Here is a 111,469-nt window from a genome sequence, read left to right on the forward strand (position 1 = left end):
GTGGCTGTTGGTTTCGCCGGGGAGCGCCTTAACTGCGGTCTCGGCGATGCTGGCCGCCTGTTCGAAACGCTTCAGCCGTTCACCGTCGTCCTCGACCAGATACGTCGCATGGATGCCCAGTGCCTTCACCGCCACGGATGCGCCGACCGGCCCGAGCGCCTGCCCCGCATCGAACGCCGCCTTGAAATCGCCACGATGGAAGGCCCGCCACGCGTCCTGCAACGCGGCGGCCAGGGTGTCGGCATCCATTCCCTTGGGCGCGGCCTTGCCGGCCGCGGCAATCAGGGCTGCGGCACGTTTGGCATCGGGGAAGGGCTCGGTGTCGCCGGCATGCAGCTTCGGCCACGCTTTGAGCAGCGCGTTGCCGGCGTAGGCGAACTCTTTCGCGCCGAGCGGGAATGCGGCCCAGCTGGATTTGGCAGCCATCTGCGGTCCTTCGGAGAGGGGGCGGGGGCCCAGCATCCCGCTGGCGGGGCGACGCTGGCAAGGGGGCGGGTAGTGTGTTTGCTCCATGCCGCCCCGGGACAGTGGGCTCGACGGCCCGACCGGGCCTGCCTTCTGGAGAACCCCACATGCCGGCAGCGAAGTCGAAGACCCGAGCCCACGAAACCACCCTGCGCCACGTCTGGCTGGCCAGCCTCGGCCTGCTGGCCATCGGTCAGCGCGAAGCCTTCGCGGCCCGCGGTCGCCTGGTTGCCCGCGCGGTCGATCTGGAGGGTCGTGCCCGCGCGTTCGCCGGTTCTGCCGGTGCGCAGCTGCGCGGTCAGGTCGAGCCGACCGTGGTGCGCTTCAGCGCGGACATCGAGGCGCGCCTGGCCCCGGTGCTGGACAAGCTGGGCCTCGCGTCGCAGCGCAAGCGTCCGGTCCGCAAGGCCAGCAAGGCCGCCAAGCGCGCACGTCCTGCGCAGGGTCGTGCGACTTCCGCACGACGCGCGCGCAAGGGCTGAACGGCGTGACGATCCGCTCGGACCGCATTGCCGTCCGTTCGGATCAGTCGAGGTAGGCGCGCGTCAGCGTATTGAGGTGCACCCGTTCCGCATCGCGCAGGAACGGCGCCAGCAGCATCATCACCTGGACGATGCCGTCGCGGATCGCGGCGTGCTCGTCCTTGTCGCCACGCGCGGCAGCGTAGTTGAGCCAGAACGTCGCGATCACCAGCACGTTGGTCGCGGTCGCGGCGAGTTCGTCCTTCGAAGCGCGCAGGATCCCGGCCTGCAGCAGGCCGCGCATCACCGTGTGCGCCTGTTCGTCGGCACGGCGCAGGATGCGCGCGAAGCGCAGGCGCAGGCGGCGGTTGCGGCTCAGGATCTCGACCAGATCGCGATGCAGGAACCGGTAGTCCCAGATGCACTCGAACACCAGGTGCAGCTGCAGCCAGATGTCTTCCAGTCCCGGCAACCGTCCCTGCGGCGCGGCGAGCGCGGCGTCCATGCGCTCCTCGAAGCGCGCGAACAGCTGCTCGATGATGTCGTCCTTGTTGCGGAAGTGGTAGTACAGATTGCCCGGGCTGATCTCCAGCTCGTCGGCGATATGGTTGGTGGTGACGTTCGGCTCGCCCAGCGCATTGAACATCGTCAATGCGGTGTCGAGGATACGCTGGCGTGTCTGCTTCGCCATCGAGCGGTTCGCGGGGGCGGGCGGGGGATCGGCTGAAGCGGCGCGTCAACCGCGCAGCTTCTTCACCAGATCGACGTACTTGCGCTGGGCGTCGTCGCGGCCGGTTCCCTTGAGCTTGGCCCAGGCCTCGTACTTGGCGGTTCCGACGAAGTCGAAGAAGCCGGGCTTGGCCCCGCTCACGTCGCCCTCCGAACCTTGCTTGTAGAGCGCGTACAGGCGCAGCAGGGTGTCGTTGTCCGGACGCTCGGACAGCGACTGCACGTCCTTGGCGGCTTGCTCGAAAGACGATTGCAGGTCGGACATGGTGGCGCCCCTCCGGCGGCCGAGACGGTGCCGGCATTACCGCACGCACCGTCGGGGTGGTCAATACGCTCGGGAATTGTGGCGGGGCATCGGCTCTGGCAACGTAAGGGCATCGCCGCGCGGCGGCAGCTCAGGGTCAGGGAGTAGGTCATGAGTTACTTCGTCACCGGCGCCACCGGATTCATCGGCCGTTTCCTCGTCGGCAAGCTGCTCAAGCGCAAGGGCACGGTCTACGTGCTGGTGCGCAAGGATTCGCGCAAGAAGTTCGATGCCATCGCCAAGAAGATGGGATGGGACGCCAAGCGCGTCGTGCCGATCGAAGGCGACATGACGCAGGACAAGTGCGGCGTCAGCGCCGCGCAGATCCGCACGCTGGGCGGCAAGGTGAAGCACTTCTTCCACCTCGCCGCGATCTACGACCTCACCGCCAAGCCCGAGGCCCAGCGCGAAGCCAACATCGACGGCACGCAACACGCGCTCGACCTCGCCGCCGCGATCAAGGCCGAGGTCTTCCACCACACCAGTTCGATCGCCGCTGCCGGCCTGTATCCGGGCGTGTTCCGCGAGGACATGTTCGACGAAGCCGAAGGCCTGGACGATCCCTACCTGCGCACCAAGCACGATTCCGAAGGGCTGGTGCGCAGGGAAACGCGCGTGAAGTGGCGCATCTACCGGCCGGGCATGGTCGTGGGTCACTCGCAGACCGGCGAGATGGACAAGATCGATGGTCCCTATTACTTCTTCACCTTCCTCAAGAAGCTGCGGCAGATGCTGCCGCCGTGGATGCCGATGCTCGGCCTGGAAGGCGGGCGCATCAACATCGTGCCGGTGGATTACGTGGTCGACGCGATGGACCACATCGCGCACAAGCCGCGTCTCGATGGCCACTGCTTCCACCTGTCCGATCCGGAGCCCATGCGCGTGGGCGAGGTGCTCAACACCTTCGCGCGTGCCGGCCATTCGCCGGAGATGACCATGCGCATCGATGCGCGCATGTTCGCCTTCATCCCCGGCAGCGTGCGCGGCGCGGTGGCGAACCTGCCGCCGGTCCGGCGTTTCATCGGCATGCTGCTGCGCGACTTCAAGATCCCCAAGCAGGTGATGAAGTTCATCACCTATCCCACGCGCTTCGACAACCGCGAAGCCGAGCGCGCACTCAAGGGCAGCGGCATCCAGGTTCCGCCGCTGGAAACGTATGCGTGGCGGCTGTGGGACTACTGGGAGCGTTACCTCGATCCCGACCTGTTCGTCGACCGCACGCTCAAAGGCAAGGTGCGCAACAAGGTGGTGGTGATCACAGGCGGCTCCTCGGGCATCGGCCTGGCGACCGCGCAGCGCGTGGCCGAGGCGGGCGCGATCACGGTCATCGTCGCGCGCGGCGAAGAGGAGCTGTTCAAGGCCCGCGACGCGATGAACGCCGCCGGCGGCAAGGTCTTCGCCTACACCGCGGACCTGGCCGACATGGACGATTGCGATCGTCTGGTGAAGAAGGTGCTGGAGGAACACGGTCGCTGCGACGTGCTGGTCAACAACGCCGGTCGTTCGATCCGCCGTTCGATCGAGCTGAGCTACGACCGCTTCCACGATTTCGAGCGCACGATGCAGCTGAACTACTTCGGCAGCCTGCGGTTGATCATGGGCTTCCTGCCTGTGATGACCCATCGGCGCAAGGGTCACATCATCAACATCAGTTCGATCGGCGTGCTCGCGAATTCGCCGCGTTTCTCCGCTTACGTCGCGTCGAAGGCCGCGCTGGACGCATGGAGCCGCTGCGCGCAGGGCGAGCTGTCCGGCAAGGGCATCTGCTTCACCACCATCAACATGCCGTTGGTGAAGACGCCGATGATCGCACCGACCAAGATGTACGACAGCGTGCCCACGCTCACGCCGGACGAGGCCGCGGACCTGGTGGTGAAGGGCATCATCGAGCGCCCGAGTCGCATCGCCACGCGCCTGGGCATCTTCGCTTCGGTGATCAACGCGATCGCGCCGAAGGCATACGAAGTGATCATGAGCACCGCGTTCGAACTGTTCCCCGACTCCGCCGCCGCGCGTGGCGACAAGCAGGCGCTCCGGGGCGAAGTGAAACCCAGCAGCGAGCAGATCGCGTTCGCGGCGCTGATGCGCGGCGTGCACTGGTAGGTACGCCACGAGGAACTGTCGTCTCCCGCCAGGGAGACGACAGCGTCAATCGATCAGTACGCCTGGCATTGCAGGAAGCGCACCTTGCGGTCGCTGCCCGCCGGCGGCTGCAGCTGCAGCCGCGAGGCGCGCAGGGTGTCGTAGCGGCGCAGGACGCCGCAGATTTCCTGGATCTGCGCGTGGTCGACGTCCTCGCGCTGCTGGACGACGAGGGTCGAGCTGGTCGACCACAGCACGCGTTCGACCCAGGGCAGGGCGGCGACGGCATTGATCACTTCGCCGCGCTCGAACTGGTCGCGGTTCGGATCCGCCGGTGCGGCGACACCGAGCGCAGGCTCCGCTGCGGCCGGCGCGACCGACGCGGGGCGCGGTGCGGGCACTGGGGCGGCGGGTGCGGCAGAAACGGCCTCGCTGCCGGTGTCGCCTTCCGGCAACAACGCAGGCACGAGCCCGAGCAGCAATCCAAGGACGATCGCGCCACCCCATACGATCGCGGTTTCCTTCGCGCCGCGCTTGCGTGCGTTGGCGGTCAGGTCGTCGTGCAATGCCTGCGGCAGCATCGGGCCGACCAGCGACCACAGCGATTCGCCGTCGTACAGCTCAAGCGCACCGGCGGACTTTCGCGCGTCCGCGTCGATCCGCGCCGGCGTGGCGAGCACACCGCCCGCGGCGTTCTGGAAGCGCACGGCGTCCGCGAGTTCGCGGATGTTGGCGGACGCGAGGCGGGAGCGTGCGCCCGCGAGCTTGCTGACCAGCAGCCAGGTGCGGCCTTCGCGACGCAGGCGGATTTCCGCTTGCGGTCCCTGATCGAGCGACTGGTCCAGCGATTCGGCTTCGAATCCGCGCACCTGCAGCGCTTCGACCACCAGTCGCGCGAACTCGCGCCAGCGCATTTCCGCGAGTGCGGTGATGCCGGCGGCGGTCTCGGCCTGCCGTTGTCGCACCAGCCAGAGATAGGTCGTTGCCAGAGCACCCGCAAACACCGTGACCAGCAGGGCAATCGTCAGGGAGAAACCGTCGGGCATGCGCAACTCGCGTCGTCGTGGCTGGCGCGGACTATACGCGAGGCCGATGGCGATCCGTGTGGCGCGCATCACGAGGGCGCGGGCAGCGGCCGCCCGCGGACATGAGAAAGCCCGCCAGTCCGAAACCGTAAGGGGAGGGGAGCATACGGAGACGCGGACTGGCGGGCTTGTTGGAACGCCCGGCGCGGGACCGGACGGTGAAGCGGAAAACGATCAGCTCGAGGATGCAGGCCGGGTTGCCTTGCGCGGCGACTTGCGCGCGGCTGGACGCTTGGCGGCCTTGCTGGCCGGCGCCTTGCGCGCGCTGGTCTTGCGTGCGGGCGCACCGCCCTGGCGACGCAGTTCGGCGGTGAGCGCGTCGACGCGATTGGCGAGTTCGTTGAGGTCTTCGCGGCCGGGCACGCCCAGCTTCACCAGCGAGCGCTGCACGCGATCCTCGAACACCTTCTCCAACCGGTCCCAGGTATCGGCTGCACGCTCGCGCGCCTGGCCGACTTTGCCGCCGACCACGTCGCGGACCGCATCGGCCTGGCCGCCGGCGAAACGGCGCGCGGTCTGTTCCAGGGTCATGCCTTCCTTGATCAGCGCGTCGAACAGCTTGGTGCCTTCGGCCTGCGCGCGCGAGAACGCGCCCACGCCGGCCAGCCAGATCTGCTGCGCCGATTCGCTCAGCGAGCGCGAAAGCTGCTCGGCCTGCTGCTGGGCATCGGCCTTGCTGGCCTTGCCGCGTCCGCCCGAAGCGGTCTTCTTGGTCGCCTTCTTGAACTTCGCCATGCGCGTTCCCTCGAAAGGTGATGGGCCTCAGATGCGCTCACCTTCGCCCGGGGGTCTAGAGCTTTCACACCAAGGGACGAACGCGATGCGTCCCCCGCACCTCAGACCCACTCGCGTGAAGGCAGGGTGTAGCGTCGTTGCGGTCGGCCGATGAGGTCGAGGAACCGGTTGAAAACCTCGTCCGCCTGCGCCTGCATGCCGGCGATGTGGCGACGGGTGTGCTCGCGGATCGCGGCCTCGTCGGCGCGGGCGGGATCCAGTCCGCCGAGCTCCGCCAGCTCTTGGCGATAGGCCGGATTGGCCAGCCAGCGCTCGATCAGCGGCTGGTCCATCTCCAGGTGGAACTGGAAGCCGTAGGCGTTCTCGCCGTAACGGAACGCCTGCTGCTCGCAGCCGTCGGTGCGGGCCAGGTGCACGGCGTCGCGGGGCACGTCGAAACTGTAGCGGTGCCACTGGAACACCGGCGCGATCTCGCCCAGCGGCGACAGCACCGGATCGGTGCGGCCGGCATCGGTGGTGCGCAGCGGATACCAGCCGATCTCCGGTTCGTGATGGCGACGCACAGGCGCACCGAGCACGTGGGCGAGAAGCTGCGCCCCCAGGCAGATGCCGAGCACCGGCTTGCCCTGTTCGAGCATGCGTTCGATCGCGCGCAATTCCGTGCGCAGGTGGGGGCGCTGGGCCTGGTCCTCCACGTTCATCGGCCCGCCCAGCACGACCAGCCCGCGATAGCGGTCGACGTTGGGTTCAAAGTCCGGCTGGCGCTCGAAATTGGCGAAGCGGATGCGATGCCCGCGCCGGCGGATCAACCGGTCCAGCGTGCCCAGCGGTTCGGCGGCGACGTGTTGGAAGACGAGCAGGCGCGGCATGGCGGACAGCGGCGGCCCGTGGCCGCGAAGGGATGGCGCGACTATGCCAAATCCGAGGCGCTCAGGCGCGTGGGGCGGTGGCGATCACCACGATCGCGACGATCGCCAGCGCGATCGCGAGGCGGTTCCAGCGGTGGGTCTTCTCGCCGAACGCCAGCACGCCGACCGCAGTGCCCAGCACCACGACGGCGATGTTCATCGTCGCGAACACGACCGAAGGATGGTCCGACAGCGCCTGGTGCGCGCGCACGTAGAAGACGATGTTGCCGAAGTTGAGCGCGCCCAGCAGCAGGCCCGCGCCGAGGTTGCGCCAGCTCCAGCGCGTGCGCCTGCGTATCGCGCGCCACGCCTGTGCGGCGAGCATCAGCACGAAGGCGAGGACGAACGCCACCTGCAGCGCCGCGACCGACGGCGTGCCGGCCAGCGCGATGGTCTTGAGCATCACGTCGACCAGCGCGAAACCGACCCATACCGTCAGCAGCAGCGCCCAGCCTTGCCACGCGGGCGTCGCGCTGTCGTTCTGCGATGCGTCGGGTCGCACCACGATGCCGGCGACGGCGAGCAGGCCCAGCCCCAGTCCGAGCAACCGCTGTCCATCGACCCGTTCGCCGAACAGCGCGAACGCGGCCAGCAGCGACAGCAGCAGCGACAGCCGCTGGGCGACATCGGTGCGCACGATGCCCGTGCTGCGCACCGACGCGGCCAGCACCAGGAACAGCGACGGCAGCACGACCGCCAGCCCCAGCAATGCGGCCCACGGCGCGTGCGGTTGCGACAGCGTGTCCAGCGACGGACGCAGCAGCCAGGCGCACAGGACGCTGGCCGCCAGATAGTTCCAGGTGACCAGCTGGGCGACATCGAGCCGCGCACGCGGCGCGAGCTTGAGCACCACCGACACCAGCACGCTGCACAGCGCGCTGAACACGATCAGGTGCATCCGGCCCTCATGCGTCGGTGGCGGCGTTCGTCAGCGCGGCTTGGGCTTGTGGAAACCGCCGGGACGGTGCGGGCCGCCGGGCGGACGCGGGCCGCGCGGCGGACGGCGTTCGTCGTCGAACTCGCGCGCGTGGCGTCCGTGCGGCCGCTGGCCGTAACCGCCTGCGCCGCCACCGCCGCTCTCGCCCGGACGGCTGATGCGCAGCGGCTGTCCCGCCACGCGCACGCGCTTGAGGTGATCCATGACCTCGCGCGGCATGCCTTCGGGCAGGTCGATCAGGCTGTGGTCGTCGCGGATGTCGATGCGGCCGATGTAGCGGCTTTCCAGCTCGGCCTCGTTGGCGATGGCGCCGACGATATTGCCGGGCTTGACCCCGTGCATGTGGCCGACCTCGATGCGGAAGGTCTCCATGCCGACGTCCGGTGCGCGCGTGTCACGCGATTCGCGGGGTTCGCGCGGCGGACGCGGTTCGTGCCGCATCGGCGCGTCGTCGAACATCGCCTCGGCGGCGTTGATCGGGCGCTCGTCGCGTTCGCCTTGGCGCTCGACATGACGTTCGATCACCGGGCGCTCATAGGCAGGCGGGGCGGTGTGCGTCGACTCGCGCTGCGGACGCTCGCTGCGTTCCGGACGCTCGTAACGGTCGCTGCGCGCGGGGCGATCGTCGCGCGGCGCACGCGGCGCGGCGTCGCGGCCGTAGCGCGAATCGCGGCGGTCGCGCGGGCCGGCATCGCGCGGGTCGCGCGATTCGAAGCCCGCCTGCGTGTGCGGACGCAGCCGTTCGGCGGTGACGTCCAGCAACAGCGGCATGTCGCCCTGCACCAGGCGCGCCAGCGCCGCGGCGATTTCCACCGCCGGCACGTTCTTCTCGCGCTCGTAGCGTTCGACCAGTTCGCGGAATTGGCCCAGCCCGTCGCTTTCCAGCGCGGTGGTGATGCGGCCGAGGAAGCGGTTCACGCGCTGCTCGTTGACGGTCTCCACGGACGGCAGCGACATCGGTTCGATCGGCTGGCGCGTGGCGCGCTCGATTGCGCGCAGCATGCCGCGCTCGCGCGGGGTGACGAACAGGATCGCCTCGCCCTTGCGCCCGGCGCGGCCGGTGCGACCGATGCGGTGGACGTAGCTCTCGGTGTCGTACGGGATGTCGTAGTTCAGCACGTGGCTGATGCGCTCCACGTCGAGGCCGCGCGCGGCCACGTCGGTGGCGACGAGTACGTCGATCTTGCCGTCCTTGAGGTTCTGGATGGTCTTCTCGCGCTGCGCCTGCTGCACGTCGCCATTGATCGCGGCCGCGGCGATGCCGCGTGCGGCCAGCTTCTCGGCCAGTTCCTCGGTGGACTGCTTGGTGCGCGCGAACACGATCATCGCGTCGAACGGCTCGGCTTCGAGGATGCGCGTGATCGCATCGAGCTTGTGCATGCCGCTGACCGACCAGTAGCGCTGGCGGATGTTCGCGGCGGTGGTGGTCTTGGCCTTGATCGAGACCTCGACCGGATCCTTCAGGTAGGTCTGGGCGATGCGCTTGATCGGCGGCGGCATGGTCGCGGAGAACAGCGCCACCTGGCGCGACTCCGGCGTCTTCTTCAGCACCGCCTCGACGTCGTCGATGAAGCCCATGCGCAGCATCTCGTCGGCTTCGTCGAGCACGAGGCAGCGTAGCTCCGACAGGTCCAGCGAACCGCGTTCGAGGTGGTCGATGACGCGGCCGGGGGTGCCGACCACGACCTGCACGCCGCGCTTGAGCGCCTGCAGCTGCGGGTAGTAGCTCTGGCCGCCGTAGATCGGCAGCACGTGGAAGCCGGGCAGGTGGTGGGCGTACTTCTGGAACGCTTCGGCGACCTGGATCGCCAGTTCGCGCGTCGGCGCCAGAACCAGGGCCTGCGGCTTGTGCTTGCCCGGCTCGATGCGGGCGAGGACGGGCAGCGCGAATGCCGCGGTCTTGCCGGTACCGGTCTGGGCTTGGCCGAGCACGTCGCGGCCTTCGATCAGCGGCGGGATGGTCGCGGCCTGGATGGGCGAAGGCGACTCGTAGCCGACATCGGCCAGCGCGCGCAGCAGCGGCTCGGGCAGGGCGAGATCGGTGAATTTTAGGGACGGGGCATCGTTCGAGCTGGGCGACTCGGCGCTCATGGGGGAGGACTCGGCAGCGCCGGCGTACGCCGGTCGGAAGACCGAATAGTGTAACCGAGGGGCGTGTGCCGGCCGTGTAGTGCGGTTTTCTCAGCGCACGTTCGCGCGTAGCCCGGGTAAGGCTAAGTCGCACCCGGGCGTTCCGCGCACCGCTTCCCCGATGCGCGTGCGCTTACCCGGGCTACGTGGCCGGGATGACGGCTACGTGGTTCAGCGGGATGCGAGGCGGGACTTCAGCGGATTCCCAGCGCTGCGCCAGCGCGCACGTCCTTCTCCACGCGTCCATCCTTCATCACCCACTCGACCCGCTTCAGCGTCGTCACGTCGTGCAGCGGATCGCCGGACACTGCGATCAGGTCGGCACGCTTGCCCGGTTCCAGCGAGCCCACCTCGTCGGCGAGGCCGAGCAGGTCGGCGGCGTTGACCGTGGCGGCCTGGATCGCGGTCATCGGCGTCATGCCGTGCGCGACCATCAGCTCGAACTCGTCCGCGTTGCGTCCGTGCAGGCTGACGCCGGCATCGGTGCCGAAGGCGATCTTCACGCCCGCCGGCACCGCGCGCTCCAGTGCCTGGCCGGTGATGCCGATGCGCCATTCGATCTTCTGCCGCACTTCGCCGGTGTAGGCGTCGGGATTCCTCGCCAGCCGCTCCTTGTAGCCGTTGACCGTGGACAGCGTGGGCACGTAGTACGCGCCGGTCTGGCGCAGCAGCTTCAGGTCGGTGTCGTCCATCAGCGTGCCGTGCTCGATGGAATCGGCGCCGGCGCGCAGGGCCAGGGCGATGCCGTCGGCGCCGTGCGCGTGCACCGCGACCTTCTTCTTGTACAGGTGCGCGGTCTCGACGATCGCGCGCGCCTCGTCGTCGAACATCTGCTGCCCGAGCCCTGCGCCGATGCGGCTGTTGACGCCGCCGGTGGTGGCGATCTTGATGACGTCCACGCCGCGCGCGATCTGCCGGCGCACCGCCTTGCGGCAGGCCTCGACGCCGTCGCAGGTGTTGCCGTGCACGTCCAGCGCGGCATGCAGGTCGTCGCGGAAACCCAGGGTCGGGTCCATGTGCCCGGCGGTGGTCGAGATCGGCGTGCCTGCATCGACGATGCGCGGTCCCGGCAGCTTGCCCGCGGCCACCGCGTCGCGCAGGGCCAGCGTCACGCCGTCCTCGTCGCCGAGATTGCGCACGGTGGTGAAACCGGCGTCCAGCGTCTTGCGCGCGTTCACCGCGGCCTCGTAGGCGTGGTCGGCGACGCCCTTGCTGATGCCTTCGAGCTGGCCTTCCACGCCGGCCTTGTCCGAGGTCAGGTGCACGTGGCTGTCGATGAGGCCCGGGAGCACGAAGCGATCGCGCAGGTCGATCACGACGGCCTGCGCGCCTGCCTCGGGAAATGCCGCGGCATCGACGAAGCCGTCGCGCACGGCGCGCACGCGGCCCGCGCAGACCAGCACCGTGATCGAGCCGCGTGCGGCATGTCCCGGGCGGTCGAGCAGGCGGCCGGCCTGGACCACGCTGCACGACGACGTCGCCGGCGAGGCATCCTGCGCCAGCACCGGCAGCGCGCAGGGCAGGAGCAAGGCCCAGCCCAGAGTGCGCATCCAGTGGTGCGAAGCGGCGTGCGTGCGACGTTGCGAGGTCATGCGGTCGGTTCCCTTGTTGGCGACATGAACCGCAGCATACGGGCTTCGCGGCCGCGCCGACTGCGACCGGCTCCGCCGTCGCAGACTGGATCGGCCTCATCGACCGGCTTGTCCCGCGCCGCGCGCGCCTCCATCTCGGGCGTCATGCTGAATCCGCATTTCGACAATCGCTTCGTACGCGACCTGCCCGGTGATCCCGACCTTGCACCGGGCATACGCCAGGTGCACGGGGCGGCGTATTCGCGCGTGCAGCCCACGCCGGTGGCGGCACCACGGCTGCTGGCGCATTCGGTCGACATGGCGCGGCGGCTGGGCTTCACCGAGACGGACGTGGCCTCGCCGGAGTTCGCGCGAGTGTTCGGCGGCAACGCGTTGCTGCCGGGCATGGAGCCGTTCTCGGCCAACTACGGTGGGCACCAGTTCGGGACCTGGGCGGGGCAGCTCGGCGACGGCCGCGCGATCACGCTGGGCGAGATGATCAACGCCGCCGGCGAACGTTGGGAACTGCAACTCAAGGGCGCCGGCCTGACGCCGTACTCGCGCAATGCCGACGGTCGCGCCGTGCTGCGTTCGTCGGTCCGCGAATTCCTGTGCAGCGAGGCGATGCACCACCTCGGTGTCCCGACCACGCGCGCGCTGAGCCTGGTCGGCACCGGCGAGTCGGTCGAGCGCGACATGTTCTACGACGGCCATCCCGAGATGGAACCCGGCGCCGTGGTGTGCCGCGTCGCGCCCTCGTTCATCCGCTTCGGCAATTTCGAGCTGCCGGCGTCGCGCAACGACGCCGAGCTGTTGCGCCAGCTCGCCGACTTCTGCATCCGCCGCGATTTCCCGCACCTGCGCGGTCGCGGCCAGCCGCTCTACGCGGACTGGTTCGCCGAGGTGTGCGAGCGCACGGCGGTGATGGTCGCGCACTGGATCCGGGTCGGCTTCGTGCATGGGGTGATGAACACCGACAACATGTCCATCCTCGGCCTGACCATCGATTACGGCCCGTACGGCTGGATCGACAACTTCGACCCGGGCTGGACGCCCAACACCACCGACCGCCACCAGCGCCGCTACCGCTACGGCCAGCAGCCGCAGGTGGCGTACTGGAATCTGGGCCGCCTGGCCGGCTCGCTGTCGCTGCTGTTCGACGACGTGACCCCGTTGCAGGACGGGTTGCGCCGGTTCGTTTCGCGCTACATGGAGGCCGACCGCGCCAACACCGCCGGCAAGCTCGGCCTGGACGAATGCCGCGACGACGACACCGCGCTGATGCAGTCGCTGCAGGCGCTGATGACCGACGGCGAGATCGACATGACGCTGTTCTTCCGGGGCCTGGCCGCTGTCGATGCGAGTGCGCCGGACTTCGAGCGCCTTGACGAAGCGTTCTACGATCCGGAGCGGCGCGAAGCGGTCGAGCCCGCGTTGCGCGAGTGGTTCGCGCGCTACCACGCGCGGTTGTCGCGGCAGGATCTGCCCGAGGACGTCCGGCGCGCACGCATGGACGCGGCCAACCCGCGCTACGTGCTGCGCAACTACCTCGCGCAGGAAGCCATCGACCGCGCCACGCAGGGCGACATGGACGGCGTGACGGAGCTGCTCGAAGTCATGCGACGGCCCTACGAGGACCAGCCCGGTCGCGAGGCCTACGCACGCCGCCGCCCGGACTGGGCGCGCGAACGTGCGGGATGCTCGATGCTGTCGTGCAGTTCCTGAGGCCGGTCAGGCGCTGACCGCGGGCTCGCGCGGCCAGCGTTCCAGCAGGTCGGGCGACAGGCCCACGCGCCGGCAGGCACGTGGCGCGACGCCATCGCTGAGCGCGATGCGGAACAGCGGCGCGATCGCCCGCAGCGCCCGCGCCGAGAGCATCGCCTGGCTGTTCTGCCACGACGTGCGTTTCAGGCTGATCGCGGCCCATTCGGGCAGCAGCGCCGCGCCCGCGCCGAGGAACAGGTCGCGCGTGGTCGCGGGCGCCGGCACCGGCAAGTCGATCCGCGACAGCACCTCCAGCACTTCGCGCGAACGTCCGTCGTAGCGCAACTGCGGCTGGACGCGTTCGAAGTACGCGCGCACCTGCGCCTCCGACGCCGGCACGTCGCGCGCGCCAAGCGCCTGCGCGACGCGGCGCACTTCGTCGTAATAGCGGTCGGCCGCGCCTTCGGGCAGTGGCAGAGGCGAATAGCGGCGAAAGCCTTCGAGGAAGCCGTAGCTTTCGGTGACGTGCACCCAGGTCAGCAGATCCGGATCGTCGGCGCGGTAGTCGCGACCGTCCGGCGTGGCGCCGTGAACCTGGGCGTGGATCGCGGCGACGCGCTCGATCAGCTTGCGCGCTTCCGGCTTCGACGCGTAGGTGGTGCCAGCGACGAAGTTGGTGGTGCGGCGCAGGCGTCCGATCAGGTCGGTGCGGAAGTTCGAGTGGTCCCACACGCCGGCCAGTGCCAGTGGATGCAGGGTCTGCAGCATCAGCGCGCACAGGCCGCCGGAGAGCATGCCGGGGAAATCCGAATGCACGCGCCAGGTGACGCTGTCCGGACCGAACAGGCCGGGATCGCTGGCTGGGTGGTCGTAATCGATGCCGCTCTGTCCACGCGGGAATGCCGAGAGCACCCAATGGCGGATGCGGGCGGCGGCCGGTGCGGTGAGGGCACGCGTGAGGGGCATGCGCCGATCATCCCACGGGCGAAGCCCGCATGGCTGTGACGCATGACGGACAGAGCGTTGCGGCCCGTGCGGGTAGAATGGCGGCATGCCCCTGATCACCCTGAACAACGTCGACTACGGCGTCGGCGGCCCTTTGCTGCTGGACGACGTCGTCCTGTCCATCGAACCCGGCGAACGCATCGCCCTGATCGGCCGCAACGGCGCCGGCAAGTCCACGCTGATGCGCCTGATCGCGGGTGAAATCCATCCCGACGACGGCGAGATCCGTCGCGAGGGCGGCGTGCGCGTGGCGCGGCTGGAGCAGGAAGTCCCGGCCGGCGCCGAGGGCGACGTGTGGGACGTGGTGGCCGGCGGTTTGGGCGAACTGGGCGCATGGCTGGCGCAGTACCACCACCTCAGCCACGCCGAACATGTCGACACCGATGCATTGGCGAAGGTGCAGCAGAAGATCGAGGACGCACAGGGCTGGTCGCTGGACCAGCGCGTGACCGAGACGCTGCAGCGGCTCGACCTCGACGGCGATGCGGTGTTCGCGCGCCTGTCCGGCGGCATGAAGCGCCGCGTGCTGCTGGCGCGCGCGCTGGTGTCCGCGCCGGACGTGCTGCTGCTTGACGAGCCGACCAACCATCTCGACATCGAGGCCATCGACTGGCTCGAAACGTTCCTGAAGGGCTGGCAGGGCGCGCTGCTGTTCGTCACCCACGACCGCCGTTTCCTACGCTCGCTCGCCACGCGCATCGTCGAGATCGACCGCGGACAGGTGACCAGCTGGCCCGGCGACTGGGACAACTACCTGCGCCGTCGCGAGGAACGCCTCAACGCCGAGGCGCAGGAGAACGCGCGCTTCGACAAGCTGCTGGCGCAGGAAGAGGTGTGGATCCGCCAGGGCATCAAGGCGCGCCGCACGCGCGACGAAGGCCGCGTGCGCCGGCTCAAGCAGATGCGCGTGGAGCGCTCGGAGCGGCGCGAGCTGTCCGGCAACGTCAAGATGGATTTCGCCCAGAGCGAGGCCTCGGGCAAGAAGGTGATCGAAGCCAAGGGCGTCGACTTCGCCTTCGGCGAGCGCGTGCTGATGCGCGATCTGTCCACCACGATCTTCCGCGGCGACCGCATCGGCCTGATCGGCCCCAACGGCAGCGGCAAGACCACCCTGATCAAGCTGCTGCTGGGCGAGCTGAAGCCCGACGCAGGCGAGGTGAAGCTCGGCAGCAACCTGCAGGTCGCGTACTTCGACCAGTACCGCGCCACGCTGCGCGAGGACTGGAACGCGCTGGAGAACGTCGCCGAGGGTCGCGAGTTCGTTGAGGTCGGCGGCAAGTCCAAGCACGTCATCGGCTACCTGCAGGATTTCCTGTTCACGCCCGAACGCGCGCGCGCGCCGATCACCCGCCTGTCCGGCGGCGAGCGCAACCGCCTGCTGCTGGCCAAGCTGTTCGCGCAGCCGTCCAACCTGCTGGTGATGGACGAACCGACCAACGACCTAGACGTGGAAACGCTGGAGCTGCTGGAAGAACTGCTCGGCGACTATCCCGGCACGCTGCTGCTGGTCAGCCACGATCGCGACTTCCTCGACAACGTCGTGACCTCGACGCTGGTGATGGAAGGCGACGGCCGCGTCGGCGAATACGTCGGCGGCTATTCCGACTGGCTGCGCCAGCGTCCGGTGCAGTCCGTACCCGCGTCGCAGGCGAAGCCCGTCGTCGCGCCGGCGAGTGCACCCGCGCCCGTCGCGGTGCCGAAGAAGAAGCTCAGCTACAAGGACGCGCGCGAGCTGGAACAGCTGCCGGTGCGCATCGAAACCCTGGAAACGCGCGTGGCCGAACTCACCGCGCAGATGAACGATCCCGCGTTCTACCAGCGCGACGGCGCCGCGATCACCGCGCACACCGACCTGCTGGCGAAGACGCAGGCCGAGCTCGACACCGCGTACGAGCGCTGGAACGAGCTGGAAGGCTAGGCGTCGACGACCGTCACGACGACAGCAGTTCCACGATCCGCGCGACCGCCTCGCGCTTGCGCGGCGTGATGCGACGCAACGCGACCAGGACCCGGCCTTCCAGATCGTCGCGCGCGTAGTCCTGCACGACCACGGCATCGACGAATGCATCGTCGTCGGTGCAAAGCGGCCCTCGTCCCGTGGCAAGCCACTCGAAATGGACGCTGGTCTCGCAGGCGATCTGTGAAAGATGCTCGACGCTGGGCCGCGTTCCCGCATCGCGTTCCCACTGGGTCACCGCGCTTCGCTGGACGCCCAGGCGACGGGCCAGTTCAGCCTGTGTCAGCAGCGCTTGCGTCCGGGCGCGCCGGATCCTGATTGACATGCTCATGGATGCGTTCCTTGTGGCCATGAACCCGCGGAAGTGCCGCTGAACAGACAGCGATACTGCCGGCATTTTGGACAGAGACCCTGCCGTCCATCGCGTGGGGCGGATCGGGCGGCAGTTCCGCCTTGCTCCGGAAGCGGTACTTAGCGGCAAACGCCGTACGCCGTCCGGATAGGACGTTCGATTGCCGGTAGGTTTCGCGTTCTGACCTGCGTATGGGCTGCGTCGAGGCGGACGGGAAGCCGTAATGCGAACTCACCGGTTCCTGCTGGTCGCGCCGAGCCTGCTCTCGAGCGGGGAGGCGATCACTCTGCTGCACATGGCGGAAGCCATCGAGCGTAACGGCGATGAATGCGTGCTGCTGGCGGGAGGCGCGCTTCGTCGCGTTGCGCAGTCGCGGATACGCGGTGCGGTGCTGGCGCTGACGGATTCGCTCGAAGCCAATCGCGCGCTGTGGAAGCACGCACTGGCGATCTCGGCGCCGCACGCCATCGTCTTCGCCGACTATCCGTTGATGTTCCACTCCAGCGGCGTCGCACCGCTCGCGGACGAAGCCTGGGCGCTGGCGCTGGAGCGGCTGGATGCCGCGCTCGTCACGTTCGACCACCTCGGACTCGCCAGTGCGGAAGGACGCATCATTCCCTTCGGTCCGCCGCACATGACGTTCGCGCTGGAGGTGACGGCCCGGCTGCCGCCCGGCATGCGCGTGCTGTTGCCGTGCCCGATCCACGATCCAGCAAGCGCGCAGCGTCCGGAAGGCATCGCGTTCCGAAGCTGGTCCGGCACCGCTGGAACGATCGACGAAGCAAGGACGACACGGCAGGAACTCGGCGTCGCCGAACACGAACTGCTGGTGCTGTACTCGACGCCCGCATGGGCGAGCAGGATCGCGGACGACCTGCGCCTCCCGCACCATCGATACGTGCTGCCGATCCTTCGCGACGCGCTGCACGCGCTGGATCGACCGGTGGCCGTGGCGATGATGAACGCCGTTACCGACGACGAAGCGGGCGAGGGCGTGAGGGGTATCGCGCTTCCCCCGTTGCCGGTCGATCGCTTCGAGCGCCTCGTCGGCGCGGCCGATCTCGTGCTCACCGACAACGTCGTTTCGTCCGCGATGGGCAAGGCGATCCAGTTGCGACGACCGTGCGCGGCGCTGGTCAACAGCCACTGTCTGTCCGAGCTGCACGATATCGGCGACGACACGGGCGTGCGCTGGGCGAATGCGATGGAACGCGAGCGCATCGGTTCCGTCTTTCCGTGGGAGGTGTTTCCGGTCTGGAGCAAGGACGACCTGCACCGGCTCGGGATGGACCGCAATCCCGGATTCCGGCGCGCGTACGCACGCGTGGAGATGTTCGGAGGAGACAATTCCGGAGAAGTACTCGCCGACCTGCTCGACGGCGATGGCAATGACGTGCTCGCCAGTGCGCGACACGCCTACAACGGCGCGCTCGACGCGCTGCCCGGCCCGTACGAAAGCCTTCGGATGGCGCTCGCATGAACGTACTGATCGTCGCGCCCGTCGAAGGAGGCTCAGGCGAGACCGTCACGGCCCGGTACCTGGGACGGTCGCTGGTCCAGCGCGGCCACCGCGTCCACTTCGCCGCATCGCCTTTTGCCGCGGCGTTCCTTTCCGGCGATTTCGCCGATGCGCTGACCGTGCTCGGGCTGGATGGGCCGGAGAACGTCGAGACCTGGACTCGCCTGCGGCGCGACTTCCGCGCCGACGCGATCGTCTTCGCCGACTATCCGCTGATGTTCCTCAGGACCGGCGTGGTTCCGCTGGCTGCCGAGCCGGGATGGGAAGAGGCGCTGTGCGATTCCGACGCGTGCCTGGTGACGCTCGACCACTTCGGGTTCGCGCAACGGGAAATGGGCATCTTCATGGGCCCGCCGCACTTGTGCCACGCCTACCATCGCTTCAGACCGATCCCGCCGCGCATGAAGATCATGCTGCCCTGTCCGATGCACGAGCCGGACAGCGTCGAGGGACGCAAGGGAAGTCCCTTCCGATACTGGGACGTGCCGCTGTCGATTCCGGACGCGGAGCGCAACGCCGCCCGCCTGGAACTGGGATGCGACGCCGACGAGTTCGTCGTGCTGCACATCGTGTCGAAATGGGCCTGGGAGTCCGTGGAAAGCTACGGGCTGTCTTTCTACCGCCACCTGGGCGAACTGCTGCACGCGTACCTGTCGTCCGTGGGGCGGCGGGTGCGGATCGTCGCGCTGAACAACGGCAGCCTCCTGCAGCCGAGATCCGGCAATGGCGTCGAGCTCGTCAACATCCAGCAGCTCGCCCCGGCGCAGTTCGACAAGCTGCTGCTCAGCGCGGATCTTCTGCTGACCGAAAACCGTGTGTCGATATCGATGGGCAAAGCGGTGTGCGGGTTGCGTCCGGCCGCCGTGCTCAAGAACAGCTACGGCATCCTGGACCTGCTCGACCGGTGCGAAGCGGGCGTGCGCAAGGTCGTGCTTGCGATGGAACAGGATCGCCCCGGCACCGTCTTCCCCTACGACTGCTATCCCACCGACACGGGCGGTCTCCTCGAAGAGATCGTCCTGTACAAGGACAACAGTCTGACCCGCGCGTTCGCGGAACTCGAAGTCTTCGGTGGAGCCGACACGGCGGAGCGGATCGCCGGCCTGTTGAACGGCGAGGCCGAGCGCGGCGCACTGCGCGAACACCAGCAACGTTACGTCGATCGCCTCGGCCGCGTGGCCGATGGCGCGAGTGTGCTCGAAGCGCTCGTGGCGGCATGAGGAAACGATCATGAGCTATCCGGCTGTGATCCTGGCTGCGGGCAGAGGCAGCCGCATGGGAAACCTCGGCACGCAGGTGCAGAAGGCGCTGCTGCCGGTCGGCGACGAACCGATCATCGGCCACCACCTGCACATGCTCCGCTCGATCGGAGTGGAGCAGGTGCATGTGGTGGTCGGCCATCGCAGTTCGGATGTCGAAGCTTTCGTGGGCGACGGAACGGCCTACGGGTTACGCGTGACCTACGTCGTCCAGTCCACCCAGCTCGGCATCGCACACGCGGTCGCGCAGTTGCGGTCGAAGCTGTGCGGTCCGTTTCTGCTGCTGCTGGGCGACTACTTCTTCATCGCCGACGAACCGCGACGCATGATCCAGCGCCTCGACGAAGGTGTATCGGCGATCCTGGCGAAACAGGAACCGGACGCGGGCCTGATCGTCCAGAGCTGCGAGCTGCGACTGGGTGCAGGAAACCTCGTGTCCTGTCTGGTCGAAAAGCCCGTGAGGCCTGCCGGGAACCTCAAGGGTTGCGGGCTGTACGCATTGCAGCCGGAAATCTTCGACTACATCTCCCGGACGCCGCGCACGTGCCTGCGGGACGAATACGAACTCACGGTGTCATTGGACATGTTCGCGCGCGACGGGCATCCGCTCCGCGCCGAAGTGATGCCGGTGTGGGACCACAACCTCACGTATCCGATGGACGTGCTGGTCTGCAATATGGAGTGGCTGGAGCGGCATCGCGAAACGCGCTTCTTCGCCGCCTCGGCATCAGTGGATCCGAGCGCCGAACTGGTCAATGTCGTGGTGGGACCGCAAGCGCGGATCGGATCCGGCGCGCGGCTGAACAACGTGGTGGTTTTCCCGCGGGCGCGGGTCGCAGCGCGTGCGTGCATCGAGAACGCGCTGGCCACGACGATGGGAGTTGTCGCAGTAGGCAGGTGAGTGTGTGCGGGTGCGAATTGCGTTGAATGGACGAACCTCAGGAGGTTGGTGATGACCACGCCGGTTGATATCTACAGGGGGATCGACCTTGTCACGGTGCTTTCCGTGATCAAGGACAAGGAGTCGCTGCAGTTGACCCAAAGGATCATCGCGGGCAACCGCATGGTGCTCGAAGCGCAGATCGCCCAGATGAGGCAGCTGGAAGAGGCGCTTGCCGATCGCATCAAGGGCCTGGGCCGGTAGCAGGATGCGGCCGACCCGCCGGTGCAGGCGTCACGGACGACGCCTGCACCGGATCGGAGGAACTCCGCCCGTCGCCCGCGCGGAGCGGATTACCGCACGCGTACGGCGAGATCGCGCCCGGTGCTGGCGACGTTGCCGCTGTAATCGCGCGCGGTGATGCGCAGCACGTAGTCGCCGGCCGGAAGTTCGGCGGGATTCCACGCGCCGCGCGCGAGCTGGCCGTCGCGCACGGTGTTGGTCACCAGGTACTGGAAGCGGGTGATCGCGCTGCCGTGCACGGTGATTCCGCTGTCAGGGCCGTACGCGATCTTCACCGCCTCCGGATCGGCCGGCATTCGGTTGAACTCGATGTTCATGCGCGGCTGTTCGTAGCCGGGCAGGGGCGCGCCCGCGACATCGAGCCACTGGTAGCCCAGCGCGTGCAGACCGAGCCGGCGGCGTGGCAGGTTGCGATCCACCTGGTCCCAGGCATCGACCACGATCTGCACGCCCGGAAGATCGCGCGGAAGCACGATGCGTCCATCCTGCTTCGTGGTCAGTGCCTGTTCCTGCGGGTCGAGCAGTTCGATCCGGTCGATGCGCGGCGGTGAAGCGTCGGCCCACTGGGCGAAACCCAGCGCGATGGCATTGCGCTCGTAACCGTAGGCGCCGACGCTCAGGTGCACGTGTGCCATCGGGTTGATCGTGCCGAGCACATCGCCGACGGCGAAGCGCGTGCCGCGCCGCACGCGGATGCGTTCGGGCTTGCCGTCGGCGCCGGTGAGCAACTGGAAGCGTTGCGGATCGAGCACGTCGCCGCGTGGCGTGCGGCCTACGCGCATGTGGATGTAGCTGAGCGTGTCGAGCGCGATGCCTTCGCCGAGGTCGCCGAAGCCCCATGCACCGGTCGGGCTGCTGACCTTCGCATCGGCGATGGCCACGACTTCCTGGCCCACATCGCCCCGGATGTCGAGACCGCCGTGCAGGTGGTCGCGATTTTCCTTGCGGTAGTTGCCGCGCACTTCGCCGAGCGTGCCGACGACTTCGTGCCAACCGTCCTGCGGACGCAGTGGCCAGCGGCCGCCGGTCGCGGGAAGCGGCGTGTCGGCCGCAGGGCCGACGACCAGCAGCGACGGATCGGTCGCATGACCCTCCGGCACGACGCGATGGATGCGATAGCTGCTTTCGTCAGCGATGAACACCGTACCGTCTTCGGCGACTGCCAGGCCGGTCGGTCGCGACAGCGCCTGCGCGTCCGGCGTCACGCGACGCACGGTTCCGTCGCGCGCGAGCTGGTTGAGGCCGCCGCGGTACAACTCGCCGATGTACAGCACGCCATCGTGCGCGAGCGCGACGCTGAGCGGGCGATGCACCGGAGGATGCCCGTCGTCGGGCAGTCCGCGTGCGACCGTGCTCACTTCGCCGCGCGGCGTGATGCGACGGATCGCGTTATTGCGCAGGTCGGCAACGTAGACGCGATTCATCGCATCCACCGCGACGCCGGTCGGCGTGTCGAAACGCGCGATCGCACCGGGACCGTCGAGATCGCCGGGCGCGTCACCGCCGGCGAGCGTGCCCACCGTGCCGTCGCGCGCGATCACGCGGATGCGGTCGTTGTAGGTGTCGGCGACATACAGCCGTCCATCGCGGCCGATGTCTATTCCGATCGGGCCGTCGAACTGCGCCTGCGCGCCGGCGCCATCACGGAACCCGGGAATGCCGTTGCCCGCGATCGTCGTCACCACGCCCTGCGGGGTGACCTTGCGGATCGCGTGGTTGCCGGTGTCGGCAACGAACAGGTTCCCGGCCGCATCGATGGCCAGGCCCGACGGCGTGTCGAACGACGCGGCAGCGCCCACGCCATCGGCGAAGCCCTCGACCGCCCCGGCCAGCGTGGCAACCGTGCCATTCGCGCGCACCACCCTGATGCGATTGCTGTCGCCTGCATCGGCGACGTACAGCGTGCCGTCGCGCGATACCGCCACGCCGTACGGATCGGCGAATCGCGCCTGCAGCGCCGCGCCGTCGCGCAATCCCTGCACGCCGTCGCCCGCGAGCAGCTGCAGGGGCGAAGTCCAGCCGACCGGCGTCGGCGCGGGGCCGAGCACGACGGGCAGCGCTCTTTCCGGCGTGCGCTCGAACAGGAAGGTCGCGGCAACCGCCGCGCCGGTGATGCCGACGATCAGGAGGATCCAGGCGTTACGGGTCATGCAGGGCCTTCGCGAAAGCGGCGCGATCGCTCGCGCCGCGTGTGACGGACCCCGATTCTAGGCGGCGCGGGCGACGCCGTGCAGCGCTCAGCTACGGAAGAACGCGAGCAGGTCGGCGTTGATCGTGTCGGCGTGGGTGGTGCACATGCCGTGCGGGAAGCCCTTGTAGACCTTCAGCGTGCCGTTGCGCAGCAGTTTCGCCGACAGCAGCGCGGAGTCCGCGATCGGCACGATCTGGTCGTCGTCGCCGTGCATCACCAGGGTGGGCACCTCGATGCGCTTGAGGTCGTCGGTGAAGTCGGTTTCCGAGAACGCCTCGATGCATTCGTACTGCGCCTTCGCGCCGCCCATCATGCCCTGTCGCCACCAGTTCATCCGCACCGGTTCGAGCACCGGCGTGCCGGGGCGATTGAAGCCGTAGAACGGCACCGGCACGTCCCAGTACAGCGCCGAACGGTTGGCGGCCAGCTGCTGCCGGAATCCGTCGAACACCTCGCGCGGCAGTCCGCCCGGATTGGCGTCGGTCTTGAGCATCAGCGGCGGCACCGCGCCGATCAGCACCAGCTTCGCCACGCGTCCCGTGCCGTGGCGCGCGACGTAGCGCGTCGCTTCGCCGCCGCCGGTGGAATGGCCGACGTGGATCGCATCGCGCAGGTCCAGGTGTTCGACGACCGCAGCGACGTCGGCCGCGTAGGTGTCCATGTCGTTGCCGCCGGAAGGCTGGCTGGACCGGCCGTGGCCGCGGCGGTCGTGGGCGATCACGCGATAGCCCTGAGCGAGGAAGAACAGCATCTGCGCGTCCCAGTCGTCGCTGGACAGCGGCCAGCCGTGGTGGAAGACGATCGGTTGCCCGGTGCCCCAGTCCTTGTAGGCGATGCGGGTGCCGTCCTGCGTGGTGATCGATTGCATGTCACGATTCCTCGTGCGGGTGGGGGAGGGATCACGATAGGAAGGCGTCACGATCGCGGGTAGCTCCGCCCGCGGGCGCACGCTGTTGAGTTCGGGGCATCAATGAATGGGCGGGCGGGGAACGCACACGGATTGATGCCGCGAAGGCAACACGGTGCGCATGGACAAGGGCCTACCGCGACTTCAGCTGCGCGGCATACGGTGTGGCATCGCCATCGCGAGGAGAAGCGCCATGCCATCGTTGAATCGGGTCGATGAAACCGGGTCTGGCCATCCGCGGGCCACGCGCGAACTGGCCGGCGTCGCCGTTCCCGACACGCCGCTGATCGCGGCAGCGATCGAATTCGCACGCACGCATTGCGAGGCGTACCTGTTCAACCACGTCATGCGGTCGTGGCTGTTCGCCGAGTCCATCGCACAGCGCAATGGCGATCCGTACGACGCGGAGGTGCTCGCGGTATCGGCGCTGCTGCACGACCTTGGACTGTCGGAATCGTTCGACGGCCCACTGCGATTCGAGGTCGAGGGCGCGAACGCCGCGCGCGCGTTCCTGCGCGGATTCGACGTCGATGCCCGTCGCGTGCAATTGGTGTGGGACAGCATCGCGCTCAACTCCACGCCGTCGATCTGCCTGCACAAGGAAGCCGAAGCCGCGCTGTGCACGCTGGGCGTCGCGCTCGACTGGGGCGGCTGGGGTATCGAGGCGCTGCCGGCCGAGCAGGTCGCGCGCATCGTCGCGGCGTTCCCGCGGCTCGAGATGAAGCAGCGCTTCGCCAAGGCGGTGTGTGGCCTGTGCGAGCATCGCGCGGACACGACGTACGACAACTTCGCGCGCGATTTCGGCGAACGCTTCGTGCCCGGCTACCGCGCCGCGTCGATGGTCGATGTGCTGATGAACGCGCCGTTCGACGAGTGAGTCAGTTCAGCGCCAGACGCTGGTGTTCGGCGATCCGGCGCAGCTTGTTCGGATTGCGCTGCACGTAGACACCCTGGATGTGCTCGCCGTCGGTGTCGTAGAACTGCGCCGATTCCAGTTCGTCGCCGAACCAGCGCAACACGCCCAGGTGGCCGTTGATCGTGGTCAGTTCCAGGCGCAGGTCGTCCTTGTGGCGCAGGGTGCAGGCGAACAGCAGCTGGGCGATACGGTCGCCGCCGACCAGCGGCTTCGGGAACGTTGTGACGATGCCGCCGCCGTCGCCGACGAGCGTCGCGGACTCGGCCATCATCGTCTTCATCGCCTTGAAGTCGGCGTTGGACCAGGCCTCGGTGAAACGTCGCATCAATTGCTGGTGCGCCTGCGCGGAGACGACGTAGCGCGGGCGTTCCTCGCGCAGCTGGCTCTTGGCGCGATGCACGATCTGCCGGCACGCGGCTTCGCTCTTGTCGAGCGCGGCGGCGATGTCGTCGTAATCGGCATCGAACACCTCGCGCAGCAGGAACGCCGCTCGTGCTTCCGGTGCGAGCCGTTCGAGCACGGTCAGGAAGGCGATCGACAGGTCGCTGGAGGCTTCCTGCAGCTCTTCCGGCGTCGGCGGGCTTTCCTCGGTGAGCACCGGTTCGGGCAGCCAGATGCCCACGTACTGTTCGCGATCCGCGCTGGCGCGGCGCAGGCGATCGATCGAACGCCGTGTCGCTGCGACGACCAGCCACGCTTCGGGATCGGAGATGGTGGCCGGGTCGGCCTCGTTCCAGCCGAGCCAGACGTCCTGCACGACGTCCTCTGCCTCGGCCAGGGAGCCCAGCATGCGGTAGGCCACGCCCAGCAGCCGGGGCCGCAGGCGAGTGAAGATGTCGGTGGCGCCTTCCATACAGACAAGGTCGGACCAGGAGGCCCGATTGTGACGCAACCGGTGTCCGGCGGACGAGTGCCCGCCGGACCGTGGCGACGGCCGGTCAGGGAACCGGCGTGAACACGGGCGCGCCCGCGTCCTTGAGCAGGAACACCAGGAACTTCGCCGGCTTCTCGCGGCTGGCGTTGCGCCCGACCGTATGCACGTCCTGGGGCCCTTCGTGGAAGGACTGGCCCGGCGTCAGCGTGACTTCCTTGCCGCCCTTCACGCCCATCACGATGGAGCCTTCGAGCACGTAGATGAATCCGTGCGCGTCGTGGCGATGGACCGGATCGGCTCCGCCCGGCGGGTATTCGACGGTGATCATCAGCACCTCCTTGCCGGGGTAGTCGGGCAGCGCCTCGGTCATGACCGGCGTGACGACGGGGGGAGGGGCGTCGCTGCGTTGCTGGCCGTGGGCCGCGGCGCTGCCCGACCACGTCAGGGCGAGCAGGCACAGGGAAAGGTGAATGCGCATAGGGCGTGCTCCCGTTCTGCGATCGCGCGTCGTGGATGCCGGGCACGCGCAGTGCCCGGCACGCGGCGTCACGACAGGTTGGCCTTGTCCAGACCGTAGGCCTTGTCGGCGGTGCCCGGCACGGTGCGGAAGGCGACGTTGATGCGGTTCCAGGCGTTGATCGCCATCACGTCGTAGGTGAGGTCGGTGATTTCCTTCTCCGAGAACTGCGTGCGCACGCGGTCGTAGATCTCGTCCGGCACGCCGAGCGGCGAAAGCTGGGTCAACGCTTCGGTCCACGCCAGCGCGGCGCGTTCACGCGGAATGAACAACTGCGACTCGCGCCACGACGCGATGTGGTGCAGGCGCAGAGGACGTTCGCCGTGGATCGTGGCTTCCTTCACGTGCATGTCCAGGCAGAATCCGCAGCCATTGAGCTGCGAGGCGCGGATGTTCACCAGGTCGCGCAGCGACTGTTCGATCGAGGACTTGTGGGCCAGCAGGCTGAACTCGACGAACTTCTTGAAAAGTTCGGGCGACTGCTGCTGGTAATCGAGGCGTTGGGTCATGGCGGACTCTCCATTCGAGGTAGTGGCAACCGGCTCGGCGGATCCGTCCGGCAGGCGCTCAATCTAGGAGTCGTGCGCGCGTGCCGGTAGACCGGCGCGCGGACGCGCGATGTTGAGTGCGGCGCACCAATGGCGTGTCACAGATCGCCTCGCTGGTCCGTCCTTGGTTCATGACCCACCTCCGTGACGAACCAGGGACCGGATCGCTGCCATCGAAAGCCGATTGCGTCTGGTCGGAATTCATGGCGGTGATCGACGCGCTTGCGCCGGACGTGCGCGCTGCTTTCCTCCTCCACGAAGTCTTCGAAACCAGCTACGACGACATCGCACGGATGATCGGCGAGCCAGTGGAGGTGTGCCGTACCCATGTCGAGTACGCCCGCGAACATGCCCTGTCACGCCTGGCAGGGCTGTGCGGCCAACAGAAGAGTCCCCCACGATGAGTGCCGTTACCCCCCTTGTCCCGGATCGCCAGGATCCGTTGTCCTCCAGTTTTTCCGCCAGCTATGCCGGCGTCGTCGCGTTCATCACGGTCGCGACCGAAGGCAGCTTCGCGCGCGCCGCCGATCGACTCGGCGTCGGCCGTTCGGCGGTGAGCCGCAGCGTGCAGAAGCTGGAAGGCCAGCTCGGCGCGCGCCTGTTCTCGCGCACGACGCGCTCCACTTCGCTCACCAGCGAAGGTGAGGTGTTCTTCGAGAACTGCCGTCCCGGCGTCGAACGCATCCTGCAGGCGCTTGAAGAAATGCGCGACCTGCGCGACGGCCCGCCGCGCGGGCAGTTGCGGATCAGCTCGCCGCACGGTTTCGGCCGCAAGGTGCTGGCGCCATTGATGGGCGAGTTCCGCCTGCGCTATCCCGACATCGCGATCGAGCTGCTGCTCGACGAGCGTCCGATGGATCTGGCCGTGGATCGCATCGATGTCGCGTTCCGCGAAGGACGCCTGGACGACAGCCAGGTGATCGCCAAGCAGCTGATCCCGATGCAGATGATGGTCTGCGCGTCGCCGGAGTACGCGCGCCGCCATCCCTTGCCCACCTCGCTCGACGAACTGTCGGCGCACGCGTGCATCAATCGCAGGTTGTCGAACGGCCGGCTCGACAGCTGGAACTTCAAGGTCGATGGCCACGCAAGCAGTGTGATGCCGTCGGGCGACATCGTGCTCAACGACGACGACCTGATCCTGCAGGCGCTGTTGGACGGGCAGGGGTTGGCGCAGATGCCCGGATACCAGGTCTGCGACGCGCTGCGCGACGGCAAGCTGGTGACATGCCTGAACCACTTCGCGCCAGACGATCGCGGCCACTACCTGTGCTACCTCAGCCGGAAGCAGTTGCCCAAGCGCATCCGCGTGTTCATCGATTTCGTCACCCAGCAGGTTCGCGCCATGAACCTGGATTGCGCGGCGGAAATGACTCATGTCGTCCACGCGAACGCCGCGATTGGCGTGCAACCGCAGCACGAGCGCGTGGCCGTTGCCGCGCAGTGAGCGCGATTGGTGCATCGCGGGAAACACCATGCATCCGGTGCGATGGCTTCCGCTGGCGGGAGGCGGTTCCTAGCATCGATGCTGCATGAGAGCGCCGTCCGCTGACGAAGGGACGCCTCGTCCCCCATCCAGAACACGCAGAGGTGCGACATGAAAGTCCTTGTCATCGGCGGTACCGGACTGATCGGCAGCAAGGTGGTCGCGCGCCTTCGCGACGCGGGCCACGAAGCGGTCGTGGCCGCGCCGTCCACCGGCGTCGACATCCTCAGCGGCGAAGGGCTGGATGCTGCGATGGCGGGTACCGACATCGTGATCGACCTGTCCAATTCGCCGTCGTTCGAGGCGCAGGCGGTCATGGACTTCTTCCAGACCGCAGGTCGCAACATCCACGGCGCCGAAGCGAAGGCGGGCGTGGGACATCACGTCGCATTGTCCGTGGTCGGCACCGAACGCCTGCCGGAAAGCGCGTATTTCCGCGCCAAGATCGCGCAGGAGAAGCTGATCCGCGGGTCCGGCATTCCGTACACCATCATCCACTCGACGCAGTTCTTCGAGTTCCTGCCGAGCATGATCAAGTCCGGCACGCAGGGCGAGACGGTGCACCTGCCGCCGGCGCTGGTGCAGGCGATCGCGGCGGACGACGTCGCCGATGCGGTCACGCGCTTCGCGCTGGAAGCACCGAGGAACGGCATGGTCGAGATCGCCGGGCCGGAGCGCCAACCGTTGTCCGCGCTCGCGCAGCGCTTCATGAGCGCCACCCAGGATGCGCGCGAAGTGGTCGCCGACGTGCATGCGCCGTACTTCGGCGCGGAACTGCAGAACGACACGCTGGTTCCCCACGCGCCCCCGGCGTTCCAGGGCGCGCAGGATTTCGAGCGTTGGTTCGCGCAGTCGGATTTCGGCGGCCAGGCCCCGCGCGCGGCGGCCGGCTGAGGCGTCCGGGTCGAAGGTCCAGCGACTCCACGGAAGACGGCGCGACGCGGGCGATCCCGTGGCGCGCCCCACGATCACCATCAGGATCCCGCATCATGCCGCTGCAACCGCCGCCGACGAGTCTGCTCGACAAGTACTACGGCGATGACGCCGCAGCGCTCTACATCGGTCGCGTGCGCGTGACCGGCGGCGAAGCCCGTCATGGGCGCGCCTCCGGCGTGGTGATGTCCGATGACGGCGCGCTCGACGTAAACCTGCGCCTGCCCACCGAACTCGGTGGCCCCGGCGGCGGCAGCAATCCCGAACAGCTGCTCGCCGCCGGTTATGCCGCCTGCTTCCACGGTGCGCTGACGCTGTTGGCGCAACGTGCCGGCATCGAGATCGGCAACCTCGTGATCGATGCCGCAGTGACCTTCGCGCGCGATCCGATGGACGGACTGTTCCTGCTGTCGGCCGACATCACGGTCGTCCTTCCCGGCGTGGACCGCGCGCTTGCGGCCGAGCTGGTCCGCAACACCGAGCGCATCTGTCCCTACGCCAAGATGTTCCGCCACGGCATCGACCATGTCGTGGCGGTCGCCTCCGAACACACGGGTTAACCACGACGGCGCGGAACCCTGCTGACCGCCGCGCCAAGGCAACCACACCATGTCCCTCAAGATCGAGCGCATCCAACCGAAGAACCGGCTGCTGGCCTGGGTCGAGGACCGGCTCCCGGCGGTCTCGTTCATTGCCGCGCACACCAGCCGCTACTACGCGCCGAAGAACTTCAACGTCTGGTACTACTTCGGTGTGCTCGCGCTGGTGGTGCTGGTCAACCAGCTGGTCACGGGCATCTTCCTGGCGATGCATTTCAAACCGTCGGCGGCGGAGGCGTTCGCGTCGGTCGAATACATCATGCGCGACGTGGAGTGGGGCTGGCTGATCCGCTACATGCACTCCACCGGCGCGTCGCTGTTCTTCGTGGTCATCTACTTCCACATGATGCGTGGCCTGCTGTACGGCTCGTACAAGAAACCGCGCGAACTGGTGTGGATCCTCGGCATGCTGATCTACCTGCTGCTGATGGCCGAAGCCTTCATGGGTTACGTGTTGCCGTGGGGCCAGATGTCGTTCTGGGGCGCGAAGGTGATCATCTCGCTGTTCGGCGCGATCCCGTGGGTCGGCGAGAGCCTGCAGCACTGGGTGATGGGCGATTACGTACCGGGTGACGCCACGCTCAACCGGTTCTTCTCGCTGCACGTGGTGGCGTTGCCGATCGTGCTGCTGTTCCTGGTGACGATACACGTGCTGGCGCTGCACGAGGTCGGTTCCAACAATCCCGACGGCGTGGAGATCCACGAGAACACCGGGCCCGACGGCAAGCCGGTGGACGGAATTCCGTTCCATCCGTACTACTCGGTGGAAGACCTCTTCAGCACGACGATCTTCCTGCTGCTGGCTGCGTTCCTGATCTTCTTCGCGCCGACCGTCGGCGGGCTGTTCCTGGAGCACGACAACTTCACCGAAGCCAATCCGCTGGTCACTCCCGAGCACATCAAGCCGGTGTGGTACTTCACGCCGTACTACGCGATGTTGCGCGTGGTGCCGGACAAGATCCTCGGCGTGGTCGTGATGGGCGCGGCGATCCTGGCGCTGTTCGGATTGCCGTGGATCGATCGCGGCAGGGTGAAGTCGGTGCGCTACCGCGGGCTCGGCTACAAGGTGGCGCTGGGCGTGTTCGTGGTGTCGTTCGTGCTGCTCGGCGCGGTCGGCATCGGCGCGATCGCCTCGCTGCTGCCGCGCATGCTGGGCGAGGGCACCGACGTGAACCTGATAGAGAACTGGATCGGCCGCGTCCTGCTGGCCGGCTACTTCGGATTCTTCGCCTTCACCTGGGTGTACACCCGCTTCGGCTTCGAACGCACGCGGCCGGTGCCCGAACGAGTGACCTGACGACAACGCAAGGCCGCTCGCGGCCGCCAGCTGGAGAACCGCCATGCATACGGGTAAAGGCTACAGACTGCCGGAGTTCCTGCTATGGACGCGCCGCACGATCTACGTGCTGCTGGTCCTCAGCGTGATTCCGGTCGTCCTCTACCAGGTCGTGGGCCTCAAGTGGATCGTGATCCCGTGGGGCGTGGTGTTCCTGCTGGGCGCCACCGTCGCGTTGTCGGCCGGCTTCAAGAACATTCAGACCTACAACCGCATGCAGGACGCGCAGCAGGCGTGGTCGTCGATCGTCGCCCGCAGCCGCGCGTGGGGCACGATGAGTCGCGATTACGTGGCCGATCCGGATCGCGCGCGGCAGCTCGTGTACCGCCATCTCGCCTGGCTGACTGCGCTGCGTCATCAGTTGCGCCATGCCAAGGCGTGGGAGCACCAGGACGAAGTGAGCAACGTCGAGTATCGCCGTCTGTACTCCGTGCCGGAGCGTGAGCGCACGCTGGAGTCGGAATTGCTGCGTTATCTGCCGAAGAACGAGGTATCGCAGGTGCTGGCGTCGGACAGTCGCGCGGTGCAGGTGATCGCATTGCAGAGCGCGGCGCTGAAGGAACTGCTGGCTCGTGGGGAGATCGGTCCGTCGCAGTTCGCCGAGCTGCAGAAGGCGCTTCGCGACCTGATCGACGAACAGAGCCGGAGCGAACGGATCAAGAACTTCCCGTACCCGCGCCAGCACGCCTTCGTCAATTCGCTGTTCGTGAAGATCATGGTGCTGTTGCTGCCGTTCGGCATGATCGGCGAGTTCGAAGCGCTCAACGAATCGGTCGAAGGCTGGGCCAAGGGCAACATGGTGTGGATGACGATTCCACTGAGCCTGCTGATCTCGTGGATGTACACCTCGCTCGACAAGGTCGGCGAGAGCACCGAGAACCCGTTCGAGGGCGGCTCCAACGACGTGCCGATCTCGCGCATCTGCGAGGAGATCGAGAGCGAGCTGCGTGAGATGCTCGGCGAAATCGACGTGCCGTCGCCGTCGCGGCAAGCCAGCGATATCGCGGTGTAAGGCGACCCGGTCGCGTGCGACGACTACGTGTCGTCGCCGTCGCGGCGGAATTCGAGCAGGTCGCCGGGCTGGCAGCGGAGCGCTTCGCAGATCGCCTCGAGCGTGGCGAAGCGCATGCCGCGCGCCTTGCCGGTCTTGAGGATCGACAGGTTGGCCAGGGTGATGCCGACCTTCCCGGACAGTTCGGTGAGCGTCATGCGCCGGTCGTGCAGCACTTCGTCGAGTTTCACGAAGATGGCCATGTCAGACCATCGCTTCCAGGTCTTCGCGCATCTGCGTGCCTTCCTCGAACACGCGCGCGAGTACGAACAGCAGCACCACGGCGAGCCAGCCGGTCAGTGAGAACTTCCATTCGACGTTCGATCCGGCCGCATTGATCGCGGTAGCCATCACGCCGAACACCAGCTCCAGCACCTGCAGGGCAAGCGCGCACCATGCGATCGTCTTCAGCCGCACGGCGTTCTCCGGCACGAACGGATCGCCGGAACCGACGGTTTCGACGACGTCGAGCAGGCGCGACAGCAGCACATGCACGGCCGCGACCATCGGCAGCGCGAACACGATCCAGGTGCGCAGGATCGGCATGAGCCATGACGGATCGATGCTGGGCGGCTTCTTGCTGAAGAAGGCGACGAACTGCGGTTCGAACAGGAAGCTAGCGGGAATGGCGAGGACCAGGCCGATGCCGGTCGCGAGGTTGAACACGCGCAGCAGCTTCAGCAGGAAGCGTGAGGCGCCGAGCGCCGCGGTCGGGGGCTGGAGCATGGCCGGATCCTCCCTCTATTCGTTGTTTTACGATATATCATGTATCGCAAAACAATAATCAAATTATCGTGAAACGATGTGTCAACTGATGGCATACGGGCATGACGCCACTGCGGGAAGGCGTGCTTCCAGCTAGTTGCGCTTCCTCGTCAATGCGGGGCGGCATCGAACGCCAGGCCCCTCAATCTGATCCTTCGACGGGAGAGGGCGCTCTCGAATCGTTTCGCCGTTCCCTAGACTGTGGCGATGGAACAGATGGGATTGGGATTCGGACCGGCGCCGGGCGGCGAGATGCATCGCCTGTTCTTCGCGCTGTGGCCGCACGACGAATTGCGCGCGCGCATCGACGAGACCGCAGCGGCGCTCGAGCGCGAGCATGCGCCCGGCGGACGGCGTCTCAAGCCGGATCGCTACCACGTGACGCTGCAGTTCCTCGGCGACTTCAGGCCGTTGCCGGGACGGCTGGTCGAGGACGCCGTCGCCGCCGCCGCCACCGTGCAGGCGCCGGCGTTCGGTTTGCCGCTGGACTGCGTCGGGAGTTTCCGCGGCAGCAACGTGTGGTGGCTCGGCCACGGCGACACACCCGATGGCCTGCGCACGCTGTGGGACAACCTCGGTCGTGCGCTGGCATTGCGCCGCGTCCCGATCAAAGCGTCCGGCAGTTTCGTCCCGCACCTCACCATCCAGCGTGACGTGCGCCGCCAGATCCCCTCGACGCCGATCGCGCCGCTGCCGTGGCGCGTGCGCGAATTCGTCCTGGTCGACAGCCGGCCCGGACGCCCCTACGACATCCTCGGGCGCTGGCTGCTGGTGTGAACCTCAGTGGCGCAGGGCGATGTCGGGCAGGCGGTCGATGCTGCCGTCCTCGCGCACCACGACATAGTCGCGCGCGGTCGCGAACAGCACGGGTACCGGATGCGCCAACGGCTCGCGGATGAAGGCGAGTCTCCATCCGTATTGTTCGCAGGCCACCAGCATGGTGCGCTGCGCGACGGTCAGGCCCATGAGGCGCTGGACGCGGATGGCGCTCGAAGGCGTACGACGATCGCGAATGGGCATGGTGCGTTCCCCCTTGCCGTCCCTCATTCCTTCCAACGCGAAAGCGTGCGCAGAATAGGACGAGTTCCGAACCGGATATCCGCATGGCCACCGATCCGCGCATCGACGCCTACATCGACCGTTCCGCGCCGTTCGCGCAGCCATTGCTGGGTTACCTGCGGCAGTCGGTGCACGCGGCCTGTCCCGAGGCCGAGGAAACCGTGAAGTGGGGCATGCCGCACTTCACCTATCGCGGCAAGATCCTGTGCGGAATGGCGGCGTTCAAGCAGCACGTGAGCTTCGGTTTCTGGCACGGCGCGCGCTTCGTCGAGGACGCCGCCGAGAAGAGCGAAGAGGCGATGGGCCAGTTCGGCCGCATCACCCGGCGCGACGAACTGCCGGGCAAGCGCGCGCTCGCCGGTTACGTGAAGCAGGCGATGAAGCTGATCGACGAAGGTGCGACACGCCCGACGACGAAGGCCTCCGCGCCGAAGCCGGAGATGGCCGTACCGGACGACCTGGCGGCCGCGCTGCGTCGCAATGCGAAGGCGCGCGCGACCTTCGAAGCCTTCGCGCCGAGCTATCGTCGCGACTACATCGAATGGATCGTCGAAGCCAAGCGCGCCGATACGCGTGAACGTCGCCTCGAACAGACGCTGGAATGGCTGGCGGAAGGCAAGTCGCGGAACTGGAAGTACATGAAGTAGGGCGCGCGCTATCCCTCTCCCTGGCCGCCTTCGGCGGCCTGTCCCTCTCCCGCAAGGGGAGAGGGTTCTTCCTCCAGATGGTTGGGGAGGGCTTTTGCTTTTCCCTTCTCCCCTTGCGGCGACCGAAGGGAGTGCAGAGCTGAGAAGGTGCCCGAAGGGCGGAAGAGGGGGCACTTCACTCTTTCGGCGGCAACGGCTCCACATCCGCCGCCCATGCCAGCGCCGCATCGTGCTCGCCCGGTTCGAACGAACGGATCTCCGTGTGCGGGAAGAAATGTCCCGCGAAGTCGGACACGCGCGCCAGCCACTGGTTGTCGGTGACGATGGCGCCGCGTGCGAAGCGGCGGTATTCGCCGAACTTGCTCAGTGCATACCGCAGGTCCTTGCCCATCGCCTCGGCGGTCAGGCCGGTGAAACCGGTCATGTCGCAGTAGATGCCGACGCGCTCGTGCAGGCGCAGACGGCTTTCCAGGTCGGCAATGCAGCGATCGTAGTCATTGCCATCCAGCGTGGCGGTGAAGCGGTACGCACCTACGTACGACGGCGACGGCAGGATATCGATCATGGCCAGTGTCCGGTGGCGTTGGATGGGCGCATGGTGGCGCGCATCGGGTCCACGACGCGTCAACGCGCGTCGAGGAACGCGCCGCATCCGCGGTAGGTCTTGCCGCCGGCCTGCAGCTGCGCGCTGGCATCGAACGATGCGCCGCTCATGGGGTCTTCGCAGCGTTTGCGTTCGACGGCCAGTTCGATCTTCGTGCCGTTGGCGGTCTGGCCGCTGTAGCGCAGGCCATCCTTGTCGCGCTGCACGGTGGCGATGTCGATCTTGCGCGAGCCGTAATCCAGCTCCGCATGCAACGACGGTGAATCGCCGCTGCCGACTTCCACCAGCCAGCCCGGTTCATTGCCGACCGCGCGGAAGGCAACGCCTCGTTCGCGTGCCGCATCCCAAGGCGAGGGGCCATCGGCCTGCGTGCACTCGCGCTTGTCTTCCCCCGCGAGCGTGAGCGTGCCGCTCGCGCCCTTGGTCCAGAACTCGTTGCCGGCGTCGTCCGCGTAACGCGCGCCCGAGGCCGAACGCGCCAGCGGCAACGACAGTGCCCGGCCATTGATGCTCAGTGCGACCGTCTGCTTTCCGGCATCCGCAGAGCCTTCGAAACTCGCGCCGATACGCGTTTCGCCGCATTGCCAGTAAGTGGGCTTCGTCGCGCCCGTGCCGGCTTCCTGCGCACTCTTCACGCGCACCAGCCGCAGCTCGACCGGTTCGTTGCGCGCAGGATCCACCGGCACGCGCGTGTCGGTCACGAACCACGGTCGTCCGTCCGGACCGGACAGCGTGGCGTGCAGTCCGTACTGTCCGTTCGGCCGCAACTTCACCGGATCGTAGGGCAGGCTGAAGGCGTAAGGCGGGCCGGACAGATCGCGCAGCGTGGCGTCGGCGATCACCGCCTGCAGCGTGTCGGCCAACTGCGAGTCGATCAGCTGCACGCGCAGGGTCGATCCCGGCGGCATGAGGATGCGTTCGAGGTAGGTCGCGTTGCCGGTCACGGCGTGCGCGCCGCGCGTGAGCGGCGGCGCCTGGGTCGATGGCTCGGGCCCGGCGGGCCGGCACGCGACCAGCGTGCAGATGACGGCGGCGACGGACGCGGCGCGGAACAGTCGGTGCGGGACGTTCATGAGGATCTCCTCCACGATGCCCGGCAGCCTAGCGGCGCGTCCGTCGCGATGCCGTCAGCGCGGCGCGACGTCGGTGCGCACCACCGGATAGCGCCGGTACTGCGTGTCCCAGGACGAATGCCGGCGCGCGAAGTATTCCAGGCGCGCCTGCGGATTGCCGGCGAAGGCTGGATCGTCCTTCAGGTGACGCTCGAAGTCGGCCTTCACCACCGGGTCCTTGAGCATCTCGCGCGCCACGTCCTCGGCGACGTAGTCCTCCATGTATTCCTTGCGCTCGAAGTAGTTGTTGAACTCACCCCACGCGACCAGCGCGTCCGGCGCCTGCGGTTCCAGCAGCGCCATCACCAGCCGCGCCTTGGGCTGCGCGATCGGCACGAACAACGCGCCCGCGCCGACGTCCTGCGTTTCCGTCGACCACGCACCTTCCAGCGTGACGCGCTGGTGGCCTTCGACCGACTGCGCGCCGAACGTGGCCTTGCCGGCGCGGAACGCATCGACCTTCGCGCCCTTGATCGCGCCGTCGAGTCGGCGATAGCGCACGCCATGCTGGTCGAGCTTGGCCGCCATCCACTGCGCATGCGCGGCCGGCACGAAGTAGCCGCCCTTCGGCGCGGCGACGACGTGGTCGGGCACGATTTCGTCGCGCATCGGCAAGTGCCAGACCTGCGGCGTGGTTTCGTCGTAATGCGTCATCAGCGCGCCGGACACATCCGACGGCGTGCGCGTGTAGGCATAGCCGCGGAAGTCGATGCTGCGCACGCGATCGGTGGTCTTGTAGTCCAGCGTCACCGGTTGTCCGCCGAGCTTCGCTGCACGCGCGTCGGCCGCCTGCGCCTGCTGCTGCCACTGCGCGCCGTTCGCGGCGACGAGATCGAGCAGCGCGACGATGGTGTTGCGTGTGACCTTCACCCGATGCGGATAGTCGCGCCAGGAATGCGTCTCCACCAGCATGCCGATGCGGTTGCGCAGCGGGAAGTAGCCGTGCGAGAAGCGCGGCGTGGCGACGCCGTCCTCGAAGCCGGAGTCGGGCTCGTCGTTCTTCACGAACGAGGGGTAGAACGGCAGCGGCAGCGAGCCCTGCGCGGCAAGACGATCGATCACGCCGTCGCGCAGCGCGGTGCCGGCCTTGCGCAGGTCGTCGTCGCCGCTGTGCACGGGTTCGACCTGGATCGACACGTCGTGCTCGAACTTGGCGCCGTCGGTGACGTGCAGGTCGACATAGGCCAGCGGATCCCACGCCTCGACCAGGCGCAGCATCGCCTGCATCTCGGGCGTGTCGGCCTTCACGTAGTCGCGGTTGAGGTTGTAGTTCTGCGCGGTGGTGCGCCAGCCCATTTCTTCCGGGCCGCGCTGGTTGGGACGGTTCCAGCGAGCGAAGCGCTCGTGGCCATCGACGTTGAACACCGGCACGAACAGCAGCACCTGGCGATCGAGCGCGCCCGGCGCAGTTTCGCCGTCGAGCGCCTGTCGCAGCGCGAGGAAACCCGCATCCTTGCCGTCGATCTCGCCGGCGTGGATGCCGCCCTGGATCAGCATGACCGGCAGGCCCTTGGCCTTCGCGGCCTGCGGCGTGAACGCACCGCCCTTCGATACGACCAGCACCTTCATCGGCCGGCCTTCCGGCGTGGTGCCGAAATCCTGGCAGCGCACTGCCTGCGGGTACTTCTTCGCGAACGCCTCGCACAGTGCGAGCACTTCGTCGTAGCGACCGGTGCGGACGAAGCCGCTGCGCTCGGACACAGTGACGAGCGACGGATCGGGCGCGGCGATGGCGGGAAGCGCGGCGAGCAGGGCGGCAACGAGCGGTACGGCAAGCGGCAGCGAACGGGTCATCGTGCGGTCGTCTTCGGCGGAAAGTCCCGCATGGTAGCCGAGGCGCGCCGATGCACCGCCCGTCAGGAGTCACATTGCTGCCAGCCCGGTGTCAGCAGTGCCGGGATGCGCGGGCGGCGTGCGTCCTGCTAGGCTCGTCCGCGGCCCCGTCCGCCAACCTGCTGGGGAGCAGGTGGACACGCATCGCGCGATGGGCCGCCATCACTCACAGGGGGACTCATGGAGAATCCGTATCACAGCCCGCGCGCGGACGTTTCCACGCGCGAAGGGCCGAGCGAATCGCTCGACGATGTCGTGTCCGGCCAGAAGCTGGTGATCTACGCCATCCTGCTTTACTTCGCCGCGGCGTTGCTGCGGGTTGCGCTGGGTCCGGTCGCGATCGTGCTCGCACTCGCCTGCATGGTGATGAGCTGGGTCGGCATGTACCGCATGACGCGCGGCCTGGATTACCCGATGTGGTGGCGCATCGTGCTGATGGTGCTGATGCTGGTGCCGCTGCTGGGCCTGCTGGTGCTGGTGGTGCTCAGCTCGAAGGGCACGACGCGGCTGCGCGAGGCAGGCTATTCGGTCGGCCTGTTGGGTGCGCGCGACTACTGACGCGGCACCTGTTGCGAAAACGAGAAACGCCGCGCGGGTCTCGCGCGGCGTTTTTTGTTCCGGGCGACGATCGTCAGGACTTGGCGAACGCCAGCAGGTCCGCGTTGAGGCGGTCCTTGTGCGTGTCGGTAATGCCGTGCGGCGCGCCTTCGTACACGATCAGCTTGCTGTCCTTGACCAGCTTGGCCGAAGCACGACCGGCCGCGTCGATCGGCACGATCTGGTCGTCGTCGCCGTGCACGATCAGCGTGGGCACGTCGAACTTCTTCAGGTCTTCGGTGAAGTCGGTCTCGGAGAACGCCTTGATGCTGTCGTAGGTGTTCTTGTGGCCGCCCAGCATGCCCTGCGCCCACCACGCCTGGATCACGCCCTGCGAGGGCTTCGCGCCGGGGCGGTTGTAGCCGAAGAACGGGCCCGACGGGATGTCGAGGAACAGCTGCGCACGATTGGCGAGCAGGCCCGCGCGGATTCCGTCGAAGACCGAGATCGGCAGCCCGCCCGGATTGGCGTCGGTCTTCACCATCAGCGGCGGCACCGCCGAGACCAGCGCGACCTTCTTCACCCGCTTGGTGCCGTGGCGTCCGACGTAGCGCGTGACTTCGCCGCCGCCGGTGGAGAAGCCGATCAGCGTCGCGTCCTTCACGTCTAGGTGGTCGAGCAGCTGCGCCAGGTCGTCGGCGTAATGGTCCATGTCGTTGCCGTCCCACGGCTGGCTCGACCGCCCGTGGCCGCGACGGTCGTGCGCGATGCAGCGGAAGCCGTTCGCGGCCAGGTGGTACATCTGCGATTCCCAGCTGTCGGCATCGAGTGGCCAGCCGTGGCTGAACACCACCGCCGGGCCTTTGCCCCAGTCCTTGTAGTAGATCTCGACGCCGTCTTTCGTGGTGAAGGTGCTCATGGTCCTGGAGACTCCGGTGGTGGGGGCGGATTCGGGAGGAGGCGAAGCAGGGGCGGCCGCGGTCGGCGATTCCGACGAGCTGCAGCCGGGCAGGGCGATGCCGGCGCCGGCCGCGAGCGCGCCGGCGATCAGCAGCCTGCGTCGCGCTTCGTCGATCCCGGGTGCGATCGGAGGATTCGACATGGAAGGGCTCCTGTGCGTTATGACGCCACCGCACTGTCGCAAACGCCTCCGTACCCCGAATTGCAGGATCGTGCGCACTCCATCGATGCGCGGCGCCGCTCCGTGCGAGGGGACTCAGGTCGAATCCGTGTCGCGCGCGAGCCCTTGCGCGTAACGCCCCGGCGAGATGCCGGTGACCTTGCGGAACACGCGGCTGAAATGGCTCTGGTCGAAGAAGCCCAGCGCGGCGGCGATGCTGGAGATGTTGCCTTCGCCACGACGCAGCAGCTGCTTGGCGGTGCGGATGCGTTCGTTCTGCACGTACTTCATCGGACTGAAGCCGGTGCGCGCGCGGAACATCCGCGCGAAGTGGAACCGGCTCACGCAGGCGATGCGCGCCAGGTCGCCGAGCGAGAGGCTGTCGAACAGGTGATCGCGGATGTAGGCGACGGTGCGCGCCAGCGCCTTGTCGCTGAGTCCGCTGGAGGTCCGCGTTCGCGAGTCCGGCATCGGATCGACGGCGGTGTCGCTGCAGTCGATGGCGTACGGTTGCGGCGGACGTCCGCTGTCGAAGGGCATGGCACGATCGTTGACGAGGTTTTCCATGACGCGCTCCGAAGTCGCTCGGGATGCATCGCGCATCCAGCGCGTGGGACCGGGGTGGCAGGGGAGATGCAACATCGGGGCCAACGTCTGCATGCTGCAGCCCGCATGCGACAGCCGTCCGACAATCACAAAAAAAACACAGCCGGCGTGCCCACGGCGTGAGTGCGGGTTCAACGAAGCGGTGGCCGATCCCGGTTGGCCCGGCAGGTCACGCGTAGTTGCGCGCCAGCCGGTGGTGCACGGCTGGCGCGGCGATGGCCGCTCAGGCGCGGCGGCGGCGCGGTCGGCGTTCGGCGACGAGGTGGTCGACGTCGTCCAGCGCGCGGCGCAGGCGCGCGGTGGTCTCGGTATCGCGCGGCGGCGTGGCGAGGCCGTCGATGACCGAGCGCGTGTCGTCGTTCACCACGTCCATCCTCAAACGCAGGCCGCTGGCCGCCAGCACCGGGCCGAGCACGTCCGCGCGACGGCGCAGGTCGGCCAAGGTGTTGCGATAGGCCATTTCACAGATGCGGCGTCGCGCCGAGAAGCTGAAGGCGTTGGTGAAGAACAGTTCGGCATCCTCGGCGTTGGGCTCGAAGATCAGCTGGTCGATGTCCGGATACTGTTGTGCGTAGCGGGCCAGACCGACCTGCATGCGCGACTGCAACAGCGTGCGGAAGGTCTGCGACAGCACGGCCGGCAGGCCGCCCGCGGCAAGGCTGCGTTCGTGGCTGACCGGCAGGCCGCTGCCGTCCTGGGTGAACGGCACCAGTGGATTGATGCCGATCAGCAGGTCCACGCCGCGGTCGAGCAGCACCGAGGCGTGCATGGTCCGGCGCAGCGCGCCATCGACGAAATGGCGGCCGCCGATTTCCACTGGCGGATACAGGCCGGGCAGGGCGGCACTGGCCTGCACGGCGGTCGAGATCGGCACGTTGTCCCAGCCGGCGTCGCCGAATTTCACCGCCTCGCCGTTGTCCAGGTCGACCGCGACGACGAACAGGTTGGTGCCCAGCTCGCGGAAATCGTTGCTGCGGCCACGGCGCGAGAACACCTCCTGCAGGAAGCGTTCGACCTGCGCGTTGTCGAACAGGCCGGTCGGGACCAGCGCGCCGAAGCGCATCAGCAGGTCGGACCAGCGCGCCTCGTTGCGCGAGAACAGCAGCTCCTGCCACCACTGTGCGGTCAGGCGCGGCAGGCTGGCGGCGCGGCGCAGGTATTCGAAGATCGCCGGGCGCAGGAAGGTCTCCGGCCGGAACTGCACTTCGTTGCTGTCGCCGGTGATGAAGATCCGGCACATCTCGGCGGTGTCGATGCGGTTGGCCAGGCCGGCCGCGAGGAACGCGCCGCTGCTCACGCCGACGTAGCTGTCCAGGCGCGTGAGGTCCAGGCCTTCGATCGCCTCGTCCAGCGCGCGCAGGGCGCCGAGTTCGTACATGCCGCCGATGGGGCCGCCGCCAGCGACGGCCAGGCCGATCCGGGCGGGACGTCCGGACGCGGTGCGTTTCCGGGCGGAGTGAAGTGACAGCATGAAGGCACGATCGGCGAAGTTGGCCCGAGTGTAGCCGGGTTGGTCCCGGCGTACCGTGCCGGGGTTGCGGCTCCCGGCCGGGGCACCGATGATCCGGCGCAATGGCTTCCCGCATGCCCCCCGGCCGCCCCCGCAGACGCCCCCTGGGCGCGCGGCTGGAATGGCTGCTGCGCGAACACCAGTCCATCCACGACCCCCACCACGAACCACGCAACGGCCTGGCCTGGCTGCCGGAACTGCGGCGCTGGCAGGCCCGGCGGCTGGAGCACAGCTTCGACCGGTTCCTGCGCGACCCCGAGCGCCGGCCGGCGGCGCAGTTCTTCCTCAGCGACGTCTACAACGAGCACGACTTCAGCCGGCGCGACGCGGACATCGCCCGCGTGCTGCCGATGATGCAGCGCCTGTTGCCCGCGGCCCTGCTGGAAACCGTAGCCGATGCGATCGAACTGGGCCTGCTCACCCACGCCTTCGACCTGCGCATGGCGCAGGTGCTCGAACGCATCGGCGGATCGCGTCGTCGCCTCGACGCCGTGCTGTATGCACAGGCCTATCGCGAATGCGGACTGCCGCGCCTGCGCCGGCACCAGATCGACTTGATCGCCCGGGTCGGGCTAGGGCTCGGGCAGGCGCTGCGCCTGCCGGGCATATCGACCCTGCTGCGCCTGTCGCGCACGCCCGCGCGCGCGGCGGGGCTGTCGGAGCTGCAGGGTTTCCTCGAACGCGGGTTCACGGCATTCGCCGAGCTCGGCGACGCGCGTCGTTTCATCGGCGAGATCGAACAGGACGAGCGCGACGTGTCGCGCCGTCTGTTCGCGGGCGAAGCGGACCCGTTCCGTGGTCCGGTCGAATGATCAGGTGAAGCGTTCGTCGAGGACGCGGCGGATCTCCGCTTCGATCGGTCCCTTCATCGTGCTCAGCAGGAAGCCGAGCTTGGCGGTCACGTGCAGTTCGCCCGGCTCGACGGCGATGTGCCCGTCCACGCCGCTGCGGTTGAAGTTGAGCGTGTCGCCGGCCCAGGTGTAGCTCATGCCGAAGCGCTCGGAGAGCTTGTCGGCAACGTCCTGTACGGCCTGCTTCGCCTCGTCGGGCGGCAGGTTGCATGCGTGGCGGATATCGATGTTCGACATGTCGGTCCTCCCGGAGTGGGCGGTATTGTGCGCGCGCGACCCACTGCATCCAAGTGTGTACTGCATGCTAGATTGCGCGCAGTGAATGCCCTCCGCCTGCGATTCCAGAACCGTGAACATGCCGACCTGGCGCTGAGCCCGGGCGTGCACGCCATCGGCTACGACCGCCACGGCGTGCTCGGCGAAGTCGCGACCGATGCGGCCGTCGCGCAGTTCTGCGTGGACCGTCGTGGCGTCTGGCTGCAGGTGCGCGAAGGCGCGCCCGGTCTGCACGTCAACGGCCGGCCGGTAAAGCGCATGGCCATGCTGCGCGTCGGCGATGCGGTGTTCGTCGACGGCACCGAACTGGTCCTGCTGGCGGGCGATCCCTTGCCCGCGCCGGCGGATTACGGTTTCTCCGGCGGCACCGACACGCGCATGCTGCTGCGCGGCGTGGGCGGTCCGCACCACGGACGCAGCTTCACCCTCGACAAGCCGCGCACGGTCGGTCGTGCCGGTGAGAGCGACATCCGCATCAACGAGCCGTCCTTCGCCGAACGCCATGCACGCCTTGAAGCACATGCCGATGGCGTGGTGCTGCGCGATCTCGGTTCGGTCGAAGGCAGCCTGGTCAACGGCCGTCCGGTCCGCCACGCGCTGCTGCAGCCGGGCGACCAGGTGGTGTTCGGCAGCCAGCATCGTTTCATCGTGGAGGCACCGGTGCCGCGCGCCGGCGCCAGCGAAACCGCGGCGCCCGCACCCAAGCGCGTGCCGGTGGTCGAGGAAACGCGCACGCCCTCGACGTTGCCGCAATCGGTGCGGCGCATGCCGTGGCTGCTGCTGGCCGCGCTGCTGATCGCGGCCGCGCTCAGCCTGCTGCTGCTGTACGGCGCGCGCTGACCGCGCGCTTCCATACCCGCCAGCCCAGCAACAAGGCGAGGATGCCGGCATACAGGGCCGGCTCGCGGATGTCCGACTTCACCAGCCACCAGAAGTGCAGCACCGCCAGCACGGCGATGGCATAGACCAGCTTGTGCAGCCGTGCCCAGTTGCGGCCCAGCCGGCGGATCGCCGCCTGCGTCGAGGTCAGCGCCAGGGGCAGCAGCAACAGCCACGCGGTGAAGCCCACGGTGATGTAGGGACGCTTGACGATCTCCTCGAAGATCTGCGTCCAGTAGCCGCGCAGGTCCAGCACGAGGTAGGCGCTGAAGTGCACCGTGGCGTACGCGAACGCATACAACCCCAGCATGCGCCGGAAGCGCAGCAGCACCGGCTGGCCGGTCAGTTGCCGGAGCGGCGTGATCGCCAGGGTGATCATCAGGAACCGCAGCGCCCACAGGCCCAGACGGTGTTCGATCTCGGCGACGGGATCGGCGCCAAGGCCGCCGCTGCCGGTAAGGAATTCCTCGCGGATCTGCCAGCCCAGGATCGCGGCCGGCGTCAGCGCCAGCACGTGCACCAGGGTCTTGGCGGCGATCAGCGCAGTGGAGGCTTTGCGCATGCGATGGCCTGCGGCGTCCGCGCAATGCGAACGCCGTTCGAAGAAAAGGACCGCGGAAGCGGGGCGGGCGTCAGAACCACTTCTTCAGGTCGAGGCCGCGATACAGGCCGCCGACCTGATCGGCGTAGCCGTTGAACATCCGCGTCGGGATGCGCTCGGCGAACAGCTTGCTGGCGGTGCCGGCGATGCGGCGCTCGCTCTTCTGGCTCCAGCGCGGATGGTCGACGTTCGGATTGACGTTGGAGAAGAACCCGTACTCGCTGGGCTGCGCGTCGTGCCATGCGGTCTCGGGCATCTTCTCGACGAAATCGATGGCGACGATCGACTTGATGGATTTGAAGCCGTACTTCCACGGCACGACCAGTCGCAGCGGCGCGCCGTTCTGCTGCAGCAGCGGCTTGCCATAGAGGCCGGTCGCCAGCAGCGTCAGCGGATGCATGGCCTCGTCGATACGCAGGCCCTCGCGATACGGCCAGTCGAGCGATGGCCACACCACGCCGGGCGTCTGTTTCGGGTCGGCGATGGTGGTGAAGGCGACGTACTTCGCCTGCGACGTCGGTTCGAAACGTTTGAGCACGTCGCCCAGCGGGACACCCAGCCACGGGATCACCATCGACCAGCCTTCGACGCAGCGCAGGCGATAGACGCGCTCATCGGGCGTGAATCCCCTGAGCAGGTCGTCCAGCGCGACATTGCCGGGTTTGGCGCAATGGCCGCCGACCGCCACCGTCCACGGCCGGGTGCGCAGGGTGCGCGCGGCGCGCGAGGGGTCGGCCTTGCCGGTGCCGAACTCGTAGAAGTTGTTGTAGGTGGTGATGTCCTCGAAACGGGTCAGCGTCTCGTCCGTGCGAAAGCCGGACTTAGCCTGCGCGGGCGTCAGGGTGACCTTCGGCGGCGGCGGGGGCTCGGCGTCGACGCAGCCCGACAGCCCCAGCGCGGGCGCGGTGGCGAAGGCGGCGAGCAGGCGCCGCCGGTCGCGGTAGACCGATTCGTCCGTGATTTCGGAGGCGGGGATCTTGAGTGCGTCGCGCAGCGACATGGCTACTCCGGCAATGCGTCGTTCGAACGTTGGTGCGGTGTCGGACACCGTCTCCGCACTATAGGGGGCAGACCCCACACGGCGGCTAAAGTTGCGTGGGAAACCATGAATCCGCAGGCTGCTGCAGTGCGGCATACTTGGCCGCTCACCCTTCCTTCGCCTTGCTGACCGGAGCGTTTCATGTCCCGCGCGTTCAACTTCAGTCCCGGCCCCGCGACCCTGCCCGAGCCGGTGCTGCGCCAGGCGCAGGCGGAGATGCTCGAATGGAACGGCGTCGGCGCCTCGATCGTCGAGGTGAGCCATCGCGGACCCGAGTTCATCGAAGTCGCGCGCCAGGCCGAAGCCGACCTGCGCACGCTGATGTCGATTCCCGACGACTACGCCGTGCTGTTCCTGCAGGGCGGGGCGACCGCGCAGCAGGCGCTGATGGCGCTGAACTTCGCCGCGCCCGGCCAGACCGTCGATTACGTCGTCACCGGCCACTGGGGCAAGACCGCGATCAAGCAGGCGCGGCCCTACGTGGACGTCAACATCGCCGCCGACAGCGAGGCGGGCGGTTTCCGCGACATCCCCGCACGCGACGACTGGCGCCTGTCGAAGGACGCCGCGTACGTGCATTACACCGCCAACGAAACCATCCACGGCGTCGAGTTCCGCGACATCCCGCAGGTCGACAACGCACCGCTGTTCGCCGACTTCAGTTCCTCGATCGCCGCCGAACCGCTGGACGTGTCGCGTTTCGGCATGATCTACGCCGGCGCGCAGAAGAACCTGGGCCCGGTCGGCGTGACGGTGGTGATCGTGCGTCGCGACCTGTTCGAGCGCGCTGGCCAGCCGCGCGCCGACATCTTCAACTACCAGTCGCACGCCAACGGCGACTCGATGCTCAACACGCCGCCGACGTGGAACTGGTACCTGGCCGGCCTCATGTTCAAGTGGATGCTGGCCGAAGGCGGCGTGACCGAATTCGCGCGCCGCAACGCGCGCAAGGCGGCGCTGCTGTACGACACCATCGACGGCTCGGGCGGCTTCTATCGCAATGAGGTCGCGCACGCGGCGCGCTCGCGCATGAACGTGCCGTTCTTCCTGCGCGACGCCGCGCTGGACGCAGCGTTCCTGAAGGAAGCGGGCACGGCAGGACTGATCTCGCTCAAAGGCCACCGCGTGCTCGGCGGCATGCGCGCTTCCATCTACAACGCGATGCCGGAGGAGGGCGTGCAGGCGCTCGCTTCGTTCATGCGCGATTTCCAGTCGCGATACGGATGACCGATGTGTAGCCCGGGTAAGCGAAGCGCACCCGGGAACCCGGCGCCCCCGCGCCATCCCCGGATGTGGCCTTCGGCCTTGTCCGGGCTGCGAAGAGACCAGGCGTAAATGAGCAGGAAGAGCGACAAGACCCCGAAGAAGGCCGCGCCCGCCGCCACTCGCAAGCCCGCGTCGAAGAAGGTCGCCCCCACGGCGCCGGAAGTCGACGTCGCGCCGCTCGATCTCGCCACGTTGCGCACGCGCATCGACGGCATCGATCGGCATATCCAGGAGCTGATCGCCGAGCGCGCGCAGTTCGCGAACCAGGTCGGCAAGGCCAAGGGCAAGCTCGCCGCCGCGGTGGACTACTACCGTCCCGAGCGCGAGGCACAGGTGCTGCGCCGCGTGGTCGACCGCAACGACGGTCCGCTCAACGACGAAGTGCTGGTGCGGCTGTTCCGCGAGATCATGTCGGCCTGCCTTGCCCAGCAGGAGCCGCTGAAGATCGGCTACCTCGGTCCGGAAGGCACGCATTCGCAGCAGGCCGTGTACAAGCATTTCGGTCATTCGATCCACGGCCTGCCGCTGTCGAGCATCGAGGAAGTGTTCCAGGAAGTGGAAGCCGGCCACGCCGACTTCGGCGTGGTGCCGGTGGAGAACTCCACGCAGGGCACGATCCAGTCCACGCTCGACATGTTCCTGACCTCGAAGCTGAAGATCTGCGGCGAAGTCGAGCTGCGCGTGCACCAGCACCTGCTGTCGCGCGGCGGCCGCATCGAGGACATCGAACGCGTCTACTCGCATCCGCAGTCGTTCGCGCAGTGCAAGGCATGGCTGCGCCAGTACCTGCCGAAGGCGGAGAAGATCCCCGTCGGCAGCAATGCAGAGGCCGCGCGTCGCGCGCGCAGTTCCGACGACGCGGCAGCCATCGCCGGCATCAGTGCGGCCAACGTGTACGGATTGAAGTCGATCGCCGGTCCGATCGAGGATCGCCCGGACAACACCACGCGCTTCCTCGTCATCGGCCGCGAGCTGTTCCCGCCGTCGGGCAACGACCGGACCTCGCTGATGGTGTTCATCAAGGATCAGCCGGGCGCGCTGTACCACGTGCTGGCGCCGTTCGCGACGCACGGGCTGAGCATGAACCGCATCGAGTCGCGCCCCGGCCATACCGGGCTGTGGCAGTACGCGTTCTTCATCGACATCGGCGGCCACGTGCACGAGGAGGCGATGCGTCGCGCGCTGGACGAACTGGACGACTATGCGCAGGAAGTGAAGGTGCTGGGTTCCTACCCGGTCGCCATCGCATGAGTGCCGTGCGCGATGCGGAGTCCGGCATGAGCGTCCTCCACGATGAAGCCTGGTTCGCCGCGCGCGCTTCGCGCGGCGTGCAGGGGCTGAAGGCGTACGACCCGGGACACGACCTGGTCGCGTTCCGCAGGAAGTACGGCACCGAGAACCTCGTCGAACTGGGTTCCAACGAAAATCCCTACGGTCCGTCGCCCGCCGCGCGCGCGGCCATCGTCGCCCAGCTCGATTCACTGCATCGCTACCCGGACCCGCTCGGTGCGGATCTCAAGCGCGCACTCGCGGCGAAGCACGGCGTGGAGACGAACCGGATCCTGCTCGGCAACGGTTCGCACGAACTGCTGATGCTGCTGGCGCAGGTGTTCGCCGGCCCCGGCGACGATGTGGTGTTCTCGCGCTACGGGTTCGCTGTGTTCGCGCTGGCGACGCAGGCGGCCGGTGCGAGCCGCATCGTCGTCGATGCGTTGCCCGACGATCATCCGGTCATGCCGCTGGGTCACGACCTGGACGCCATCGCCACGGCGATCACGCCGGCGACGAAGCTGGTGTACCTGGCCAATCCGAACAATCCGACCGGCACCTGGTTTGGCCGCGAGGCGTTCGCCGCCTTCATGGCGAAGGTGCCATCCGATGTCATCGTCGTGATGGACGAGGCCTACGCCGAGATGGCCGACGCGGACGCCGATGCAGCGACCGCGCTGCCGTTCCTGTCGTCGCATCCCAACCTGCTGCTCACGCGCACCTTCAGCAAGGCTTACGGCCTGGCGGGCCTGCGCGTTGGCTACCTGATCGGTGCGCCGGGACTGGTCGCGGTGATGGAGCGTCTGCGCGAGAGTTTCAACGTCAACGGCCCCGCGCTGGCGGCGTGCGAAGCAGCGCTCGGCGATGTCGCGCATCTGGATTCGGGCTGCGAGCGCAACAGCGCGCAGCGGATCGAGCTCGCGCGCGCGCTGGAACGACGCGACCTGCGCACGTATCCGTCGCAGACGAACTTCCTGCTGGTGCGCTTCGGGCCGCAGACGGCACAGGTTGAAGCGGCGCTGACCGCGCGCGGCGTGGTGCTGCGTCCGATGGGCGGTTACGGCCTGCCCGAATGCCTGCGCATCACCGTCGGAAATCCCGACGAGAACCGCCGCCTGCTCGCGGCGCTCGACGACGTGCTGGAGACGCTGCGATGAGCGCTTCGTGGATCGCGCGCGCCGGCCAGCCGTTGCGCGGACGCGTGCGCGTGCCGGGCGACAAGTCGGTGTCGCACCGGGCGGTGATGCTCGGTGCGATTGCAGAAGGCACCACGCACGTGCGCGGTTTCCTCGAAGGCGAGGACACGCGTGCGACCGCGCGTGTGTTCGAGCAGCTCGGGGTGCGCATCGAAACGCCGAGTGCGAGCGAGCGCATCGTCCACGGCGTCGGATTGCACGGTCTTCGCGCCAGCGATGCGCCGCTCGACTGCGGCAACGCCGGCACCGGCATGCGCCTGCTCGCCGGTGCGTTGGCGGGCCAGTCCTTCGACAGCGCACTGGTCGGCGACGCCTCGTTGTCGAAGCGGCCGATGCGACGCGTGATCGAGCCGCTGTCGCGCATGGGCGCGGTGATCGAATCCGAGCAAGGCGGCGTGCCGCCGCTGCGCATCCGTGGTGGACGCACGCTGCTGGGCATCGAGTACACGCTGCCGGTCGCCAGCGCGCAGGTGAAGTCGGCGTTGCTGCTCGCTGGCCTGTACGCGAGCGGCGAGACCGTCGTGCACGAACCGCACCCCACGCGCGACTACACCGAGCGCATGCTGTCGGCGTTCGGCTGGCCGATCGAATTCTCTCCGGGCCATGCGCGCCTGAGTGGTGGACATCGCCTCGTCGCAACCGACGTCAACGTGCCCGCGGACTTTTCCTCCGCGGCGTTCTTCCTGGTCGCGGCGAGCATCGTGCCCGGCTCGGAACTCCGCCTCGAAGCAGTCGGCATGAACCCGCGCCGCACCGGCCTGCTCACCGCGCTGCGGCGCATGGGCGCCGACATCCGCGAGGAGAACTCGAGCGAGCAGGGCGGCGAACCGGTCGCGGACCTGGTGGTGCGCCATGCACCGCTGCACGGCATCGAAGTCGACGGCGAACTCGCACCGGACATGATCGATGAGTTTCCCGCGCTGTTCGTCGCCGCGGCCTGCGCGGACGGTGTCACCACCGTGCGTGATGCGGCCGAACTGCGCGTCAAGGAATCCGACCGCATCGCGACGATGGCCCAGGGCCTGCGCGCGCTCGGCGTGGACATCGATGAGCATCCGGACGGCGCGACCATCGTTCCGGGCCCGATCGGTTCCGGTCGCGTCGACAGCCACGGCGATCACCGCATCGCGATGAGCTTCGCGGTGGCCGCGCAGCGTGCGGCGGGCGAGGTGCGGATCAACGACGTCGCCAACGTGGCGACGTCGTTCCCGGGATTCGAAATGCTGGCGCGCGGCTGCGGCGTGGCGCTGGACGCGGGCTGAGCCCGTCGGATCAGCGGCGCGGTTCGAAGCTGATCGGCACCACGATCGTGCCGCTTACCGGCTGCCCGTTGCTCATCGCCGGACGGAAACGCCAGCGCTTGACCGCGTCGGTCGCCGCGCGATCGAGGTTGCGCGAGCCGCTGCTGGTCGCGACCTCCACCGAGGTCGGCTCGCCATCGGCGCCGATCTGCGCGCGCACGGTCACGGTGCCGCTTTCGCCACGACGCAGGGACAGGGTTGGATAGCGCGGTGCCGGCGTCTGGCCGGCGATCGGTTCCGGACGGGTGGTGGCCACGCTCGGTGCCGGCTGCACCGGTTTCGGCAGCGACGGCGGTGGTGCAGGCGGTGCGGTCTCGACCAGACGCGGCTTTTCCTCATCCTGCGATGGCGTCGGCTGGCGCTGGCCCATGCCGCTGGCGTTGTCGTCGCCTTCGGCCGGCAGGGGCGCCGGCAGCGGCGCGTACGAGGGCGATGCGGAAGGCGCGTTGGGGTCGGCGCGGAAGAAGGCGTCCCGGTCCGGAGTGCGCGACAGGATCAGTGCGAACAGCGCCAGTCCCGCCACGAACGCCAGCAGCACCCATAGCAGCGAACGCTTGGCCGGCAGCCAGTTGGAGAAGTCGAAGCCGGGGCGGTTCGGCGCAGGGGCGGGTGTGGACATGGACGATCCATCGGGGGTTCTGCCCCGATTCTGCCCAGAACGGCGTTAACGGTTCGGCAATCGGTCGCCCCGGGACGGGGTTACACGCGATAATCGCGACTTCGATCACTCCGATGCCCCCACGTTCCCATGCTCGACCCGAACCTGCTGCGCCAAAACCCCGCCGAGCTGGCCGAGCGCCTGCGCCAGACCCGCGGCTATACGCTCGACGCCGGCCATCTGGAATCGCTGGAGAGCGAGCGCAAGCAGATCCAGATCCGCACGCAGGAGCTGCAGAACCTGCGCAACACGCGTTCCAAGGCGATTGGCCAGGCCAAGGCCAAGGGCGAGGACGTGGGCGCGCTGATGGCGGAAGTCGCCGGCTTCGGCGATGAGCTCAAGGCCAGTGAGGCGCGGCTGGAAGTCATCCGCGGCGAGATCGAAGCGATCGCGCTGACCATCCCGAACCTGCCGCACGAGTCGGTGCCGCAGGGCAACGACGAGAACGACAACGTCGAGCAGCACCGCTGGGGCACGCCGCGCACGTTCGATTTTCCGGTCAAGGACCACGTCGAACTGGGCGCGCGCAACGGCTGGCTCGACGGCGACACGGCCGCCAAGCTCAGCGGCGCGCGCTTCACGGTGCTGCGCGGCGGACTGGCGCGCCTGCATCGCGCGCTCGCGCAGTTCATGCTCGACCTGCACACCGGCGAGCACGCCTACCAGGAAACCAACGTCCCGCTGCTGGTCAACGCCGACAGCATGCGCGGCACCGGCCAGCTGCCGAAGTTCGAGGACGATCTGTTCGCCACCGCGGTCGGCGACGGCGAGACCGCGCACAAGCGCTACCTGATCCCGACCTCGGAAGTGCCTCTGACCAACATCGTGCGCGATGCGATCGTCGAGGCCGACGCGATGCCGATGCGCATGACCGCGCATTCGATGTGCTTCCGCGCCGAGGCCGGCAGCCACGGCAAGGACACGCGCGGCATGATCCGCCAGCACCAGTTCGAGAAGGTCGAGCTGGTGACGATCTCCACGCCGGAAGACAGCTACGTCGAGCACGAGCGCATGACGCGCTGCGCGGAAGTCGTGCTGGAAAAGCTGGGTCTGCCCTACCGTCGCGTGCTGCTGTGCACCGGCGACATGGGATTCGCCGCGACCCGGACCTTCGACCTGGAAGTCTGGCTGCCGTCGCAGGACACGTACCGCGAGATTTCCTCGTGCTCCAACTGCGAGTCGTTCCAGGCGCGTCGCATGCAGGCGCGCTGGCGCAATCCCGCCACGGGCAAGCCGGAGCTGGTGCACACGCTCAACGGTTCCGGCGTCGCGGTCGGCCGCGCTCTGATCGCGGTGATGGAGAACTATCAGAACGCCGATGGTTCGATCACCGTGCCCGAGGTGCTGCGTCCGTATATGGGTGGGGCTGAGCGGATCGCCTGACGTCTTAGGGGCGACACGCAGCGACGCGCCCCCTCTCCCTGGCCGCCTTCGGCGGCCTATCCCTCTCCCGCAAGGGGAGAGGGACACCATTCCCTTCTCCCCTCGCGGCAGCGTGCCCAGCGCGTGCTATTCCTTCTCCCCTTGCGGGAGAAGGTGCCCGAAGGGCGGAAGAGGGGGAACGGAGCGAGGCGTCGAACCAGCGCTGCGTTACAGCACCCACTGTCGTCGCATAGAAACGGGCCCGCATTGCGGGCCCGTGGCGTTTCCGGCTCAAGCGGGGAGGGGTGGGCCGGGACGCGCTGGCTCAGGCTCAGGCGGCCTTTGCCAGAGGGGAACGGATGGACGCGTGCGCAGCGGCCACGGCGTCGGTACGGTGCTGCGGCGAATATGCCACGCCTTCGGCGCGCACGATCTCCAATTCGGTCACGCCGAGGAAACCGAACACCTGGCGCAGGTACGCTTCCTGGAAGTCCGCCGGGCTGGTATCGCCGTACTGGCCGCCGCGGCCACTGACGATGACCACGCGCTTGCCGCCCGCCAGGCCTTCCGGACCGGCCTCGGTGTAGCGGAACGTGCGGCCGGCGACCGCGATGCGGTCGATCCACGCCTTCAGGGTTGAAGGAATGCCGAAGTTGTAAAACGGCGTACCGATCACCACTACATCGGCATCGAGGAACTGCTGCATCGTCGCCTCGGACGCCTCGGCCTCGGCCGGGTCGGCCTTGGCCAGCGAGCGGGCGGTCAGGTGCGGCAGCGGCTCGGTGTCCAGATCGCGGTACTGGACGGCGAGTTCGGGCAGGGCCTCCTGCCAGCGGGCCACGACGGCGGCGGACAGTTCACGGGTGACCGAATTGGTGCCAAGGGCACTGGAATCGAGATGCAGGAGCTTCATGATGGGCCTCAATGGAACGATCGGCGGGATGCCGTGTCGGAAGCCAATCTAGGTCGTTGCTGTAGTGGAATAAATCTGGTCAAATATCACTAACTGTTCTGGAATTGGAATTATCGCCATGCAGGACCTGAACGACCTGTACTACTTCGCGATGGTGGTGGAACACGGCGGTTTCGCCGCGGCCGAGCGCGCGCTCGGCATTCCGAAGTCCCGCCTGAGCCGACGCATCAGCCAGCTCGAGACCGATCTGGGCGTGCGCCTGCTGCAGCGTTCCACCCGTCGTTTCGCCGTCACCGACGTTGGCAACAGCGTCTATCGCCATGCACAGTCGATGCTGGCCGAGGCGCAGGCCGCGCACGAAGTGGTCGATCGCCTAAGCGCGGAACCGCGCGGCGTGATCCGGGTGAGCGTGCCGGTCGGCATGGCGCAGCAGCAGATGCCCAAGCTGCTGCCGGAATTCCTCGCGCGTTTCCCGCAGGTGCGCGTGCAGTTGCTGGTGAGCAATCGCCGCGTCGACATCATCAATGAAGGCATCGACGTCGCCCTGCGCGTGCGGTCCAAGCTCGACGACGACGGCAGTCTGGTGATGCGCAGCTTCGGCCAGATCCAGGAACTGCTGGTCGCCAGCCCCGATTACCTGCGCCGCATGGGGCGGCCGAAGAATCCGGACGAACTCGGCGATCACGTCACCCTGAGCATGAGCGAGGACGACGCACGCCAGCGCTGGGAACTGCACGGCCCGGACGGCGACGTGCGCCGCGTCGAACTCAAGCCGCGCGTGATGGGCTTCGACTTCCCGATGCTGATGCAGCTCGCGCAGCAGGGCGTGGGCATCACGCTGCTGCCGGAAACCATCTGCGCCGAAGCCGTGCGCCGTGGCGAACTGGAAGTGGTGTTGCCCGACTGGCGCCTGCCGCAGGGCATCTTCCACGCCGTGTTCGCCTCGCGTCGCGGCCTGTTGCCGGCAGTGCGCGTCTTCATCGACTTCATCGCGGAGAAGGCGCCGGGTCTGGTCGAATCCGCGCGCCTGCAGTGCAGCGAGATCAAGGGCAAGCAGTGCCCCGAAGACATGGCCAAGCCGGGCGTGGCGCAGGCCCCCGTGCCCGAGCCCCGCATCGTCACGCAGGCATGAGAGAATGCGGCCCGCATCGCGCGGGCCGCAGCGTTTCCGGCCTTCGCCCTGCAGCGCGCCGCCACGCGGTGCCGCGTCCCGCACCGGAGAGATGGCCGAGTGGTTTAAGGCAGCGGTCTTGAAAACCGCCGAAGGGTCAAACCTTCCGTGGGTTCGAATCCCACTCTCTCCGCCAATAAGTCCTTATGGTCAGGAAGGACTGCTAGCCCCAGAAATGAAAACGCCCCGCACGACGCGGGGCGCAGTTGTTCGTGCCGAAAGGCGTGTGGCATCGCTGATTTACAACGAGTGCCACAAAGCGCTGCCACAAGTCCTGCATAGATGCTTCTTGGGGCCACGTCCGGCCTGCGGTCCATACAGCCACCACAAGTAGATGTTGGTTCCGCCGCATTGGTTGCAGGCGACGCGATCACCCTTCCTGCAGCTAGGGTTTTGCTCAAGGTACTCGGCGATAGTGGGCAGGCTCGTAACCTTCTTCTTTGCCTGAATCCAATACCACGCGATATAGGAGGGAATACCAATGAGCATCAACAAACCTGGTAGAGCAACCAGAAGCTGAGACATCTGCATGCCGGAGCACCATGTGTAGGAGACAGCTCTCTATCGGCATGGGTGGAGGGGGCTTTAGCACCGGCAATGTGCCAGGGCGGACAGGTGCCGGAACCGGAGTCGAGCGAACCACTCCGAGTCGCCTGCAGGCCACGGCGTATCGGATCCAGAAGCCAGCGGAAAGTCCCGCATGCCGGCAGGCGGCGCCGTCGCAGCTTCGCTAGCCGTTGCGTGGTCCCTCGCCGAAGGCGATGTCCCAGCAGAACACCAGAGCGGCGAGCATCAGCAGCGCATGGAACCCGAACACTGCGAGCATGTTGAGGGTTATCCGGCCCAGCGGCATGTCGCCCACGCGCGCGTCGCGGAAGATGAAGTGCCAGGACAGCAGCGCGAGGCTGCTGCCCAGGACGATGCGCAGGGTGCGGGTGATGAAGCGCGAGACCTGGTGGTTCGCCGCTTCGATGCGGGTTTCCGGGCGCACGTCGAGGACTTCGTATTCCGATGCGCCGAACCGCGCACAGGCGATGCGCTCGGCGAGGCTGCGGTCGCTGAAGCGCCCGAACGCGCGGGTCGTGGTTTCGCCGCTGTCGCGGTGCCGGTAGGTGACGAAGTAGCGTGGCGCGTCCACTGACGCCTCGTTGCATGGGGGCCGGACGCGGCCCGAGCGCGCGGGCCGACACTCCGAATGACGCGGAATGCGGGGGGCGCCGGCCAGCCGGCTAGCGGAAATCCCGCGACGGTGTGTGCAATTCGCCCAGCATCGGGCTGAGGTCCTGCAGGTGGGCGGCGATCAGGTGTTCGACGCCGTCCACGCGTTCCCAGCGTCCACGCACCGACAGCAGGGTGGCATCGAGCAGCGGCTTGCGCTGGCGCGCGGCGAGGTCGGGCCAGACGATCACGTTGATCATCCCGTGCTCGTCTTCCAGGGTGACGAAGATCGTGCCCTTGGCGGTGGCCGGGCGCTGGCGCTGGGTCACCAGGCCGGCGACGTGCACGCCGCGTCCGTGCCGCGCCTGGCGCAGCTCTCGCGATCCGTGGATGCGGCGCGCCTGCATCTGCGGACGCAGTAGCGCCATCGGATGCGAGGCGAGGCTGAGTCCGACCGCGCGGTAGTCCGACAGGATTTCCTCGCCGATGCGTGGCGCGGGCAGGGCGATGTCGTCCTCGCGCGGGCTGCCCGGCAGCAGCGGGCGACGGCGTTCGAGACCAGCCACGGCCCAGCGCGCTTCATGGCGGTTGCCGATCAGGCTCCGCAGTGCGTTCGCTTCGGCCAGCGCGCTGCAGGCCTTTTCGTCGAGGCGCGCACGCAGGCGCATGTCCTGCAGGTCGTCGAAGCGGCGTCGTTCGCGCGCAGCGACTATCGCGTGCCCGGCATCTTCCGACAGTCCGCGCACTTCGCGCAGGCCGAGGCGGATCGCGGACTTTTCGCCCACGAGTGTGTTGTCCCAGTCGCTGTGCAGCACGTCCACCGGCAGGACGTCCACCGCTTCTCGCATCGCCAGCCGTCGAGCCTGTTCGCTGTCGAATTCGTCCGCAGCACGTTGCGGCGCACCGCGGCGTGCGTCCTGCACGATCTGGCTGTTGGAATAGAACCCCATCGGCTGCGAGTTGAGCAGGGCGCAGGCGAAGGCCGCCGGTTCGTGGCGCTTGAGCCAGCAGCTCACGTAGACCAGCTTGGCGAACGAGGCGGCGTGGCTCTGCGGGAAACCGTACGAACCGAAGCCCTTGATCTGCTCGAAGATCTGCGCAATGAACGTTTCCGAATAGCCCTTGCCGCGCATGCAGTCGCGGATGCGCTCGCGATGCGGTTCCATGTCGCCGCCGACGCGCCATGCCGCCATCGAACGCCGCAGCTGGTCGGCCTCGCTGTCGCTGTAGCCGGCGTGCATCACCAGCTCCATCACCTGTTCCTGGAACAGCGGCACGCCGAGTGTTGGCTTGAGGATCTCCTCGACCTCGGGCGACGGGTACTCCACTTCTTCCTTGCCCATGCGGCGGCGCAGGTAGGGATGCACCATGCCGCCCTGGATCGGGCCCGGTCGCACGATCGCCACTTCGATCACCAGGTCGTAGAAATTCTTAGGTTTCAGTCGCGGCAGCATGGTCATCTGCGCGCGCGATTCGATCTGGAACACGCCCACCGTGTCGGCGCGCTGGATCATCGCGTAGGTGGCGTCGTCGCCGGGCGGAACGGTGGCGAGTTCGAGCCGGTAGCCGCGATGCCGTTCGACCAGATCGAACGCTTTGCGAATGCAGGTGAGCATGCCCAGCGCGAGGCAGTCGACCTTGAGCAGCCCCATCGTTTCCAGGTCGTCCTTGTCCCACTGGATGATGGTGCGATCGGCCATCGCCGCGTTTTCCACCGGCACCACGGTCGACAGCGCCGCATCGGAAATCACGAAACCGCCGACGTGCTGCGACAGATGGCGCGGGTGATCGGTGAGCGCATCGGTCACCGCCAGCACGCGTTCGATCAGCGGGTTGCATGGATCGAAGCCGGCGTCGTCGAGGCGCTGCGCCATCTCGGTGCCGGCGTTGCCCCAGCCATAGCAGTTGGCGAGCAGGGCGATCTGGTCCGGCGGCAGGCCGAAGGCCTTTGCGACGTCGCGCACCGCGCTCTTGCCGCGGTAGCGGATCACCGTGGCGGCCAGCGCCGCGCGCGCGCGCCCGTACTTGGCGTAGACGTACTGCAGCACTTCCTCGCGGCGTTCGTGCTCGAAATCCACGTCGATGTCGGGCGGCTCCTTGCGTTCCTCCGACAGGAAGCGCGCCATCAGAAGGCGGCTTTCCTCGGGATTCACCGAGGTGATGCCGAGCGCGTAGCACACCGCCGAATTGGCCGACGAACCGCGGCCCTGGCACAGGATGTCGCGGCTGCGCGCGAAACGGACGATGTCCTCCACCGTCAGGAAGAACGCTTCGTACTGCAGCTTGGCGATGAGCTGAAGCTCCGTCTCGATCTGGTCGACGACCTTGCTTGGCGCACCGTTCGGCCAGCGCGTGCGCATGCCGGCCAGGGTCAGCGCGCGCAGGTGCGTGGTCGGGGTTTCGCCTGCGGGCACGAGTTCGGCGGGATAGCGGTACTGCAGGTCGTTCTTCAGGTCGAAGATGCAACGCCGCGCGAGCGCGACGGCAGCGGCGAGCAGTTCGTGCGGGTAGACGTTGCCCAGCGTAGACCGTGCGCGCAGGTGGCGTTCGCCGTTGCGGAACAGGTGCGCGCCGCATTCCGACAATGGCTGGCCGTGGCGGATCGCGGTCATGGTGTCCTGCAGGACACGCTGGCGTCGCGTCGCCATGTGCACGTCGCCGCTGGCGACGGCGGTCATTTCCAGCGAGTGCGCGAGCGAGCACAGCGATTGCAGGCGCAGGTCGTCGTCCTGCTCGCGGTGCAGTTCCACCGCAAGGAACACGCGTTCGCCGAACAGCGCGCGCAGCCAGCGGCCGGGTTCCGGATCGGGCGCGACGTCGGGCTCGCGGTCGGGCAGCCACAGTGCGAACAGCCCCGAGGGATCGCCGCCGAGCAGCGCTTCGAGATCGCAACGATCCAGCCGGTACGCTCCCTTGTCGGCGGCGCGGCGTCCGCGCGTGATCAGCTCGCACAGCCGCGCGTAGCCGTGGGCGTTCTCGACCAGCAGGGCGAAGCGCGTGCCGTCGGTGAGGCGGAATTCACTGCCGACGATCAGGCGGACGCCGGTGGCGAGCGAGGCTTCGAGCGCGCGCACGATTCCGGCCAGCGAGCATTCGTCGGTGATGGCGAGTGCGTCGTAACCGCAGTGCCGCGCACGCGCGAACAGCTCCTCCGCGCTGGCCGCACCGCGCAGGAAGCTGAAGTCGGACAGGCAATGCAGTTCGGCGTAATCCGGCGCCGCATCGTGCAGCGCATCGTCGTTGGCCGCATGGCGCAGGCGTGTGGTGACCTGCAATGCGCGCGGCATGCGATCGCCGGGCGTCTCGCGGTCGACGCCGTCGATGGCGTCGTCCCAACTCATGCGAACCAGCCGTGCAGCATCCAGCCGTCGCGATGGCCCGGGTCGGCGTAGGCCCAGGCGCGCTGTCCCTGCGCGGTTTCGAGGACGTAGTAATCGCGGCGCACGTCGTCGCCGTCCCACCATCCGCTTTCCAGCCGCTCAGGACCAGAGACGATGCGCACGCCATGCGCGTGCAATGGCACCGGTTGCGGCAGCAGCCAGGTGGGACGGGCAGGGCGCACCGGCGCGTCGCGCACGCACAGTGCGTCCTCATCGACGCCGGCACGCTGCCAGGCGCGTTCGGGTCGTGGATCGCCCGACGGTGCGATGCGGTACACCGCGTCGTCGCCGAGTCGCGCGCGCAGGCGTTCGCGCAGCTGCGGCCACGGCACCGCCTGCGAAGGGCGTGTATCGAACAGGTCGCGCGCGACGGGTACGAACGGCGGCAGTTCCTTCGCCAGCAGGCGCAGTCCGACCACGGGCCGCTCGATCGTCGCCTGCTCCAGCCGGTTGCGCGCGATGTCCATCAGCAGGGCGGCGTCGCGTTCGGCGGCGAGCAGTCCGACCGGTACGTCGGTGTGGCCCTGTTCGTGCTCCAGGCGCATCGTGAAGCGCTGCACGCCGCCATCGCGCGCGGACAGATACACGGCGAGATCGCGCACCAGCCGCCGCAACGGGAACAGCAGCGCCTGGTGGTTCTCGACTTCGTAGCCCAGCTCGACGCGCATGTCGAAATGGTCCGGCGGCTGGTACCACTCGAGCGGGTCGTCGGCTTCGCCGTAGAGCCTGTCGAGATGTCCGGACAGATCCACGCCGAAGCGCCGGCGCAGGCCGTCGCGCGGCAACGCGCGCGCATCCTGCAGCGTGCGCACGCCCATGCGATGCAGTCGCTCGCCGGCGTCGTCGGGCAATGCCGCTCGTCGCACCGGCACGCGGTCGAGCGTGCCGGCCAGCGCGTCGGGATCGATCAGCGTGTAACCGTCGCGCAGTCCGGCGAACACCAGCGCTGCGCGCGGCGTCGGCGCGAGCGCGATGCGATGACGGAAACCGAGCACGCCCAGTTCGTCGCGCAATCGTCGTTCGAAGCGTGGCCACGGGCCGAACAGACGGAAGCTCGCGCTGGCTTCCAGCACGATCGCGCCGGACCATTGCGCGCTGACCAGAGAGCTGTGGCGATACGCCCACGCCGCGAGGAAGCGCTGGCAGCGCGATTCGGTCGTGTCGTCGTGTTCGATCAATGCGACGTCCGAGCACAGTGCATGCGCCGCGGTGAGGCGCATGCCGGGACGCAGCCCGGCGTCGGCGGCGCTGTCGTTCACGGCATGCAGGCTGCGCAGCTGGGCCGGACCGCTCACCAGGGCGAGCGGTCGCGCCGGATCCTCGACACGACGCAGGACCGCGTCGAGCGCCAGGTGCGGCAAGCGGATGCAGGCCCACAACATGGCCGGCTCAGCGCGACGACGCGTGCGGCGAAGGCGCTTCGAACGCCTGCGACGGCGCCTGTCCGCCACGGCATTTGCGCACGTGCCACAGACCGTTGGCGCGTTCCAGGCGCAGCGCGGCGGGCGAGGGATTGCCTGCGTGGCGCTGGTCGCGCACGGCGAAGCCGAGGCATTCGCCGCTGTCGGCCGCGACCTGCAGGCGCCGCAACGCCGGGCCGTCGGCCTTCGCCGGCCAGCCCAGCACGGCCGAGAACGCCGCGCTGCGCAGGCATTGTTCGAACGCCCACAATGCGCCGCGCGGATCGGCACGCACGATTTCCAGATGGCGCAGGTCCACGCCGGCGCGTTGCCAGGCCGGCGCATACGGACAGAACGGTGGTGCGATCAGCGCCACCAGTCGTCCCGCGCCGGTCAGGCGCGAGAGCGTGGGCATCAGTAGCGACAGTTCGCCCACGCCGTCGGCGGGAATCAGCAATTCGGTCAGCGCGCCGTGCGGCCATCCGCCGTGCGGAAGCAGGGCGTCGAGCGCGTCGAACCCGGTCGATTCGCCCAGGGGCGCGGATGCCGCATGGCGCCCCGCTCGCCACACCGTGCGCGCGGACAACAGGGATTCGAGCGGGATTACTTGCGCGGCCATCAGTCCGGACGCACCAGTCCGCAGTACAGGCCTTCGATCGCGAAGTCGCTGCCGGGCGCGATCTGGATGGGCGGGTAGGCCGGGTTGCGCGGCAGCAGGCGGATGCGCTGGACGCTGCGTTCCAGTCGCTTGATGGTGATCTCTTCGTCGATGCGCGCGACCACCACCTGGCCGTCGCGCGCATCGTTGGCGCGCTTCACCGCCACGAGGTCGCCGTCGAGGATGCCATCGTCGCGCATCGAATCGCCCTGCACGCGCAGCAGGTAGTCGGGCGCGATCGAGAACAGCGCGCGGTCGAGGACGAGTTCGCATTCGATTCCCGCATCGGCGCCGATCGGCGAACCCGCGGCGACGCGACCGAGCACGGCGAGTTTCAGCGAGTCCGGGCGCGGCGCGGACGACGTGGCCAGCCGGATGCCGCGGGCCTGGTTCGGACGCACCTGCAGGTGGCCGGCTTGTTCCAGTCGACGGACGTGCTTGTGCGCGGCGCAGGCCTGGCGGAAACCGAACGCATCGGCGATCTGCTGCAGCGTCGGCGGCAGGCCTTCGGCCTGCGCATGGGCGTGGATGTAGGCCAGGATCTGCGCCTGGCGCGGGGTGAGCTCGGACATCGGAAGGGCCTGGTTCGAGGTAAAAATCTATTTACCTTTACGGTCGCGGGCAAGCCCGGGCTGCAGGCCCGATCGGATCGCAGTGCCGTATCACGGGCTGCGACCCTCATGGAATCAACAGGTTGCGGGGCCCATTGGATGGGCTTTGACAGCGATTCCGCCGACGGGCGGAGCGTCGTCAGGCGTCCTTGTTGTGACGCCGCATCACGCGCTGCTTCTCGCGCTGCCAGTCGCGTTCCTTGCTGGCTTCGCGCTTGTCGTGGTCCTGCTTGCCCTTGGCCAGGGCGACTTCGGCCTTGACCTTGTTGCCCTTCCAGTAGAGCGCGGTAGGTACGACGGTGTAGCCGTCGCGCTGCACGCGGCCGATCAGGTTGTCGATCTCGTGCCGGTGCAGCAGCAGTTTGCGCGTACGCCGCTCTTCGGTGACGACATGGGTCGAGGCGGAGATCAGCGGGGTGATCTGCGCGCCGATCAGGAAGAGCTCACCGCGCAGGACCACTGCGTAGGCGTCGACGATATTGGCGCGTCCGGCGCGGATCGCCTTGAGCTCCCAGCCCTGCAGGGCCAGGCCGGCTTCGAACTTCTCCTCCAGGTGGTACTCGTGGCGCGCACGCTTGTTGAGTGCGATGGTGCCGCCGCCAGCGCCCTTTCCCTTATCCTTGCCGGTCTTCTTGTTGGAATTCTTGGACATCGCACCATTGTCCCCGAAAGCGGGGGCGGGGCGATACCAGGCCCGGAAATACCGATCCCCGCATGCAGACCATCCGCCGTTCCGCCCTCGTCGAACACTCCGCCGCGCGCATGTTCGCGCTGGTCAGCGACGTGGCCGCCTATCCGCGACGCTTCGGCTGGTGCGAGGCGGCGCAAGTACTGGAGGCGGGCGAGGATCGGATCGTCGCCCGGCTCGACATCGGCTTCGGCGCGCTGCGCACGTGGTTCACCACCGAGAACACCATGAGCGCGCCGCACCACATCGAACTGAAACTGGTCGACGGCCCGTTCCAGAGCCTGGGTGGGCGCTGGGAATTCCATGCGCTGGACGAGTCGGCCTGCAAGGTCACGCTGACGCTGAACTTCGAGCCGAAGGTGAAGCTGCTCGGACCGGCGATGGCGGTGGGATTCCAGGGCCTGGCCGATCGCATGGTCGACGATTTCATCCGCGTCGCCGATCGCGGCGAAGAGGCCTGAGGTGAAGGTGCAGGTCGTGCGCGCGTGGCCGCGGCGCTTCGACGCGATCGACCTGGAATTGGCGGAAGGCACCACGGTGGCCGACGCACTGGCCGCAGCGGGGTGGGAGCACGATCCCGAGACCATCGCCCATGCGGTGTTCGGCGTGCGCGTCGAACCCGGCACTGTGCTGCGCGAGGGCGATCGCGTCGAACTGTTGCGACCGCTGCAGGCCGATCCCAAGGATGCGCGCCGCCGGCGCGCCGAATCGCGGCAGAAAAAAACCCGGCCGTAGCCGGGTTCTTCTAGCTGCGTCGCGCGGCGATCAGCGGCGGCGCGGCTTCTTGTCCTTTTCCTTCGGCAGGTTGCGGCCGAACTGCTTGACCGTCTGCTTGGCCAGCTGCTCGTCCTGCTCGGGGAAGTAGTCGCCTTCCCACTTCGCCAGTGCGTCGTTCTCGAACCAGAGGGTCAGGTTCTTCTTCTCGGTGCGGCCAAGGCGGTCGGTGCGCTGGGTGGCGGTGTAGTCCCAGCGATCGTGGTGGAACGGATCCTCGATCGAGGGCGAGCCGAGCAGCAGGGTGACCTGTTGCTTGCTCATGCCGGTCTGCAGCTGGTCGACATTGGCCTTCTCCAGCAGGTTGCCCTGGTAGATCGGCTGCTTGTAGAGGATGCCGCAGCCCCCGGTGAGCATGGCGATTGAAAGGACCAGGAGGAGCTTGTGCATCGTGTGCTTCGGCATCGGATGTCGGCGACAGGCGGATAACGTCGCGATGATACACTGAAGGACGCATCCACCAAGCGCGGGCGCTGCCCCCCGGGGCCGCGTTCATCCGGCGTTCCGACGGTCGACCGCCACGCGCTTGCCGTCTGATGAGGGAACCCAAATGGAATCGCAAGACCTCCGCAACGCCGGGCTCAAGGTCACCCATCCGCGCCTGCGCATCCTGGAATTGCTGGAGCAGGCCAAGCCGCGGCACATGACCGCGGAAGACATCTACCGGCACCTGCTGGAGCACGGCGAGGACATCGGCCTGGCCACGGTGTACCGCGTGCTGACCCAGTTCGAAGCCGCCGGCCTGGTGCTCAAGCACAACTTCGAAGCCGGCCAATCGGTGTACGAACTGGACCGCGGCCATCACCACGACCACATGGTCGACGTGGACACCGGCAAGATCATCGAGTTCGAAAGCGCGGAGATCGAAGAGCTGCAGCGCAAGATCGCGGCCAAGCACGGCTACGACATCGAGGAGCACTCGCTGGTGCTGTACGTGCGCAAGAAGCGCTGATCCGCGATCCGCGATGCGCAAGAAAAAGCCCGCCAATGGCGGGCTTTTTCTTGCCTTCTCCCCTTGTGGGAGAAGGTGCCCGAAGGGCGGAAGAGGGGCGCGACGCGCAGCGGCGCGGGCGACCCCTCTCCCTGACCGCCTTCGGCGGTCTGTCCTCTCCCACAAGGGGAGAGGGAAGTCGTGCTTTCACACCACGTCCGCCAGCAGCCGCTTCGCCGCCGCGCGAGCTTCGCGGGTCAGTTCGACGCCGCCGAGCATGCGCGCCAGTTCTTCCTCGCGTTCCTTTGCGCCGAGCGACTGCACGGCGCTCTGGGTCACGCCCTCGCTGGCCGCCTTGCTGACGCGGTAATGCGCATGTCCCTGTGCGGCCACCTGCGGCAGGTGGGTCACGCACAGCACCTGTCGGCTGGCGCCAAGCGCGCGCAGCTTCTGGCCGACGATCTCCGCGACCGCGCCGCCGATGCCGGTGTCGACCTCGTCGAACACCATCGTCGGCACCGCGTCCATGCCCAGTGCGGCGACTTCGATCGCCAGCGAGATGCGCGAGAGTTCGCCGCCGGAGGCGACCTTTCGCAGCGGCCGTGCGGGTTGGCCCGGGTTGGCGGCGACCATGAATTCCACGCGCTCGCCGCCCTGCGGGTCGGGGCGATCACCGTCGTGGGGTTCGAGTTCGACGTCGAAGCGTCCGCCGCCCATGCCCAGTTCGGCGATCAGCGCGGTGGTGCCCTGCGCCAGGCGTTGCGCGGCCTCTCGGCGATGCGCGCCGAGGATGTCGGCGGCCTCGCGCCAGGCACGGCGGGCGCCGTCGATCTCGCCGTCGAGGTGCGCCAGTCGAACGCCTGCACCGCGCAGCGTGTCCAGTTCCGCGACGATGGCGTCGCGCTGCGCGGCCAGTTGTTCCGGTGCGACGCGGTGCTTGCGGGCCAGTTCGTGCATGCGACCGAGACGGTGCTCCAGCGCGTCGAACGTGGAGGGATCCAGGTCCAGGTCGCTGCGCACGCGATCGAGCAGGGCCAGCGCCTCGTCGATCTGGATTGCGGCCGCGTCGAGCATCGCATCGACCTCGCCCAGGCGCGGTTCGTGTTCGCTCACGCGCTGCAGGTCGGAACGCACGTGTTGCAGCGTGCGCGACAGGGAGGGCTCCTCGTCGCCACCGAGCTGGGCGAATGCGCCCTCGCAGGCAGCGATCAGGCCGGCTGCGTGCGCATGGCGGCGATGGTCGGCCTGCAGGCGCGCGATGGCGTCGGGCTCCAGTTCTTCGCGATCGAGTTCGGCGTGCTGGTGTTCCAGCCAGTCGATGCGATCGGACACGTCGCCCTGTGCGGACAGCGCGTCGCGCTCGGCGATCAGCGCGGTCCATGCCGTCGCGGCGGCCTCGACCGCGCGTAGTTCGCCGTCGTGACGGCCGAACGCGTCGAGCAGGGCAAGCTGGCTCGGGCGTGAGAGCAGGGCCTGGTGTTCGTGCTGGCCGTGGATTTCGACCAGCAGCCCGGCCAGTTCACCCAGTTGCCCCAGCGTCACCGGACGGCCGTTAACCCAGGCGCGCGATCCGCCGTCACGGCGGATGACGCGGCGGATCTGGCAGGCGTCGTCCTCGTCGAGTTCGTTCTCGCGCAGCCAGGCCTGGGCCAGTGGCACGTCGTCGAGGGAAAACTCGGCGGTCAGCTCGGCACGGTCGGCGCCGTGGCGCACGACGCCGCTGTCCGCGCGCAGGCCTGACAGCAGGCCCAGCGCATCGACCAGCAGAGACTTGCCGGCGCCGGTTTCTCCGGAGATGACGGTGAGACCCGGGCCGAAGGAGAGTTCGGCCCCGGTGACGACGGCGAATTGTTTGAGCGAGAGATGGACGAGCATCGGACCGCGATTGTGCCCTGTGTGGGTTGCGGCTTGATAGCGGGGCGGCGTCTCAGGAGGTGAGAGCGCGATGGCGCTTGCACCGCGCGGTAAGCCGTCATATATCGCGACCATGAACCGAAAAGCCGCCGACCCCAGCCTCGACCCGCGCGCCCGGCAGCTGCTGCGCACGCTGATCGGGCGCTATATCCATAGCGGCGAGCCGGTGGGGTCGCAGACGCTGGCGCGCCACGCCGGGCTGGACGTGAGCCCGGCGACGATCCGCAACATCCTGGCCGACCTAGAGGACGCGGGCCTGCTCAGCGCGCCGCACCATTCGGCCGGGCGCATCCCGACCGCGCAGGGCTACCGGTTGTTCGTGGATTCGCTGCTGCAGGTCCGGCCGCTGCCCGACAGCGACCTGGCTCGCCTGCGCGGCGAGCTGCCGGCGGGGTCGGGGACGCAGGCCCTGTTGGGCAGCGCGTCGGAGCTGCTGTCGGCCATGACCCACTTCGTCGGTGTGGTCAGCGTGCCGCGCCGCGAGCAGTTCGCCTTCCGTCGTATCGACTTCGTCCCACTCGACGCCCAGCGCGTGCTGGCGATCCTGGTGTTCGCCGACAACGAGGTGCAGAACCGCATCGTCCAGACTCGGCGCGCGTTCGACGCCGGCGAGCTGGAACGCGTGGCGAACTACCTCAACGCGCACTTCGCCGGGCGCACCATCGTCGACATCCGCGCCACCCTGCTGCAGGAACTGCGCACCGCGCAGGACGAGATGCAGTCGCTGCTGGCGCAGTCGGTCGAGCTGGCCGAACAGGCGCTGGCCCCGTCCGGCGACGACATGGTCCTGGCCGGGCAGACCCGGCTGATGGGCGTGCAGGACCTGGCCGACCTGGATCGCCTGCGCGAGCTGTTCGACGCCTTCGCCCGCAAGCGCGAGATCCTGCAACTGCTCGAACGCACGGTGCAGGCCCCGGGCATGCGCATCTTCATCGGCGAGGAAACCGGCCTGGCCCCGATGGAGGGGATGTCGCTGGTGACCGCGCCCTACGCCTCGGGCAGCGGCCAGGTGCTGGGCGTGCTGGGGGTGATCGGGCCCACGCGCATGGCCTACGACCGGGTCATCCCGGTCGTGCAGGCCGCCGCCGACGCCCTCGGCGCGGCCCTGAACCGGGACACCTGAGCCCCGCGTGCGGCGATGGCCGGCCGGCGCCGGCGCGTTCGTCTTGGACCGTGCTTGTCTTGAATCCCGTGGCGGCGGCCCCATTGCTGCCGTAACGCGCCTTCGAGCGCGGTTTTCCGCATGTTTGAGCGCCACTGGCGCAGGGATGGAGCAACCGCATGACCAGCAACACTTCCGGCGAAACCCCCGACACCGCCGACGTCGCCACCGAGAACGACGGCGCCACGCTTGCCACGCAGCTCGAGGCGGCGCAGGCCGAACTGACGCAGTTGCGCGACGAGATCCTGCGCGATCGCGCCGAGCTGGAGAACCAGCGCAGGCGCATGACGCGCGACATCGACACCGCGCGCAAATTCGCCAACGAACGCCTCCTCGGCGAGCTGCTGCCGGTCATCGACAGCCTGGAAGCCGGCCTGGCCGTGCAGTCCGACACCGCCCAGCACCTGCGCGAGGGCATGGAGCTGACCCTGCGCCAGCTGCTCAAGGTCGCAGGCGACAACGGCCTGGTCGCGGTCGATCCGTCCGGACAGCCGTTCGATCCGGAGCGTCACCAGGCGATGAGCATGGTCGAGAGTCCCGCGCACGCGCCCGGCGACGTGGTCCAGGTCTACCAGAAGGGCTGGCTGCTGAACGACCGGCTGCTGCGTCCGGCCCTGGTCGTCGTCGCGCGCCACGACTGACGCGCGCCTTCGCGGGGCGGGCGTCCGCGATGGCCCTTCGATGCCATCGATGGACACGTCCTCCCCTTGAAGGACGGTGCCAGACCCCCAGATAGCGGACAACGGCGGATATCACCGCCCCAGACATTCAAAGCATTCGAGAGGGAGCAAACACATGGGCAAGATCATCGGCATCGACCTCGGCACGACCAATTCGTGCGTGGCGATCATGGAAGGCGGCAAGCCGCGCGTCATCGAGAACGCGGAGGGTGATCGCACCACGCCGTCCATCGTCGCCTTCACCAAGGACGGCGAAGTGCTCGTCGGCGCCTCGGCCAAGCGCCAGGCCGTCACCAATCCCAAGAACACCTTCTTCGCCGTCAAGCGCCTGATCGGCCGCAAGTTCACCGACGCCGAAGTGCAGAAGGACATCGGCCTCGTTCCGTACAAGATCACCCAGCACGAGAACGGCGACGCCTGGGTCGAGACCGCCGAAGCCAAGAAGATGGCGCCGCAGCAGATCTCGGCCGAAGTGCTGGCCAAGATGAAGAAGACCGCCGAAGCGTATCTGGGCGAGGCCGTCACCGAGGCGGTCATCACCGTGCCGGCGTACTTCAACGACAGCCAGCGCCAGGCGACCAAGGACGCCGGTCGCATCGCCGGCCTGGACGTCAAGCGCATCATCAACGAGCCGACCGCGGCCGCGCTGGCCTATGGCATGGACAAGAAGGGCGGCGACCGCAAGGTGGCCGTGTACGACCTCGGCGGCGGCACGTTCGACGTGTCGATCATCGAGATCGCCTCGGTCGACGGCGAGATGCAGGTCGAGGTGCTGGCCACCAACGGCGACACGTTCCTGGGCGGTGAAGACTTCGACAAGCGCGTCATCGATTACCTCGTTGAGGAATTCCAGAAGGACCAGGGCATCGACCTGCGCAAGGATCCGCTGGCCCTGCAGCGCCTGAAGGACGCCGCCGAGCGCGCCAAGATCGAGCTGTCCAGCGCGCAGCAGACCGAAGTGAACCTGCCGTACGTGACGGCCGACGCGTCGGGTCCGAAGCACCTCAACATCAAGCTGACCCGCGCCAAGCTTGAAGCGCTGGTCGAGGACCTGATCAAGAAGTCGATCGAGCCGTGCCGCATCGCGCTGAACGACGCCGGCCTGCGCGCCAGCGAGATCAGCGAAGTGATCCTGGTCGGTGGCCAGACCCGCATGCCCAAGGTGCAGGCGGCGGTCACCGAGTTCTTCGGCAAGGAGCCGCGCAAGGACGTCAACCCGGACGAGGCCGTGGCCGTCGGTGCGGCGATCCAGGGCGGCGTGCTGCAGGGCGACGTCAAGGACGTGCTGCTGCTCGACGTGACCCCGCTGTCGCTGGGCATCGAGACGCTGGGTGGCGTGTTCACCAAGATCATCGAGAAGAACACCACGATCCCGACCAAGGCCTCGCAGGTGTTCTCCACCGCCGAGGACAACCAGTCGGCCGTGACCGTGCACGTGCTGCAGGGCGAGCGCGAGCAGGCCCGCTACAACAAGTCGCTGGCCCGCTTCGACCTGACCGGCATCGAGGCCGCGCCGCGCGGCATGCCGCAGGTGGAAGTGTCCTTCGACATCGACGCCAACGGCATCCTGCACGTGTCGGCCAAGGACAAGAAGAACGGCAAGGAGCAGAAGGTCGAGATCAAGGCCGGCTCGGGCCTGTCCGAGGACGAGATCGCCAAGATGGTCGCCGACGCGGAAGCCCACCGCGAGGAAGACCAGAAGTTCCATGAGCTGGTCCAGGCCCGCAACCACGCCGACGCGCTGATCCACACCGCGCGCAGCGCGATCAAGGACAACGGCGACAAGGTGGCGGGCGACGTGATCGGCCGCACCGAAGGCGCGATCGCCGAGCTCGAGACCGCGATGCGCGGCGACGACAAGGCCCAGATCGAGGCCAAGTCGAAGTCGCTGGAAGAGGCCGCGCAGTCGCTGTTCGCTGCGGCTTCGGCCGGTCAGCCGGGCGGCCCGGATGCCGGTGCCGGTCCGGCCGGTGGCGCCAAGTCCGACGACGTGGTGGACGCGGAGTTCACCGAGGTCAAGGACGACAAGAAGTAAGGCGGGAATAGGGAGTCGGGAATCGGGAATCGTGGGCGCGCGCCGCCTTCACCTTCCCGGTTCCCGTTCTTGTGTCCGTGAGCCGCAAGGCTCGAGCTCCAGACGATTCTCCATTCTCCATTCCCGATATCCGGCTCCATGAGCAAACGCGACTACTACGAAGCACTGGGCGTGGCCCGCGATGCCAGCGACGAAGACCTGAAGAAGGCCTATCGCCGCTGCGCGATGAAGTACCACCCGGACCGCAACCCCGGCGACGCAGCCGCGGAAGCCTCCTTCAAGGAGTGCAAGGAAGCCTACGAAGTCCTGTCCGACGCCAACCGGCGCCGTGCCTACGACCAGCACGGCCATGCTGCGTTCGAGCACGGCATGGGCGGCGGCGGTGGCCAGGGTTACGCCGACATGGGCGACATCTTCGGCGACATCTTCGGCAACATCTTCGGTGGCGGTGCCGCGCGCGGTCCGCGTCGCGGTGCCGACATCGGCTACGTGATGGAACTGTCGCTGGAAGAGGCCGTCGGCGGCACCGACAAGACCATCGAGATCCCGACGCTCGACGAGTGCACGACCTGCGACGGCTCCGGCTCGGCAGACGGCAAGCTGGAAACCTGCGAAACCTGCCACGGTCGCGGTCAGGTGCGCTTCCAGCGCGGCATTTTCTCGATGCAGCAGGCCTGCCCGCATTGCGGCGGTCGCGGCAAGACCATCCCCAATCCCTGCGCGGACTGCAACGGGCAGGGCCGCGTGGAGCGGACCAAGACGCTGCAGGTGAAGATCCCCGCGGGCGTCGACAACGGCGACCGCATCCGCCTGGCGGGCGAGGGCGAGGCCGGTCCGGCCGGATCGCCGCCCGGCGATCTTTACGTCGACGTGCGCGTGCGCGAGCACGATATTTTCCAGCGCGACGGCGACGACCTGCACTGCGAAGTGCCGATCCGCATCTCGCAGGCCGCGCTCGGCGACTCGATCCGCGTGCCGACCCTCGGCGGCGAGGCCGAGTTGCGCATTCCCGCCGAGACCCAGACCGGCAGGCTGTTCCGCCTGCGCGACCTCGGCGTGAAGTCGGTACGCAGCCGCAAGCCCGGCGATCTGTATTGCCGCGTGGTGGTGGAAACGCCGGTCAACCTGACCAACGAGCAGCGCGAGCTGCTGGAGAAGTTCGAGGCGACGTTCGTCGGCGACAACGCGCGCCGCCATTCGCCGCGTTCGTCCACCTTCATGGACGGCGTGAAGGGCTTCTGGGACCGCATGACGTCCTGATCCATCGCGGCGCGCTCTGGCGCGCCGCGCTCATTCCACCGCGTTCAACTGCGAATACGTCGTCGCTGGCGATGCGGCCAGGCGCGCGCGCCAGTCGAGCAGGTCGCGATACTCGGCGGCCAGCGCCGGATCGCTCCAGCAGCGCCGCGTCGCGGGCCCCAGCGGCGGTACGCTGCGTGCGATCGGCGCGATCGTCTCCAGCACGACCGCCATCGCGATGTCCGCGTAACCGAACGTCCCGAGCAGATGGTCGCCGCCCCGTGCGGCCAGCGCCACGCGCGTGACCTCCAGTGCGCGCCGCAACGCACCCGGCTGCACCAGGTGCGCATACTTGCGGTCGAGCCGGCGCGCCGCGTCGCGCGCGACGAAGCGCAACGGAGCCGGCGGAATCCACGGCATCGTCGAAGCGGTGGCTTCATCCAGCGCGGCGGGATCGGCCAGCACGCAACGCACAACACGCGTGCGGCCTTCGGCCAGCGCGGCTTCGCTGAGCTCGTTCCACGGTTCGATGTGCGCGAAGTCGCCGAGCCGGCCGTCGCCCGCGCGCGCCGCCGCGAATCGCGCGATGTCCCACGAACCACGCACCGCACCGTCGCCGAGCAGCAACACCGGCACCGACACCATTCCCGACCCTTGCCGCAACCGCCAGCGCAACCACGGTTCGCTCAGCGTCGGCGTGTATTCGCGATAGGCGAAGTCGACGCCGCAGGCTTCCAGCGCCCAGCGGGCCTTCTGCGTCCACGGCGAGAAAGATTCGCCCACCAGCAATGGCATTACGGCACGTCGCGTCATGGCGGCAGCGGTGAGTGCGTCGCGGCCAGTATCCGCGTTTCCGACGGTGGCCGTGGGATGCCGGCCTTGCGGTAGCATCGGCGCCCGGAGCGGTGACGGATTCACCGTGATTGGGGGAAGCATGTCGAAACGATGGAATGCGCGCGCCGTCGCGACCGCGCTGTGCCTGGTCTGTGCGCCGGCGATCGCGGCACCGGAACTGGAACCGCAGGACGAACGGTGGGCAGAGCACCTGCGCCTGGACGTGGCGTACGTCATCCAGGCTGACGGCACTTACACCGAGACGCGCGAACAGGCGATCAAGGTGCTCAAGCCGGAGGCGCTGGAGATCTTCAAGGACCGCACGATCGACTACAGCACCAGCATCCAGAAGGCCGATGTGCTGGAGGCCTACACGCTCAAGCCGGATGGCCGGCGTATCCCGGTGCCCAAGTCGAACTACCAGGTCCAGACAAGCGGCGGGCAGGGCGACGGCGGGCCGGTGTTCTCCGATCGCAGCTCGATGACGGTGGTGTTCCCCGAACTCGCGGTGGGCGACACGACGGTGTTCAAGTACCGGCTGACTGCCTCGCAGCCGCTGTTCGACCGGCAGTTCTCGGAAGTGGAGACCTTCAGCCGCGAGACCTACTACGGCCAGGTCGATCTGCATTTCGACGCGCCGGCGGACCTGCCGGTCAAGCACGAGGCATGGCACATGCAGGTCGTCCGCGACGAAGTCGTCGGCGGTCGCCGCATCAACCATTGGCGCCTCAGCAATACCAGCCCGATCAAGTCCAGCGACCTGTCGGAGCTGTTCGAGTTCGAACGCCAGCCCGGCCTTGTGTATTCGACCTTCGCCACGTACGCCGACATCGCCCGCGTCTACGGCGAGCGGGCCATTCCCAAGGCGCAGCCCACGCCGCGCATCCGCAAGCTGGCCGACGAGATCGCCGGCAAGCGGCGCGAACCGCGCGACGTGGCGAAGGCGCTGTACGAGTGGGTTTCGACCAACATCACCTACGCGGGCAACTGCATCGGCCTTGGCGCGGTGGTGCCGCACGATCTCGACTTCGTGCTCGACAACCGCATGGGCGATTGCAAGGACCACGCGACGCTGCTGCAGGCGCTGCTCAGTGCGAAGGGGATCCAGAGCACGCAGGCGCTGATCAATTCCGGCGGGCTGTTCCGCCTGCCGCGCACGCCGGCGGTGGCGATGGTCAACCACGTCATCAACTACCTGCCGCAGTGGGACCTGTACCTGGATGCCACCGGCAAGGGCATTCCGTTCGGCATGCTGCCCCTGGGCGACGTCGGCAAGCCGGTGTTCCTGGTCGAGGGCTATCGCGAGGGCACGCGCACACCGATGTTCGCGCCCGGCAGCACCCGACAAGTTGTGCGCACGCGCATGAAGATCGCCGTCGACGGTTCGATCGACGGCGAACAGGACGTGGAGCTGGAAGGCATGTACGCGGTCAACTCGCGTTCCGGGTTCCGCGGACTCACGCCCGCGCAGGTCAATGAGGGCGTGACGCGCTACTTCCAGCGGATCGGCACCGACGGCTCCGCCACGATCCGCATGGACGACGCGAAGCCGCTCGCCGACCGCTACCGCTATTCGGTGCAGTTCAAGGCGGGGCAGGCCGTGCCGGTGCCGGGCGCCTTCGCCCTGCAACCGATGATCCCCGGCGAAGCGCCGGTCGTGCGTTTCGCGTCCCAGGCCAATCTGGAAGTCGGCGATGGCGAAACCAACTGCACCAGCGGCTTCTCGCAGGAGGAGTACGTCATCGAGTTCGCCGATCCGACGCGCGTCGTCGCGGTGCCGCCGAACCTCGAACTCACTGGCGATTCGGTCAGCTACAAGGCGACCTACGCGATGGAAGGCAACACCATCCGCGTGACGCGCGTGCTCGACGACCGTACGCCGGGGCCGATCTGCCAGGCGTCGTACAACCGCGCCTACCAGGCTTTCATGAAGAAGGTGCTTACGAACCTGAAGGCCCAGGTCGTCTACCAGTAAGGCTCCGATCCGCACCACCGGACGCACCTGCGCTGCGTCCGGTGGTGCGCGACGCTTGTCCGCGCACGCGTGCAGCGATTAGCCTGCGCGCATGAACGAGACGAACGCTCCAATCCGCATCCTCATCCACGGCGCTTCCGGACGCATGGGCCAGGCCCTGTTGCGCTTGGCGGGCGAACGCGACGACGTGGTCGTCGTCGCGGCCGTGCAACGCTCGCAGCCTGCGCAGCGTGTGGTCGATGGGGTCGCGCATTTCGCCGCCGCCGAGCTGGCGGGCGCGCCGGCGTTCGACGTGGCGATCGATTTCAGCCTGCCCGAGGGCTTCGGCCCGATGCTCGCGCTGTGCGAGCAGCGCGGCGCGGCGCTGGTGTCGGGCACCACCGGGCTCGAACCCGAACAGCGCGCCGCGCTGGACGCCGCCGCGCAGCGGATCCCGGTGCTGTGGGCCGCCAATTTCAGCCTCGGCGTGGCGATCCTGAGCGAACTGGTCGAACGTGCCGCCGCGGCGCTGCCGGGCTGGGATTGCGACATCGTGGAATCGCACCACGTGCACAAGAAGGACGCGCCCTCCGGTACGGCGCTGGCGCTGGGCGCCAGCGCGGAGCACGGCGGGGCGCAACCGCGCTATGCCTCGCTGCGTGCCGGCGACATCGTCGGCGAGCACATGGTCCAGTTCGCCGCGCCCGGCGAGCGGATCGAGCTGATCCATCGCGCCACCAATCGCGACATCTTTGCCCGCGGCGCGCTCCACGCGGCCTCGCGGCTGGCCGGGCGCGCGCCGGGCCATTACCGGCTGCGCGATCTGTTGTCCTGAACGAGACAATCGATTTCGCGTGAAATCGACGCAGATGACGCTGGCGTTACCGGCCTTGGCCCGCTAGAATTCCGGCTCGCCTGAACCCCTTCCGTCGGACCGGTCCCGCACCGCGTCCGCGCTTTGCTGCAAGCCGGTTTTTCCGGCGTCTGCGCGACGGGAAGGGTCAGCACCCCCCGGCAGCCAAGGCGATCCCCGTGACCCAACCCGCAATCCTCGCGCTCGAAGACGGAACCCTCTTCGAGGGCGTTTCCGTAGGCGCGCCCGGCCTTTCGGTCGGCGAAGTCGTATTCAACACGGCCATCACCGGCTACCAGGAAATCCTCACGGATCCCTCGTACGCGCGCCAGCTCGTCACGCTGACATATCCGCACATCGGCAACACCGGCTGCACCGACCAGGACGACGAGGCCGCGCGTGCGTGGGCCGCGGGCCTGATCGTGCGCAACGTGCCGCGCCGCCCGAGCAACTGGCGCAGCGAGGTCTCGCTGCCGGAGTGGCTGCAGAAGCGCGGCATCGTCGCCATCGCCGACATCGACACGCGCAAGCTGACCCGCATCCTGCGCGACAAGGGCGCGCAGAACGGCGCGCTGATGGCGGGCGAGATCGACGTGGAGAAGGCGCTGGAAGCCGCACGCAAGTTCCCGGGCCTGAAGGGCATGGATCTGGCGAAGGAAGTCACCACGCGCGAGCGCTATGAGTGGTCCGACGGCCAGCTCGATCTGGACCGCAACGAATTCGTGAAGGCGCCGCCGCGCTTCCACGTCGTCGCTTACGACTACGGCGTCAAGCACAACATCCTGCGCATGCTCGCCGAGCGCGGCTGCAAGCTTACGGTGGTTCCGGCGCAGACGCCGGCGTCGGAGGTCTTCGCGCTCAAGCCCGACGGCGTGTTCCTGTCCAACGGCCCGGGCGATCCGGCGCCGTGCGATTACGCCATCGCCGCGATCAAGGAATTCATCGCCGCGAAGATCCCGACCTTCGGCATCTGCCTGGGCCACCAGCTGCTGGCGCTCGCCGCCGGTGCGCAGACCGTGAAGATGGGTCACGGCCACCACGGTGCGAACCACCCGGTGCAGGACCTCGACAGCGGTCGCGTGATGATCACCTCGCAGAACCACGGCTTCGCGGTCGATGAAGCGTCGCTGCCGGCCAACGTGCGCGTGATCCACCGCTCGCTGTTCGATGGCACCAACCAGGGCATCGAACTCACCGACGCGCCGGCCTTCAGCTTCCAGGGTCATCCGGAAGCGAGCCCCGGTCCGCACGACGTGGCGCCGCTGTTCGATCGCTTCGTCGCGACGATGCAGCAGGCCAAGTGAGCCACGCGGCCACCAAGCCGATCCGCGGGAAGCGCCACTGGCGCAAGGTTTTCGTTCTCGCGGTAGCGCTGGGCGCCTATCCGGCGTTCGTGATGGTGGCCACGTACTCGCAGTTCTTCGCCGTGGGTTTGCCCGGCGGTCGCAACGGCCCGGCCGATGCGTACCGCCACTCGCTCGCCAGCGCCATCGTCGCCTACACGCTGTCCCCGCGTTGCGTGGACTGGGTGACGGCGGTGATGGAGGACGACGGGCAGGGCAACGCGGCCCGTGCGATGGATGCGCACAACAACCGGCTCGGCGCGCGCATCGGCGCGGCCGCCGACAGCTGGAACGCCATGCAGCAGGCCGTGCTTGCTGCCGTGAAGAACGGTGCGATCGACGCCCGATCGTCCGACCAGATCACCTGGCTCGCGCCCGCCGCGTGGCAGGAACGACTTTACTGAGGACCCCCATGCCAAAGCGCACCGACATCAAAACCGTCCTGATCATCGGCGCCGGCCCGATCGTGATCGGCCAGGCCTGCGAGTTCGACTACTCCGGCGCCCAGGCCTGCAAGGCCCTGCGTGACGAGGGTTACCGCGTGGTGCTGGTCAACAGCAACCCGGCCACGATCATGACCGACCCGAACATGGCCGACGCCGTGTACATCGAGCCGATCAACTGGCAGACGGTCGAGAAGATCATCGCCAAGGAAAAGCCCGATGCGCTGCTGCCGACGATGGGCGGCCAGACCGCGCTGAACTGCGCGCTCGATCTGGCCGATAACGGCGTGCTGGAGAAGTACAACGTCGAACTGATCGGCGCCTCGCGCGAAGCCATCCGCATGGCCGAGGACCGCGAGCTGTTCCGCGTCGCGATGGCCGAGATCGGCCTGGAATGCCCCAAGGCCGAGGTCGCGCGCAACTTCGAGCAGGCGCTGGAGATCCAGACCAAGGTTGGTTACCCGACCATCATCCGTCCGTCGTTCACGCTCGGCGGCACCGGCGGCGGCATCGCCTACAACAAGGAAGAGTTCGAGGAGATCGCCAAGCGCGGCCTCGAGCTGTCGCCCGTGCACGAAATCCTCGTCGAGGAGTCGGTGCTGGGTTGGAAGGAGTTCGAGATGGAAGTGGTCCGCGACACCGCGGACAACTGCATCATCGTCTGCTCGATCGAGAACTTCGATGCGATGGGCGTGCACACCGGCGACTCGATCACCGTCGCCCCGGCGCAGACCCTGACCGACAAGGAATACCAGCGCCTGCGCGATGCCTCCATCGCGGTGCTGCGCAAGATCGGCGTCGATACCGGCGGCTCGAACGTGCAGTTCGGCATCAACGCCACCAACGGCCGCGTCGTCGTCATCGAGATGAACCCGCGCGTGTCGCGTTCCTCGGCGCTGGCCTCCAAGGCCACCGGCTTCCCGATCGCCAAGGTCGCGGCCAAGCTCGCCGTGGGCTACACGCTGGACGAGCTGCGCAACGAGATCACCGGTGGCAAGACGCCGGCATCGTTCGAGCCGAGCATCGACTACGTCGTCACCAAGATCCCGCGCTTCGCGTTCGAGAAGTTCCCGCAGGCCGACGCGCGCCTGACCACGCAGATGAAGTCGGTCGGCGAGGTGATGGCGATGGGCCGCACCTTCCAGGAATCGCTGCAGAAGGCGCTGCGCGGACTGGAGACCGGCAAGGTCGGCCTCGATCCCACCGGGCTCGACCTGTCGAACGACGACGACATCGCGCGCCTCAAGCGCGAGCTCAAGGAGCCGGGCCCGGAGCGCATGTTCCATATCGGCGACGCGTTCCGCGCCGGCATGAGCGTGGAGGACGTGCACGCGCTGTCGTTCGTGGATCCGTGGTTCCTCGACCAGATCGAGGAGATCATCGCCGCGGAGAAGCAGGTCGCCGACGCAGGCCTGTCCTCGCTCGACAAGGCGCGCATGCGCGAACTCAAGCGCATGGGCTTCTCCGACGCGCGCCTGGCGCAGCTGACCGGCACCGACGAGACCGCGGTGCGCACGCTGCGCCGCGCCTTCGGCGTGCGTCCGGTGTACAAGCGCGTGGACTCGTGCGCGGCGGAGTTCGCCACCACCACCGCGTACATGTACTCGACCTACGAGGACGAGTGCGAGGCCGAGCCGAGCAACCGCGACAAGATCATCGTGCTCGGCGGCGGCCCGAACCGCATCGGCCAAGGCATCGAGTTCGATTACTGCTGCGTGCACGCCGCGCTGGCGCTGCGCGAAGACGGGTACGAGACCATCATGGTCAACTGCAACCCGGAAACCGTCTCCACCGACTACGACACCTCCGACCGCCTGTACTTCGAGCCGCTGACGCTGGAAGACGTGCTGGAGATCGCCGACCTGGAGAAGCCCAAGGGCGTGATCGTGCAGTACGGCGGCCAGACGCCGCTGAAGCTGGCGCGCGCGCTGGAAGCCAACGGCGTGCCGATCATCGGCACCACGCCGGACAGCATCGACCTGGCCGAGGACCGCGAGCGCTTCCAGAAGCTGGTGCAGGACCTGGGCCTGGCGCAGCCGCTCAACCGCACCGCGCGCAATCCGGACGAAGCGGTCGTGCTGGCCTCGCAGATCGGCTATCCGCTGGTCGTGCGCCCGAGCTACGTGCTGGGCGGCCGCGCGATGGAAATCGTCCACGGCGACGCCGACCTCAAGCGCTACATGCGCGACGCGGTGAAGGTGTCGAACGATTCGCCGGTGCTGCTGGACCGCTTCCTCGACAACGCGGTGGAAGTCGACGTCGACGTCATCGCCGACAAGGACGGCAACGTGCTGATCGGCGGCGTGATGGAACACATCGAGGAAGCCGGCGTGCACTCGGGCGACTCCTCGTGCTCGCTGCCGCCGTACTCGCTGTCGAAGGCCGTGCAGGGCAAGCTGCGCGAGCAGGTCGTCGCGCTGGCCAAGTCGCTCAAGGTCGTCGGCCTGATGAACACCCAGTTCGCGATCACCTTCGACGAGCAGGGCAACGAAACGATCTACCTGATCGAAGTGAACCCGCGTGCCTCGCGCACGGTGCCGTTCGTGTCCAAGGCCACCGGCATGGCGCTGGCGAAGATCGCCGCGCGCTGCATGGTCGGCCAGACGCTGGCTTCGCAGGGCGCGACGAAGGAAATCGTGCCGGAGTACTACTCGGTCAAGGAAGCGATCTTCCCGTTCGCCAAGTTCCAGGGCGTCGATCCGATCCTCGGACCGGAAATGCGCTCGACCGGTGAAGTCATGGGCGTGGGCCGCAACTTCGGTGCGGCGATGGCGCGCGCGCAGGAAGCCGGCGGTATCAAGGCGCTGCCGCAGGGCGGCAAGGTGTTCGTGTCGGTGCGCGATCCGGACAAGACCCGCGTGCTTTCGGTTGCGCAGGACCTGGTCAAGCGCGGCTACGCGCTGGTTGCGACCGAGGGCACGCACAAGTTCCTCACCGAGCAGGGACTGGCCTGCGAGCGCATCAACAAGGTCACCGAAGGCCGTCCGCACGTGGTCGACCTGATCAAGAACGGCGAGCTCGTCTACATCGTCAACACGACCGAAGGTCGTCAGGCGATCAACGACTCGTTCTCGATCCGCCGCGAGGCGCTGCAGCATCGCGTGACGTACTCGACCACCGTGTCGGGCGCGCGTGCGCTGGTGAACTCCCTCGACTACCGCGGCACCGGCCCGGTCTGGTCGCTGCAGGAGCTGCACGCCGAGGTGCAGGGCGCGGCGTAAGCCGCGTCCCGCCCCGTCGCGGCCGCCGGCTTTCATCCCGGTGGCGATCTGATACAGAATCCGCGTATCGGAATGCCCGGCCGCTGGCCGGGCGCACAGGAAAAGAGCAATGCGAGCACCCATTACCCTTCAGGGCGCGCAGCGTCTGCGCGCCGAGCTGGAAGAATTGAAGTCGGTCAAGCGCCCCGCGGTGATCAATGCGATCTCCGAGGCGCGCGCACACGGCGACCTCAAGGAAAACGCCGAGTACCACGCTGCACGCGAGCAACAGGGCTTCATCGAAGGCCGCATCAAGCAGCTCGAGGCGGAGCTCTCGCACGCGCAGGTCATCGACGTGGCCTCGCTCAACGCCGGTTCGCGCGTGGTGTTCGGCGCCACGGTCGAACTGGCCGATACCGAGAACGACGAAGAGCGCCGCTACCAGATCGTTGGCGACCTGGAGGCCGACATCAAGCTGGGCCTGATCGCGATTTCCTCGCCGGTGGCGCGTGCGCTGATCGGCAAGCACGAAGGCGACACGATCACCATCGATGCGCCCGGCGGTATCCGCGAGTACGAGATCATCGGCGTCAGCTACGCCGGTTGATCCGCAGTCCCCGCCGCGCGGGGACGAAGGGGAGGGTGCCTTGATGTCGACGCCGCACTGATGGCCAACGCGACCCTCCTGCTGCCCGCACGTTCGCGCTTTGGCGGACAGCGTCTGTCGGACGCGACCGGCAAGGCGCTGGCGCGCTCCGATCGCAGCGAGCGTCCGGGCGACGCGATGGCCGACCTCCTCGACGTATTGCCGCGCGGTTGGCCGGTCGCGGCCGCCGCGCGCCAGCGCGACGTCGGCGATGCGGCGAACGCGCTGTGGCTGCGTGCCGATCCCGCGTTCGTGCGTCCCGACATCAACGGCGCGCGCCTGCTGTCCTACGGCGAGGCGCTGCGCCTGAGCGCGGACGACGCGCATGCACTGCTGCGTCCGCTGAAGCCACTGTTCGGCGACGCCGGATTCCCCATCGACGCGCCGTCGCCTTCGCGCTGGTATGTGCGCCTGCCGCAGGGAGCGAAGCTGCCCGAGTTCACGCCACCCGAGCAGGCGCTCGGTGCGGACCTGTTCGACGAACTGCCGCAGGGGCCGGAAGGCCGTCGCTGGCGTGCGCTGCTCAGCGAAGCACAGGTCGTGCTGCACAACCACCCGCTCAACGCGCAGCGCGTCGCCGCCGGCCTGGCGCCGGTGAACTCGCTGTGGTTCTGGGGCGCGGGCGCGTTGCCCGATCGCGTGCAGGCGCGTTTCGCGCGCATCGCCAGCGACGATGAATCGCTGACCGCACTGGCCGCGCTTGCGGGTGCGAATGTGAGCGCGCGACCGGCTGCATGGCGCGGTGGCGAACGCGGCGATGCGCTGGTCGACCTGCGCGACGTGCGCGATCTCGCCGTGCTGGAGCGCGACTGGTTCGCGCCGTTGCTGGCATCGCTGGCCGACCGTGGCCTCGCACGCGTGCGCCTGGATTTCGACGACGGTGCGCGTTACGACCTCGCGCGTTCGCAGCGGTGGCGCTTCTGGCGCCGTCCGCTGCGTTCGTTCGTCGCGTCGACGGAAAGCGCATGAAACCCGCCGCTCGCCTGCGCCGGCGCGAATGCGTCGATCCCGGCCAATGGCCCGAATCGTTGCCGCCGCTGCTGCGTCGCCTGTATGCCGCGCGCGGCGCGACGTCGATGGAACTCGCGCAGCCGCGACTGGCGCAGTTGTTGCCGCCCGACAGCCTCGGCGGTCTGGACGCGGCGACCGCGCTGCTCGCGGAGGCGATCGCGAACGACCGCCACATCGTCGTCGTCGGCGATTTCGACTGCGATGGCGCCACCGCGTGCGCGGTCGGCGTGCGCGGCCTGCGCCTGCTCGGCGCGCGCCGCGTCTCGCATGCGGTGCCCAACCGCATCGTGCACGGCTACGGCCTGTCGCCGGCGCTGGTGGAGGAACTCGCCGCTCTGCAGCCCGACCTGCTGGTGACGGTGGACCACGGCATTGCCTGCCACGCCGGCATCGCTGAAGCCAAGGCCCGCGGCTGGCAGGTGCTGGTGACCGACCACCATTTGCCGGGCGAACACCTGCCGCCGGCCGACGCCATCGTCGATCCGAACCTGCGCGGCGATGCGTTCCCGAGCAAGGTGCTCGCCGGCGTGGGCGTGATGTTCTACGTGCTGCTCGCGCTGCGCCGCCGCCTGCGCGACGCCGGCGCATTCGCCGATCGTGAGCCGGATCTCTCGGTGCTGCTCGACCTCGTCGCGGTCGGCACCGTCGCCGACCTGGTACCGCTGGATGCGAACAACCGCGCGCTCGTCGGCGCCGGCTTGCGCCGCCTGCGTGCGGGGCAGGGCTGCGCGGGATTGCGGGCGTTGATCGAAGTGTCGCAGCGCGACGCGGGAAGGCTGACGGCGACCGACATCGGCTACGCGGTCGGTCCGCGCCTCAACGCGGCCGGGCGCCTGGAAGACATGGCGCTGGGCATCGAATGCCTGCTCACCGACGATCTTTCGCGTGCGCGTGATATCGCCGCCATGCTTAACGAGATCAACAGCGAGCGTCGCGCGGTGCAGCAGCAGATGACCGACGAGGCCGAGGCCGCGCTGGCGCGGATCGCGCTGGGCGAGGCCGGCGTGCCGGGCGCGGTGTGCCTGTTCGATGCGGAATGGCATCCGGGCGTGGTCGGTCTGGTCGCGTCGAAGATGAAGGAGCGCCTGCACCGTCCGGTGATCGCGTTCGCGCCGGCCGAGCCCGGCAGCGACGTATTGCGCGGATCGGCACGTTCGATTCCCGGGTTCCACATCCGCGATGCGCTGGCCGACGTCGCCGCGCGCCATCCGGACCTGATCGAACGCTTCGGCGGCCACGCGATGGCCGCGGGCCTGTCGTTGCGTGCGGATGCGTTCGCCGCGTTCGCGGCGGCGTTCGAGCGTCAGGCGATGGCGATGCTGACGCCCGAGCTGTTGCAGGCCGATGTGCTCAGCGATGGCGAACTGCACGCGGAGGAATTCTGTCGCGCCAGCGCCGATGCCCTGCGCGACGGCGGGCCGTGGGGGCAGGGCTTCGCCGAGCCGCAATTCGACGGCGACTTCGACGTGCTGTCCTGGCGCGTTGTCGGCGAGCGTCACCTCAAGCTCGAACTCGGCGGCATCGGACGCCGGCTCAATGCGATCGAGTTCGGCGGCTGGTCCGGCAACCCGCCACCGGCGCGCGTGCGCATCGCGTTCCGGCTGGAGCCCGACGACTACCGTGGCGGCGACGCGGTGCAACTGGTGGTCGTGCACCGCGAAGCCGTGGGCTGATTCGCGTCGCGATCATGCCGGATCGACGAGGGCGCGCGCCGGAACCTGCGTCTCGCGCGGCCCCAGCCCGAACAGCGGCCGCAGCCAGGCGACGCGACGCACCACCTCGAACACGCCGAAGCACAGCGCCAGCGTCGCCAGCACCAGCAACGGTCCCTCGACCGGCGGACGCAGACCGAGCGGCTGCAGGTTGTGCGCCAGCACGACGATGATCGTCTGGTGGAGGATGTAGACCGGGAACACGGCCTGGGTCAGGTAGCGGCGCGCGGCGCTGTCGCCCGGCGACCAGTGCGCGGCCATGCCGACGATGGCGACGATCGCGCTCCACTGGAACAGACCCCACACCGCACGCTGCACGGTGCGCAGCAGGTCCGGCGGCGGCGTCTGGTCGGTGTACGTGCCGAAGTATCCGTACAGGAACGCGTAAGCCGTGACTGCCAGCACGGTGGCGGGCCAGCGCAGCGCCGCGAACCGGTCCCACGCGGCCTGCGAGCGCGCCAGCGCATAGCCGAGCAGGAATTGCGGCAGGTACTGGACGTGGTTGTACCAGTCGTCGACCAGCGCGTGGGTCGATTCGAACCGGTCGATCATCGCGATGCGCGCGACGATCAGGAACGCCGCCGGCCACAGCAGCAGGCCCCAACCGTTCGACAGATGCGTGGCGATGGCCGCCCCGACGCCCGACAGACGCCGTCCCGCCAGCCAGCGTCCCAGGCACAGCACGACCGTGTAGACCCACAGGTAGGCGACGAACCACAGGTGGTTCCAGGTCGGCACGTCGAGGCAGTCGCCGTCGCGGCAGAAATTCGGGTCGGCGTGCAGGTAGCGGTCCCAGAACGCCAGGTAGCCGTCATGGAAGCCGCCCGGCAGCTTCTCCACGACCTCGTAGTACGACTGCGGCGGCACGATCACCAGCATTCCGAACACCAGAGGCACCAGCAGCCGCCATGAGCGGCGGCGCAGGAAGCCGTCCTCGCCCTTGCCCAGCAGGAACGCGGTCGCCACGCCGGAGATGAAGAACAGCAGCGACAGCCGCCACGGCGAGGTGACCAGCATCTGGCGCTCGATCGCGTCGCTGGCGAACGGGCTTTTGACGTGCCAGTCCCAGGTCACGTAGTACATGCCCACGTGGTAGAGCACGAGCAGGGCGAATGCGCCGATGCGGACCCAGTCGAGGAAGTAGCGGCGGCTCATGGCGGTCCATCCATCGTGGAGAGTGGGTCACCGTCGCCCCCGTGATCCGTGCTTTCCAGCGCGAAGTGACCAGCCGGCGGGGTTGTGGGACGAGTCGCGGGCCGGCGGGGACCAACCGGGACGAGCCGCGCCCTAGAATCCGGGGATGAACGCGCCTCCCGTCCCCTCGTCGTCGCCGTTCCCCTCCGAACCTTGGCGGCGCACGTTCGAGGTGGGCTTCTGGATCGTGCTGACCCTGTTCAACGCGGTCGCCAACAGCATCACCGTGCTGATCGACATCCGGAACTCGGGACTGGACTTCGCCAGCTGGGAACCGGTGAGCTGGGAGTGGTCGAGCGCGGTCCTGATGCTGGCGCTGGCGCCGGCGGTGATCTGGTTCAGCCGGCGCATGCCGATCCACTGGGACAACTGGCGGCGGGCGCTGCCCTGGCACCTGCTGGCGAGCGTGGTCTTCTGCCTGGTGCACGTGGTCGGGATGGTTGGCCATCCGTGAGCTCGTCTACGCCGCGCACGGCAAGGAGTACGACTTCGGTTCGTGGCCGCGCCAGCTCGGTTACGAATACCTCAAGGACGTGCGCAGTTATTTCGGCATGGTGGTGATGATCGAGGGCTACCGCTTCATCCGTCGTCGCCTGCAGGGCGAGGCCAGCCTGCTGGGCGAACCCGACGAAGGTCCGCCGGTGGAACCGGTCGAGCGGCCGGAACGCTTCCTGGTGCGCAAGCTGGGCCGCGAGTTCCTTGTCGCCGCGGTCGACGTGGAATGGCTGCAGGCCTCGGGCAACTACGTGAACCTGCGGGTGCGCGGCCACGACTACCCGCTGCGCTGCACGATGGCGGCGATCGAGGAACGGCTGGACCCGTCGCGCTTCGCCCGGATCCACCGCAGCTACATGGTGAACCTGGGGCAGGTGGCGTCGATCGAACCGCTCGATACCGGCGATGCCCGGGTGCACCTTTCCGACGGCACGGTGCTGCCGTGCAGCCGGCGCCACCGCGACCTGCTGCGCGAACGGGCCGGCTTCGCCTGAGCGCGCATTGACGCGGCGCCAACATTCGCGGCTCTAGGCTGAACAGCCTTCCCCGGGGAACCAGGAGCGCGCGCCATGCCGTTGACCATCAACTTCGATCTTTCGGACCAGGACCTGCAGCACTTCGCCGGCGTGGTCGAGTCGGCGCGACAGGCCTCGGCCAACCTGAGCGACGCACAGGTGATCGATGCGGCCACGCAGTTGCTCAAGAAGGCGCAGGAAAGCAAGCCGCCGCAGTTCGTAACCGAACGACTCGATCTGGTCGATACGCTGGTGGCGATGATGCAGGACGAAGGCTGGGCGCTCTCCGCCGAGGACCGCGCCAACGTGCGCTCGGCGCTGTCGTACTTCGCCCACGGCGCCGACGTCATCCCCGATAACGTGCCGGTGCTGGGTTTCATCGACGATGCGATCATCATCGAGTTGAGCGCGCGCGACCTGCAACATGAGATCGAGGCCTATAACGACTTCTGCGATTACCGCCAGCGCGAGGCCGAGCGGCGCAAGCTCGATCCGGCCAGTGTCGGCCGCGCGGACTGGCTCGAAGGCCGCCGTGAAGAGCTGCAGGACCGCATGCACCGGCGGCGTTCGCGCGACTTCCGCGGCGGTTTCGGCAGCAGCTTCGGCAGCAGCAGCGGCTACGGCCCGATCCGGCGCTATTCGGACAGCGGCTGGCGACCGGGCCCGTTCCGCTTCCGTTGAGTAGTTCGACGCGTTGCTCCCGCGGCAGCGCGAAGCGCAGCCTTGTTCACCTCTCCCCTTGTGGGAGAGGTCGACGCGCGGAGCGCGTCGGGAGAGGGGTAGTGCGCGCCCGCCCCCTCTCCCTGGCTCGCTCCGCGAGCCTGTCCCTCTCCCGCAAGGGGAGAGGGGCGTATCGCAAGGGGAGAGGCAACCGCCGCCTCTGTTAGAATCACCGGTTCCTTTGATCGCATCGAACCGGACATGATCGAGCTCAATCCCGTCCGCCAGCGCATCGCCGACCTGAAGGGTCGGCTGGATGCGCTGAGGGGGTACCTTTGACTACGACAGCAAAGTCGAACGTCTCGAAGAAGTAAACCGCGAGCTGGAAAGCCCCGACGTCTGGAATGACGCCGAGCGCGCCCAGTCGCTGGGCCGCGAGCGCTCCTCGCTGGAGAAGGTCGTCGGCGGCATCCGCACACTGACCGACGGCCTGATCGGTGCCGACGAACTGCTCGAGCTGGCCGAAATGGAGGACGACGAAGGAACCGCGCTGGCGGTGGTGGACGACGTCGAGCGCCATGCGAAGGACGTCGAGAAGCTCGAGTTCCAGCGCATGTTCTCCGGCAAGATGGATTCGGCCAATGCGTTCGTCGACATCCAGGCCGGCGCCGGCGGCACCGAAGCCCAGGACTGGGCCGAGATCCTGCTGCGCATGTACCTGCGCTGGGCCGAATCGCGCGGCTGGAAGGCCGAGCTGATGGAAGTCAGCGGCGGCGATGTGGCGGGCATCAAGTCGGCGACGTTCCGGGTCGAGGGCGATTTCGCCTACGGCTGGCTCAAGACCGAGACCGGCGTGCACCGTCTGGTGCGCAAGTCGCCGTTCGACTCCGACAACCGCCGCCACACCAGCTTCACCTCGGTGTTCGTCTCGCCGGAAGTCGACGACAAGATCGACATCGAGATCAATCCGGCCGACCTGAAGACCGACGTCTACCGCTCCTCCGGCGCGGGCGGCCAGCACGTCAACAAGACCGAATCGGCGGTGCGCATCACCCACGTGCCCAGCGGGATTGTGGTGGCGTGCCAGACCGAACGCAGCCAGCACGCCAACCGCGACCGCGCGATGAAGATGCTCGCGGCCAAGCTGTACGAGCTGGAGATCCAGAAGCGCAACGCCGAGCGCGACGCGGTCGAGGCGACCAAGTCCGACATCGGCTGGGGCAGCCAGATCCGCAACTACGTGCTGGACCAGAGCCGCATCAAGGACCTGCGCACCGGCATCGAACGCAGCGACACGCAGAAGGTGCTCGACGGCGACCTGGACGAATTCGTCGAGGCCAGCCTGAAGTCGGGCCTGGAAGTCGGCTCCAAGCGCGCCGACGCCGTCTGATCCCGACCGCCATGCCCGCGAACGCGGGCATCCGGCGACTTTGCATTTGAGCGCAAGAGCCCAGACACTGGATCCCCGCTTCGGCGGGGACGATGGCCCGGGCCACGTGATTCATCGAACCATTCCTTCCTGATTTCCCGACCCATGACCGAACAATCGCCCGCCCCGCAGACGCACACCGACGAGAACTTCCTGATCGCCGAGCGTCGCGCCAAACTCACGGCGCTGCGCGGGCAGGGCATCGCGTTCCCCAACGACTTCCGTCGCGCCGACTACGCCGGCGACCTGCAGGCGCAGTACGCCGATGCGGAGCAGTGGACCGCCGAGGCGCTGGAAGCCGCGCCGCACCGCGTCGCCCTCGGTGGCCGCGTGCTGCTCAAGCGCGACATGGGCAAGGCCGGCTTCGCGCAGGTGCAGGACGAGTCCGGCCGCCTCCAGCTGTGGCTGAAGAAGGACCTGCTGGGCGACGCGTACGAGGTGTTCAAGGAACTCGACCTGGGCGACATCGTCGCCGTCGAGGGCGAGCTCACCCGCACCCGCACCGGCGAACTGTCGGTCAAGGCGACCTCGCTGCGCCTGCTGACCAAGGCGTTGCGTCCGCTGCCGGACAAGTTCCACGGCATGGCCGACGTCGAGCAGCGTTATCGCCAGCGCTACGTCGACCTGATCGTGACGCCGGAATCGCGCGAGGTGTTCGTCAAGCGGTCCCGGATCATCCGCGCGATGCGTGCCTGGCTGGATGCGCGGCGTTTTCTCGAAGTCGAGACGCCGATGATGCATTACATCCCCGGCGGCGCCGCGGCCAAGCCGTTCGTCACGCACCACAACGCGCTGGACCTGCAGCTGTACCTGCGCGTGGCGCCGGAGCTCTATCTCAAGCGCCTGGTCGTCGGTGGCCTGGAGCGCGTGTACGAGATCAACCGCAACTTCCGCAACGAGGGCGTGTCCACGCGCCACAACCCGGAATTCACCATGCTCGAGCTGTACGAGGCCTACGCCACGTACACCGAGATCATGGACCTGACCGAAGGCGTGATCCGCGACGTCGCCAGCAGCGTGCTGGGCACCACGAAGGTGCACTGGGAAGGCCAGGACATCGACCTGGGCCCGGCGTTCCGCCGCTGGTCGATGACCGACGCGGTGCTCGAGCACAACCCGGAGATCCGTCGCGAGGATCTGCGCGACGTCGAGAAGATGCGCGCCCACTGCACGCGCCTGGGCATCCCGGTCAAGGCCGGCAACGGCTGGGGCAAGATGCTGCTGGACGTCTTCGAGAAGACCGTCGAGCACACCCTTGTGCAGCCGACTTTCATCATCGATCACCCGGTCGAAGTCAGCCCGCTGGCCCGCGCCAACGACCTCGATCCGGAACTGACCGACCGCTTCGAGCTGTTCGTCAACGGCAAGGAGATGGCCAACGGCTTCTCCGAGCTGAACGACCCCGAGGACCAGGCCGAGCGCTTCCGCGCGCAGGTCGCGGCAAAGGAGGGCGGCGACGACGAGGCCATGCACTTCGACGCGGACTACATCCGCGCCCTGGAAGTCGGCCTGCCGCCCACCGGCGGCCTGGGCATCGGCATCGACCGCCTGGTGATGCTGCTGACCGGCTCGGCCTCGATCCGCGACGTCCTGCTGTTCCCGTACATGCGGCCGGAGGCCGGCTGAACGGCATCCCCGCCCGCCATACGAAAGACAGGCTGCGGGCGCGGTCGCCGCGGGGTATTCTCGTCGCCAAGGCCACCACAGGGGGTGGCGGCTTCAGTGGGTTCGAGATGTGAACGTCGTCATCGTCGATGACCAAACCTCAGCGCGCACGATGCTGCGCCACATCATCGAGGACATATCGTCCGAGCTGCACGTGTCGGACTTCGGCGATCCCGAAGCCGCGCTGGGCTGGTGCGAGAGCAACCAGCCCGATCTGCTGCTGCTCGACTACCGCATGCCGCAGCTGGATGGGCTCGAATTCGCGCGCCGTTTCCGCCGGCTGCCGCTGCATCGCGACATCCCGATCATCCTGGTGACCGTGGTCGGCGACGAACCGGTCCGGCAGGCAGCGCTGGAAGCGGGCGTGATCGACTTCCTGGTCAAGCCGGTACGCCCGCGCGAACTGCGCGCACGTTGCCGCAACCTGCTGCAACTGCGCCAGCAGTCCGAAAACGTGAAGCAGCGAGCGCTGTCGCTCGAACAGCGCCTGCTATCGAGCATGCACGAGGTCGAGGAACGCGAGCGCGAGACGCTGTCGCGACTGGCCCGCGCCATCGAATACCGCGACGCCGGCACCAGCGCGTTCCTCGAACGCATGGCGCACGTGGCCGGCCTGATCGCCGAACAGTTGGGCATGTTCGAGGACGAAGTGCGCGTCATCGAGATGGCCGCGCCGCTGCACGACATCGGCAAGATCGCCATTCCCGACGCGGTGCTGATGAAGACCGGCCCGCTCTCGGAAGACGAGACCGCGGTTATGCGCCGGCATCCGCGCATCGGCTACGAACTGCTCAGCGGCAGCCAGAACCGGTTCATCCAGGCCGGCGCGATGATCGCGCTGCGTCATCACGAGCGCTACGACGGCAGCGGTTATCCTGATGGCCTCCGCGGCGAGGAAATCCCGTTGGAAGCGAGGATAGTGGCGGTTGCCGATGTGTTCGACGCACTGATCTCGCCGCGTCCTTACAAGAAGGCCTGGGACGTGGATGCGGCGCTGGGTTACCTGTATGCGCAACGCGGTCGTCTGTTCGACCCGCGTTGCGTGGACGCGTTGATCCGCAGCCGCGAGCGCCTGGAAGACATCTGCAACCGATTCTCGACGGTGTCGGCGCGTCCCGGCCTGGAGTGAGCGGATGATCGAGGCCCTGGGCCACCTGAAGAAAGTGCTCGCGCGACGCTCGGACAGCGAGCACGGGCAGGCTTTCGTGCGCCTGGCAGTGCTCTCGGTCGTGCTGGTCTACATGCTCGTGCGTGGCTCCTCGGGCGCATTGCCGTCGCACGAATACACCAACGTGCTGCGCATGGTCGAGACCGGCTTCATCGTCGGTGCGGGCCTGATCGCGTGGATCCTGTGGCGTCCGGGCAAGTCGCACGCGCGGCGCATCATCGGGATGATCTCCGACTACGGCCTGATGGCCGCGGCGATGATCCACATCGGCGAACCGCTGGCGTGGGTGTACGTGATCCTGATGTGGGTCACCATCGGCAACGGTTTGCGCTACGGCAACGGCTACCTGTATGGCGCGGTCGCGATGGCGTTCGCCAGTTTCGGCTCGGTGGTGCTGTCGAACGACTACTGGCGCGGCAACCCCGTGCTCGGCTTCGGCCTGCTGCTGGGCCTGGTGGCGATCCCGCTGTACCTGTCGGGCCTGCTGCGCGCGCTCACCACCGCGACCGACGAAGCGCGTCGCGCGAACGAGGCCAAGAGCCGTTTCCTGGCCAACATGAGCCATGAGTTCCGCACGCCGCTCAACGGCCTGGCCGGCATGTCCGAACTGCTGGCGACCACGCGACTGGACGCCGAGCAGCGCGAGTGCCTGAGCACGATCCAGGCGTCCACGCGCAGCCTGCTGGCGCTGGTGGAGGACGTGCTCGACATCTCGGCGATCGAAGCGGGCAAGCTCAAGCTCGACCATGCCGACTTCACCCTGCGTGAGCTGATCGACAGCATCGGCCTGATCCTGCAGCCGCAGGCGCGCGCCAAGCGCCTGCAGTACGAAGTGGTAATCGCGCCGGACGTGCCCGACGCGGTGCGCGGCGACGTGGTGCATCTGCGCCAGATCCTGATCAACCTCGCCGGCAACGCGGTCAAGTTCACCGATGAAGGTTCGGTGCGCGTGGACGTGGCGGTGGTGGGGCAGGAGGGCTCGCAGGTGCGGCTGCGGTTCACCGTGACCGACACCGGCATCGGCGTGCCGGTGGCGATGCGCCAGCGTCTGTTCGAAGCGTTCGAGCAGGCCGACGTGAGTCTGGCCCGCCGCTACGGCGGTACCGGCCTGGGTACGACGATCGCCAAGGGCCTGGCCGAAGCGATGGGCGGCAGCATCGGCTTCGAGAGTGCCGAACCGCGCGGCAGCCGCTTCTGGGTCGAACTGCCATTCGAGCGTTCGCGCGAAGTGGGCGAGATCCCGTCCCAGCCTTCGCGGCCCGGTGCCGAGCCGGAAAACCCCGCCAACGTCATCGCCTTCAGCGATCCGTTCCTGCGCCATCGCGCTCGCGTGCGCAGCCTGTCGATCCTCGTCGCCGACGACCACATCGCCAATCGCATGGTGCTGCAGCGCCTGCTGCAGAAGGCGGGGCATCGCGTGATCTGCGTGGAAGGCGGTGAGGAAGTGCTCGACGCGCTGGCCGCATCCGACTACGACGCGGTGATCACCGACCTGCACATGCCCGGCGTCAGTGGACTGGACCTGCTGCGCCAGCTGCGCGTGATGGAAGCCGGCAGTGGCCGCCGTACGCCCGTTCTGATCCTGAGCGCCGACGTCACCACCGAATCGATCCGCGCCTGCGAACAGGCCGGCGCCCGCGCGTTCCTGTCCAAGCCGGTCTCTACGACGCGGCTGCTCGACACGCTGGCCGACATCGCCGCCAACAATCGCATCGCGACTACCGTGGTCGCACCGGTGCGGGCGGACACGGCGAACACCGACAGCCATTTCGACAGTTCCGTGCTGGACGAACTGAGCGCGCTCGGCATGGGCGCGAACTTCGAGCGCGAGTTCATCGCGCAGTGTCTGGTCGATGCCGACAAGTGCCTGCAGCAGATCGAGCTCAACGCGCAGCGCGCCGACTGGGAACGCACGCGCGACCAGGCCCACGCACTCAAGGGCGTCGCCAGCAACCTGGGGCTGATCAAGCTCGCGGCGACCAGCGGCGAGCTGATGCGGTTGCCCGACTGGCAACTGGCGCGCGACGCGACCACGCTCGTGGCCGGACTGCGCGAACGGCTGGCCCAGGGGAGGGCGGCGCTCGACGCTCGCGAGCAGCGACGCGGCACGCGCGGCGAAGGCGAGCGCTCCCCCTGATGTCCCCTGTGTCCCCCTGAGGTTCCGTCCTCCCGGTCAGGCGGCCGCTTCGGCTCCCGAACGACGCTCCTGCGCACGCACGATGCGCTCCATCGTCTTCAGCGCCTTCTCGCCCAAGGCCAGCGCGGTATCGACCCACACTTCGGTGATGCCCATCAGTTCGTCGTAGCCGACCGGCTGGCCGATCCCGCGCACGGCGTTCATCGCCAGGTGGGCGTGCGGCGCGCGTTGCTGGCGGCGGATCACGTCGTTGACCGCGGCTTCGCCTTCGCCCTTGGGCACGAGCACATCGACCACGCCCATGCGATGCCATTCCTGGCTCGGCAGGATCGTGCCTTCCAGGATCAGGCGCTCGGCCAGCTGCGGCGACACGCGCTTGCAGAGGAACGAGTACGCACCCATGCCCGGGAACAGGCCGAACAGCACTTCCGGCAGGCCCATCTGCGCGTCTTCTTCCGCGACGATGGTGTGGCACGACAGGGCGAGCTCCAGGCCGCCACCGAGCGCATCGCCCTGGACCAGCGCGATGGTGCGCACGTCGCCGCCCAGACCGCTGTGGAAGTGGTGCACGCCGTCGACGCAGCGGCGCGCGTAGGACAGCAGATGCTCGCGGTCGTTGGCGCGGATCAGTTGCGAGAACAGTTGCAGGTCGCCGCCGAGGTTGAACGCGGCCGGCGCGGACGACGCCAGCACGACATGGCGCAGGCGGCCGCTCTGGCGCTGGTTCTCGCGCAGCGTGATCGAGTTGAGGAAGCTCCACATGTCGTCCATGAGCTCCGTGCGGAAACACGGACGTGCGCCGGTGACATGGTCGTTATGCATGTACATCCAGTGGGTGTCGCCCGCGGGGTCGGATTCGACGCGCAGGGTCGGGTAGGCGCGCGTGCGGTGAAGCTTCTCGATCATGCTCATGTTGCGGTCCTCGGCACTTGCCGCCCGCAGGCAGGGAGTGGGCAGCGAGCGGCGGGAAGGGTGCCCACGCGGACGATGCTACACCCCGCGCTTCCCACTGAAAGACAAAGCCCCTCCGGCGAGGGAGGGGCTTCGTGGGACTCTCCGACGGACGGAGGGCGACGTCAGTGCGAGGCGGGTGCGTCGCGCAGTTCGCGGCGCAGGATCTTGCCGACGTTGGTCTTGGGCAGCTCGGTGCGGAACTCGACGTACCTGGGGTGCTTGTAGCCGGTCAGGTTCTCGCGCGCGTGCGCCTTGACCTGCTCGGCGGTCAGTGTCGGATCCTTCTTGACGATGACGACCTTGACCGCTTCGCCGGACTTCTCGTCGGGCACGCCGACCGCCGCCACTTCCAGAACGCCCGGCATCATCGCGATGACGTCCTCGACCTCGTTCGGGTACACGTTGAAGCCCGAGACCAGGATCATGTCCTTCTTGCGGTCGACGATGAAGAAGAAGCCCTTCTCGTCCATGCGCGCCATGTCGCCGGTGTGCAGCCAGCCGTCGGCGTCGATCGCCAGCGCGGTTTCCTCTGGACGGTTCCAGTAGCCCTTCATGACCTGCGGGCCCTTGATGCACAGCTCGCCGACTTCGCCCAGCGGCAGGATATTGCCGTTCTCGTCCTTGACGCAGGCGTCGGTGGACGGGACGGGCAGGCCGATCGAGCCGTTGTAGTCGGCCAGGTCCATCGGGTTGATGCACGCCGCCGGCGCCGATTCGGTCAGGCCGTAGGCTTCGACCAGGGTCACGCCGGTGACCTGCTTCCAGCGCTCGGCGACCGCGCGCTGCACGGCCATGCCGCCGCCCAGGGTCAGGTGCAGGCTGGAGAAGTCCAGCTCGCTGAAGCCCGGCGTGTTGAGCAGGCCGTTGAACAGCGTGTTGACGCCGGTGATGGCGGTGAAGCGCACGCTCTTGAGCTCCTTGACGAAGCCCTTCATGTCGCGCGGGTTGGTGATCATGTAGTTCAGTCCGCCGAACTTCATGAAGACCAGGCCGTTCGCCGTCAGCGCGAAGATGTGGTACAGCGGCAGCGCGGTGATGATCGTTTCCTCACCGAGCTTCACGTTCGTGCCCACCCATGCCGCGGCCTGCTGCATGTTGGCGACCATGTTGCGGTGCGTGAGCATCGCGCCCTTGGCCACGCCGGTGGTGCCGCCGGTGTACTGCAGGAACGCGATGTCCTGCGGCGAGATCTCCACTTCCGGCAACGGATGGCGCTGGCCCAGCGCGAGCGCGTCGCGGAAACGGATCGCGCCCGGCAGGTCGTAGTCCGGCACCATCTTCTTGATGTACTTCAGGACGAAGTTGACCACCGAGCCCTTCGGGAAGCCGAGCATGTCGCCCAGTCCCGTGGTGATCACCTGCTTGACCTGCGTGTCGGCGAGCACTTCCTGCACGGTGTGGGCGAAGTTGTCGAGCACCAGGATGGCGCTCGCGCCCGAATCGGTGAGCTGATGGCGCAGCTCGCGCGCGGTGTACATCGGGTTGGTGTTCACCACCGTCAGACCGGCGCGCAGGATGCCGAAGGTGGCGATCGGGTACTGCAGGCAGTTGGGCATCATGATCGCGACGCGATCGCCCTTCTTGAGCTTCAGCTCGCCCAGCAGGTAGGCCGCGAACTGCGCGCTGAGCTCATCGATCTGCGCATAGGTGAGGGTCCGGCCCAGGTTCGCGAATGCGGGACGGTCGCGGTACTTGTCGATCGCGCTTTCCAGCACGGCGACGACGGACGGAAACTCGTCCACATCGATCTGCGCCGGGACCCGTTGCGGATACTGGGCCAGCCACGGACGTTCGAAACTCATCGCGATCCCCTCTCCAATCGCTGTAGAAACCGCCGGTGCGATGTCGAATGCTCTACCGTACGGTGCGTCTTTCGATTGGAGCACAGCCTCCTGAAAGCTGGCAAGGCGAATCGGCGCGCGGCGCCCGTCGCGGCAGGCGCCGTGGCAGGATGTGCGGCCGACCGGCGATGCAGGGGAGCCTCGATGTACCGGACCGTTGTGCGCTGCGGCGCGATGATTCTGCTGGGCGTGGCCCTGTTCGGCTGCGCCCGTACGCCCCCTGAGCAGCGCCTGCGCGAAACGGTCGGGCAGCTGCACGATGCGATCGAACGCCGCGATGCCGCCGGATTGCGCGAGGTCCTGGCCGAGGACTTCGTCGGGCCGGGCTCGCTCGACCGCGATGGCGCGCGGCGGATGGCGCAGCTCACCTTCCTGCGCCACCGCGAGGTCGGCGCGAGCCTGGGTCCGGTGTCGGTCGAAATGACCCCGGGCCACGCGACGGCGCGCTTCAGCGTCGCGTTGACCGGCAGCTCCGGCGCGGTGCTTCCCGATGCCGCGCGGCTGTACGAGGTGGAAACCGGCTGGCGCGAGGAGGACGGCGAATGGCGCCTGACCAGCGCGGAGTGGGAAGCGAAGCTGTAGCGGGTGGTTCCGGGTCAGTGCACTGGAAGCGTGTTTGTGCGTCCCGACCCTCCCCCCAACCCCTCTCCCGGTGGGAGAGGGGCTAAATGCGTGAGGGCGGGCTTCCGTCGTTCCGTGCTCCTTACGCCGCCTTCTTCGCCGCAAGCTGGCGCAGCACGTAGTGCAGGATGCCGCCGTGACGGAAGTACTCCACTTCCTTCGGCGTCAGCAGCATCACCTTGACCTCGAACGACACCGTGCTGCCGTCCTTGCGATGCGCCGTGACCGTGGCGCGCTTGGACTCGCCGTCGCGCAGCCCGGTCACGTCGAAGGTCTCCGAGCCGTCGAGTCCCAGCGTCTGCGCGTTCTCGCCGTCGTTGAACAGCAGTGGCAGCACGCCCATGCCCACCAGGTTGGAGCGGTGGATGCGCTCGAAACTCTCGGCGATCACGGCCTTCACGCCCAGCAGGTTGGTGCCCTTGGCCGCCCAGTCGCGCGAGGAACCGGTTCCGTATTCCTTGCCGGCCAGCACCACCAGCGGCACGCCGTCGGCCTTGTACTTCATCGCCGCGTCGTAGATCGACAGCTTCTCCGGTGCCGTGTCGGCCTTGAAATACAGCGTGTTGCCGCCTTCCTCGCCGCCGAACATCAGGTTCTTGATGCGGATGTTGGCGAAGGTGCCGCGCACCATCACGTCGTCGTTGCCGCGACGGCTGCCGTAGCTGTTGAAGTCCGCCGGCTGCACGCCGCGCTCGATCAGGAAGCGTCCCGCCGGCGAGTCCTTCTTGATGTTGCCGGCCGGCGAGATGTGATCGGTGGTGATCGAATCGCCGAACAGACCCAGCACGCGCGCGCCGTGGATGTCGTCGATGGTGCCGACCGACATGCTCATGCCGTCGAAGTAGGGCGGGTTCTTGATGTAGGTCGACGACGATTCCCACGCGAACGACTCGCCTTCCGGCGAGGCGATTGTGTTCCAGCGCGTGTCGCCCTTGAACACGTCCGCGTAGTTCTGCGCGAACAGCTCCGGACCCACCGTCGCGGAGATGACGTCGCCGATCTCCTTGTTGCTCGGCCAGATGTCGCGCAGGAACACGTCCTTGCCGTCGGTCGACTGCCCCAGCGGATCGCGGCTGAGGTCGATGTCGACCGTGCCGGCGATCGCGTAGGCGACGACCAGCGGCGGCGAGGCGAGGTAGTTCATCTTCACTTCGGGATGCACGCGACCTTCGAAGTTGCGGTTGCCCGACAGCACCGAAGCGACGACGAGGTCGCCGGTGGCGATCCCGGCGCTGACTTCGGTCGGCAGCGGACCGGAGTTGCCGATGCAGGTCGTGCAGCCGTAGCCGACGACGAAGAAGCCGAGCTGCTCCAGGTCGGCGAGCACGCCGGCCTTGCGCAGGTAGTCGGTGACCACCAGCGAGCCCGGGCCGAGCGAAGTCTTCACCCACGGCTTGGCCTTCAGGCCGAGCCTGGCCGCATTGCGCGCGAGCAGTCCGGCGCCGAGCATCACCGCCGGGTTCGATGTGTTGGTGCAGGAGGTGATCGCGGCGATCACCACCGCGCCGTCTTTCAGGCGCACGTTCTGCTGGTTGATCGAGATGTCGGCGATGCCCTTGTGCAGCGACTCGTTGCCGACCGCTGCGCCGCCGCCTTCGGCGACGAAGGCGGACACGTCCGGCGAGCGCTTGTCGCGGTTGACCGTGAGCGGGCCGAGGTTGTCGCGGTAGTTCTGCTTCACGTCGACCAGCAGCACGCGGTCCTGCGGGCGCTTGGGGCCGGCGAGCGAGGGCTTCACGTCGCCCAGGTCCAGCTCCAGCGTGGTGGAGTAGCTTGCTTCCGGCGCGCCCGGTTCGTGCCACAGGCCCTGTGCCTTGGCGTAGGCCTCGACCAGCGCGATCTGCGACGCGCTGCGGCCGGACAGGCGCAGGTAGTTCAACGACTCTGCGTCGATCGGGAAGATGCCGCAGGTCGCGCCGTATTCCGGCGCCATGTTGGCGATGGTGGCGCGGTCGGCCAACGGCAGGTGTTGCAGGCCGTCGCCGAAGAACTCGACGAACTTCCCGACCACGCCGAGCTTGCGCAGCATCTGGGTGACGGTGAGCACCAGGTCGGTAGCGGTGGTGCCTTCGGGCAGCTGGCCGAGGAGCTTGAAGCCCACCACCTGCGGAATCAGCATCGACGACGGCTGGCCGAGCATCGCCGCTTCGGCTTCGATGCCGCCGACGCCCCAGCCGAGCACGCCGATGCCGTTGATCATTGTGGTGTGGCTGTCGGTGCCGAACACGGTGTCGGGGAAGGCGAGCGATTCGCCGTCGACGTCACGCTCGACCACCACGCGCGCCAGGTTCTCCAGGTTCACCTGGTGGACGATGCCGGTGTTGGGCGGCACGACCTTGAAATTGTCGAACGCCTTCTGGCCCCAGCGCAGGAAGCTGTAGCGTTCCATGTTGCGCTCGAATTCGATCTTGCCGTTGAGGTCCAGCGCATCCGCGCGACCGAACACGTCGACCTGCACCGAGTGGTCGATCACCAGCTCGGAAGGAATCAGCGGATTGATCTGCTTCGGACTGCCGCCCAGGCGACTGACCGCATCGCGCATCGCTGCAAGGTCGACCACGCAGGGCACGCCGGTGAAGTCCTGCAGGACCACGCGCGCGGGCATGAAGGCGATCTCGGTGTCGGGCTCGGCCTTGGCGTCCCACTTGGCGACGGCCTCGATGTGTTCCTTGCCGACCGTCACGCCGCCGTCCTCATGGCGCAACAGGTTCTCCAGCAGGATCTTCATCGAATACGGGAGCTTGCCGATATCGAAGCGCTCGCCCAGCGCCGGCAGACTGAAATAGGTGAGCGAACGGCCGTCCACGGAAAGCTGGCGGCGGGTGGAGAAGGAGTCTTGGGACATGGGGGAAGCTCCTGGCGGTCCTTGGCTGAATGGAGGGTCTGGCTGGGAGACTGATCGATTATCCGCCCGTTTTGTTAAGACGCCGACCGGGCCGACCGATACACCCTGAGTACGGCAAAGAATGCGGGCTTGCGGAATTATGCTCGATTGAGTATGGCGGCGCAGGTATGTATAATTCGTGCATACCAAAGCGGAGGACCGCCGTGGAAGCCACCGTTGCCGAACGAGGCCAGATCACCCTCCCCAAGGCCGTGCGCGATGCGCTGGGCCTGACCAAGGGCACCACGTTGAAGGTCGAGCTGGACGGCGGCCGCATCATCCTGCGCAAGGACGTCAGTGAGGCGCTGCGCAAGGTGCGTGGCAAGTTCAAGCTTGTCGACGGCCTGGAAACCACCGACGAGGCCATGCGCGCCACGCGCGGACGCGCCCCGGGTGACGAATCATGATGCGCATCCCGCGCAGGAACCCGCACATCCATGTGCGGACTCTTCACCCATGATCGCCCTCGATTCCTCCGTCCTCCTCGACGTCCTCGTCGGCGACCCGCGCTATGCGGAAGCGTCGGAGACGTGCATCGGCGATGCACTGGCGCGCGAGGACGTGGTCGTGTGCGAAGCGGTCGTCGCCGAAGTGCAGTCGATGCTCGACACTTCCGTCAACCTGATGGAGACCCTCGCCACGCTCGGCATCCGCTACCAGCCCACGCTGGAAGCCGCCGCGATGCGCGCCGGGCACATGAACAAACGTTTCCGTTCGCGCGGAGGCCGGCGCGAGCGCGTCGTCGCCGATTTCCTGATCGGCGCCCACGCACTGCTGCAGTGCGATGGCCTGATCACCCGCGATGACGCCTTTTTCCGCGATTACTTCAAGGGCCTCAAGCTCATCGTCCCGAAAGCGACGTGAGCGACGGCGTCTTGATATCTGTCAGCAGTTCACTGGAGAGAACCATGTTGGAAGCCTACCGCCACCACGTTGCCGAGCGCGCCGCGCTGGGTATCCCGCCGCTGCCGCTGACCGCGCAGCAGACCGCCGAGGTCATCGAACTGTTGAAGAACCCGCCGGCGGGCGAGGAAGGCTTCCTGCTCGACCTGATCACCAACCGCGTGCCGGCCGGCGTCGACGACGCCGCCAAGGTCAAGGCTTCGTACCTGGCCGCGATCGCCTTCGGCACCGAGAAGAACACGCTGATCAGCCGTGAGCGCGCGACCGAACTGCTGGGCACGATGCTCGGCGGCTACAACATCCATCCGCTGGTCGAGCTGCTCGACGACGCGCAGGTCGGCACCGTCGCCGCCACCGCGCTCAAGCACACGCTGCTGATGTTCGACGCCTTCCACGACGTGCAGGAAAAGGCCGAGAAGGGCAACGCCAACGCCAAGTCCGTGCTGCAGAGCTGGGCCGACGCGGAGTGGTTCACCAGCCGTCCGGAAGTGCCGCAGTCGATGACCATCACCGTGTTCAAGGTAACCGGCGAGACCAACACCGACGACCTGTCGCCGGCGCCCGACGCGACCACGCGTCCGGACATCCCGCTGCACGCGCTGGCAATGCTGAAGAACAAGCGCGACGGCATCGAGCCGGAAGAAGACGGCAAGCGCGGCCCGGTCGCCTTCATCGAATCGCTCAAGGCCAAGGGCCACCTGGTCGCCTATGTCGGCGACGTGGTCGGCACGGGTTCCTCGCGCAAGTCCGCCACCAACTCGGTGCTGTGGTTCACCGGCGAGGACATCCCGTTCATCCCGAACAAGCGCTTCGGTGGCGTGTGCCTGGGCAGCAAGATCGCTCCGATCTTCTACAACACGATGGAAGACGCCGGCGCACTGCCGATCGAACTCGACGTGTCGCAGATGGACATGGGCGACGTGGTCGAGCTGCGCCCGTACGAAGGCAAGGCGCTGAAGAACGGTGAAGTGATCGCCGAGTTCGCGCTGAAGTCCGACGTGCTGCTGGACGAAGTCCGCGCCGGCGGCCGCATCCCGCTGATCGTCGGTCGCGGCCTGACCGCCAAGGCGCGCGAAGCGCTGGGCCTGGCGCCGTCGACGCTGTTCCGCCTGCCGCAGAACCCGGTCGATACCGGCAAGGGCTACTCGCTGGCGCAGAAGATGGTCGGCCGCGCCTGTGGCCTGGCCGAAGGCAAGGGCATCCGCCCGGGCACCTACTGCGAACCGAAGATGACCTCGGTGGGTTCCCAGGACACCACCGGCCCGATGACCCGCGACGAGCTGAAGGACCTGGCCTGCCTGGGCTTCTCCGCCGACCTGGTCATGCAGTCGTTCTGCCACACCGCCGCCTACCCGAAGCCCGTGGACGTGAAGACGCACCACGAGCTGCCGGCGTTCATCAGCAACCGTGGCGGCATCGCGCTGCGCCCGGGCGACGGCGTGATCCACAGCTGGCTCAACCGCATGCTGTTGCCCGACACCGTCGGCACCGGCGGCGACTCGCACACGCGCTTCCCGGTGGGCATCTCGTTCCCGGCCGGCTCGGGTCTGGTCGCGTTCGCCGCGGCCACCGGCGTGATGCCGCTGGACATGCCGGAATCGGTGCTGGTGCGCTTCAAGGGTGAGATGCAGCCGGGCGTGACGCTGCGCGACCTGGTCAACGCGATCCCGCTGGCCGCGATCAAGCAGGGCCTGATGACCGTCGCCAAGCAGGGCAAGAAGAACATCTTCTCCGGTCGCATCCTCGAGATCGAAGGCCTGCCGCACCTGAAGGTAGAGCAGGCGTTCGAACTGTCCGACGCCTCGGCCGAGCGCTCCGCTGCCGGCTGCACGGTGAAGCTCGACAAGGCGCCGATCATCGAATACCTCACCAGCAACATCACGCTGCTGAAGTGGATGATCGCCGAGGGCTACGCCGATCCGCGCTCGCTGGCGCGCCGCATCAAGGCGATGGAAGCGTGGCTGGCCAACCCGCAGCTGCTGGAAGGCGATGCCGATGCCGAGTACGCCGCGGTCATCGAGATCGACCTCAACGAGATCGTCGAGCCGATCGTCGCCTGCCCGAACGACCCGGACGACGTGAAGACGCTGTCCGACGTCGCTGGCGCTGCGATCGACGAAGTCTTCATCGGTTCGTGCATGACCAACATCGGCCACTTCCGTGCCGCCGCGAAGCTGCTGGAAGGCAAGCGCGACATCCCGACCCGCCTGTGGGTCGCGCCGCCGACCAAGATGGATGCGTCCGAGCTGACCAAGGAAGGCCACTACGGCACCTTCGGCACGGCCGGCGCGCGCATGGAAATGCCGGGCTGCTCGCTGTGCATGGGTAACCAGGCGCAGGCGCGCGAGGGTGCGACGGTGTTCTCGACCAGCACGCGCAACTTCCCGAACCGCCTGGGCCGCAACACCAACGTGTACCTGGGTTCGGCCGAGCTGGCCGCGATCTGCTCGCGCCTGGGTCGCATCCCGACCCGCGAGGAGTACATGGCCGACATCGGCGTGATCAACGCCAAGGGCGCGGAGATCTACCGCTACATGAACTTCGACCAGATCGAGGATTACCGCCAGGTGGCCGAGACGGTCGACGCCTGATCCAACGGCGGTCGCTGTACGAAAAACCCCGGCTTCGGCCGGGGTTTTTTTGTTTCGCGCCACCGTAACCGCGTCAGGCGCGGATCGAAAGCTGCGGGTTGCGTCGCAACTTCACCATTGCCATCCGTATGTGGCCGTGTCGCCCGATGCAGTGCGTGACAACAGTCAAGGACTTGCGTTCTGTGCCGCTATTACATGTGCGGCACGCAGGGGGACAACATGAAAATGGACAAGCCGGCCCGGTCAGACCGGGTGGAGCAGGCGTTGCGCTGGACGCTCGCGTTGGCGCTGATCGCCGCGGTGTGCTGGGCCTGGGGGCAGGGCAGCGGAATGGGGGCGTTCGGCGGCTGAGCCGTCGGCTCAGCCCAGGTGTTCCCGGACGGCGGCAAGGATGTCGCGGCGACGCAGCAGGAAATCCCACAGGCTGCCGCCGCATTGGCGCCACAGCACCGCCGAACGCACGGCGGCGAGCAGGATCGCGCGCACTTCCGCCACCACCGTGGCCTGTCCGAGGTAATGCGGGTTGCCCTGCACGAGCACGCGCGGACGCAGGTGACTCAGGGTTTCGGCGTACAGCGAACCGAGCGCGGACATCACGTCCGGATGGCTGCTGCCCAGGCGTTCGGCATTGCCGGCCTGCGCGCGGATCCCGGCCTGCACGCGCTGCCCCATCGCCGCGTCGCGCACGAAGCGGCGCTCCAGCTGCATCACCGCCAGCACCAGGCGCGGCAGTTGTTCGTCGCGCTGGCTGGTGCCGAAGTAATCGCGCAGCAGGGTGAGGCCCGGACGCAGCGACTCGATGTCGCCGTACACGGACGTGGGCGAGGGCGCATCGATGCGGAACACCGAATCCATCGCAGTGGTGAGGATGGCCGCGTTGGCCTGGCCGGTGTCGGCGACGCGCCGCACCTGCGCCAGCGCCTGCACGAGGCCGGCGAGGGCGAGGACACGCGTGGACATCGAGGTGTTCTGGGTCATGCAGCCTTTGCCTTGAGTCGTTCTTCCAATGGCGCGTCGGTGGCGGCGATCACCGCGCCGCCCAGGCAGACATCGCCGTCGTACAGCACCAGCGATTGCCCGGGCGTGACCGCGCGCTGTTTGCGTGCGAAATGCACGTCCAGCGTGCCGTCGTCGTTCACGCGTACCTCGCAGGCTTCGTCGGCCTGGCGGTAGCGCGTCTGCGCCGTGCACGCGAAGCGCTGCGCAGGCGGCGCGCCGGCGATCCAGTGCGCGGCCTCCGACTGCAACGCCTGCGACTGCAGCCACGGACTGTCGCTGCCCTGGTCGACGTACAGCACGTTCTGCGCCACGTCCTTGCCGACGACGTACCACGGCGCCGCTTCGAAACCGCGCACGCCGCCGATGTTGAGGCCCTCGCGCTGACCGAGGGTGAAATAGAACACGCCCGGATGTTCGCCGATCGTGCGACCGTCGGGCGTGCGCATCTCGCCCGCGCGAGCCGGCAGATAGCGGCCGAGGAATTCGCGGAAGTCGCGCTCGCCGATGAAGCAGATGCCGGTGGAATCCTTCTTGGCGGCGGTCGGCAGGCGGGCATCGAGTGCCATCTGCCGCACGTCGCGCTTGAGCAGTCCGCCGAGCGGGAACTTCGTCGCCGCCAACTGCGCCTGCCCGAGCTGGTGCAGGAAATAGCTCTGGTCCTTGCTGCGGTCGACCGCGCGCAACAGCAGATGGCGATCGCCGCGCTGCTCGACGCGGGCGTAGTGGCCGGTCGCGATGTACTGCGCGCCCAGTTCGCGCGCGGCGTCGAGGAAGTGCTTGAACTTGATCTCGCGATTGCACAGCACGTCGGGATTCGGCGTGCGGCCGGCGGCGTACTCGGCGAGGAAGTGCTCGAACACGCCCTTCCAGTACTCGCCGGAGAAATCGCGGAAATGGATCGGGATGCCGAGCCGCCCGCTCACCGCGACGGCATCGCGGCGGTCGTCCTCGGCGCGGCAATCGCCGCTGCCGTCGTCGGCCCAGTTCTGCATGAACAAACCGGCGATCGGTTCGCCTTCATCGCGCAGGCGCAGCGCGGCCACGGAGGAATCGACGCCTCCGGACATGCCGACGATGGTGCGCGGTGCCGTGCTCATGCCAGGTGCTGGGTCAGCTCGAGCGGATGACGGCGGCCGGCGAGGAAGTCGGCGGCGACGCGCCAGACCAGCGGGCTGCGATGGCGCGCCTGCGCGGCCTGCAGCTCGCTCGGGCTCATCCACAGCGCGCGCACGATGCCCTCATCGAGCGGGCGCGCGGGATCGTGCGTCACCGGTTCGGCGGCGAAGGCGAAGCGCAGGTAATGGCGGCCGCTGCCTTCCGGGCTGTCCGGCGCCTTCCATTGGTACGCGCCGACGAAGGCGGTCAGGCGCACGTCCCAGCCGGTTTCCTCGCGCGTCTCGCGCAGCGCGGCCTCGATCAGCGATTCGTCCGGTTCCAGATGCCCGGCCGGCTGGTTGAGGACGAGCCGGCCGCCGACCGACTCCTCCACCATCAGCAGGCGGCCGCCATCGGTCACCACCGTGGCGACGGTGACGTCGGGCTGCCAGAACCGGCCTTCGCGGTAACTCATCAGAACTCGTCCTTGCCAGGCATCGGCGCGGCTTGGGAAAGACGAAACATTGTGCCGGCCCGGACCATGAGCGTCCACGGCCGCCGCAGGACGGACCGGAACGGCGAGTGGATTCGCCGCGATCGTCGGCAACTCCCCGGCCTTAGAACGCGTCCTTGCCGTCGGTCAGATCGCTTTCCATCTCGTCGGCGGTCTTCGCGGCGGCCTCGATGGCGTCCTTCAGTTCAGGCGTGGACGCATCGGCCGCGATCTTGACCACGAACACCGCCATGTCTCCCTGCTTGACCCAGCTTCCGAGCTTGGAATCCTGGCTGTCCGCCAGTAGGCGGTTGGCGATGTCGGCCGGAAGTGCATCGTCTTCAGGGGATCGGTAGGCCGGCGCCCAGACCTCACGGATCTTGTGCACACCGTAACTCTCCACCTTGGAGATGACGAAGACCAGCTGTGTGCGGTCATCGTCCATGTCCCTGATCATCCTGTAGTCGCCGTCGTCGTCCACCTCGAACTCATAGTCCAGCGACTCGAGTTGCTTGGCGATGCCGGCATCCGCCGACGAAGGATGGTCGCCGCAGGCCCGGGCAGAAGGGGCAATGGACAACGCGGCGAGAAGGGCAACACAAGTCAGGGTGAAGTGCGTACGCATCGCAGGACTCCGGAGAAGTCCTGCATTCTTGCGATCCCGGCACCGGCGAGAAATCCCGCCACGTGTCAGCCTCTTTGCCGCGAAATGGCTGTCCTGTGCTCAGCGACGCTGAACACGACTCGCGTCAGCCTGCGTCATCCACCACGGCGACTCGACCAGCGCGCTTCGGCGCCGGTCGAGTCTGTATTCCGAGGCGCGTCGGCAAGGGCGCGCGAACTCAGAACTCGTCCTTGCCCGTCAGCTCTTTTTCCATCTCGTCGGCCGAGCGCAGGACGAAGTCGATGGCGTTGTCGAGCTGCGACGCGGTGGCGTCGGCGGCGACCTTCACCACGAACACCGCCATGTTGCCCTGCTTGACCCAGCCGCCGAGCTTGCTGGAGTGGCTGTCCTCGAGCAGGCGGTTGGCGACGGCGACCGGGAACTGGTCGTTCGGCGCGCGATAGGCCGGGGCCCACACCTCGCGCACCTGGAAATCGCCGAACTTCTCCACCGAGGAGATCACGTACGCGAGCTGGGTGCGGCCACCCCCGACTTCGAAGGTGAGCTTGTAGTCGCCGTCCTCGTCCACCGTGTAGGTGTAATCGAGATCGTCGAGCTGGCGGCCGACCACGGGGTCGGCAGCGGAACGGACCGTTTCATCCGCGTTCGCGGCCGGCGCGCCGGCGGCCATTGCGGGAGTGCACATCGTCAGGGCCAGCAGAGCGATCGCGAGTGCGTACGGACGCATGAAACGTTCCTTTGTGTGATGGAGGTCGGGTGAGAGGGCATTGTGCCGGCCGCCGGGCACGGGCGTCCACGACCGGCCCCGGGTGCGGTCCTATAATTCCCGCATGGCCAAACAGACCGAACACGAACACCAGCATGGCGTCCTGGTTGAAACCGGGAAGCCCGAAATCGCCCGTCCGCCGCTCTATTCCGTCCTGCTGCTGAACGATGACTACACGCCGATGGACTTCGTGGTGGAGGTGCTGATGCGCTTTTTCGCCATGAACGCCGAGAAGGCCACCCAGATCATGTTGCACGTGCATACCCGCGGCCGTGGCGTCTGCGGCGTTTTCACCCGCGAAGTCGCAGAATCGAAGGTGGCACAGGTGAACGAATTTTCAAGACTCAACCAGCACCCCTTGCTGTGCACGATGGAAAAGGCCTAAAAGTTCCGCTCAGCACGTCTGAGCAAATGGGTGGAACCAAGTGCCGGTCGAAGGGTCCCAGCCGTTGCGACGACATGGAATTCCCCAGGCCAGTCCCCATCTAGGACGGCAGTAGCTTTCCGGAGGCTTTCGCCCCATGTTCAGCAAGGATCTCGAATACAGCATCGGCCAGTGCTACAAGCGCGCCCGCGAGGCGCGTCATGAGTACATGACGGTCGAACACCTGCTGCTGGCACTGCTCGACAACCCGTCCGCCGAGGGGGTTCTCAAGGCCTGCGGCGTCGACTTCCAGCGCCTTCGCACCGACCTGGAACAGGCCATCGCCACCTCGGTGTCGGTGCTGCCCGAGGACGTCGACCGCGACACCCAGCCGACGCTCGGCTTCCAGCGGGTGCTGCAGCGCGCTGTGTACCACGTGCAGTCCAGCGGCAAGAAGGAAGTCACCGGCGCCAACGTGCTGGTGGCGATCTTCGGCGAGAAGGACTCGCACGCGGTGTACTTCCTCAACCAGCAGGACGTCGCCCGCCTGGATGTCGTCAACTACATCTCGCACGGCATCGCCAAGCAGGGCGGCGAAGAATCCCCGCGCTCGCAGGACGAGGGCGAATCGCATTCGTCCGAGAACGGCGACGGCGAGGGCAAGGGTGACGCGCTGGCCGAGTTCGCGGTGAACCTCAACCAGCTCGCCCGCGATGGCAAGATCGACCCGCTGGTCGGCCGCGCCGACGAGGTCGAGCGCACCATCCAGGTGCTGTGCCGCCGCCGCAAGAACAACCCGCTCTACGTCGGCGAGGCCGGCGTGGGCAAGACCGCGATCGCCGAAGGTCTGGCCAAGCGCATCGTCGAGGGCGACGTCCCGGACGTGCTGGCCGACGCCACCATCTACGCGCTCGACCTGGGCGCGCTGGTCGCCGGCACCAAGTACCGCGGCGACTTCGAGAAGCGCCTCAAGGCCGTGCTGACCCAGCTCAAGAAACTGCCCGAGGCGGTGCTCTTCATCGACGAGATCCACACCATCATCGGCGCCGGCTCGGCCAGCGGCGGCACGATGGACGCCAGCAACCTGATCAAGCCGGCCCTGGCCTCGGGCGAGCTGCGCTGCATCGGCTCGACCACGTTCCAGGAATACCGCGGCATCTTCGAGAAGGACCGCGCGCTGGCGCGCCGCTTCCAGAAGATCGACATCGTCGAGCCGACGGTGGGCGAGGCGTACGAAATCCTCCAGGGCCTCAAGCCCCGGTACGAGGCGCATCACGGCGTGACCTACGCCGACGAGGCGCTGCAGGCCGCGGTCGACCTTTCGGTCAAGCACATCGGCGACCGCCTGCTGCCGGACAAGGCCATCGACGTGATCGACGAGGCCGGTGCACGCCAGCGCCTGCTCGCCGAGGGCATCCGCAAGAGCCTGATCGATGTCGAGGAGATCGAGACGATCGTCGCCAAGATGGCGCGCATCCCGACCAAGCAGGTGTCGGCGTCCGACAAGGACGTGCTGCGCAACCTCGAGCGCAACCTGAAGATGGTGATCTTCGGACAGGATCCGGCGATCGACACACTGACCTCGGCGATCAAGCTGGCGCGCTCGGGCCTGGGCAATCCGGACAAGCCGATCGGCAACTTCCTGTTCGCCGGCCCGACCGGCGTGGGCAAGACCGAGGTGACCAAGCAGCTCGCGCTGCAGCTGGGCATCGAGCTGGTCCGTTTCGACATGTCCGAGTACATGGAGCCGCATTCGGTGAGCCGCCTGATCGGCGCGCCCCCGGGCTACGTCGGCTTCGACCAGGGCGGCCTGTTGACCGAGAAGATCGTCAAGACGCCGCACTGCGTGCTGCTGCTGGACGAGGTGGAGAAGGCCCATCCGGACATCTTCAACATCCTGCTGCAGGTGATGGACCGCGGCATCCTGACCGACACCAACGGTCGCGAAGCCAACTTCAAGAACGTGATCCTGGTGATGACGACGAACGCCGGCGCCGCGCAGGCGGCGCGCCGCACGATCGGCTTCACCCAGCAGGACCACTCGACCGACGCGATGGAAGTGATCCGCCGCAGCTTCAGCCCGGAATTCCGCAACCGCCTCGACGCGGTGGTGCAGTTCCAGCCGCTGGGCTTCGACCACATCCTGCGCGTGGTGGACAAGTTCCTGATCGAGCTGGAAGCCCAGCTGCACGACAAGGACGTGGCGCTGTCGGCCACGCCCACCGCGCGCGACTGGCTGGCCCAGCACGGCTTCGATCCGCTGATGGGCGCACGCCCGATGGCGCGGGTGATCCAGGAGAAGATCAAGCGTCCGCTCGCCGACGAACTGCTGTTTGGCAAGCTGGTCAACGGCGGCCGGGTCACGATCGACGTCAAGGACGACGAGCTGGTGGTCGAAGCCCGGGCCGAGCCCGAGAAGCTGCTTCCGGCCACGGTGTGATGGAGTCCCTCTCCCCTTGCGGGAGAGGGACAGGCGCCGCAGGCGCCAGGGAGAGGGAAGCGGCGGCGCCGCACCCCTCTCCCTTGGCCGCTTCGCGGCCTTTCCCTCTCCCACAAGGGGAGAGGGAAGTAAAAAGGACGAAACGAAAAAGGCGGCCAGTGGCCGCCTTTTACATTCAATCGGTTACCGCGATTACTTCATGCGGTAAGTAATGCGACCCTTCGTCAGGTCGTACGGGGTCATTTCGACCTTCACCTTGTCGCCGGTCAGGATGCGGATGTAGTTCTTGCGCATGCGGCCGGAGATGTGGGCAATGATCTCGTGCCCGTTTTCGAGGCGCACTCGGAACATGGTGTTCGGAAGGGTTTCCGCCACCGTGCCCTCGAATTCGATCACGTCGTCTTTTGCCATGTGGTTCCTGAGTGTGGATGTCGTGATGCCAGCCGGGGAGGCGGGCAACGAAGCCACGCATTTTGCCATGTCGGTGGCATCGAAGCAAAAAATCGGTTAAGGCCCGCCCAGAGCGGGTGCCGGCTCCGCCAGACGGGCCGCCGGCCAGTCGCCGACCCGCTCCGACCAGGGCCCGGGCAGACCCGGCGACTCGCACAGCGCCGAGATATGGGTGATGAAGCGCGCGCGCGGCATCCTTCGGGCGCCCAGGCTGACCAGATGGTCGTTCTCGACCTGCGCGTCGATCAGCGGCCAGCCCCAGCCATGCAGGTGATGGGCGAGGGCGGCGATGGCCACCTTCGAGCCGCCGGATTCGGCGCTGAACATGCTCTCGCCGAAGAACATGCGGCCGACCGCGACGCCATAGATCCCGCCCACGAGCCGGTCGCCATCGAAGACCTCCAGCGAATGCGCGTGACCCAACGCGTGCAACTGGCGGTATGCGGCGCGCATGTCGAGGGTGATCCAGGTGCCGCGCTGGCCCGGACGACGGATCGAGGCGCACGCGTCGATGACATCGGCGAAGGCCGTGTCGGCGCGCACCGTCCACGCGCTGCGGCGCAGGCCCCGACGGAACTTGGAGGACAGGCGCACCTCCGCGGTATCGAACACCGTGCGCGGATCGGGGCTCCACCACAGGATCGGCTGGCCCGGCGAGTACCACGGGAAGATGCCGTGCCGGTAAGCGTTGAGCAATCGCGTCGGCGAGAGGTCGCCGCCCACCGCCAGCAGTCCGTCGGGCTGGCGCAGCGCCTGTTCCACCGGCGGGAACGGCGCGGCCGGATCTTCGGGAAGCAGGGATGGCAGCGAACTCATGGCGCGATCATGCGCCATCCGTGTCCCGCGACGCCTTGAACGGCGAGTGCGCATCCAGCGTCGCGGCATAGCGCCGGATCGCCTCCGACTCCTGTGCGCACCAGTCACGCAGCGCCTCGCGGAAACCGTCGTGCGCGATCCAGTGGCGGCTGCGCACCACGGTCGGCAGGAAGCCGCGCGCGAGCTTGTGCTCGCCCTGTGCGCCGGGCTCGAATCGGGCGAGACCATTGCGCAGGCAGTAGTCGATGCCCTGGTAGTAGCAGGCCTCGAAATGCAGGCCCGGCACGTTCTCGTGCGCCCCCCAGTAGCGTCCGTACAGCGTGTCGCCACCGCGCAGGCACAGGGCGCCCGCGATGGGCCGGTCGCCACGCCGGGCCAGCACGATCACCAGCGCCTGCGGCATCGTCTCGCGCAGGTGGTGCAGGAACGACAGCGTCAGTGCGGGATGGTTGCCGTACTCGGCGAAGGTATGGCGGTAGAAACCGTGCATCGCCGCGAGATCCTCGTCGTCGATGTGCTCGCCCTGCGCGATGTGCAGCGTCACGCCGGCACGCGCGACCTTGGCGCGTTCCTGGCGGATGTTCTTGCGGTGCTTGTGGTCGAACGCGGCGAGGTAATCGTCGAAATCGCGCCAGCCGCGATCGTTGCGCCAGTGGTACTGCACGTCGATGCGCGACAGCCATGCGTCATCGAAAGCGCCGTCCTCGCGTTCCTCGTGGAAGTTCACGTGCACCGACGACAGCGCATCGCGCGTGCACAGTTCCGCCAGCGCGGCGATGAGCAGGCGTCGCGCCTCCGGCGTGCGCGCGAGCAGGCGTGGGCCGGTCACGGGCGAGTAGGGCGCCGCGCACAGCCATTTGGGAAAGTAGTCGAGTCCGTTGCGTTCGTACGCATGGGCCCAGGCGTGGTCGAACACGAACTCGCCGTGCGACTTCTCCTTCCGGTACGCCGGTGCCGCGGCGATCAGATCTTCGCCGTCCCAAAGCGTCAGGTGGTGTGGCGACCAGCCCCATTGCGCGCGCAGGCAGCCGTGGCGCTCGAGTCCTTCGAGGAACGTGTGCGCGACGAATGGATTGCGTCCGTCGTGCAGCGCATCCCATTGCCGCGCGGTGACTTCCGACAGCGAACGGAGAATGCGCGCCGTGGCCATCGATCAGCCGGCGGGTGCGCGCCGGTAGACGTCCGGGTCGTGGCGCTGCATGTGGAGTTCGGGCTGGGTCAGCGGCTCGAAGTCGAGCTGCGCGTACAGCTTGTGCATGTCGCGCGTGACCAGATGCCAGCGACGCAGACCCTGCAGGGCCGGATCGTCCATCAGCGCGGCGACGATCGCGCGACCGAAGCCGCGCCCGCGGAAGGCATCGAGCACGAACACGTCCGCCAGGTAGGCGAACGTGGCGCGATCGCTCACGGCGCGCGCGA

105 protein-coding genes, 1 tRNA gene and 1 pseudogene (2 of these 107 running past the window's edge) are annotated in these 111,469 nt (G+C 67.8%); 55 read left to right on the plus strand and 52 right to left on the minus strand.

All coding sequences use genetic code 11. The features are described from left to right. On the minus strand, positions 1–426 hold the 5' portion of the coding sequence (locus FOF45_RS14365; RefSeq protein WP_158986016.1) for a tetratricopeptide repeat protein. The gene continues 429 nt to the left of window position 1, outside the view; the window shows 426 of its 855 coding nt (coding positions 1–426); it begins with the start codon at positions 424–426; its stop codon lies off the left edge, out of view. A 146-nt stretch (positions 427–572) separates the two neighbouring features. Here FOF45_RS14365 and FOF45_RS14370 point away from each other — a divergent pair, with 146 nt between their 5' ends. Continuing rightward, on the plus strand, positions 573–947 hold the full coding sequence (locus FOF45_RS14370; protein ID WP_158986018.1) for a hypothetical protein: 375 nt from the start codon (positions 573–575) through the stop codon (positions 945–947). Between the two features lie 43 nt (positions 948–990). On the opposite strand, the gene FOF45_RS14375 is transcribed toward FOF45_RS14370, so the two are convergent. Both FOF45_RS14375 and FOF45_RS14380 read right to left on the minus strand, forming a co-directional pair. Continuing rightward, positions 991–1,617, minus strand: a complete 627-nt coding sequence (locus tag FOF45_RS14375) for a TetR/AcrR family transcriptional regulator (RefSeq protein ID WP_158986020.1) — start codon at positions 1,615–1,617, stop codon at positions 991–993. A 45-nt stretch (positions 1,618–1,662) separates the two neighbouring features. Then, entirely contained in the window at positions 1,663–1,920 is a 258-nt protein-coding gene (locus FOF45_RS14380; RefSeq protein WP_158986022.1) for an acyl-CoA-binding protein, read from the minus strand. Positions 1,921–2,070: 150 nt separating this feature from the next. Here FOF45_RS14380 and FOF45_RS14385 point away from each other — a divergent pair, with 150 nt between their 5' ends. Next, positions 2,071–4,062: an SDR family oxidoreductase gene (locus FOF45_RS14385; protein ID WP_158986024.1), complete on the plus strand. Its 1,992-nt coding sequence runs from the start codon at positions 2,071–2,073 to the stop codon at positions 4,060–4,062. Between the two features lie 53 nt (positions 4,063–4,115). Here the strand turns inward: FOF45_RS14385 and FOF45_RS14390 are convergent, their stop codons facing one another. The 6 genes from FOF45_RS14390 to FOF45_RS14415 all read right to left on the minus strand — a co-directional run bounded on the left by FOF45_RS14390 (position 4,116) and on the right by FOF45_RS14415 (position 11,428). Then, positions 4,116–5,087, minus strand: a complete 972-nt coding sequence (locus FOF45_RS14390) for a restriction endonuclease (RefSeq protein WP_158986026.1) — start codon at positions 5,085–5,087, stop codon at positions 4,116–4,118. A gap of 213 nt (positions 5,088–5,300) precedes the next feature. Further along, positions 5,301–5,861 (minus strand): phasin family protein, encoded by a 561-nt coding sequence (locus FOF45_RS14395; protein ID WP_158986028.1) that lies wholly within the window; start codon positions 5,859–5,861, stop codon positions 5,301–5,303. A gap of 101 nt (positions 5,862–5,962) precedes the next feature. Then, on the minus strand, positions 5,963–6,730 hold the full coding sequence (locus FOF45_RS14400) for a type 1 glutamine amidotransferase (protein ID WP_158986030.1): 768 nt from the start codon (positions 6,728–6,730) through the stop codon (positions 5,963–5,965). Between the two features lie 61 nt (positions 6,731–6,791). Further along, the gene (locus FOF45_RS14405) at positions 6,792–7,667 is read right to left on the minus strand and encodes an EamA family transporter (protein ID WP_158986032.1); all 876 of its coding nucleotides are present in this window, start codon (positions 7,665–7,667) and stop codon (positions 6,792–6,794) included. Between the two features lie 30 nt (positions 7,668–7,697). Continuing rightward, positions 7,698–9,797, minus strand: a complete 2,100-nt coding sequence (locus FOF45_RS14410) for a DEAD/DEAH box helicase (protein ID WP_158986034.1) — start codon at positions 9,795–9,797, stop codon at positions 7,698–7,700. 233 nt (positions 9,798–10,030) lie between these two features. Beyond that, complete coding sequence (locus tag FOF45_RS14415; RefSeq protein WP_199244492.1) at positions 10,031–11,428, minus strand: metal-dependent hydrolase family protein; 1,398 nt, start codon at positions 11,426–11,428, stop codon at positions 10,031–10,033. A 144-nt stretch (positions 11,429–11,572) separates the two neighbouring features. Between FOF45_RS14415 and FOF45_RS14420 the strand changes: the two genes are divergently transcribed. After that, positions 11,573–13,132, plus strand: a complete 1,560-nt coding sequence (locus tag FOF45_RS14420; RefSeq protein WP_158986036.1) for a protein adenylyltransferase SelO — start codon at positions 11,573–11,575, stop codon at positions 13,130–13,132. Between the two features lie 6 nt (positions 13,133–13,138). Here FOF45_RS14420 and FOF45_RS14425 read toward each other — a convergent pair whose 3' ends face one another. Next, complete coding sequence (locus FOF45_RS14425) at positions 13,139–14,077, minus strand: oxygenase MpaB family protein (protein WP_158986038.1); 939 nt, start codon at positions 14,075–14,077, stop codon at positions 13,139–13,141. 85 nt (positions 14,078–14,162) lie between these two features. Here FOF45_RS14425 and FOF45_RS14430 point away from each other — a divergent pair, with 85 nt between their 5' ends. Beyond that, entirely contained in the window at positions 14,163–16,034 is a 1,872-nt protein-coding gene (locus FOF45_RS14430; protein WP_158986040.1) for an ATP-binding cassette domain-containing protein, read from the plus strand. 13 nt (positions 16,035–16,047) lie between these two features. Here FOF45_RS14430 and FOF45_RS14435 read toward each other — a convergent pair whose 3' ends face one another. After that, on the minus strand, positions 16,048–16,404 hold the full coding sequence (locus FOF45_RS14435) for a helix-turn-helix domain-containing protein (protein ID WP_158986042.1): 357 nt from the start codon (positions 16,402–16,404) through the stop codon (positions 16,048–16,050). A 244-nt stretch (positions 16,405–16,648) separates the two neighbouring features. Here FOF45_RS14435 and FOF45_RS14440 point away from each other — a divergent pair, with 244 nt between their 5' ends. Genes FOF45_RS14440 through FOF45_RS14455 form a run of 4 tightly spaced genes read left to right on the plus strand, consistent with a single transcriptional unit; the run spans position 16,649 to position 20,347 of the window. Further along, complete coding sequence (locus FOF45_RS14440) at positions 16,649–17,905, plus strand: DUF6365 family protein (protein WP_158986044.1); 1,257 nt, start codon at positions 16,649–16,651, stop codon at positions 17,903–17,905. Then, positions 17,902–19,164, plus strand: a complete 1,263-nt coding sequence (locus FOF45_RS14445) for a DUF6365 family protein (RefSeq protein ID WP_158986046.1) — start codon at positions 17,902–17,904, stop codon at positions 19,162–19,164. The genes FOF45_RS14440 and FOF45_RS14445 overlap by 4 nt, the downstream gene beginning before the upstream one ends. A 10-nt stretch (positions 19,165–19,174) precedes the next feature. Beyond that, positions 19,175–20,104 (plus strand): sugar phosphate nucleotidyltransferase, encoded by a 930-nt coding sequence (locus tag FOF45_RS14450; protein WP_158986048.1) that lies wholly within the window; start codon positions 19,175–19,177, stop codon positions 20,102–20,104. 51 nt (positions 20,105–20,155) lie between these two features. Further along, positions 20,156–20,347: a hypothetical protein gene (locus tag FOF45_RS14455; protein WP_158986050.1), complete on the plus strand. Its 192-nt coding sequence runs from the start codon at positions 20,156–20,158 to the stop codon at positions 20,345–20,347. A gap of 89 nt (positions 20,348–20,436) precedes the next feature. Here FOF45_RS14455 and FOF45_RS14460 read toward each other — a convergent pair whose 3' ends face one another. Continuing rightward, positions 20,437–22,536: an NHL repeat-containing protein gene (locus FOF45_RS14460; protein ID WP_158986052.1), complete on the minus strand. Its 2,100-nt coding sequence runs from the start codon at positions 22,534–22,536 to the stop codon at positions 20,437–20,439. A gap of 87 nt (positions 22,537–22,623) precedes the next feature. Then, positions 22,624–23,445 (minus strand): alpha/beta fold hydrolase, encoded by an 822-nt coding sequence (locus FOF45_RS14465; protein WP_158986054.1) that lies wholly within the window; start codon positions 23,443–23,445, stop codon positions 22,624–22,626. 232 nt (positions 23,446–23,677) lie between these two features. Here FOF45_RS14465 and FOF45_RS14470 point away from each other — a divergent pair, with 232 nt between their 5' ends. Continuing rightward, entirely contained in the window at positions 23,678–24,361 is a 684-nt protein-coding gene (locus tag FOF45_RS14470) for an HD domain-containing protein (RefSeq protein WP_158986056.1), read from the plus strand. A 1-nt stretch (position 24,362) separates the two neighbouring features. On the opposite strand, the gene FOF45_RS14475 is transcribed toward FOF45_RS14470, so the two are convergent. The 3 genes from FOF45_RS14475 to FOF45_RS14485 form a co-directional block, all read right to left on the minus strand. After that, entirely contained in the window at positions 24,363–25,253 is an 891-nt protein-coding gene (locus tag FOF45_RS14475) for an RNA polymerase sigma-70 factor (RefSeq protein ID WP_158986058.1), read from the minus strand. An 85-nt stretch (positions 25,254–25,338) separates the two neighbouring features. Continuing rightward, a complete protein-coding gene (locus FOF45_RS14480) occupies positions 25,339–25,752 on the minus strand; it encodes a cupin domain-containing protein (protein ID WP_158986060.1) in 414 nt (137 codons plus the stop codon). Between the two features lie 68 nt (positions 25,753–25,820). After that, positions 25,821–26,300, minus strand: coding sequence for a carboxymuconolactone decarboxylase family protein (locus FOF45_RS14485; RefSeq protein WP_158986062.1), 480 nt, complete (start codon positions 26,298–26,300; stop codon positions 25,821–25,823). A 134-nt stretch (positions 26,301–26,434) separates the two neighbouring features. Here FOF45_RS14485 and FOF45_RS14490 point away from each other — a divergent pair, with 134 nt between their 5' ends. The 6 genes from FOF45_RS14490 to FOF45_RS14515 all read left to right on the plus strand — a co-directional run bounded on the left by FOF45_RS14490 (position 26,435) and on the right by FOF45_RS14515 (position 31,705). Next, positions 26,435–26,743 carry a sigma factor-like helix-turn-helix DNA-binding protein gene (locus tag FOF45_RS14490; protein WP_158986064.1) on the plus strand — a complete coding sequence of 103 codons (309 nt, stop codon included), beginning with the start codon at positions 26,435–26,437 and terminating at the stop codon, positions 26,741–26,743. Beyond that, positions 26,740–27,786, plus strand: a complete 1,047-nt coding sequence (locus tag FOF45_RS14495) for a LysR family transcriptional regulator (RefSeq protein ID WP_158986066.1) — start codon at positions 26,740–26,742, stop codon at positions 27,784–27,786. Before FOF45_RS14490 ends, FOF45_RS14495 begins: the two co-directional genes overlap by 4 nt. A gap of 150 nt (positions 27,787–27,936) precedes the next feature. Beyond that, on the plus strand, positions 27,937–28,719 hold the full coding sequence (locus FOF45_RS14500) for an SDR family oxidoreductase (protein WP_158986068.1): 783 nt from the start codon (positions 27,937–27,939) through the stop codon (positions 28,717–28,719). A gap of 95 nt (positions 28,720–28,814) precedes the next feature. Next, on the plus strand, positions 28,815–29,318 hold the full coding sequence (locus FOF45_RS14505; RefSeq protein ID WP_233264150.1) for an Ohr family peroxiredoxin: 504 nt from the start codon (positions 28,815–28,817) through the stop codon (positions 29,316–29,318). Between the two features lie 49 nt (positions 29,319–29,367). Then, positions 29,368–30,654 (plus strand): cytochrome b N-terminal domain-containing protein, encoded by a 1,287-nt coding sequence (locus tag FOF45_RS14510; protein ID WP_158986070.1) that lies wholly within the window; start codon positions 29,368–29,370, stop codon positions 30,652–30,654. A gap of 43 nt (positions 30,655–30,697) precedes the next feature. Further along, positions 30,698–31,705, plus strand: a complete 1,008-nt coding sequence (locus FOF45_RS14515; protein ID WP_158986072.1) for a bestrophin family protein — start codon at positions 30,698–30,700, stop codon at positions 31,703–31,705. A 23-nt stretch (positions 31,706–31,728) separates the two neighbouring features. Here FOF45_RS14515 and FOF45_RS14520 read toward each other — a convergent pair whose 3' ends face one another. Continuing rightward, a complete protein-coding gene (locus FOF45_RS14520; protein ID WP_158986074.1) occupies positions 31,729–31,947 on the minus strand; it encodes a helix-turn-helix domain-containing protein in 219 nt (72 codons plus the stop codon). Between the two features lies 1 nt (position 31,948). Further along, entirely contained in the window at positions 31,949–32,470 is a 522-nt protein-coding gene (locus tag FOF45_RS14525) for a DUF2975 domain-containing protein (protein ID WP_158986076.1), read from the minus strand. A 246-nt stretch (positions 32,471–32,716) separates the two neighbouring features. Between FOF45_RS14525 and thpR the strand changes: the two genes are divergently transcribed. After that, positions 32,717–33,286 carry an RNA 2',3'-cyclic phosphodiesterase gene (gene thpR / locus FOF45_RS14530; RefSeq protein WP_158986078.1) on the plus strand — a complete coding sequence of 190 codons (570 nt, stop codon included), beginning with the start codon at positions 32,717–32,719 and terminating at the stop codon, positions 33,284–33,286. 3 nt (positions 33,287–33,289) lie between these two features. Here the strand turns inward: thpR and FOF45_RS14535 are convergent, their stop codons facing one another. Continuing rightward, a complete protein-coding gene (locus FOF45_RS14535) occupies positions 33,290–33,529 on the minus strand; it encodes a hypothetical protein (protein WP_158986080.1) in 240 nt (79 codons plus the stop codon). Between the two features lie 83 nt (positions 33,530–33,612). Here FOF45_RS14535 and FOF45_RS14540 point away from each other — a divergent pair, with 83 nt between their 5' ends. Further along, complete coding sequence (locus FOF45_RS14540; RefSeq protein ID WP_158986082.1) at positions 33,613–34,215, plus strand: YdeI/OmpD-associated family protein; 603 nt, start codon at positions 33,613–33,615, stop codon at positions 34,213–34,215. Positions 34,216–34,390: 175 nt separating this feature from the next. Here the strand turns inward: FOF45_RS14540 and FOF45_RS14545 are convergent, their stop codons facing one another. The 3 genes from FOF45_RS14545 to FOF45_RS14555 are packed head-to-tail and all read right to left on the minus strand — an operon-like array spanning position 34,391 to position 37,725. Then, complete coding sequence (locus FOF45_RS14545; RefSeq protein ID WP_158986084.1) at positions 34,391–34,780, minus strand: SpoIIAA family protein; 390 nt, start codon at positions 34,778–34,780, stop codon at positions 34,391–34,393. A gap of 59 nt (positions 34,781–34,839) precedes the next feature. Beyond that, positions 34,840–35,892 (minus strand): YbaY family lipoprotein, encoded by a 1,053-nt coding sequence (locus FOF45_RS14550; RefSeq protein WP_158986086.1) that lies wholly within the window; start codon positions 35,890–35,892, stop codon positions 34,840–34,842. A gap of 54 nt (positions 35,893–35,946) precedes the next feature. Continuing rightward, complete coding sequence (locus FOF45_RS14555) at positions 35,947–37,725, minus strand: M14 family zinc carboxypeptidase (protein ID WP_158986088.1); 1,779 nt, start codon at positions 37,723–37,725, stop codon at positions 35,947–35,949. 219 nt (positions 37,726–37,944) lie between these two features. Here FOF45_RS14555 and FOF45_RS14560 point away from each other — a divergent pair, with 219 nt between their 5' ends. After that, positions 37,945–38,322, plus strand: coding sequence for a hypothetical protein (locus FOF45_RS14560; RefSeq protein ID WP_158986091.1), 378 nt, complete (start codon positions 37,945–37,947; stop codon positions 38,320–38,322). 73 nt (positions 38,323–38,395) lie between these two features. On the opposite strand, the gene FOF45_RS14565 is transcribed toward FOF45_RS14560, so the two are convergent. The 3 genes from FOF45_RS14565 to FOF45_RS14575 all read right to left on the minus strand — a co-directional run bounded on the left by FOF45_RS14565 (position 38,396) and on the right by FOF45_RS14575 (position 41,498). After that, the gene (locus tag FOF45_RS14565; protein ID WP_199244574.1) at positions 38,396–39,376 is read right to left on the minus strand and encodes an alpha/beta fold hydrolase; all 981 of its coding nucleotides are present in this window, start codon (positions 39,374–39,376) and stop codon (positions 38,396–38,398) included. Between the two features lie 141 nt (positions 39,377–39,517). Continuing rightward, positions 39,518–39,988, minus strand: coding sequence for a helix-turn-helix domain-containing protein (locus FOF45_RS14570; protein WP_158986095.1), 471 nt, complete (start codon positions 39,986–39,988; stop codon positions 39,518–39,520). A gap of 262 nt (positions 39,989–40,250) precedes the next feature. After that, entirely contained in the window at positions 40,251–41,498 is a 1,248-nt protein-coding gene (locus tag FOF45_RS14575) for a patatin-like phospholipase family protein (RefSeq protein WP_158986097.1), read from the minus strand. Between the two features lie 113 nt (positions 41,499–41,611). Between FOF45_RS14575 and FOF45_RS14580 the strand changes: the two genes are divergently transcribed. Next, on the plus strand, positions 41,612–42,349 hold the full coding sequence (locus FOF45_RS14580; protein WP_233264151.1) for a DUF8198 family protein: 738 nt from the start codon (positions 41,612–41,614) through the stop codon (positions 42,347–42,349). Here the strand turns inward: FOF45_RS14580 and FOF45_RS14585 are convergent, their stop codons facing one another. Further along, complete coding sequence (locus FOF45_RS14585; protein WP_158986099.1) at positions 42,350–42,625, minus strand: polyhydroxyalkanoic acid system family protein; 276 nt, start codon at positions 42,623–42,625, stop codon at positions 42,350–42,352. A gap of 81 nt (positions 42,626–42,706) precedes the next feature. On the opposite strand from FOF45_RS14585, the gene FOF45_RS14590 reads away from it, so the two are divergent. Next, entirely contained in the window at positions 42,707–43,504 is a 798-nt protein-coding gene (locus FOF45_RS14590; protein WP_158986101.1) for an FHA domain-containing protein, read from the plus strand. On the opposite strand, the gene msrQ is transcribed toward FOF45_RS14590, so the two are convergent. Continuing rightward, positions 43,473–44,105, minus strand: coding sequence for a protein-methionine-sulfoxide reductase heme-binding subunit MsrQ (gene msrQ, locus FOF45_RS14595; protein ID WP_158986103.1), 633 nt, complete (start codon positions 44,103–44,105; stop codon positions 43,473–43,475). The genes FOF45_RS14590 and msrQ overlap by 32 nt on opposite strands. A gap of 70 nt (positions 44,106–44,175) precedes the next feature. Next, on the minus strand, positions 44,176–45,144 hold the full coding sequence (gene msrP / locus FOF45_RS14600) for a protein-methionine-sulfoxide reductase catalytic subunit MsrP (protein ID WP_158986105.1): 969 nt from the start codon (positions 45,142–45,144) through the stop codon (positions 44,176–44,178). Between the two features lie 180 nt (positions 45,145–45,324). On the opposite strand from msrP, the gene serC reads away from it, so the two are divergent. The 4 genes from serC to aroA all read left to right on the plus strand — a co-directional run bounded on the left by serC (position 45,325) and on the right by aroA (position 50,176). Then, positions 45,325–46,410 (plus strand): 3-phosphoserine/phosphohydroxythreonine transaminase, encoded by a 1,086-nt coding sequence (gene serC, locus FOF45_RS14605; protein ID WP_158986107.1) that lies wholly within the window; start codon positions 45,325–45,327, stop codon positions 46,408–46,410. A gap of 108 nt (positions 46,411–46,518) precedes the next feature. Then, positions 46,519–47,700, plus strand: a complete 1,182-nt coding sequence (pheA, locus tag FOF45_RS14610; protein WP_158986109.1) for a prephenate dehydratase — start codon at positions 46,519–46,521, stop codon at positions 47,698–47,700. A 26-nt stretch (positions 47,701–47,726) separates the two neighbouring features. Continuing rightward, positions 47,727–48,875: a histidinol-phosphate transaminase gene (gene hisC / locus FOF45_RS14615; RefSeq protein WP_158986111.1), complete on the plus strand. Its 1,149-nt coding sequence runs from the start codon at positions 47,727–47,729 to the stop codon at positions 48,873–48,875. Beyond that, on the plus strand, positions 48,872–50,176 hold the full coding sequence (gene aroA, locus FOF45_RS14620) for a 3-phosphoshikimate 1-carboxyvinyltransferase (protein WP_158986113.1): 1,305 nt from the start codon (positions 48,872–48,874) through the stop codon (positions 50,174–50,176). Before hisC ends, aroA begins: the two co-directional genes overlap by 4 nt. Before the next feature lie 10 nt (positions 50,177–50,186). On the opposite strand, the gene FOF45_RS14625 is transcribed toward aroA, so the two are convergent. Further along, positions 50,187–50,834, minus strand: a complete 648-nt coding sequence (locus FOF45_RS14625; protein ID WP_158986115.1) for an energy transducer TonB — start codon at positions 50,832–50,834, stop codon at positions 50,187–50,189. 129 nt (positions 50,835–50,963) lie between these two features. On the opposite strand from FOF45_RS14625, the gene serS reads away from it, so the two are divergent. Beyond that, positions 50,964–52,256, plus strand: a complete 1,293-nt coding sequence (serS, locus tag FOF45_RS14630; protein WP_158986117.1) for a serine--tRNA ligase — start codon at positions 50,964–50,966, stop codon at positions 52,254–52,256. 310 nt (positions 52,257–52,566) lie between these two features. On the opposite strand, the gene FOF45_RS14635 is transcribed toward serS, so the two are convergent. Beyond that, a complete protein-coding gene (locus FOF45_RS14635; protein WP_158986119.1) occupies positions 52,567–53,148 on the minus strand; it encodes an FMN-dependent NADH-azoreductase in 582 nt (193 codons plus the stop codon). A 103-nt stretch (positions 53,149–53,251) separates the two neighbouring features. Here FOF45_RS14635 and FOF45_RS14640 point away from each other — a divergent pair, with 103 nt between their 5' ends. Both FOF45_RS14640 and FOF45_RS14645 read left to right on the plus strand, forming a co-directional pair. Continuing rightward, positions 53,252–54,280, plus strand: a complete 1,029-nt coding sequence (locus tag FOF45_RS14640; RefSeq protein WP_199244575.1) for a LysR family transcriptional regulator — start codon at positions 53,252–53,254, stop codon at positions 54,278–54,280. 85 nt (positions 54,281–54,365) lie between these two features. Beyond that, positions 54,366–54,455: transfer RNA gene (locus tag FOF45_RS14645), tRNA-Ser, on the plus strand. A gap of 594 nt (positions 54,456–55,049) precedes the next feature. Here FOF45_RS14645 and FOF45_RS14650 read toward each other — a convergent pair. The 6 genes from FOF45_RS14650 to smpB all read right to left on the minus strand — a co-directional run bounded on the left by FOF45_RS14650 (position 55,050) and on the right by smpB (position 62,178). Continuing rightward, positions 55,050–55,457, minus strand: a complete 408-nt coding sequence (locus FOF45_RS14650; RefSeq protein ID WP_158986123.1) for a hypothetical protein — start codon at positions 55,455–55,457, stop codon at positions 55,050–55,052. Between the two features lie 91 nt (positions 55,458–55,548). After that, positions 55,549–58,818, minus strand: coding sequence for an error-prone DNA polymerase (locus FOF45_RS14655; RefSeq protein WP_199244493.1), 3,270 nt, complete (start codon positions 58,816–58,818; stop codon positions 55,549–55,551). Next, positions 58,815–60,239, minus strand: coding sequence for a Y-family DNA polymerase (locus FOF45_RS14660; RefSeq protein WP_158986125.1), 1,425 nt, complete (start codon positions 60,237–60,239; stop codon positions 58,815–58,817). Before FOF45_RS14660 ends, FOF45_RS14655 begins: the two co-directional genes overlap by 4 nt. Before the next feature lie 7 nt (positions 60,240–60,246). Further along, positions 60,247–60,876 carry a translesion DNA synthesis-associated protein ImuA gene (imuA, locus tag FOF45_RS14665; protein ID WP_158986127.1) on the minus strand — a complete coding sequence of 210 codons (630 nt, stop codon included), beginning with the start codon at positions 60,874–60,876 and terminating at the stop codon, positions 60,247–60,249. Further along, on the minus strand, positions 60,876–61,487 hold the full coding sequence (gene lexA / locus FOF45_RS14670; RefSeq protein ID WP_158986129.1) for a transcriptional repressor LexA: 612 nt from the start codon (positions 61,485–61,487) through the stop codon (positions 60,876–60,878). Before lexA ends, imuA begins: the two co-directional genes overlap by 1 nt. Before the next feature lie 178 nt (positions 61,488–61,665). Then, the gene (gene smpB, locus FOF45_RS14675) at positions 61,666–62,178 is read right to left on the minus strand and encodes an SsrA-binding protein SmpB (protein WP_158986131.1); all 513 of its coding nucleotides are present in this window, start codon (positions 62,176–62,178) and stop codon (positions 61,666–61,668) included. A 62-nt stretch (positions 62,179–62,240) separates the two neighbouring features. On the opposite strand from smpB, the gene FOF45_RS14680 reads away from it, so the two are divergent. Both FOF45_RS14680 and FOF45_RS14685 read left to right on the plus strand, forming a co-directional pair. After that, a complete protein-coding gene (locus FOF45_RS14680) occupies positions 62,241–62,675 on the plus strand; it encodes a type II toxin-antitoxin system RatA family toxin (protein WP_158986133.1) in 435 nt (144 codons plus the stop codon). A gap of 1 nt (position 62,676) precedes the next feature. Further along, entirely contained in the window at positions 62,677–62,949 is a 273-nt protein-coding gene (locus FOF45_RS14685; RefSeq protein ID WP_158986135.1) for an RnfH family protein, read from the plus strand. Between the two features lie 30 nt (positions 62,950–62,979). Here the strand turns inward: FOF45_RS14685 and FOF45_RS14690 are convergent, their stop codons facing one another. Continuing rightward, entirely contained in the window at positions 62,980–63,378 is a 399-nt protein-coding gene (locus FOF45_RS14690) for an outer membrane protein assembly factor BamE (protein ID WP_158986137.1), read from the minus strand. A gap of 160 nt (positions 63,379–63,538) precedes the next feature. On the opposite strand from FOF45_RS14690, the gene fur reads away from it, so the two are divergent. After that, on the plus strand, positions 63,539–63,940 hold the full coding sequence (gene fur / locus FOF45_RS14695; protein WP_158986139.1) for a ferric iron uptake transcriptional regulator: 402 nt from the start codon (positions 63,539–63,541) through the stop codon (positions 63,938–63,940). Positions 63,941–64,126: 186 nt separating this feature from the next. Here fur and recN read toward each other — a convergent pair whose 3' ends face one another. Further along, positions 64,127–65,794 (minus strand): DNA repair protein RecN, encoded by a 1,668-nt coding sequence (recN, locus tag FOF45_RS14700; RefSeq protein ID WP_158986141.1) that lies wholly within the window; start codon positions 65,792–65,794, stop codon positions 64,127–64,129. Between the two features lie 112 nt (positions 65,795–65,906). Between recN and hrcA the strand changes: the two genes are divergently transcribed. From hrcA to dnaJ, 4 genes are all read left to right on the plus strand, one after another. Further along, positions 65,907–66,956, plus strand: coding sequence for a heat-inducible transcriptional repressor HrcA (hrcA, locus tag FOF45_RS14705; RefSeq protein WP_158986143.1), 1,050 nt, complete (start codon positions 65,907–65,909; stop codon positions 66,954–66,956). A 158-nt stretch (positions 66,957–67,114) separates the two neighbouring features. Further along, entirely contained in the window at positions 67,115–67,636 is a 522-nt protein-coding gene (gene grpE, locus FOF45_RS14710) for a nucleotide exchange factor GrpE (protein WP_158986145.1), read from the plus strand. 154 nt (positions 67,637–67,790) lie between these two features. After that, positions 67,791–69,710, plus strand: a complete 1,920-nt coding sequence (dnaK, locus tag FOF45_RS14715; protein WP_158986146.1) for a molecular chaperone DnaK — start codon at positions 67,791–67,793, stop codon at positions 69,708–69,710. Between the two features lie 138 nt (positions 69,711–69,848). After that, positions 69,849–70,970 (plus strand): molecular chaperone DnaJ, encoded by a 1,122-nt coding sequence (gene dnaJ / locus FOF45_RS14720; RefSeq protein WP_158986148.1) that lies wholly within the window; start codon positions 69,849–69,851, stop codon positions 70,968–70,970. Positions 70,971–71,000: 30 nt separating this feature from the next. On the opposite strand, the gene FOF45_RS14725 is transcribed toward dnaJ, so the two are convergent. After that, positions 71,001–71,762: a glutathione S-transferase family protein gene (locus FOF45_RS14725; protein ID WP_158986150.1), complete on the minus strand. Its 762-nt coding sequence runs from the start codon at positions 71,760–71,762 to the stop codon at positions 71,001–71,003. A gap of 121 nt (positions 71,763–71,883) precedes the next feature. Between FOF45_RS14725 and FOF45_RS14730 the strand changes: the two genes are divergently transcribed. From FOF45_RS14730 to recJ, 8 genes are all read left to right on the plus strand, one after another. Continuing rightward, complete coding sequence (locus FOF45_RS14730; protein ID WP_158986152.1) at positions 71,884–73,758, plus strand: DUF3857 domain-containing transglutaminase family protein; 1,875 nt, start codon at positions 71,884–71,886, stop codon at positions 73,756–73,758. Positions 73,759–73,849: 91 nt separating this feature from the next. Continuing rightward, a complete protein-coding gene (gene dapB / locus FOF45_RS14735) occupies positions 73,850–74,572 on the plus strand; it encodes a 4-hydroxy-tetrahydrodipicolinate reductase (protein ID WP_158986154.1) in 723 nt (240 codons plus the stop codon). 197 nt (positions 74,573–74,769) lie between these two features. After that, positions 74,770–75,894, plus strand: a complete 1,125-nt coding sequence (carA, locus tag FOF45_RS14740; protein ID WP_158986156.1) for a glutamine-hydrolyzing carbamoyl-phosphate synthase small subunit — start codon at positions 74,770–74,772, stop codon at positions 75,892–75,894. A 20-nt stretch (positions 75,895–75,914) separates the two neighbouring features. After that, complete coding sequence (locus tag FOF45_RS14745) at positions 75,915–76,337, plus strand: DUF6973 domain-containing protein (RefSeq protein WP_158987543.1); 423 nt, start codon at positions 75,915–75,917, stop codon at positions 76,335–76,337. A gap of 8 nt (positions 76,338–76,345) precedes the next feature. Continuing rightward, on the plus strand, positions 76,346–79,597 hold the full coding sequence (carB, locus tag FOF45_RS14750) for a carbamoyl-phosphate synthase large subunit (protein WP_158986158.1): 3,252 nt from the start codon (positions 76,346–76,348) through the stop codon (positions 79,595–79,597). A gap of 109 nt (positions 79,598–79,706) precedes the next feature. After that, the gene (greA, locus tag FOF45_RS14755; protein WP_158986160.1) at positions 79,707–80,183 is read left to right on the plus strand and encodes a transcription elongation factor GreA; all 477 of its coding nucleotides are present in this window, start codon (positions 79,707–79,709) and stop codon (positions 80,181–80,183) included. A 60-nt stretch (positions 80,184–80,243) separates the two neighbouring features. Further along, positions 80,244–81,191: a phosphoglycerate mutase gene (locus tag FOF45_RS14760; RefSeq protein WP_158986162.1), complete on the plus strand. Its 948-nt coding sequence runs from the start codon at positions 80,244–80,246 to the stop codon at positions 81,189–81,191. Next, positions 81,188–82,906, plus strand: coding sequence for a single-stranded-DNA-specific exonuclease RecJ (gene recJ / locus FOF45_RS14765; protein ID WP_158986164.1), 1,719 nt, complete (start codon positions 81,188–81,190; stop codon positions 82,904–82,906). Before FOF45_RS14760 ends, recJ begins: the two co-directional genes overlap by 4 nt. 12 nt (positions 82,907–82,918) lie before the next feature. On the opposite strand, the gene FOF45_RS14770 is transcribed toward recJ, so the two are convergent. Continuing rightward, positions 82,919–84,100, minus strand: a complete 1,182-nt coding sequence (locus FOF45_RS14770; RefSeq protein ID WP_158986166.1) for an acyltransferase family protein — start codon at positions 84,098–84,100, stop codon at positions 82,919–82,921. A gap of 145 nt (positions 84,101–84,245) precedes the next feature. Here FOF45_RS14770 and FOF45_RS14775 point away from each other — a divergent pair. From FOF45_RS14775 to FOF45_RS14800, 6 genes and pseudogenes are all read left to right on the plus strand, one after another. Then, positions 84,246–85,128, plus strand: a pseudogene (locus FOF45_RS14775) (LytTR family DNA-binding domain-containing protein). Positions 85,129–85,203: 75 nt separating this feature from the next. Next, positions 85,204–85,830 carry a YkvA family protein gene (locus FOF45_RS14780; protein ID WP_158986168.1) on the plus strand — a complete coding sequence of 209 codons (627 nt, stop codon included), beginning with the start codon at positions 85,204–85,206 and terminating at the stop codon, positions 85,828–85,830. Between the two features lie 240 nt (positions 85,831–86,070). Beyond that, a protein-coding gene (prfB, locus tag FOF45_RS14785; protein WP_158986170.1) for a peptide chain release factor 2 occupies positions 86,071–87,199 on the plus strand; the annotation gives its coding sequence in 2 pieces (ribosomal slippage) (positions 86,071–86,145 and positions 86,147–87,199; 1,128 coding nt in all). Between the two features lie 144 nt (positions 87,200–87,343). Further along, complete coding sequence (gene lysS / locus FOF45_RS14790; RefSeq protein WP_158986172.1) at positions 87,344–88,864, plus strand: lysine--tRNA ligase; 1,521 nt, start codon at positions 87,344–87,346, stop codon at positions 88,862–88,864. A gap of 109 nt (positions 88,865–88,973) precedes the next feature. Then, positions 88,974–90,032 (plus strand): cyclic di-GMP phosphodiesterase response regulator RpfG, encoded by a 1,059-nt coding sequence (gene rpfG / locus FOF45_RS14795; RefSeq protein WP_158986174.1) that lies wholly within the window; start codon positions 88,974–88,976, stop codon positions 90,030–90,032. A 4-nt stretch (positions 90,033–90,036) separates the two neighbouring features. Beyond that, the gene (locus FOF45_RS14800; protein WP_158986176.1) at positions 90,037–92,208 is read left to right on the plus strand and encodes an ATP-binding protein; all 2,172 of its coding nucleotides are present in this window, start codon (positions 90,037–90,039) and stop codon (positions 92,206–92,208) included. 36 nt (positions 92,209–92,244) lie between these two features. Here FOF45_RS14800 and FOF45_RS14805 read toward each other — a convergent pair whose 3' ends face one another. Together FOF45_RS14805 and FOF45_RS14810 are read right to left on the minus strand one after the other, a co-directional pair. Continuing rightward, positions 92,245–93,120, minus strand: a complete 876-nt coding sequence (locus FOF45_RS14805; RefSeq protein WP_158986178.1) for a crotonase/enoyl-CoA hydratase family protein — start codon at positions 93,118–93,120, stop codon at positions 92,245–92,247. 164 nt (positions 93,121–93,284) lie between these two features. After that, positions 93,285–94,964, minus strand: coding sequence for a long-chain fatty acid--CoA ligase (locus FOF45_RS14810; protein ID WP_158986180.1), 1,680 nt, complete (start codon positions 94,962–94,964; stop codon positions 93,285–93,287). A gap of 183 nt (positions 94,965–95,147) precedes the next feature. On the opposite strand from FOF45_RS14810, the gene FOF45_RS14815 reads away from it, so the two are divergent. Further along, entirely contained in the window at positions 95,148–95,585 is a 438-nt protein-coding gene (locus FOF45_RS14815) for a nuclear transport factor 2 family protein (protein ID WP_233264152.1), read from the plus strand. 121 nt (positions 95,586–95,706) lie between these two features. Here the strand turns inward: FOF45_RS14815 and acnA are convergent, their stop codons facing one another. Then, positions 95,707–98,469: an aconitate hydratase AcnA gene (gene acnA / locus FOF45_RS14820; RefSeq protein ID WP_158986182.1), complete on the minus strand. Its 2,763-nt coding sequence runs from the start codon at positions 98,467–98,469 to the stop codon at positions 95,707–95,709. Positions 98,470–98,672: 203 nt separating this feature from the next. Here acnA and FOF45_RS14825 point away from each other — a divergent pair, with 203 nt between their 5' ends. From FOF45_RS14825 to FOF45_RS18450, 4 genes are all read left to right on the plus strand, one after another. Then, positions 98,673–98,915, plus strand: coding sequence for an AbrB/MazE/SpoVT family DNA-binding domain-containing protein (locus tag FOF45_RS14825; RefSeq protein ID WP_158986184.1), 243 nt, complete (start codon positions 98,673–98,675; stop codon positions 98,913–98,915). Positions 98,916–98,964: 49 nt separating this feature from the next. Next, positions 98,965–99,372, plus strand: a complete 408-nt coding sequence (locus tag FOF45_RS14830; RefSeq protein ID WP_158986186.1) for a PIN domain-containing protein — start codon at positions 98,965–98,967, stop codon at positions 99,370–99,372. 44 nt (positions 99,373–99,416) lie between these two features. Continuing rightward, positions 99,417–102,002, plus strand: coding sequence for a bifunctional aconitate hydratase 2/2-methylisocitrate dehydratase (gene acnB / locus FOF45_RS14835; RefSeq protein ID WP_158986188.1), 2,586 nt, complete (start codon positions 99,417–99,419; stop codon positions 102,000–102,002). Between the two features lie 219 nt (positions 102,003–102,221). Further along, on the plus strand, positions 102,222–102,353 hold the full coding sequence (locus tag FOF45_RS18450) for a hypothetical protein (RefSeq protein WP_267902656.1): 132 nt from the start codon (positions 102,222–102,224) through the stop codon (positions 102,351–102,353). Between the two features lie 9 nt (positions 102,354–102,362). On the opposite strand, the gene hflD is transcribed toward FOF45_RS18450, so the two are convergent. The 5 genes from hflD to FOF45_RS14860 all read right to left on the minus strand — a co-directional run bounded on the left by hflD (position 102,363) and on the right by FOF45_RS14860 (position 105,941). Continuing rightward, positions 102,363–102,980, minus strand: a complete 618-nt coding sequence (gene hflD / locus FOF45_RS14840) for a high frequency lysogenization protein HflD (protein ID WP_425481936.1) — start codon at positions 102,978–102,980, stop codon at positions 102,363–102,365. Then, entirely contained in the window at positions 102,977–104,098 is a 1,122-nt protein-coding gene (gene mnmA, locus FOF45_RS14845; RefSeq protein WP_158986190.1) for a tRNA 2-thiouridine(34) synthase MnmA, read from the minus strand. Before mnmA ends, hflD begins: the two co-directional genes overlap by 4 nt. Continuing rightward, positions 104,095–104,571, minus strand: a complete 477-nt coding sequence (locus tag FOF45_RS14850) for an NUDIX hydrolase (protein WP_158986192.1) — start codon at positions 104,569–104,571, stop codon at positions 104,095–104,097. The genes mnmA and FOF45_RS14850 overlap by 4 nt, the downstream gene beginning before the upstream one ends. 142 nt (positions 104,572–104,713) lie before the next feature. Continuing rightward, on the minus strand, positions 104,714–105,214 hold the full coding sequence (locus FOF45_RS14855; RefSeq protein WP_158986194.1) for a hypothetical protein: 501 nt from the start codon (positions 105,212–105,214) through the stop codon (positions 104,714–104,716). A 217-nt stretch (positions 105,215–105,431) separates the two neighbouring features. Continuing rightward, a complete protein-coding gene (locus tag FOF45_RS14860) occupies positions 105,432–105,941 on the minus strand; it encodes a YbjN domain-containing protein (RefSeq protein WP_158986196.1) in 510 nt (169 codons plus the stop codon). Between the two features lie 103 nt (positions 105,942–106,044). On the opposite strand from FOF45_RS14860, the gene clpS reads away from it, so the two are divergent. Together clpS and clpA are read left to right on the plus strand one after the other, a co-directional pair. Next, complete coding sequence (clpS, locus tag FOF45_RS14865) at positions 106,045–106,365, plus strand: ATP-dependent Clp protease adapter ClpS (RefSeq protein WP_115841517.1); 321 nt, start codon at positions 106,045–106,047, stop codon at positions 106,363–106,365. 136 nt (positions 106,366–106,501) lie between these two features. Continuing rightward, complete coding sequence (clpA, locus tag FOF45_RS14870) at positions 106,502–108,784, plus strand: ATP-dependent Clp protease ATP-binding subunit ClpA (RefSeq protein WP_158986198.1); 2,283 nt, start codon at positions 106,502–106,504, stop codon at positions 108,782–108,784. Positions 108,785–108,976: 192 nt separating this feature from the next. Here clpA and infA read toward each other — a convergent pair whose 3' ends face one another. The 4 genes from infA to FOF45_RS14890 form a co-directional block, all read right to left on the minus strand. Beyond that, positions 108,977–109,195, minus strand: a complete 219-nt coding sequence (gene infA / locus FOF45_RS14875) for a translation initiation factor IF-1 (RefSeq protein WP_031372296.1) — start codon at positions 109,193–109,195, stop codon at positions 108,977–108,979. 96 nt (positions 109,196–109,291) lie between these two features. Beyond that, positions 109,292–110,050: a leucyl/phenylalanyl-tRNA--protein transferase gene (gene aat / locus FOF45_RS14880; protein WP_158986200.1), complete on the minus strand. Its 759-nt coding sequence runs from the start codon at positions 110,048–110,050 to the stop codon at positions 109,292–109,294. A 7-nt stretch (positions 110,051–110,057) separates the two neighbouring features. Next, positions 110,058–111,200: a GNAT family N-acetyltransferase gene (locus tag FOF45_RS14885; protein WP_158986202.1), complete on the minus strand. Its 1,143-nt coding sequence runs from the start codon at positions 111,198–111,200 to the stop codon at positions 110,058–110,060. A 3-nt stretch (positions 111,201–111,203) separates the two neighbouring features. Next, positions 111,204–111,469 carry the 3' portion of a GNAT family N-acetyltransferase gene (locus FOF45_RS14890; RefSeq protein WP_425481961.1) on the minus strand. It continues 172 nt past the right edge of the window, so the window shows 266 of its 438 coding nt (coding positions 173–438); its start codon lies off the right edge, out of view — the gene reads right to left on this strand; it ends in the stop codon at positions 111,204–111,206.

Source organism: Lysobacter panacisoli (assembly GCF_009765165.1).
GTDB classification, from domain to species: Bacteria; Pseudomonadota; Gammaproteobacteria; order Xanthomonadales; family Xanthomonadaceae; genus Lysobacter_J; species Lysobacter_J panacisoli.

What these genes read in the sequence shown, in the direction of transcription:
- serC (WP_158986107.1), top strand. Translation starts at nt 45,325, where the DNA reads ATGTCCCGCGCGTTCAACTTCAGTCCCGGCCCCGCGACCCTGCCCGAG.
- dapB (WP_158986154.1), top strand. Translation starts at nt 73,850, where the DNA reads ATGAACGAGACGAACGCTCCAATCCGCATCCTCATCCACGGCGCTTCC.
- hrcA (WP_158986143.1), top strand. Translation starts at nt 65,907, where the DNA reads ATGAACCGAAAAGCCGCCGACCCCAGCCTCGACCCGCGCGCCCGGCAG.
- FOF45_RS14730 (WP_158986152.1), top strand. Translation starts at nt 71,884, where the DNA reads ATGTCGAAACGATGGAATGCGCGCGCCGTCGCGACCGCGCTGTGCCTG.
- FOF45_RS14440 (WP_158986044.1), top strand. Translation starts at nt 16,649, where the DNA reads ATGCGAACTCACCGGTTCCTGCTGGTCGCGCCGAGCCTGCTCTCGAGC.
- FOF45_RS14690 (WP_158986137.1), bottom strand. Translation starts at nt 63,378, where the DNA reads ATGCACAAGCTCCTCCTGGTCCTTTCAATCGCCATGCTCACCGGGGGC.
- FOF45_RS14465 (WP_158986054.1), bottom strand. Translation starts at nt 23,445, where the DNA reads ATGCAATCGATCACCACGCAGGACGGCACCCGCATCGCCTACAAGGAC.
- FOF45_RS14390 (WP_158986026.1), bottom strand. Translation starts at nt 5,087, where the DNA reads ATGCCCGACGGTTTCTCCCTGACGATTGCCCTGCTGGTCACGGTGTTT.
- aroA (WP_158986113.1), top strand. Translation starts at nt 48,872, where the DNA reads ATGAGCGCTTCGTGGATCGCGCGCGCCGGCCAGCCGTTGCGCGGACGC.
- FOF45_RS14510 (WP_158986070.1), top strand. Translation starts at nt 29,368, where the DNA reads ATGTCCCTCAAGATCGAGCGCATCCAACCGAAGAACCGGCTGCTGGCC.
- pheA (WP_158986109.1), top strand. Translation starts at nt 46,519, where the DNA reads ATGAGCAGGAAGAGCGACAAGACCCCGAAGAAGGCCGCGCCCGCCGCC.
- FOF45_RS14570 (WP_158986095.1), bottom strand. Translation starts at nt 39,988, where the DNA reads ATGGAAAACCTCGTCAACGATCGTGCCATGCCCTTCGACAGCGGACGT.
- FOF45_RS14495 (WP_158986066.1), top strand. Translation starts at nt 26,740, where the DNA reads ATGAGTGCCGTTACCCCCCTTGTCCCGGATCGCCAGGATCCGTTGTCC.
- FOF45_RS14415 (WP_199244492.1), bottom strand. Translation starts at nt 11,428, where the DNA reads ATGACCTCGCAACGTCGCACGCACGCCGCTTCGCACCACTGGATGCGC.
- FOF45_RS14540 (WP_158986082.1), top strand. Translation starts at nt 33,613, where the DNA reads ATGGCCACCGATCCGCGCATCGACGCCTACATCGACCGTTCCGCGCCG.
- dnaK (WP_158986146.1), top strand. Translation starts at nt 67,791, where the DNA reads ATGGGCAAGATCATCGGCATCGACCTCGGCACGACCAATTCGTGCGTG.
- msrP (WP_158986105.1), bottom strand. Translation starts at nt 45,144, where the DNA reads ATGTCGCTGCGCGACGCACTCAAGATCCCCGCCTCCGAAATCACGGAC.
- greA (WP_158986160.1), top strand. Translation starts at nt 79,707, where the DNA reads ATGCGAGCACCCATTACCCTTCAGGGCGCGCAGCGTCTGCGCGCCGAG.
- clpS (WP_115841517.1), top strand. Translation starts at nt 106,045, where the DNA reads ATGGCCAAACAGACCGAACACGAACACCAGCATGGCGTCCTGGTTGAA.
- FOF45_RS14625 (WP_158986115.1), bottom strand. Translation starts at nt 50,834, where the DNA reads ATGTCCACACCCGCCCCTGCGCCGAACCGCCCCGGCTTCGACTTCTCC.
- FOF45_RS14400 (WP_158986030.1), bottom strand. Translation starts at nt 6,730, where the DNA reads ATGCCGCGCCTGCTCGTCTTCCAACACGTCGCCGCCGAACCGCTGGGC.
- FOF45_RS14445 (WP_158986046.1), top strand. Translation starts at nt 17,902, where the DNA reads ATGAACGTACTGATCGTCGCGCCCGTCGAAGGAGGCTCAGGCGAGACC.
- FOF45_RS14375 (WP_158986020.1), bottom strand. Translation starts at nt 1,617, where the DNA reads ATGGCGAAGCAGACACGCCAGCGTATCCTCGACACCGCATTGACGATG.
- FOF45_RS14770 (WP_158986166.1), bottom strand. Translation starts at nt 84,100, where the DNA reads ATGAGCCGCCGCTACTTCCTCGACTGGGTCCGCATCGGCGCATTCGCC.
- hflD (WP_425481936.1), bottom strand. Translation starts at nt 102,980, where the DNA reads ATGACCCAGAACACCTCGATGTCCACGCGTGTCCTCGCCCTCGCCGGC.
- msrQ (WP_158986103.1), bottom strand. Translation starts at nt 44,105, where the DNA reads ATGCGCAAAGCCTCCACTGCGCTGATCGCCGCCAAGACCCTGGTGCAC.
- FOF45_RS14860 (WP_158986196.1), bottom strand. Translation starts at nt 105,941, where the DNA reads ATGCGTCCGTACGCACTCGCGATCGCTCTGCTGGCCCTGACGATGTGC.
- FOF45_RS14780 (WP_158986168.1), top strand. Translation starts at nt 85,204, where the DNA reads ATGCCGTTGACCATCAACTTCGATCTTTCGGACCAGGACCTGCAGCAC.
- FOF45_RS14470 (WP_158986056.1), top strand. Translation starts at nt 23,678, where the DNA reads ATGCCATCGTTGAATCGGGTCGATGAAACCGGGTCTGGCCATCCGCGG.
- FOF45_RS14455 (WP_158986050.1), top strand. Translation starts at nt 20,156, where the DNA reads ATGACCACGCCGGTTGATATCTACAGGGGGATCGACCTTGTCACGGTG.
- FOF45_RS14410 (WP_158986034.1), bottom strand. Translation starts at nt 9,797, where the DNA reads ATGAGCGCCGAGTCGCCCAGCTCGAACGATGCCCCGTCCCTAAAATTC.
- lexA (WP_158986129.1), bottom strand. Translation starts at nt 61,487, where the DNA reads ATGTCCGAGCTCACCCCGCGCCAGGCGCAGATCCTGGCCTACATCCAC.
- FOF45_RS14680 (WP_158986133.1), top strand. Translation starts at nt 62,241, where the DNA reads ATGCAGACCATCCGCCGTTCCGCCCTCGTCGAACACTCCGCCGCGCGC.
- clpA (WP_158986198.1), top strand. Translation starts at nt 106,502, where the DNA reads ATGTTCAGCAAGGATCTCGAATACAGCATCGGCCAGTGCTACAAGCGC.
- grpE (WP_158986145.1), top strand. Translation starts at nt 67,115, where the DNA reads ATGACCAGCAACACTTCCGGCGAAACCCCCGACACCGCCGACGTCGCC.
- FOF45_RS14485 (WP_158986062.1), bottom strand. Translation starts at nt 26,300, where the DNA reads ATGACCCAACGCCTCGATTACCAGCAGCAGTCGCCCGAACTTTTCAAG.
- FOF45_RS14520 (WP_158986074.1), bottom strand. Translation starts at nt 31,947, where the DNA reads ATGGCCATCTTCGTGAAACTCGACGAAGTGCTGCACGACCGGCGCATG.
- FOF45_RS14505 (WP_233264150.1), top strand. Translation starts at nt 28,815, where the DNA reads ATGCCGCTGCAACCGCCGCCGACGAGTCTGCTCGACAAGTACTACGGC.
- FOF45_RS14635 (WP_158986119.1), bottom strand. Translation starts at nt 53,148, where the DNA reads ATGAAGCTCCTGCATCTCGATTCCAGTGCCCTTGGCACCAATTCGGTC.
- recJ (WP_158986164.1), top strand. Translation starts at nt 81,188, where the DNA reads ATGAAACCCGCCGCTCGCCTGCGCCGGCGCGAATGCGTCGATCCCGGC.
- FOF45_RS14585 (WP_158986099.1), bottom strand. Translation starts at nt 42,625, where the DNA reads ATGTCGAACATCGATATCCGCCACGCATGCAACCTGCCGCCCGACGAG.
- FOF45_RS14550 (WP_158986086.1), bottom strand. Translation starts at nt 35,892, where the DNA reads ATGAACGTCCCGCACCGACTGTTCCGCGCCGCGTCCGTCGCCGCCGTC.
- FOF45_RS14655 (WP_199244493.1), bottom strand. Translation starts at nt 58,818, where the DNA reads ATGAGTTGGGACGACGCCATCGACGGCGTCGACCGCGAGACGCCCGGC.
- FOF45_RS14450 (WP_158986048.1), top strand. Translation starts at nt 19,175, where the DNA reads ATGAGCTATCCGGCTGTGATCCTGGCTGCGGGCAGAGGCAGCCGCATG.
- dnaJ (WP_158986148.1), top strand. Translation starts at nt 69,849, where the DNA reads ATGAGCAAACGCGACTACTACGAAGCACTGGGCGTGGCCCGCGATGCC.
- FOF45_RS14855 (WP_158986194.1), bottom strand. Translation starts at nt 105,214, where the DNA reads ATGCGTACGCACTTCACCCTGACTTGTGTTGCCCTTCTCGCCGCGTTG.
- FOF45_RS14460 (WP_158986052.1), bottom strand. Translation starts at nt 22,536, where the DNA reads ATGACCCGTAACGCCTGGATCCTCCTGATCGTCGGCATCACCGGCGCG.
- thpR (WP_158986078.1), top strand. Translation starts at nt 32,717, where the DNA reads ATGGAACAGATGGGATTGGGATTCGGACCGGCGCCGGGCGGCGAGATG.
- serS (WP_158986117.1), top strand. Translation starts at nt 50,964, where the DNA reads ATGCTCGACCCGAACCTGCTGCGCCAAAACCCCGCCGAGCTGGCCGAG.
- imuA (WP_158986127.1), bottom strand. Translation starts at nt 60,876, where the DNA reads ATGGCCGCGCAAGTAATCCCGCTCGAATCCCTGTTGTCCGCGCGCACG.
- hisC (WP_158986111.1), top strand. Translation starts at nt 47,727, where the DNA reads ATGAGCGTCCTCCACGATGAAGCCTGGTTCGCCGCGCGCGCTTCGCGC.
- FOF45_RS18450 (WP_267902656.1), top strand. Translation starts at nt 102,222, where the DNA reads ATGAAAATGGACAAGCCGGCCCGGTCAGACCGGGTGGAGCAGGCGTTG.
- mnmA (WP_158986190.1), bottom strand. Translation starts at nt 104,098, where the DNA reads ATGAGCACGGCACCGCGCACCATCGTCGGCATGTCCGGAGGCGTCGAT.
- FOF45_RS14560 (WP_158986091.1), top strand. Translation starts at nt 37,945, where the DNA reads ATGGAGAATCCGTATCACAGCCCGCGCGCGGACGTTTCCACGCGCGAA.
- FOF45_RS14475 (WP_158986058.1), bottom strand. Translation starts at nt 25,253, where the DNA reads ATGGAAGGCGCCACCGACATCTTCACTCGCCTGCGGCCCCGGCTGCTG.
- FOF45_RS14850 (WP_158986192.1), bottom strand. Translation starts at nt 104,571, where the DNA reads ATGAGTTACCGCGAAGGCCGGTTCTGGCAGCCCGACGTCACCGTCGCC.
- FOF45_RS14430 (WP_158986040.1), top strand. Translation starts at nt 14,163, where the DNA reads ATGCCCCTGATCACCCTGAACAACGTCGACTACGGCGTCGGCGGCCCT.
- FOF45_RS14370 (WP_158986018.1), top strand. Translation starts at nt 573, where the DNA reads ATGCCGGCAGCGAAGTCGAAGACCCGAGCCCACGAAACCACCCTGCGC.
- fur (WP_158986139.1), top strand. Translation starts at nt 63,539, where the DNA reads ATGGAATCGCAAGACCTCCGCAACGCCGGGCTCAAGGTCACCCATCCG.
- acnA (WP_158986182.1), bottom strand. Translation starts at nt 98,469, where the DNA reads ATGTCCCAAGACTCCTTCTCCACCCGCCGCCAGCTTTCCGTGGACGGC.
- FOF45_RS14555 (WP_158986088.1), bottom strand. Translation starts at nt 37,725, where the DNA reads ATGACCCGTTCGCTGCCGCTTGCCGTACCGCTCGTTGCCGCCCTGCTC.
- FOF45_RS14760 (WP_158986162.1), top strand. Translation starts at nt 80,244, where the DNA reads ATGGCCAACGCGACCCTCCTGCTGCCCGCACGTTCGCGCTTTGGCGGA.
- FOF45_RS14815 (WP_233264152.1), top strand. Translation starts at nt 95,148, where the DNA reads ATGTACCGGACCGTTGTGCGCTGCGGCGCGATGATTCTGCTGGGCGTG.
- FOF45_RS14545 (WP_158986084.1), bottom strand. Translation starts at nt 34,780, where the DNA reads ATGATCGATATCCTGCCGTCGCCGTCGTACGTAGGTGCGTACCGCTTC.
- FOF45_RS14500 (WP_158986068.1), top strand. Translation starts at nt 27,937, where the DNA reads ATGAAAGTCCTTGTCATCGGCGGTACCGGACTGATCGGCAGCAAGGTG.
- FOF45_RS14395 (WP_158986028.1), bottom strand. Translation starts at nt 5,861, where the DNA reads ATGGCGAAGTTCAAGAAGGCGACCAAGAAGACCGCTTCGGGCGGACGC.
- FOF45_RS14805 (WP_158986178.1), bottom strand. Translation starts at nt 93,120, where the DNA reads ATGAGCATGATCGAGAAGCTTCACCGCACGCGCGCCTACCCGACCCTG.
- FOF45_RS14800 (WP_158986176.1), top strand. Translation starts at nt 90,037, where the DNA reads ATGATCGAGGCCCTGGGCCACCTGAAGAAAGTGCTCGCGCGACGCTCG.
- FOF45_RS14425 (WP_158986038.1), bottom strand. Translation starts at nt 14,077, where the DNA reads ATGCCCCTCACGCGTGCCCTCACCGCACCGGCCGCCGCCCGCATCCGC.
- lysS (WP_158986172.1), top strand. Translation starts at nt 87,344, where the DNA reads ATGACCGAACAATCGCCCGCCCCGCAGACGCACACCGACGAGAACTTC.
- FOF45_RS14515 (WP_158986072.1), top strand. Translation starts at nt 30,698, where the DNA reads ATGCATACGGGTAAAGGCTACAGACTGCCGGAGTTCCTGCTATGGACG.
- FOF45_RS14885 (WP_158986202.1), bottom strand. Translation starts at nt 111,200, where the DNA reads ATGGCCACGGCGCGCATTCTCCGTTCGCTGTCGGAAGTCACCGCGCGG.
- FOF45_RS14420 (WP_158986036.1), top strand. Translation starts at nt 11,573, where the DNA reads ATGCTGAATCCGCATTTCGACAATCGCTTCGTACGCGACCTGCCCGGT.
- recN (WP_158986141.1), bottom strand. Translation starts at nt 65,794, where the DNA reads ATGCTCGTCCATCTCTCGCTCAAACAATTCGCCGTCGTCACCGGGGCC.
- FOF45_RS14405 (WP_158986032.1), bottom strand. Translation starts at nt 7,667, where the DNA reads ATGCACCTGATCGTGTTCAGCGCGCTGTGCAGCGTGCTGGTGTCGGTG.
- acnB (WP_158986188.1), top strand. Translation starts at nt 99,417, where the DNA reads ATGTTGGAAGCCTACCGCCACCACGTTGCCGAGCGCGCCGCGCTGGGT.
- FOF45_RS14435 (WP_158986042.1), bottom strand. Translation starts at nt 16,404, where the DNA reads ATGAGCATGTCAATCAGGATCCGGCGCGCCCGGACGCAAGCGCTGCTG.
- infA (WP_031372296.1), bottom strand. Translation starts at nt 109,195, where the DNA reads ATGGCAAAAGACGACGTGATCGAATTCGAGGGCACGGTGGCGGAAACC.
- FOF45_RS14725 (WP_158986150.1), bottom strand. Translation starts at nt 71,762, where the DNA reads ATGACGCGACGTGCCGTAATGCCATTGCTGGTGGGCGAATCTTTCTCG.
- FOF45_RS14830 (WP_158986186.1), top strand. Translation starts at nt 98,965, where the DNA reads ATGATCGCCCTCGATTCCTCCGTCCTCCTCGACGTCCTCGTCGGCGAC.
- FOF45_RS14525 (WP_158986076.1), bottom strand. Translation starts at nt 32,470, where the DNA reads ATGCTCCAGCCCCCGACCGCGGCGCTCGGCGCCTCACGCTTCCTGCTG.
- carB (WP_158986158.1), top strand. Translation starts at nt 76,346, where the DNA reads ATGCCAAAGCGCACCGACATCAAAACCGTCCTGATCATCGGCGCCGGC.
- FOF45_RS14480 (WP_158986060.1), bottom strand. Translation starts at nt 25,752, where the DNA reads ATGCGCATTCACCTTTCCCTGTGCCTGCTCGCCCTGACGTGGTCGGGC.
- FOF45_RS14810 (WP_158986180.1), bottom strand. Translation starts at nt 94,964, where the DNA reads ATGAGTTTCGAACGTCCGTGGCTGGCCCAGTATCCGCAACGGGTCCCG.
- aat (WP_158986200.1), bottom strand. Translation starts at nt 110,050, where the DNA reads ATGAGTTCGCTGCCATCCCTGCTTCCCGAAGATCCGGCCGCGCCGTTC.
- FOF45_RS14385 (WP_158986024.1), top strand. Translation starts at nt 2,071, where the DNA reads ATGAGTTACTTCGTCACCGGCGCCACCGGATTCATCGGCCGTTTCCTC.
- FOF45_RS14660 (WP_158986125.1), bottom strand. Translation starts at nt 60,239, where the DNA reads ATGTTGTGGGCCTGCATCCGCTTGCCGCACCTGGCGCTCGACGCGGTC.
- FOF45_RS14380 (WP_158986022.1), bottom strand. Translation starts at nt 1,920, where the DNA reads ATGTCCGACCTGCAATCGTCTTTCGAGCAAGCCGCCAAGGACGTGCAG.
- smpB (WP_158986131.1), bottom strand. Translation starts at nt 62,178, where the DNA reads ATGTCCAAGAATTCCAACAAGAAGACCGGCAAGGATAAGGGAAAGGGC.
- FOF45_RS14535 (WP_158986080.1), bottom strand. Translation starts at nt 33,529, where the DNA reads ATGCCCATTCGCGATCGTCGTACGCCTTCGAGCGCCATCCGCGTCCAG.
- FOF45_RS14580 (WP_233264151.1), top strand. Translation starts at nt 41,612, where the DNA reads ATGCCCCCCGGCCGCCCCCGCAGACGCCCCCTGGGCGCGCGGCTGGAA.
- FOF45_RS14575 (WP_158986097.1), bottom strand. Translation starts at nt 41,498, where the DNA reads ATGCTGTCACTTCACTCCGCCCGGAAACGCACCGCGTCCGGACGTCCC.